At 73.4% G+C, this 112841-nt stretch carries 108 protein-coding genes, 3 tRNA genes and 1 pseudogene (2 of these 112 only partly in view); 57 read left to right on the top strand and 55 right to left on the bottom strand.

Features of this window, described 5'->3' with window-relative positions:
* The 5 genes in view from ABTW87_RS08525 to ABTW87_RS08505 are tightly spaced (at most 52 nt apart) and all read left to right on the top strand, a layout consistent with a single transcriptional unit that may run on beyond the window.
* Positions 1–209: the 3' portion of an anthrone oxygenase family protein gene (locus ABTW87_RS08525; RefSeq protein ID WP_350649828.1), read on the top strand. It extends 271 nt beyond the left edge of the window; the window shows 209 of its 480 coding nt (coding positions 272–480); its start codon lies beyond the left edge, outside the window; its stop codon occupies positions 207–209.
* Between the two features lie 20 nt (positions 210–229).
* Positions 230–955, top strand: coding sequence for an SDR family NAD(P)-dependent oxidoreductase (locus ABTW87_RS08520; RefSeq protein WP_350649826.1), 726 nt, complete (start codon positions 230–232; stop codon positions 953–955).
* Positions 955–1293, top strand: coding sequence for an antibiotic biosynthesis monooxygenase family protein (locus tag ABTW87_RS08515; RefSeq protein WP_350649824.1), 339 nt, complete (start codon positions 955–957; stop codon positions 1291–1293). Before ABTW87_RS08520 ends, ABTW87_RS08515 begins: the two co-directional genes overlap by 1 nt.
* Positions 1294–1345: 52 nt before the next feature.
* Positions 1346–2080: an SDR family NAD(P)-dependent oxidoreductase gene (locus tag ABTW87_RS08510; protein ID WP_350649822.1), complete on the top strand. Its 735-nt coding sequence runs from the start codon at positions 1346–1348 to the stop codon at positions 2078–2080.
* Positions 2080–2466 carry a SchA/CurD-like domain-containing protein gene (locus ABTW87_RS08505; RefSeq protein ID WP_350649820.1) on the top strand — a complete coding sequence of 129 codons (387 nt, stop codon included), beginning with the start codon at positions 2080–2082 and terminating at the stop codon, positions 2464–2466. Before ABTW87_RS08510 ends, ABTW87_RS08505 begins: the two co-directional genes overlap by 1 nt.
* 92 nt (positions 2467–2558) lie before the next feature.
* On the opposite strand, the gene ABTW87_RS08500 is transcribed toward ABTW87_RS08505, so the two are convergent.
* Genes ABTW87_RS08500 through ABTW87_RS08490 form a run of 3 tightly spaced genes read right to left on the bottom strand, consistent with a single transcriptional unit; the run spans position 2559 to position 6101 of the window.
* Positions 2559–3935, bottom strand: a complete 1377-nt coding sequence (locus tag ABTW87_RS08500) for an acetyl-CoA carboxylase biotin carboxylase subunit (protein ID WP_350649818.1) — start codon at positions 3933–3935, stop codon at positions 2559–2561.
* A 22-nt stretch (positions 3936–3957) separates the two neighbouring features.
* On the bottom strand, positions 3958–4452 hold the full coding sequence (gene accB / locus ABTW87_RS08495) for an acetyl-CoA carboxylase biotin carboxyl carrier protein (protein ID WP_350649816.1): 495 nt from the start codon (positions 4450–4452) through the stop codon (positions 3958–3960).
* Entirely contained in the window at positions 4443–6101 is a 1659-nt protein-coding gene (locus ABTW87_RS08490; protein WP_502891550.1) for an acetyl-CoA carboxylase carboxyltransferase subunit alpha, read from the bottom strand. Before ABTW87_RS08490 ends, accB begins: the two co-directional genes overlap by 10 nt.
* A 200-nt stretch (positions 6102–6301) precedes the next feature.
* Between ABTW87_RS08490 and ABTW87_RS08485 the strand changes: the two genes are divergently transcribed.
* On the top strand, positions 6302–7924 hold the full coding sequence (locus ABTW87_RS08485; RefSeq protein ID WP_350649812.1) for an FAD-dependent monooxygenase: 1623 nt from the start codon (positions 6302–6304) through the stop codon (positions 7922–7924).
* Positions 7925–8002: 78 nt separating this feature from the next.
* Here ABTW87_RS08485 and ABTW87_RS08480 read toward each other — a convergent pair whose 3' ends face one another.
* Complete coding sequence (locus ABTW87_RS08480; protein WP_350649810.1) at positions 8003–8374, bottom strand: antibiotic biosynthesis monooxygenase family protein; 372 nt, start codon at positions 8372–8374, stop codon at positions 8003–8005.
* A gap of 510 nt (positions 8375–8884) precedes the next feature.
* Between ABTW87_RS08480 and ABTW87_RS08475 the strand changes: the two genes are divergently transcribed.
* Positions 8885–10774, top strand: coding sequence for an AfsR/SARP family transcriptional regulator (locus tag ABTW87_RS08475; RefSeq protein WP_502891546.1), 1890 nt, complete (start codon positions 8885–8887; stop codon positions 10772–10774).
* Between the two features lie 223 nt (positions 10775–10997).
* On the opposite strand, the gene ABTW87_RS08470 is transcribed toward ABTW87_RS08475, so the two are convergent.
* Complete coding sequence (locus tag ABTW87_RS08470; RefSeq protein WP_350649806.1) at positions 10998–11750, bottom strand: SDR family NAD(P)-dependent oxidoreductase; 753 nt, start codon at positions 11748–11750, stop codon at positions 10998–11000.
* Between the two features lie 180 nt (positions 11751–11930).
* Here ABTW87_RS08470 and ABTW87_RS08465 point away from each other — a divergent pair, with 180 nt between their 5' ends.
* The 4 genes from ABTW87_RS08465 to ABTW87_RS08450 all read left to right on the top strand — a co-directional run bounded on the left by ABTW87_RS08465 (position 11931) and on the right by ABTW87_RS08450 (position 15436).
* Positions 11931–12647, top strand: coding sequence for a TenA family protein (locus ABTW87_RS08465; RefSeq protein WP_350649804.1), 717 nt, complete (start codon positions 11931–11933; stop codon positions 12645–12647).
* Positions 12644–13846 (top strand): cytochrome P450, encoded by a 1203-nt coding sequence (locus tag ABTW87_RS08460; RefSeq protein ID WP_350649802.1) that lies wholly within the window; start codon positions 12644–12646, stop codon positions 13844–13846. The genes ABTW87_RS08465 and ABTW87_RS08460 overlap by 4 nt, the downstream gene beginning before the upstream one ends.
* Positions 13843–14520, top strand: coding sequence for an SDR family NAD(P)-dependent oxidoreductase (locus tag ABTW87_RS08455; RefSeq protein ID WP_350649800.1), 678 nt, complete (start codon positions 13843–13845; stop codon positions 14518–14520). Before ABTW87_RS08460 ends, ABTW87_RS08455 begins: the two co-directional genes overlap by 4 nt.
* A 133-nt stretch (positions 14521–14653) precedes the next feature.
* The gene (locus tag ABTW87_RS08450; protein ID WP_350649798.1) at positions 14654–15436 is read left to right on the top strand and encodes an SDR family NAD(P)-dependent oxidoreductase; all 783 of its coding nucleotides are present in this window, start codon (positions 14654–14656) and stop codon (positions 15434–15436) included.
* A 108-nt stretch (positions 15437–15544) separates the two neighbouring features.
* Here the strand turns inward: ABTW87_RS08450 and ABTW87_RS08445 are convergent, their stop codons facing one another.
* From ABTW87_RS08445 to asnB, 3 genes are read right to left on the bottom strand one after another with little or no spacing between them, the layout of a single operon-like run.
* Positions 15545–16903: an NAD(P)/FAD-dependent oxidoreductase gene (locus ABTW87_RS08445; protein WP_350649796.1), complete on the bottom strand. Its 1359-nt coding sequence runs from the start codon at positions 16901–16903 to the stop codon at positions 15545–15547.
* Positions 16904–16932: 29 nt separating this feature from the next.
* Positions 16933–17529, bottom strand: coding sequence for a nitroreductase family protein (locus ABTW87_RS08440; protein ID WP_350649794.1), 597 nt, complete (start codon positions 17527–17529; stop codon positions 16933–16935).
* 15 nt (positions 17530–17544) lie between these two features.
* Positions 17545–19404: an asparagine synthase (glutamine-hydrolyzing) gene (gene asnB, locus ABTW87_RS08435; RefSeq protein WP_350649792.1), complete on the bottom strand. Its 1860-nt coding sequence runs from the start codon at positions 19402–19404 to the stop codon at positions 17545–17547.
* A 201-nt stretch (positions 19405–19605) separates the two neighbouring features.
* On the opposite strand from asnB, the gene ABTW87_RS08430 reads away from it, so the two are divergent.
* Positions 19606–20343 carry a hypothetical protein gene (locus ABTW87_RS08430; protein WP_350649790.1) on the top strand — a complete coding sequence of 246 codons (738 nt, stop codon included), beginning with the start codon at positions 19606–19608 and terminating at the stop codon, positions 20341–20343.
* Positions 20344–20364: 21 nt separating this feature from the next.
* Here the strand turns inward: ABTW87_RS08430 and ABTW87_RS08425 are convergent, their stop codons facing one another.
* Positions 20365–21945, bottom strand: a complete 1581-nt coding sequence (locus ABTW87_RS08425) for a multicopper oxidase family protein (RefSeq protein WP_350649788.1) — start codon at positions 21943–21945, stop codon at positions 20365–20367.
* Between the two features lie 125 nt (positions 21946–22070).
* The gene (locus ABTW87_RS08420) at positions 22071–22391 is read right to left on the bottom strand and encodes a ferredoxin (protein WP_350649786.1); all 321 of its coding nucleotides are present in this window, start codon (positions 22389–22391) and stop codon (positions 22071–22073) included.
* Between the two features lie 39 nt (positions 22392–22430).
* Between ABTW87_RS08420 and ABTW87_RS08415 the strand changes: the two genes are divergently transcribed.
* Entirely contained in the window at positions 22431–23438 is a 1008-nt protein-coding gene (locus ABTW87_RS08415; RefSeq protein WP_350649784.1) for a methyltransferase, read from the top strand.
* Between the two features lie 196 nt (positions 23439–23634).
* On the opposite strand, the gene ABTW87_RS08410 is transcribed toward ABTW87_RS08415, so the two are convergent.
* Genes ABTW87_RS08410 through ABTW87_RS08400 form a run of 3 tightly spaced genes read right to left on the bottom strand, consistent with a single transcriptional unit; the run spans position 23635 to position 26761 of the window.
* Positions 23635–24648 (bottom strand): methyltransferase, encoded by a 1014-nt coding sequence (locus tag ABTW87_RS08410; protein WP_350649782.1) that lies wholly within the window; start codon positions 24646–24648, stop codon positions 23635–23637.
* A 15-nt stretch (positions 24649–24663) separates the two neighbouring features.
* Entirely contained in the window at positions 24664–25893 is a 1230-nt protein-coding gene (locus ABTW87_RS08405) for an FAD-dependent oxidoreductase (protein WP_350649780.1), read from the bottom strand.
* A gap of 10 nt (positions 25894–25903) precedes the next feature.
* Positions 25904–26761: an LLM class flavin-dependent oxidoreductase gene (locus ABTW87_RS08400; protein WP_350649778.1), complete on the bottom strand. Its 858-nt coding sequence runs from the start codon at positions 26759–26761 to the stop codon at positions 25904–25906.
* A gap of 276 nt (positions 26762–27037) precedes the next feature.
* Between ABTW87_RS08400 and ABTW87_RS08395 the strand changes: the two genes are divergently transcribed.
* Positions 27038–28066 (top strand): LLM class flavin-dependent oxidoreductase, encoded by a 1029-nt coding sequence (locus ABTW87_RS08395; RefSeq protein ID WP_350649776.1) that lies wholly within the window; start codon positions 27038–27040, stop codon positions 28064–28066.
* A gap of 59 nt (positions 28067–28125) precedes the next feature.
* On the opposite strand, the gene ABTW87_RS08390 is transcribed toward ABTW87_RS08395, so the two are convergent.
* The 10 genes from ABTW87_RS08390 to ABTW87_RS08345 all read right to left on the bottom strand — a co-directional run bounded on the left by ABTW87_RS08390 (position 28126) and on the right by ABTW87_RS08345 (position 38864).
* Positions 28126–29511, bottom strand: a complete 1386-nt coding sequence (locus ABTW87_RS08390; protein WP_350649774.1) for an NAD(P)/FAD-dependent oxidoreductase — start codon at positions 29509–29511, stop codon at positions 28126–28128.
* Positions 29512–29569: 58 nt separating this feature from the next.
* On the bottom strand, positions 29570–30904 hold the full coding sequence (locus ABTW87_RS08385) for a cation:proton antiporter (protein ID WP_350649772.1): 1335 nt from the start codon (positions 30902–30904) through the stop codon (positions 29570–29572).
* Between the two features lie 102 nt (positions 30905–31006).
* A complete protein-coding gene (locus ABTW87_RS08380; protein ID WP_350649770.1) occupies positions 31007–32518 on the bottom strand; it encodes a right-handed parallel beta-helix repeat-containing protein in 1512 nt (503 codons plus the stop codon).
* A gap of 211 nt (positions 32519–32729) precedes the next feature.
* Positions 32730–33425 (bottom strand): TenA family protein, encoded by a 696-nt coding sequence (locus ABTW87_RS08375; RefSeq protein WP_350649768.1) that lies wholly within the window; start codon positions 33423–33425, stop codon positions 32730–32732.
* Complete coding sequence (locus ABTW87_RS08370; protein ID WP_350649766.1) at positions 33422–35044, bottom strand: FAD-dependent monooxygenase; 1623 nt, start codon at positions 35042–35044, stop codon at positions 33422–33424. The genes ABTW87_RS08375 and ABTW87_RS08370 overlap by 4 nt, the downstream gene beginning before the upstream one ends.
* Positions 35045–35066: 22 nt before the next feature.
* Complete coding sequence (locus ABTW87_RS08365; RefSeq protein WP_502891545.1) at positions 35067–35543, bottom strand: SRPBCC family protein; 477 nt, start codon at positions 35541–35543, stop codon at positions 35067–35069.
* Between the two features lie 55 nt (positions 35544–35598).
* Positions 35599–36819: a ketosynthase chain-length factor gene (locus ABTW87_RS08360; protein WP_350649765.1), complete on the bottom strand. Its 1221-nt coding sequence runs from the start codon at positions 36817–36819 to the stop codon at positions 35599–35601.
* Positions 36816–38093: a beta-ketoacyl-[acyl-carrier-protein] synthase family protein gene (locus ABTW87_RS08355; RefSeq protein ID WP_350649764.1), complete on the bottom strand. Its 1278-nt coding sequence runs from the start codon at positions 38091–38093 to the stop codon at positions 36816–36818. The genes ABTW87_RS08360 and ABTW87_RS08355 overlap by 4 nt, the downstream gene beginning before the upstream one ends.
* Complete coding sequence (locus tag ABTW87_RS08350; RefSeq protein ID WP_155333337.1) at positions 38090–38545, bottom strand: cupin domain-containing protein; 456 nt, start codon at positions 38543–38545, stop codon at positions 38090–38092. Before ABTW87_RS08350 ends, ABTW87_RS08355 begins: the two co-directional genes overlap by 4 nt.
* Complete coding sequence (locus ABTW87_RS08345) at positions 38538–38864, bottom strand: TcmI family type II polyketide cyclase (RefSeq protein WP_350649762.1); 327 nt, start codon at positions 38862–38864, stop codon at positions 38538–38540. The genes ABTW87_RS08350 and ABTW87_RS08345 overlap by 8 nt, the downstream gene beginning before the upstream one ends.
* A gap of 242 nt (positions 38865–39106) precedes the next feature.
* Here ABTW87_RS08345 and ABTW87_RS08340 point away from each other — a divergent pair, with 242 nt between their 5' ends.
* Positions 39107–40426 (top strand): beta-ketoacyl-[acyl-carrier-protein] synthase family protein, encoded by a 1320-nt coding sequence (locus ABTW87_RS08340; protein WP_350649760.1) that lies wholly within the window; start codon positions 39107–39109, stop codon positions 40424–40426.
* Positions 40423–41487, top strand: a complete 1065-nt coding sequence (locus ABTW87_RS08335; protein WP_350649758.1) for a beta-ketoacyl synthase N-terminal-like domain-containing protein — start codon at positions 40423–40425, stop codon at positions 41485–41487. The genes ABTW87_RS08340 and ABTW87_RS08335 overlap by 4 nt, the downstream gene beginning before the upstream one ends.
* A gap of 122 nt (positions 41488–41609) precedes the next feature.
* On the opposite strand, the gene ABTW87_RS08330 is transcribed toward ABTW87_RS08335, so the two are convergent.
* The 3 genes from ABTW87_RS08330 to ABTW87_RS08320 form a co-directional block, all read right to left on the bottom strand.
* Positions 41610–42317: a helix-turn-helix transcriptional regulator gene (locus ABTW87_RS08330; RefSeq protein ID WP_350649756.1), complete on the bottom strand. Its 708-nt coding sequence runs from the start codon at positions 42315–42317 to the stop codon at positions 41610–41612.
* Entirely contained in the window at positions 42295–43641 is a 1347-nt protein-coding gene (locus tag ABTW87_RS08325; protein ID WP_350649754.1) for a phosphopantetheine-binding protein, read from the bottom strand. Before ABTW87_RS08325 ends, ABTW87_RS08330 begins: the two co-directional genes overlap by 23 nt.
* A gap of 111 nt (positions 43642–43752) precedes the next feature.
* Positions 43753–44895: a nucleotide disphospho-sugar-binding domain-containing protein gene (locus ABTW87_RS08320; protein ID WP_350649752.1), complete on the bottom strand. Its 1143-nt coding sequence runs from the start codon at positions 44893–44895 to the stop codon at positions 43753–43755.
* Positions 44896–45093: 198 nt separating this feature from the next.
* On the opposite strand from ABTW87_RS08320, the gene ABTW87_RS08315 reads away from it, so the two are divergent.
* From ABTW87_RS08315 to ABTW87_RS08305, 3 genes are read left to right on the top strand one after another with little or no spacing between them, the layout of a single operon-like run.
* Entirely contained in the window at positions 45094–45951 is an 858-nt protein-coding gene (locus tag ABTW87_RS08315) for an LLM class flavin-dependent oxidoreductase (RefSeq protein ID WP_350649750.1), read from the top strand.
* A 5-nt stretch (positions 45952–45956) separates the two neighbouring features.
* Entirely contained in the window at positions 45957–46409 is a 453-nt protein-coding gene (locus tag ABTW87_RS08310) for an anthrone oxygenase family protein (RefSeq protein WP_350649748.1), read from the top strand.
* A gap of 11 nt (positions 46410–46420) precedes the next feature.
* Entirely contained in the window at positions 46421–47296 is an 876-nt protein-coding gene (locus ABTW87_RS08305) for an NAD(P)-dependent oxidoreductase (RefSeq protein WP_350649746.1), read from the top strand.
* A 70-nt stretch (positions 47297–47366) separates the two neighbouring features.
* Here ABTW87_RS08305 and ABTW87_RS08300 read toward each other — a convergent pair.
* From ABTW87_RS08300 to ABTW87_RS08290, 3 genes are all read right to left on the bottom strand, one after another.
* Positions 47367–47441: transfer RNA gene (locus ABTW87_RS08300), tRNA-Val, on the bottom strand.
* A gap of 12 nt (positions 47442–47453) precedes the next feature.
* Positions 47454–47524, bottom strand: a tRNA-Cys gene (locus tag ABTW87_RS08295).
* A 34-nt stretch (positions 47525–47558) separates the two neighbouring features.
* A tRNA-Gly gene (locus ABTW87_RS08290) sits at positions 47559–47631 on the bottom strand.
* Between the two features lie 238 nt (positions 47632–47869).
* Here ABTW87_RS08290 and ABTW87_RS08285 point away from each other — a divergent pair.
* Both ABTW87_RS08285 and ABTW87_RS08280 read left to right on the top strand, forming a co-directional pair.
* Positions 47870–48472: a TetR/AcrR family transcriptional regulator gene (locus ABTW87_RS08285; protein ID WP_350649744.1), complete on the top strand. Its 603-nt coding sequence runs from the start codon at positions 47870–47872 to the stop codon at positions 48470–48472.
* Between the two features lie 68 nt (positions 48473–48540).
* Positions 48541–49116 (top strand): TIGR03086 family metal-binding protein, encoded by a 576-nt coding sequence (locus tag ABTW87_RS08280; protein WP_350649742.1) that lies wholly within the window; start codon positions 48541–48543, stop codon positions 49114–49116.
* Between the two features lie 63 nt (positions 49117–49179).
* Here ABTW87_RS08280 and ABTW87_RS08275 read toward each other — a convergent pair whose 3' ends face one another.
* Positions 49180–49971 carry a hypothetical protein gene (locus ABTW87_RS08275; protein ID WP_350649740.1) on the bottom strand — a complete coding sequence of 264 codons (792 nt, stop codon included), beginning with the start codon at positions 49969–49971 and terminating at the stop codon, positions 49180–49182.
* 177 nt (positions 49972–50148) lie between these two features.
* On the opposite strand from ABTW87_RS08275, the gene ABTW87_RS08270 reads away from it, so the two are divergent.
* Positions 50149–50817 carry a class I SAM-dependent methyltransferase gene (locus ABTW87_RS08270; protein ID WP_350649739.1) on the top strand — a complete coding sequence of 223 codons (669 nt, stop codon included), beginning with the start codon at positions 50149–50151 and terminating at the stop codon, positions 50815–50817.
* A 9-nt stretch (positions 50818–50826) separates the two neighbouring features.
* Positions 50827–51990 (top strand): cytochrome P450, encoded by a 1164-nt coding sequence (locus ABTW87_RS08265; RefSeq protein WP_350649737.1) that lies wholly within the window; start codon positions 50827–50829, stop codon positions 51988–51990.
* A gap of 45 nt (positions 51991–52035) precedes the next feature.
* Here ABTW87_RS08265 and bioD read toward each other — a convergent pair whose 3' ends face one another.
* Positions 52036–52770 carry a dethiobiotin synthase gene (bioD, locus tag ABTW87_RS08260; RefSeq protein WP_350649735.1) on the bottom strand — a complete coding sequence of 245 codons (735 nt, stop codon included), beginning with the start codon at positions 52768–52770 and terminating at the stop codon, positions 52036–52038.
* Complete coding sequence (locus tag ABTW87_RS08255) at positions 52758–53894, bottom strand: 8-amino-7-oxononanoate synthase (RefSeq protein ID WP_350649733.1); 1137 nt, start codon at positions 53892–53894, stop codon at positions 52758–52760. Before ABTW87_RS08255 ends, bioD begins: the two co-directional genes overlap by 13 nt.
* Positions 53895–54070: 176 nt before the next feature.
* Between ABTW87_RS08255 and bioB the strand changes: the two genes are divergently transcribed.
* Genes bioB through ABTW87_RS08240 form a run of 3 tightly spaced genes read left to right on the top strand, consistent with a single transcriptional unit; the run spans position 54071 to position 55783 of the window.
* Positions 54071–55066, top strand: a complete 996-nt coding sequence (gene bioB, locus ABTW87_RS08250; RefSeq protein ID WP_350649731.1) for a biotin synthase BioB — start codon at positions 54071–54073, stop codon at positions 55064–55066.
* Entirely contained in the window at positions 55063–55272 is a 210-nt protein-coding gene (bsaP, locus tag ABTW87_RS08245; protein WP_350649729.1) for a biotin synthase auxiliary protein BsaP, read from the top strand. The genes bioB and bsaP overlap by 4 nt, the downstream gene beginning before the upstream one ends.
* 1 nt (position 55273) lies before the next feature.
* A complete protein-coding gene (locus ABTW87_RS08240) occupies positions 55274–55783 on the top strand; it encodes a GNAT family N-acetyltransferase (protein ID WP_502891544.1) in 510 nt (169 codons plus the stop codon).
* A 134-nt stretch (positions 55784–55917) separates the two neighbouring features.
* Here the strand turns inward: ABTW87_RS08240 and ABTW87_RS08235 are convergent, their stop codons facing one another.
* Positions 55918–58791: a glycoside hydrolase family 9 protein gene (locus ABTW87_RS08235; protein ID WP_350649727.1), complete on the bottom strand. Its 2874-nt coding sequence runs from the start codon at positions 58789–58791 to the stop codon at positions 55918–55920.
* Positions 58792–59145: 354 nt separating this feature from the next.
* On the opposite strand from ABTW87_RS08235, the gene ABTW87_RS08230 reads away from it, so the two are divergent.
* Both ABTW87_RS08230 and ABTW87_RS08225 read left to right on the top strand, forming a co-directional pair.
* Positions 59146–59865, top strand: a complete 720-nt coding sequence (locus tag ABTW87_RS08230; protein ID WP_350649725.1) for a hypothetical protein — start codon at positions 59146–59148, stop codon at positions 59863–59865.
* A 378-nt stretch (positions 59866–60243) separates the two neighbouring features.
* Positions 60244–61809 carry an aldehyde dehydrogenase family protein gene (locus ABTW87_RS08225; RefSeq protein ID WP_350649723.1) on the top strand — a complete coding sequence of 522 codons (1566 nt, stop codon included), beginning with the start codon at positions 60244–60246 and terminating at the stop codon, positions 61807–61809.
* A 57-nt stretch (positions 61810–61866) separates the two neighbouring features.
* Here the strand turns inward: ABTW87_RS08225 and ABTW87_RS08220 are convergent, their stop codons facing one another.
* Positions 61867–62913, bottom strand: a complete 1047-nt coding sequence (locus ABTW87_RS08220; protein ID WP_350649721.1) for a GNAT family N-acetyltransferase — start codon at positions 62911–62913, stop codon at positions 61867–61869.
* 106 nt (positions 62914–63019) lie between these two features.
* Positions 63020–63718: an ACT domain-containing protein gene (locus ABTW87_RS08215; protein ID WP_350649719.1), complete on the bottom strand. Its 699-nt coding sequence runs from the start codon at positions 63716–63718 to the stop codon at positions 63020–63022.
* Between the two features lie 149 nt (positions 63719–63867).
* Here ABTW87_RS08215 and ABTW87_RS08210 point away from each other — a divergent pair, with 149 nt between their 5' ends.
* Entirely contained in the window at positions 63868–64938 is a 1071-nt protein-coding gene (locus tag ABTW87_RS08210) for a phosphotransferase family protein (protein WP_350649717.1), read from the top strand.
* A complete protein-coding gene (locus ABTW87_RS08205) occupies positions 64939–66153 on the top strand; it encodes an acyl-CoA dehydrogenase family protein (RefSeq protein ID WP_350649715.1) in 1215 nt (404 codons plus the stop codon).
* A 6-nt stretch (positions 66154–66159) separates the two neighbouring features.
* Here the strand turns inward: ABTW87_RS08205 and ABTW87_RS08200 are convergent, their stop codons facing one another.
* The 6 genes from ABTW87_RS08200 to ABTW87_RS08175 form a co-directional block, all read right to left on the bottom strand.
* Entirely contained in the window at positions 66160–67206 is a 1047-nt protein-coding gene (locus ABTW87_RS08200; protein ID WP_350649713.1) for a LacI family DNA-binding transcriptional regulator, read from the bottom strand.
* A gap of 79 nt (positions 67207–67285) precedes the next feature.
* Complete coding sequence (locus tag ABTW87_RS08195) at positions 67286–68719, bottom strand: GH1 family beta-glucosidase (protein WP_350649711.1); 1434 nt, start codon at positions 68717–68719, stop codon at positions 67286–67288.
* Positions 68716–69558, bottom strand: a complete 843-nt coding sequence (locus tag ABTW87_RS08190; RefSeq protein WP_350649709.1) for a carbohydrate ABC transporter permease — start codon at positions 69556–69558, stop codon at positions 68716–68718. The genes ABTW87_RS08195 and ABTW87_RS08190 overlap by 4 nt, the downstream gene beginning before the upstream one ends.
* Before the next feature lie 10 nt (positions 69559–69568).
* Positions 69569–70537 carry a carbohydrate ABC transporter permease gene (locus tag ABTW87_RS08185; protein ID WP_350649707.1) on the bottom strand — a complete coding sequence of 323 codons (969 nt, stop codon included), beginning with the start codon at positions 70535–70537 and terminating at the stop codon, positions 69569–69571.
* Between the two features lie 191 nt (positions 70538–70728).
* Positions 70729–72018, bottom strand: coding sequence for an ABC transporter substrate-binding protein (locus tag ABTW87_RS08180; RefSeq protein WP_350649705.1), 1290 nt, complete (start codon positions 72016–72018; stop codon positions 70729–70731).
* A gap of 318 nt (positions 72019–72336) precedes the next feature.
* Positions 72337–72882, bottom strand: a complete 546-nt coding sequence (locus ABTW87_RS08175) for a plasmid pRiA4b ORF-3 family protein (protein ID WP_350649703.1) — start codon at positions 72880–72882, stop codon at positions 72337–72339.
* Positions 72883–73032: 150 nt separating this feature from the next.
* Between ABTW87_RS08175 and ABTW87_RS08170 the strand changes: the two genes are divergently transcribed.
* From ABTW87_RS08170 to ABTW87_RS08125, 10 genes are all read left to right on the top strand, one after another.
* The gene (locus ABTW87_RS08170) at positions 73033–73779 is read left to right on the top strand and encodes a pyrimidine reductase family protein (RefSeq protein WP_350649701.1); all 747 of its coding nucleotides are present in this window, start codon (positions 73033–73035) and stop codon (positions 73777–73779) included.
* A 234-nt stretch (positions 73780–74013) separates the two neighbouring features.
* Complete coding sequence (locus ABTW87_RS08165) at positions 74014–75765, top strand: ATP-binding protein (RefSeq protein WP_350649699.1); 1752 nt, start codon at positions 74014–74016, stop codon at positions 75763–75765.
* A gap of 12 nt (positions 75766–75777) precedes the next feature.
* Positions 75778–76926 carry an exonuclease SbcCD subunit D gene (locus ABTW87_RS08160; RefSeq protein ID WP_350649697.1) on the top strand — a complete coding sequence of 383 codons (1149 nt, stop codon included), beginning with the start codon at positions 75778–75780 and terminating at the stop codon, positions 76924–76926.
* Entirely contained in the window at positions 76926–79400 is a 2475-nt protein-coding gene (locus ABTW87_RS08155; RefSeq protein WP_350649696.1) for an AAA family ATPase, read from the top strand. The genes ABTW87_RS08160 and ABTW87_RS08155 overlap by 1 nt, the downstream gene beginning before the upstream one ends.
* A gap of 31 nt (positions 79401–79431) precedes the next feature.
* Positions 79432–80454 carry a hypothetical protein gene (locus ABTW87_RS08150; RefSeq protein ID WP_350649694.1) on the top strand — a complete coding sequence of 341 codons (1023 nt, stop codon included), beginning with the start codon at positions 79432–79434 and terminating at the stop codon, positions 80452–80454.
* Complete coding sequence (locus ABTW87_RS08145; protein WP_350649692.1) at positions 80454–81311, top strand: spermidine synthase; 858 nt, start codon at positions 80454–80456, stop codon at positions 81309–81311. The genes ABTW87_RS08150 and ABTW87_RS08145 overlap by 1 nt, the downstream gene beginning before the upstream one ends.
* A gap of 78 nt (positions 81312–81389) precedes the next feature.
* Positions 81390–82082: a sigma-70 family RNA polymerase sigma factor gene (locus ABTW87_RS08140; RefSeq protein ID WP_350649690.1), complete on the top strand. Its 693-nt coding sequence runs from the start codon at positions 81390–81392 to the stop codon at positions 82080–82082.
* Positions 82079–82858, top strand: a complete 780-nt coding sequence (locus ABTW87_RS08135) for an anti-sigma factor family protein (RefSeq protein ID WP_350649688.1) — start codon at positions 82079–82081, stop codon at positions 82856–82858. The genes ABTW87_RS08140 and ABTW87_RS08135 overlap by 4 nt, the downstream gene beginning before the upstream one ends.
* A gap of 209 nt (positions 82859–83067) precedes the next feature.
* Complete coding sequence (locus tag ABTW87_RS08130; protein ID WP_350649686.1) at positions 83068–83721, top strand: COG4315 family predicted lipoprotein; 654 nt, start codon at positions 83068–83070, stop codon at positions 83719–83721.
* 309 nt (positions 83722–84030) lie between these two features.
* Positions 84031–84951 carry a DNA-3-methyladenine glycosylase family protein gene (locus ABTW87_RS08125; RefSeq protein ID WP_350649685.1) on the top strand — a complete coding sequence of 307 codons (921 nt, stop codon included), beginning with the start codon at positions 84031–84033 and terminating at the stop codon, positions 84949–84951.
* Between the two features lie 62 nt (positions 84952–85013).
* Here the strand turns inward: ABTW87_RS08125 and ABTW87_RS08120 are convergent, their stop codons facing one another.
* Positions 85014–85514 (bottom strand): DUF1990 domain-containing protein, encoded by a 501-nt coding sequence (locus ABTW87_RS08120; RefSeq protein ID WP_350649683.1) that lies wholly within the window; start codon positions 85512–85514, stop codon positions 85014–85016.
* Between the two features lie 78 nt (positions 85515–85592).
* Between ABTW87_RS08120 and ABTW87_RS08115 the strand changes: the two genes are divergently transcribed.
* The gene (locus tag ABTW87_RS08115; RefSeq protein ID WP_350649681.1) at positions 85593–86075 is read left to right on the top strand and encodes a GNAT family N-acetyltransferase; all 483 of its coding nucleotides are present in this window, start codon (positions 85593–85595) and stop codon (positions 86073–86075) included.
* A gap of 15 nt (positions 86076–86090) precedes the next feature.
* Here ABTW87_RS08115 and ABTW87_RS08110 read toward each other — a convergent pair whose 3' ends face one another.
* On the bottom strand, positions 86091–86303 hold the full coding sequence (locus ABTW87_RS08110; protein WP_350649679.1) for a hypothetical protein: 213 nt from the start codon (positions 86301–86303) through the stop codon (positions 86091–86093).
* Between the two features lie 136 nt (positions 86304–86439).
* Between ABTW87_RS08110 and ABTW87_RS08105 the strand changes: the two genes are divergently transcribed.
* From ABTW87_RS08105 to ABTW87_RS08095, 3 genes and pseudogenes are all read left to right on the top strand, one after another.
* Positions 86440–87549 (top strand): ATP-dependent DNA ligase, encoded by a 1110-nt coding sequence (locus ABTW87_RS08105; RefSeq protein ID WP_350649677.1) that lies wholly within the window; start codon positions 86440–86442, stop codon positions 87547–87549.
* A 30-nt stretch (positions 87550–87579) separates the two neighbouring features.
* Positions 87580–89151, top strand: coding sequence for an alpha/beta hydrolase (locus tag ABTW87_RS08100; protein WP_350649675.1), 1572 nt, complete (start codon positions 87580–87582; stop codon positions 89149–89151).
* Positions 89152–89223: 72 nt separating this feature from the next.
* Positions 89224–89448, top strand: a pseudogene (locus ABTW87_RS08095) (hypothetical protein); the annotation flags it as partial.
* Here the strand turns inward: ABTW87_RS08095 and ABTW87_RS08090 are convergent.
* Entirely contained in the window at positions 89418–90221 is an 804-nt protein-coding gene (locus tag ABTW87_RS08090) for a maleylpyruvate isomerase N-terminal domain-containing protein (RefSeq protein ID WP_350649673.1), read from the bottom strand. The pseudogene ABTW87_RS08095 and the gene ABTW87_RS08090 overlap by 31 nt on opposite strands.
* A gap of 221 nt (positions 90222–90442) precedes the next feature.
* On the opposite strand from ABTW87_RS08090, the gene ABTW87_RS08085 reads away from it, so the two are divergent.
* Complete coding sequence (locus ABTW87_RS08085; protein WP_350649672.1) at positions 90443–90895, top strand: GNAT family N-acetyltransferase; 453 nt, start codon at positions 90443–90445, stop codon at positions 90893–90895.
* A gap of 185 nt (positions 90896–91080) precedes the next feature.
* Here ABTW87_RS08085 and ligD read toward each other — a convergent pair whose 3' ends face one another.
* Positions 91081–92106, bottom strand: coding sequence for a non-homologous end-joining DNA ligase (gene ligD / locus ABTW87_RS08080; protein ID WP_350649670.1), 1026 nt, complete (start codon positions 92104–92106; stop codon positions 91081–91083).
* A gap of 47 nt (positions 92107–92153) precedes the next feature.
* On the opposite strand from ligD, the gene msrB reads away from it, so the two are divergent.
* Positions 92154–92564: a peptide-methionine (R)-S-oxide reductase MsrB gene (gene msrB, locus ABTW87_RS08075; protein ID WP_350649669.1), complete on the top strand. Its 411-nt coding sequence runs from the start codon at positions 92154–92156 to the stop codon at positions 92562–92564.
* A 4-nt stretch (positions 92565–92568) separates the two neighbouring features.
* Here msrB and ABTW87_RS08070 read toward each other — a convergent pair whose 3' ends face one another.
* From ABTW87_RS08070 to ABTW87_RS08060, 3 genes are all read right to left on the bottom strand, one after another.
* On the bottom strand, positions 92569–93192 hold the full coding sequence (locus ABTW87_RS08070; RefSeq protein ID WP_350649667.1) for a DUF305 domain-containing protein: 624 nt from the start codon (positions 93190–93192) through the stop codon (positions 92569–92571).
* Positions 93177–93917: a lytic polysaccharide monooxygenase gene (locus ABTW87_RS08065; RefSeq protein WP_350649666.1), complete on the bottom strand. Its 741-nt coding sequence runs from the start codon at positions 93915–93917 to the stop codon at positions 93177–93179. The genes ABTW87_RS08070 and ABTW87_RS08065 overlap by 16 nt, the downstream gene beginning before the upstream one ends.
* A 96-nt stretch (positions 93918–94013) precedes the next feature.
* The gene (locus tag ABTW87_RS08060) at positions 94014–94289 is read right to left on the bottom strand and encodes an isoamylase early set domain-containing protein (protein WP_350649665.1); all 276 of its coding nucleotides are present in this window, start codon (positions 94287–94289) and stop codon (positions 94014–94016) included.
* 165 nt (positions 94290–94454) lie between these two features.
* On the opposite strand from ABTW87_RS08060, the gene ABTW87_RS08055 reads away from it, so the two are divergent.
* The 5 genes from ABTW87_RS08055 to ABTW87_RS08035 all read left to right on the top strand — a co-directional run bounded on the left by ABTW87_RS08055 (position 94455) and on the right by ABTW87_RS08035 (position 97990).
* Complete coding sequence (locus ABTW87_RS08055; RefSeq protein ID WP_350649664.1) at positions 94455–94715, top strand: metallothionein; 261 nt, start codon at positions 94455–94457, stop codon at positions 94713–94715.
* A gap of 82 nt (positions 94716–94797) precedes the next feature.
* A complete protein-coding gene (locus ABTW87_RS08050) occupies positions 94798–95385 on the top strand; it encodes a redoxin domain-containing protein (protein ID WP_350649663.1) in 588 nt (195 codons plus the stop codon).
* Positions 95385–96284, top strand: a complete 900-nt coding sequence (locus ABTW87_RS08045; RefSeq protein WP_350649661.1) for a cytochrome c biogenesis CcdA family protein — start codon at positions 95385–95387, stop codon at positions 96282–96284. The genes ABTW87_RS08050 and ABTW87_RS08045 overlap by 1 nt, the downstream gene beginning before the upstream one ends.
* Before the next feature lie 50 nt (positions 96285–96334).
* On the top strand, positions 96335–96787 hold the full coding sequence (locus ABTW87_RS08040; RefSeq protein ID WP_350649660.1) for a GNAT family N-acetyltransferase: 453 nt from the start codon (positions 96335–96337) through the stop codon (positions 96785–96787).
* A 123-nt stretch (positions 96788–96910) separates the two neighbouring features.
* Positions 96911–97990: a lytic polysaccharide monooxygenase auxiliary activity family 9 protein gene (locus ABTW87_RS08035; RefSeq protein ID WP_502891549.1), complete on the top strand. Its 1080-nt coding sequence runs from the start codon at positions 96911–96913 to the stop codon at positions 97988–97990.
* Between the two features lie 115 nt (positions 97991–98105).
* Here the strand turns inward: ABTW87_RS08035 and ABTW87_RS08030 are convergent, their stop codons facing one another.
* The 4 genes from ABTW87_RS08030 to hemE all read right to left on the bottom strand — a co-directional run bounded on the left by ABTW87_RS08030 (position 98106) and on the right by hemE (position 102099).
* A complete protein-coding gene (locus ABTW87_RS08030) occupies positions 98106–98804 on the bottom strand; it encodes an HAD family hydrolase (protein WP_350649656.1) in 699 nt (232 codons plus the stop codon).
* Between the two features lie 84 nt (positions 98805–98888).
* Positions 98889–99590: a hydrogen peroxide-dependent heme synthase gene (hemQ, locus tag ABTW87_RS08025; protein ID WP_350649654.1), complete on the bottom strand. Its 702-nt coding sequence runs from the start codon at positions 99588–99590 to the stop codon at positions 98889–98891.
* Positions 99587–100996, bottom strand: a complete 1410-nt coding sequence (hemG, locus tag ABTW87_RS08020; protein WP_350649652.1) for a protoporphyrinogen oxidase — start codon at positions 100994–100996, stop codon at positions 99587–99589. Before hemG ends, hemQ begins: the two co-directional genes overlap by 4 nt.
* Before the next feature lie 5 nt (positions 100997–101001).
* Positions 101002–102099, bottom strand: a complete 1098-nt coding sequence (gene hemE, locus ABTW87_RS08015; protein ID WP_350649651.1) for a uroporphyrinogen decarboxylase — start codon at positions 102097–102099, stop codon at positions 101002–101004.
* A 231-nt stretch (positions 102100–102330) separates the two neighbouring features.
* On the opposite strand from hemE, the gene ABTW87_RS08010 reads away from it, so the two are divergent.
* Positions 102331–102918: a DUF3000 domain-containing protein gene (locus tag ABTW87_RS08010; protein ID WP_350649649.1), complete on the top strand. Its 588-nt coding sequence runs from the start codon at positions 102331–102333 to the stop codon at positions 102916–102918.
* On the opposite strand, the gene ABTW87_RS08005 is transcribed toward ABTW87_RS08010, so the two are convergent.
* Both ABTW87_RS08005 and ABTW87_RS08000 read right to left on the bottom strand, forming a co-directional pair.
* The gene (locus tag ABTW87_RS08005; RefSeq protein WP_350649648.1) at positions 102909–103373 is read right to left on the bottom strand and encodes a hypothetical protein; all 465 of its coding nucleotides are present in this window, start codon (positions 103371–103373) and stop codon (positions 102909–102911) included. The two genes, ABTW87_RS08010 and ABTW87_RS08005, sit on opposite strands and share 10 nt — an antisense overlap.
* Positions 103374–103796: 423 nt before the next feature.
* The gene (locus tag ABTW87_RS08000; protein WP_350649646.1) at positions 103797–105080 is read right to left on the bottom strand and encodes a S1C family serine protease; all 1284 of its coding nucleotides are present in this window, start codon (positions 105078–105080) and stop codon (positions 103797–103799) included.
* 207 nt (positions 105081–105287) lie between these two features.
* On the opposite strand from ABTW87_RS08000, the gene ABTW87_RS07995 reads away from it, so the two are divergent.
* The 5 genes from ABTW87_RS07995 to ABTW87_RS07975 all read left to right on the top strand — a co-directional run bounded on the left by ABTW87_RS07995 (position 105288) and on the right by ABTW87_RS07975 (position 112545).
* The gene (locus tag ABTW87_RS07995) at positions 105288–106652 is read left to right on the top strand and encodes a ribonuclease D (RefSeq protein WP_350649644.1); all 1365 of its coding nucleotides are present in this window, start codon (positions 105288–105290) and stop codon (positions 106650–106652) included.
* A gap of 185 nt (positions 106653–106837) precedes the next feature.
* Complete coding sequence (locus ABTW87_RS07990) at positions 106838–108031, top strand: thiolase family protein (RefSeq protein WP_350649642.1); 1194 nt, start codon at positions 106838–106840, stop codon at positions 108029–108031.
* Between the two features lie 50 nt (positions 108032–108081).
* On the top strand, positions 108082–110151 hold the full coding sequence (locus tag ABTW87_RS07985; RefSeq protein ID WP_350649641.1) for a 3-hydroxyacyl-CoA dehydrogenase NAD-binding domain-containing protein: 2070 nt from the start codon (positions 108082–108084) through the stop codon (positions 110149–110151).
* A 499-nt stretch (positions 110152–110650) separates the two neighbouring features.
* Positions 110651–111508: a hypothetical protein gene (locus tag ABTW87_RS07980; RefSeq protein ID WP_350649873.1), complete on the top strand. Its 858-nt coding sequence runs from the start codon at positions 110651–110653 to the stop codon at positions 111506–111508.
* 146 nt (positions 111509–111654) lie between these two features.
* Positions 111655–112545, top strand: a complete 891-nt coding sequence (locus ABTW87_RS07975; protein ID WP_350649639.1) for a flagellar basal body-associated FliL family protein — start codon at positions 111655–111657, stop codon at positions 112543–112545.
* Between the two features lie 92 nt (positions 112546–112637).
* Here ABTW87_RS07975 and ABTW87_RS07970 read toward each other — a convergent pair whose 3' ends face one another.
* Positions 112638–112841: the 3' portion of a VOC family protein gene (locus ABTW87_RS07970; RefSeq protein ID WP_350649637.1), read on the bottom strand. It continues 189 nt past the right edge of the window; only the last 204 of its 393 coding nucleotides appear in the window; the start codon falls outside the window, past its right edge — the gene reads right to left on this strand; its stop codon occupies positions 112638–112640.

Here is a 112841-nt window from a genome sequence, read left to right as displayed (position 1 = left end):
TGATGGTGATCTCGGTGGTGAAGAACGTGCCGATCAACCGGTACGTCATGTCGCTGGACCCGCGGCGCCCGCCCGCCGACTGGGCGCACACGGACCCGCGGGTCCGCTGGCGGAACTGGAACCTGCTGCGCACGGCCCTGGCCGTGCTGGCGTTCGTCGTGAACGTGGGGACCGTGGCGCTGCTGCTCGGCGCCAGTGCGGGCCCCTGAATCCCTGGGAAGGAGACACCGTGGACGTTGCCGGGAAGAAAGTGCTGGTGACCGGCGGCAGCCGGGGCATCGGGCGGGCGATCGTGCTGTCCTTCGCCCGCGCCGGAGCCGACGTCGTGACCTGCTACCGGACGGAGAGCGAGGCGGTCGGCAGCCTCGTCGAGGAACTCAAGGCCACCCCCGGCACCCACCACGTGGTGCGGGCCGACGTCACCAAGGACGACGATGTCACCGCGCTGATCGAGGAGGCCCGGCTGCGGTTCGGGCGCCTCGACGCGGTGGTGAACAACGCGGGCGTGATCAGTCACGTGCCGTTCGCCAAGCTCCCGCTGGACGAGTTCAGGTCGGTCGTCGACAGCAACCTGACCGCCGCCGCGCGGGTGATCCAGGCGGCGTTGCCGCTGCTCGGCGCGGGTGCGTCGGTGGTCAACGTCGGTTCGCGGGTGGCCACCGTCGGCATCCCGCTGCGCGCCCACTACACCGCCGCCAAGTCCGGCCTCATCGGGCTCACCCGCTCGCTGGCCAAGGAGCTGGGCCCGCAGGGCATCCGTGTGAACGTGGTGGCGCCCGGCCCGGTGCAGACCGAGACCGAGACGCCGCCGGCGGTGCTGGAACGCTACAAGAACCTGATCCCGCTGGGCCGCCTCGGCGCGGCCGACGAGATCGCCTCGGTCGTCCGGTTCCTGGCCAGCGACAGCGCGAGCTTCGTCAACGGCGAGACCGTCAACGTCGACGGGGGGATCTGATGGCCGCCGTCGAGGACCGGTCCGAGGTCTTCCGCGTCATGCTGCGCATGAACATCCACCCCGGCATGGAGCGGGAGTTCGAGCAGACCTGGCACCGCGTCGGTAGCACCATCGTCCAGCACCCCGCGAACCTCGGGCACTGGCTGTCCCGCAGCACCGAGGAGGAGTCGGTCTACTACGTGGTCAGCGACTGGGTCGACGAGCCGCGCTTCCGCGAGTTCGAGCACAGCGATGCGCACGTGGAACACCGCACCAAGCTGCACCCGTACCGCTCCGGCGGGTCGATGACGACCATGCGCGTGGTGTACGGGATGACCGGCGCGGCGGCCGCCCGGTGACCCGGGTCCCGACCGCCCGCCCCGCCCCGGCACGACGAAGGGAGGCACCGACGTGGGTTCGCTCGCCGCGAAACGGATCCTGATCACCGGCGGCACGCGCGGCATCGGCCGGACCACCGCGCTGGCCGCCGCGCGGGCCGGCGCCCGCCTGGTGGTGTGCCACGGCCACGACCGGGAGCACGCCGAGCTTTTCGCCAGGGAGTTGGAGAAGGAGGGCGCCGGTCACCGCGTCGTCCAGGCCGACGTCACCGACGAGCAGGACGTGGCCCGCCTGCTGGAGGTCTGCCGGGAGGCGCTCGGCGGCCTGGACGCCGTGGTGAACAACGCCGGCGTCGACGGCCGGGCCTCCCTGGCGGAGCTGACCCCGCAGGAGTGGACCCGGGTCGTCGACATCAACCTGACCGCCGCCTTCCTGGTGACGAAGGCGGCGCTGCCGCTGCTCGCCGACGGCGGCTCGGTCGTCCTGGTCGGCGCGTCGGCGGCACTGCGGGGCCGCCCGCACAGCGCGCACTACGCGGCGTCGAAGTCGGCCCTGGTCGGGCTGACCCGCTCGCTGGCCCGGGAGGTCGGCGACCGCGGGATCCGGATCAACACGGTGGCCCCGGGGGTCATCGTCACCGAGCCGGGGGGCGGTCCCCCGCCGCCGGTAGCGGAGCTCATCAAGGCGATGACCGCGCTGCGCCGGCTGGGTGAGCCCGACGAGGTGGCGGGGCCGGTGCTCTTCCTCGTCGGCGACGAGTCCCGCTACGTCAGCGGGAGCATCCTGCACGTGGACGGAGGAATCTGATGCCCTACGCCGCCATCACCTACCGGGTGAAGCCCGGTCACGAGGAGGAGATCGCGGAGATCTTCGCGAACTTCCGGCGGGTGGACTCGCCGGTGCTCCGCGACGAGGACGGCACCGAGGTGGGCGAGCTGCTCGGCACCGCGGTGTTCATCCGGGACGACCTGATGGTCCGGGTCATCCACTACCAGGGCGACTTCGCCGCCATCGGCCGGCACATGGCCACGCAGCAGGGCGTGCACACGCTGGAGAGCAAGCTCGCCCCGTACCTCGCCGAGCAGCGGGACACGAAGACGACCGAGGGCTTCCAGACGTACTTCCGCAACGCCACCATGCGGTGCATCTCGCAGCTGTCCCGCGAGGAGTACGTACCCCCGCGACCGAACTGAGCACCGGGCGGCGGACCGGATCCCGGTCCGCCGCCCGCCGGCTCCACGACGAGGGCCCCGTCCGCCACGGACGGGGCCCTCGTCGCCTCGTGTCAGCCGGCCGGGCGCAGCCGCTCGGCGTCCTCCACGGCCATCTCGTCGACCAGGCCGGTGGTGTGCTTGGCGGCCCGGAAGACGGGGTGCGCCACCACGCGGCGCAGGAAGTCCCGGGTGGTGTGCACGCCCCGGCCGGCCACCCGGAACTCGGCAAGCGCCCGGTCGACCCGCTCGATGGCCTGACGCCGGTCCGGCGCCCAGACGGTGACCTTGGCGAGCAGCGGGTCGTAGTCGGCGGTGACCCGGAAGCCCGGGAAGCCGTGCGTGTCCACGCGCACGAACGGACCGCTCGGCGGCAGGAACTCGTCGAGCACACCCGGCGTCGGCAGGAAGCCCCGCTCCGGGTCCTCGGCGTTGACCCGGACCTCGATGGCCACCCCCCGCGGGCGCACGTCCTCCTGGGTGACCGACAGCCCGTACCCGGCGGCGACGCGCAACTGCTCGCGGACCAGGTCGATGCCGGTCACCTGCTCGGTGACCGGGTGCTCCACCTGGATCCGGCAGTTGACCTCCATGAAGACGAAGTCGCCGTCGTCGCCGACGAGGAACTCGTACGTGCCGGCGCCGGCGTAGTTCACCTCCCGTGCCGCGTACACCGCCGCGGCACGGATCCGTTCGGCCAGTTCGCCGGGCAGGCCGGGCGCGGGCGTCTCCTCGACGAGCTTCTGGCGGCGCCGCTGCACCGAGCAGTCCCGCTCCCCCAGGTGGATGACGTCGCCCGCGCCGTCGCCGAGGACCTGCACCTCCACGTGCCGGGCGTTCTCCAGGAACTTCTCCAGGTAGAGGCGCGGATCGTTGAAGGTGGCCTGGGCGACCGCGCGCAGCCGCGCCCAGGAGCGGCCGAACTCGCGCGGGTCACGGACGACGGTCATCCCCCGGCCGCCGCCGCCCGCCGTCGCCTTGATGATCACCGGATAGCCGATGAGCGCGGCCACCTCGCGCGCCTCCTCAAGCGAGGCGAGCGAGCGGGAACTGCCGGGAAGCACCGGCAGGCCGGCCGCGCGGGCGATCTCGCGGGCCTGCGCCTTGTCCCCGAGGCGGCGCAGCAGCGCGGCCGGTGGACCGATGAACGTCAGCCCGTTGGCCTCGCAGATCTCCGCGAAGTCCGGGTCCTCGGAGAGGAACCCGTAGCCCGGGTGCACCGCCTCGGCGCCGTTCTGCAGGGCGGCGGTGACGATGGCGGCGGGATTCAGGTAGCTGAGCCGGGCCGCGGACGGTCCGATGCGGACGCACTTGTCCGCGTACCGGGCCACGGCGGAGTCGCGGTCGCTGTCGGAGCAGACCGCGATGGTCCGGATGCCCATCTCCCGGCAGGTACGCGCGACCCGAAGGGCGATCTCGCCCCGGTTCGCGATCAGCACGGTGGAGAACACGTGTCTTACCTCCTGGTCCGCGTCACGGCGCGGCCGCCTCGGGCGGCGCCAGAACGAAGAGCACCTCGCCGTACTCGACCGCGGTGCCGTCGGTCACGCTCACCTCGACGACCCGGCCCGGGCGGTCGGCCTCCACCGGGTTCATCAGCTTCATGGCCTCGACGATCGCCACCTGCTGCCCCGCCGCCACGTCCTGGCCCACCTCCACGAAGGGCGGCGCGCCCGGCGACGGGGCCCGGTAGAAGGTGCCGACCAGCGGCGCGGTGATGGCGAACGTGCCGTCCGGCGGAGGCGCCTCCGCCGGCTCGGCCGGCGCCGCCGCCGTGACCACCCCGGCGGCCGGCGGGGCGGCCGCCGCCGGGTTCTCCGGCCACTCCAGCGCCACCAGCAGCTCACCGGCCTGTACCCGGACGCTGCGCAGCGGTGCCGGTGCGGTACGCGCGAGCTGCGTCGCCTGCCGGCACAGCTCGTCGATGCCGTGGGCGGTCGGGTCGGTCGTCTCGTTGGTCATGCCCATGTCGACTCCTCGGTGCCGAACCGCCGGAACCGTCGCCGGCGGCCAGCCACCAGATCGGTCGCCGCGACGGCGGCGATCTCCTGAAGGGACTCGATCAGCGCGGCCCGGAGCAGGTCCGCCGCGGTGACCGGGTCCTCGTGCGCGCCGTCGGGCGGCTCGGGCACCACCGCGTCGACGATGCCGTGGCGCAGCAGGTCGCGCGCGCCGATCTGCAACGCCGCCGCGGCCCGGGGCGCGGCCGCCGGATCCTTCCAGAGGATCGCGGCACACCCCTCCGGGCTGATCACCGAGTACATGGCGCCCGCGCAGGCGAGGACGCGGTCGGCGACGGCCAGCGCCAGCGCCCCGCCGCTGCCGCCCTCCCCGGTGACCACGGCGACGATCGGTACCGGCAGCCCGGACATCAGGCGGATCGTCTCCGCGATCGCCCACGCCTGGCCGCGCTCCTCGGCGTCCACGCCCGGATGGGCGCCCGGTGTGTCCACCAGAGTGACGACCGGCAGGCCCAGCTTGGCCGCGAGGCGCATGAGCCGGGCGGCCTTGCGGTAGCCCTCCGGCAGCGCCATGCCGAAGTTGCGCTGGATCCGCTCGGCCGTGTCCCGGCCCTTCTGGCTGCCGATCACGACCACCGGCCGGCCGGCCAGCCGCCCGATCCCGCCGACGGTCGCGGGGCAGTCGCCCGCTCCCCGGTCGCCGCGCAGCTCCAGGAAGTCGTCGAAGGCCTGGGCGATGTAGTCGAGAGTGGTGGGACGCTGCGGGTGCCGCGCCGCCGTCACCACGTCGGCGGCCGCCCGGACCGGCAACTCGGCGGGGTCCCGGACGAGGCGTACCCGGCTCGGGGCCGGGGCCGCCGGCGCGCCCGGTGCGGCGGCGGCCAGCAGCCGCGCGAGGGTCGGGCGCAGCGCCGACCGGGCGACCACCGCGTCGAGCAGGCCCCGGGCCAGCAGGAACTCGGCGGTCTGGAAGCCCTCCGGCAGCTCGTGGCCGATCGTCTGCTCGATCACCCGCCGGCCGGCGAAGCCGATGCGGGCGCCGGGCTCGGCGATGACCACGTCGCCGAGCGTCGCGAAGGACGCCGCCACCCCGCCGTACGTCGGGTCGGTCACCAGACAGATCGTCAGGATCCCGGCCTCGTCCAGCTCGGCCATCGCCTGGCTGGTCTTCGCCATCTGCATGAGGGCGAGCGCGCCCTCCTGCATGCGGGCCCCGCCGGAGGCGGTGACCAGCAGCAGGGGACGGCGGGTCTCGCGGGCGGTCTCGGCGGCGGCCGTGATGGCCGCGCCGACCCCGACGCCAAGGCTGCCGCCCAGGAACCGGAAGTCCATCACGGCGGCGACCAGCGGGTGCCCCATCAGGGTTCCCGTCACGCAGGTGACCGCCTCGCCCAGACCGGTGGCTCCGCGTGCGGCACGCAGCCGGTCCGGGTACGGGTGGGAGTCCACGAAGCCGAGCGGGTCCTCGCTCACCTCCGGTTGGTCCAGCGGCTGGACGGATCCCGGATCCAGCAGCTGCTCGATACGTTGACCGGCGGTGAGCCGGCTGTGATGGCCACAGCCGGGGCACACCCGCAGGTCCCGGTCGAAGCGCGGACCGTAGGTCAGGCCCCGGCAGGTGCCGCAGCTGACCCACTCCGGCGCGGGTGGGGACAGGGTCGGAACGGTCACTCCGGCAGCGTGCCGGCGCGGCCTCAACGCGTGTTGGAAGCGGACTGAACCGCGGCCGGGCCGGCGGGCCCGATCCAGTCCACCGGCTCTCGAGGCCCTGCCCTGATCCTGCTGTCCGGGCCCGGCCCCCTCCGGGCTGGTCCGGCGTACGGGCGGCCGGCGGCCGCCGGAGAGGAAGGACGCGGATGCCGAGTGACCGGACGGCGCGGCGGGAGCCCGCCGCCGACACGTACGACGAGACGACCCCCGTCCTGGTGGTCGGCGGTGGCTATGCCGGCCTGGCGTCGTCGCTGTTCCTCGCCCATCACGGGGTGGCGTCGGTGCTGGTGGACCGGCACCCGGGCATCTCGGTGCAGGGCCGGGCGCGGGGGATCAACCAGCGCACGATGGAGCTGTACCGGCCGCTCGGTGTCGAGGACCCGATCCGGCGGGCGGGCCGCCCGTTCGACGACGAGGCGGGGGTGGTCCGCTGCGAGACGCTCAGCGGGGAGTGGACGTGGCTGCTGGCCGACGACACCCGCAAACCGCTGCCGGAGCTGACCCCGGCCGAGTTCGTCATGGCCGACCAGCGCAGCGTCGAGCCGATCCTGGTGGACGCGGCGCGCGCCCGCGGGGCGGACATCCGGTTCGGCACCCGGTGCCGCTCGGTGACGGCCGACGACGACGGTGTGACCGCGGTCGTGGAGGACGTCGCGACCGGGGAGCGCCGTACCGTCCGGTGCCGCTACCTGGTCGCCGCCGACGGCTTCCGGGGCCGCACGCGGGAGGCGGTCGGGATCGGCCGCGCCGGGCCGGGCGTCACGCAGCACTGGGTGACGTTCCTCGTCCGGGCCGACCTCACCGGGATCGTCCGCCAGCGGGCGATGTTCTGGATCGTGGTGAACGACGAGATCGGGCTGGGGTCGTTCCTGACCACGTCGGTCCCGGACCAGTGGGCGATGAGCGTGAGCTTCGACCCGGCCCGTACGCCGGCGTCGTCGTTCACCCCGGAGCGCTGCCGGGAGCTGGCCCGGTCGTTCCTCGGGACCGACCGGCCGGTCGAGGTCCTCGACGTCGCCGCGTGGGAGGAGGCGGTCGGGGTGGCCGACCGGTTCCGGGCGGGACGAGTGTTCCTCGTCGGCGACACCGCCCACGTCTGGCCACCGGCCGGGGCGATGGGCGCCAACGCCGCGGTGCAGGACGCCCACAACCTGGCGTGGAAGCTGGCCGCCGTGCTCGGCGGGTGGGCCGGCGAGGGCCTGCTCGACACGTACGAGGCGGAGCGCCGGCCGGCGGCACTCGCCCTGGCGGACATCACGGTCGCCCGGCAGCGGGCCCGGTTCGGCGAGGACCCGGGCACCGAGGACGTCGACGACGTGCTCTGCACGCTGGGCCAGCGGTACCGGTCGACGGCGACCGTCGGCGCGAGGCCCGACCCGGTGTACGGGCGGGAGCTGGCGACCCGCGCCGAGCCGGGCCTGCGGGCCCCGCACCTGTGGCTGGACCGGGGCGGGGAGCGCATCTCGGTGCACGACCTCTGCCACGACGCGTTCGTGCTGCTGACCGGGGACGGCGCGGTCCGCTGGGACGGGGTCGGCTCGCTCGTGGCGCGGGAGCTGTCGGTGCCGCTGCGGGCGTACCGGATCGGGCCGGCGGCGGCCGGCGCGGACCTGGTCGACGTGGAGGGTGTCTTCGCGGCCCGGTACGACACAGCCGGAGCGACGTTGCTGCGCCCGGACGGGTACGTGGCCTGGTGTTCGCGGGACCCCGTCGATCCCGCGGCCGCGCTGCGCGAGGCGCTGCGTACGGTGCTGGGTCGGACCGGCTGACGCGGAGGCGCGCGGTCCGTGCGGACCGCGCGCGGCACCGGCTACTGATCCGGTGGGCGATCCCGCGCGCCCACCGGATCAGTACGTGGCGGTGACCTGGTAGACGCCGAACGGGCGCGGCGCGGGAACCCGCTGGTAGTCGCGCAGGGGCGCGGTGGTGTCCCGGTGTGCGGCCCCGGCCTCCCAGGCACGGAACGCCTCCAGGCTCGCCCACTCGCTCATCACGACGAACGCGCGGTCGTCGTCGGCCGCGCGGAGCAGCTCGTTGCGCAGCAGTCCCGGGGTCCCGGCGAGGTCACGGCTGATCCGGTGGTACGCGGCCGCCACCGCGTCGGGCTCGCCGGTGGGCGCGGCGGCGTAGACCAGGACCCGGACCCGGTGCGTCCCGGCGGGTGCGGCACCCGCCGGTCCGGCCTCGTCGGACGCGGGCCGTGTCGGCTGGTCGGACATGCGGGCCACCCCTCCCTCGCGCGCCACGACGTGGCGGCGACCCGCTGCGGGCCGCTGGCACAGCACACCCCGCCCCGCTGGGGCGCGACTGAAGCCGGGCTGGGTGCGACCCCTCCCAGCCGGCGCGAACTCGAGGCCTACTCGACTGTGGCCGGACGCCGGCCGGGGGGCCGAAAATGGTGGGGTCCGCGCGATATTCATCAGGGGCGCAAAAGGGACGGTATCGACGCCGGTTTTTGTCCAGAAGTGCCGGGTGACAATAGATTGCATGCCTACACATGCGATTCCGTCGGCCCTGCACAACCCGCATTGTCGCCCCGCCGGCGAGCGCGCGCGATTAGCACGGAACCTACCCGCCGGAAACGTCGGACAGTTGACCCACGAAACCTTGACCGTGCTGGGGTCGCAACTTACAGTCTGTAGCAGTTGCGCCACGGAGCATGTCGATCATGCCGCCAAACGGCTGGACGAGGTGTCGGGGGGTTGATCCACCACCGCAATTGCCCGTCGATGTCCCACCGTTCGGAGAGGCGTCAACTCCCGCACCATTTCCTGGGGGAGCTAATGGTGTTCCGCATTCTTGGCCCATTGTCCGTAACTCACGAGGACCGGGATATCACCCCGAGCGCACCGAAGGTTCGCCAAGTCTTGGCTTTTCTTCTGGTGCGCCGTAACCAGGTCGTGCAGGTCAGTGAATTCGTCGACGAATTATGGGGGGACAATCCCCCGGACAGCGCGATGACAACCCTGCAGACCTACATCTACAAGCTGCGCAAGGACGTGCTGGACCCGACCGGCATGGCGCGGCTGCACACGCAGTCCTGTGGCTACCTGCTCGACGTCAACGACGACGACATCGACGTGTGCCACTTCGAGCGGCTGGCTCAGCAGGGCCGCCTCGAACGGGAGCGCGGTGACGCCCAACGCGCCAGCGAACTGCTCACCGAGGCGCTCGCGCTCTGGCGGGCACCGGCCCTGCTCGGCGTCAACGCCGGCGAGATCCTCTCCGCCCACATGACCCGCCTCGAAGAGAACAAGCTGCGGGTGCTCGGCATGCGAATCGAGGCCGACATGCAACTCGGTCGGTACGAGGAGCTGATCAGCGAACTGAAGGAACTGGTCCGCAGTTACCCGCTGCACGAACGGTTCCACGCCAACCTGATGACCGCGCTGGACCGGTCCGGCCGCCGGTACGAGGCCTTCGAGGTCTACCGGCGCCTCCGCGAACTGCTCATCGACGAGCTCGGGCTGGAACCGTCCCCGGCCGTCCAGCGGCTGCACCGGTCCCTGCTCAACGCCGAGCCGGCGGAGAGCCGGCCGGCACCCCGGCCCGCCGCGTCCACCGAGCGGACCCCGGCCCGCACGGCACCACCCGCGCAACTGCCACCGGACGTACCCGACTTCATCGGCCGGGAGGAGGTGGTGCGGCGGGTCAGAGCCGTCCTGGCGGCCGGCCAGGAGCACGGCACCGCGCCCGCCGCCATCTCGATCTGCGGCATGACCGGCGTCGGCAAGACGACCCTGGCGCTGCATGTGGGGCACCTGGAGCGGGCCCGGTACCCGCACGGACAGCTCTTCGCCGACCTGCGGGGATCGTCCCGCAACCCGACCTCCCAGCTGGACGTCCTCGCCGGCTTCCTGCGGGCGCTGGGCGTACCGGAACAGCAGATCCCGCCGACCGTCGAGGAGCGCAGCAGTCTCTACCGCACCTGGACCAACGGCCGCCGGCTCCTGGTGGTCCTCGACGACGCGGCCAGCGCGTCGCAGATCGCGCCGCTCGTGCCCGCCACGCCGGAGAGCGCGGTCCTGGTGACCAGCCGGTGGGGCCTGCAGGTCCTCCCCGGCGTCCAGGTCACCAAGCTCGACGTCGTGACGACCGGCGAGGCCGTGGCGCTGCTGCGCGCCATGATCGGCGCCCCGCGGGTGGACGCCGAACCCGAGGAGGCCGAGCGGATCGCCGACCGCTGCGGCCACCTGCCACTCGCGCTGCGCTGCGTCGGCGCCCGGCTGGCCGCGGCGCCGACCTGGTCGCTGCGGAAGATGGCCACACTCATCGAATCGGGGCCGGCGGCGCTGGACCAGCTACGGTTCGCCGAGTTCGACGTACGCACCAACTACGACCAGACCTACTACCGGTTGGAGCCGCACGACCGCAGCGCCCTGCGCCTGCTCAGCCTGCTCCCGCCGCCGCACTTCACGGCCGCCACCGCGGCCAACCTGCTCGGCAGCGCCGCCGACGCCGTCGAGACGCAGCTCAGCCGCCTGGTCGCCTGCAACCTCCTGGACGCGCGGGCGGACGAGGGCGTGGTCCGCTACCAGTTGCACCGGCTGATCCGCCTGTACGCGCGGGAACGCCTCAACCACGAGTTCATCGAGCCACGGCTCGGATCGAACGTCTGAGTCCACCGACGGGTGCCGGAGGCAGATCCGCCAGGGGCGGCGGTGGTTTCCGGGTGCGGCTCACCACCTACCGGCCGTCCCGCCGGTACGGCCCCGGCCACCCGCCCGTCCCGTACCCCACCCGGCCGTCCCGCCGGGCCCGGGCCCGCCCGCCTCCGGTGGCGGCACGCCCGGCACGGGCCACCGGCGGTGATCGTCCGGACCGCCGGTGGCGCGGAACAGGTCACCGCCCGCCGGCGGTCCGGACAACCTCGCCGTTGACGTTGCCGTTGGCCGCCGAGCCGAGGAACACCACCAGCCGCGCCACATCCTCCGCCGTGCTGAGACGACCGCTCGGAGTGTCCCGGGCAGCCTGCGCCACCAGCTCCGGATCGACGTTGTCCAGGCTCTCGGTGAGCGTCCCGCCGGGAGCGACCACGTTGGCCAGCACACCGTCGCGGGTCCACATCAGCCCCCGGACGAAGCCGTGCAGCGCTGCCTTCGCCGCGCCGTAGACCTCCGACCCCGGGTTGCCGTGCAGGGCGGTGACCGAGGAGAGCAGGACCACGCGCCCCCACCCGCGCCGGCGCATCCCGCCGAGCACCTCCCGCACCGTCCAGAGGTGGCCCTCCACGTTCTCCCGGAACCGGTCCAGCCACTCCTCCAGCGGCAGGTCCTGGTACGGCGGCAGGTCCTCCGGGTTGATCCACACCCAGGTCTGGGCGTTGGCGACCAGGACGTCGACCCCGCCCCAGCGCTCCTCCACCCGCCGCACCGCCGCCCGTACCGAGGCCGGGTCGGCGAGGTCGTAGGGCACCGCCAGCGCCCGCTCCTCGCCGCCCAACTCCTTGACCACCTGCTCGGCGGCCGCCTCGGAGGTGTGGTAGGTGACGGCGACCCGGGCGCCCTCGTCGGCGAAGGCCCGGGCGGTGGCCCGGCCGATGCCCCGGGTCGCCCCGGTCACCAGCACCCGCTTGTCCGTCAGGCCGAGATCCATGGCGTACCCCTCACGACGTCGCTGACCGGCACGGCCGTGCCAAAGGGCCAATTTCCGCCGCCGGGCTCGACGCCGGCTCGCCGCGACGCCGGCCAGCCGGCGGCCGCGTGCTCCAGCCGGGGTCAAGCCGCCCCCGATAGCGTCCGCCGCGACCATCCCGCCTGGACCTGAGGACGGCCGATGCTGCTGCACGAAGAACTGCGGGAGATCCGGGATCCGGTGCTGCGCGCGGTGCAGGACCACCCCTTCTGGTCGGGGATCCGGGACGGATCGCTGCCGCCGGCGGCGCTGGCCCACTTCCTCGCCCAGGACACCGGGTTCCTGCTCCCGACGTACGCCCGGGCGTTGGCCCGCTGCGCCGCGGCGGCCGCCGACGACGCGCACGCCCTGCTGCTCGGCCGGTCGGTGGCCGGGACGCTGGAGGCACGCGACCGGCTGCGCGCCAACAGTGCCGCCCTCGCCACGACGACCGGCCTGCCGGAGACCCTCGGCGACCCGCCGATGGACCCGGTGACGCAGGCGCACACCGCGTTCCTCACCGCCGCCACCGCGGCGTCCTTTGCGGCCGGGGTGGGCGCCCTGCTGCCGATGGTGTGGTTCAACGCCGAGGTCTCCGACCGGCTGCTGCGCGACACCGCGCCCGCCTCGCGCTACCGGCCCTGGGTGGAGGCCTACCACCCCGGCGAGTCCTACCGGTACGCGGTGCGGGCCTTCCTCGACATGGCCGACGACATCGGCAAGAACGGTACGGCCCGGGAGCGGGCCACGCTCGTCGAGCAGTTCTCCATCAGCATCCGTTACGAATGGGCATTCGCCGAGTCCTGCACAGCGTCCCTTCCGGACGGTCGGGACCGGCGGCCGCCGTTCGAGGAGTCAACGAGAGAGGGCACGAGATGACTGCCCAGACCCCGGTCCCCTACCCCTTCCCGTGGACCCCGCCGATGGAGGTCCCGGAGGCGCTGCGCGGCCTGCGGGAGCAGGCCCTCGTCGAGGTCCGCCTGCCCAGCGGGGACACCGCGGTGATGGTGACCCGCTACGCGGACGTACGCAGCCTCTTCGCCGACCCCCGGCTGAGCAAGAACGTCGCCCGCCCCGACGTGGCCCGCATCGCCGCCGACAACGAGCTGTTCGTCGACCCGAAGATCGACGGCGACCCGCCCCACCACACGCGGATGCGGGGGCTTGTCACCCGGGCGTTCACCGCCCGCCGGATCGAACTGCTCCGCCCGTACGCCCAGCAGGTCACCGACGAACTCCTGGACGCGATGGCCGCCGGCCCGAAGCCGACGGACCTGAACGAGGCGCTCGCCTTCCCGCTGCCGATCCTGGTGATCTGCAAGCTGCTCGGCATCCCGCCGGAGGACCGCAACCGGTTCCGGTCACTTGTCGACGGCTTCCTGTCGGTCACCAAGCTGCCCCCGGACGAGGTGGAGCGGTGCCGCAACGAGCTGTGGCAGTACCTGGTCGAACTGATCGAGTTCAAGCGGGCCAACCCCGGTGAGGACGACCTCATCACAAGCCTCATCAAGGTCCGCGACGAGGACGACAACCGGCTGTCCGAGTACGAGCTGCACCACTGGACCCGCAGCCTGCTGATCGCCGGCTACGTGACCACCGCCAGCCAGATCGGCACCGGCACCGCCGTCCTGCTGCACCGGCAGGACCTGGTCAAGGAGATCCGGGCGGACTGGTCGCTGGTCCCGTCGGCGGTGGAGGAGCTGCTGCGTACGCAGATCATGGGCTCCTCGATCGGCACGCTGCGGTACGCGCTTGAGGACATCGAGCTGTCCGACGGCACGATCCTGAAGAAGGGCTCCAGCGTGCTGCTGTCCGAGGAGTCCGCCAACATGGACGAGACGGTCTTCACCGACCCGTTCACCGTGGACATCCGCCGCCCCGAGAACCACCACATGACCTTCGGCGCGGGCATCCACTACTGCGTCGGCGCCGCCCTGGCCCGGATGGAGCTCCAGGTCGCCACGGAGACGCTGCTGCGCCGCTTCCCGGACATCCGGCTGGCCGTGCCGGCCGCCCGGCTGCCCCGCGCCCTCGGCGGCTTCATGGAGGGCTTCAGCGAGGTCCCGGTGACCTGGTGAACCGCCACGCGCTGGTCACCGGCGCCAACCGCGGAATCGGCCGGGCGGTCGCCGCCGAGCTGCACGCCCGCGGGTTGGCGCTCACGGTGACCGCCCGCGACGCCACGGCCGCCGCCGGCACGGCGGCCGAGCTGGGTCCCGGCGTACGCGGGCAGCAGCTCGACGTGACCGACCCCGACAGCGTCGGCAAGGCCGCCGCCGAGGTCGGGCCGGTCGACATCCTGGTCTGCAACGCCGGCGTGCTGCTCGACGGCGGCACCGACCCGCTCACCGCGCCGCTCGAGGCGGCCGAGGAGACGCTGCGGGTCAACCTGCTGGGCACCTGGCGGGTGCTCCAGACGTTCGTACCCGGCATGGTCGAGCGGGGCTGGGGCCGGGTCGTGGTGGTGTCCAGCGGCACCACCGCCGAGTTCGGTGGTGCCCTCTTCCCGGGCGCACCGGGCTACTCGCTGTCCAAGAGCGCCCTGAACGGGCTCACCACCCTGGTCGCCGGCCAGACCGCCGGCACCGGCGTGCTGGTCAACGCGGTCAACCCGGGGCGGGTCCGGACCCGGATGATGCCGCACATGACCACCCCGCCGGAGGTGCCGGCCCGGTTCATCGCGGACGTGGCCACCCTGCCCGCGGACGGACCCACCGGGCAGTTCCTCACCGAGCGACGCGGCCCGCTCTGACGGCGGATCGCGGATCACCGGGCGGCCTTCAGCCAGACGGACCTGAGACCGAGCGGGCTCCTCGACCAGCGGGGCCCCCACCGAGCCGGGCCCTCGACGCGAACGGGGCCCTTCGACCAACAGGAGACCGAGCATGCAGATCGACCTGTCCGGCAAGAAGGCCGTGGTCACCGGGGCCGGCGCCGGTATCGGGCTCGCCGTGGTGCGGGCGCTGGCCGCCGCGGGCGCCGACGTGTACGGCGGCGCGCGTACCGTGAGCCCCGAGCTGAAGGAGGCCACGCCGCACACCCTGACCGTGGACCTGGTCACCGAGGAGGGGCCGCGGCTGCTGGTGGAGCGGGCGCTCACCGAGTTCGGCGGCATCGACATCCTGGTCAACAACGTCGGCGGCGGCGTCATGCTCGCCCCCGGCTTCCTGGACATCAGCGACGACGTCTGGCGCCAGACGTTCGAGCTGAACGTCCTCACGACCGTCCGGGCGACCCGGGCGGCGCTGCCGAGTCTCGTCGAGCGCAAGGGCGCCATCGTCAACATCGGCTCGATGAACGGCACCATGGCCGACCCCCGGCTCGCGCACTACTCGGCCGCCAAGTCCGCCGTCGCCAACCTCGGCAAGGCGCTGTCGGCCGAGTTCGCCCCGCAGGGCGTACGGGTCAACACGATCTCGCCCGGGCCGGTGAAGACCCGGCTGTGGACCAACCCGCACATCGCCGAGAAGGCCGGGATGACGCCTGACGAATTCCTGGCGATGGTTCCGAAGATGGCCGGACTGGCCACCGGCGAGATGATCGAGCCGGAGGAGATCGCGGCGCTGGTCGTGCTGTTCGCCTCGGGCCGGATCCGCAGCGTCACCGGGGTCGACCTGCCGATCGACGCCGGCATGGCGCCCCCGTCGCGCTACCAGCGCCCCAACTGACCCCGCGGTCGCCCGTCGAAAACGGCCCCCGGCGCTGCCGGGGGCCGTTCCGTCTCCTGTTAACAAGGGGCCCTTCCTCTACCGCAGGCGTTAAGAGGGGGCCCTTCCTTACCGCGTGGCGGTGAGGCGGTTGGCGTGGTGGAGGAGGTCGGTGCCGGCCAGGACGGCGTCGGCCGGGCCGACCAGGTTCACGCGGCGGTTGAAGGCGCGGCCCAGTTCGAGGTCGTGCAGCACGCCGTTGGACAGCGCCGCCGAGATGAGGTCCTGGCGGGCCATCTCCGCCCGGTCCTCGTCCGGCACCGGCTGGCCGGTGATCCGGTAGATGCGGGCCCGGTCCATCGCCGCGGACTCCCGGTACACCGCGTCCGCCTCCCGGGCCGTGGCCGCGTCGTACGCCAGCGCCGTCGCCACCGGGTCGCCGGCGCCCACCGACACCGCCTCGGCGGCGGCGAACGCGTACGTCAGCGCCATCGCCGAACCCCACCCGTACGCGGGATTGCTCGCGCACAGCGAGTCGCCGGCCGACAGCAGGCCGAGGACGACTGGCCGGCCGTCGACCACGTACCGCCGGCGCAGGCTGCGGTTGCCCGCCATGACCTGGACGCCTTCGAGCGGAGTGCCGTTGGCCGGGTCGACCCAGGGCGCCAGCGCCGGAATGCCCCGGGCCACCGCCTCCCAGATCGAGGTGTGCCGCAGCGCGCGGGCGTTGCGGTTGTCCGGGTGGCACTCGAAGGAGAAGGCGTACGTGTCGTGGTCGCCGGGGAAGCCGATGAACCAGCCGTCGGCGAACTCACCGCGCAGCGTGGCCACCGAGGTCCGGGGCAGCTCGCAGCCGTCGGTGAAACGGAAGTAACGGCTGTAGTAGACCGTCTCGCAGTCCTGCACCTCGGTCGGCACCCGGACGCCCTCGGCGGCCAGCCAGCGGGAGACCGGCGACCGCTGGCCGAGACAGTCCAGCACGACGTCCGCGGTGAGCAGGTCGCCGTCGGCCAGCCGGACCGAGGTGACCCGGGGCCCGACGCTCGTCCAGTCGAAGCGCAGCCCGTTCACCACCGCCGGGCAGCGGAACTCGACGCCCGGCTCCTCCTCGGCGGTCAGCCGCAGCGCCAGCTCGAAGACCGCCCGCCGGGCCCACACGTTTGTGAACGAGTCGTCGGCCGGCACCCACCGGTCCTCCGGGATGAGGCGCTTGAACAGGTTCATCTCCTCGACGCCGCTCGCCCGCAGCCGGGCCAGGACGTCCGGGGCGTGCCGGAGCAGCAGGTTGCGGGCCCGGGCGGAGAAGCCGTGCGGCAACCGGAACTGCGGCACTCCCCGGCGCGGCCAGTGCAGGAACGGGTCCGCGGTGGGGTCGGCCGGGGGCGGGTCGCGCTCCACCACGGTGACCGGGTGCCCGCGCCGGGCGAGCGCGATCGCGGCGGCCGTGCCGGCGATGCCACCACCGAGAACGAGGACGCGCTGGCCCATCGGACCTCCCGTCTTCGGCGTACGCGCGTTCACCGGCGCCACTGCACGACGTCGTCGAGCGGCTTGCGGCGCGCCGCGTTCGGCGGTACCGGCATCCGCTTGCCGCGGTCCTCGTGCCCCACGGTGATGATCCCGGTGAGGGCCACGTCGGCCGGCAGGTCCACCACGTCGGCGAGCGCGCTCAGCTCGTCGGTGTAGACGGAGCTGACGAACCCGGTGCCCAGTCCCTCGTTGATGGCCGCGAGCTGGAGCAGCATGAACAGCGCTCCGCAGTCGAACCACCAGAACGGCACCGGCCAGGGGATCTCCGACCAGCCCGGCCGGACCTCCTCGCCGCCGTACCGCTCGTGGTAGGAAGCCTCCCGGGTGGCGACGTAGATGTGCACCGGGGCGGACGCGATCCAGCGGGGGAAGCCCAGCTCGACGTAGCGGGCCTCGGCGATGTCCGCGGCCTTCTGCCGCAGGCCCGGGTCGGTCACGACGACCAGCCGGTACCCCTGGCTGAAGCCGGCGCTCGGGGCCCGCCGCACCGCCCCGACGATCCGGTCGAGGGCCTCGTCGGAGACGGGCCGGTCGGTGTAGCTGCGCACCATCTGGCGGCGGCGCAGCACGTCGGGAAAGTCCATGGAAACTCCCTCGGGTCAGATCGCGAGCTGCACGTCGTACCGCCGCAGCCACGCGTCGAACTGCAGCACCATCTCGATGTTCATCCGGCTCACCCACTGGTGGGCGATCTCCGAGGGCTGGTCCAGGGTGGCCCGGACCGCGGGAAGGTCGAGCAGTGGCAGCGACGGCGCGGAGCTGTCGTCCACCAGCGCCGCCAGCTCGCCGCGGAGCATCTCGGCGTACGCCGGATCCTGGGTGACCGGCCACGGGCTCTTGGCGCGGTCGAGCACCGACCGGGGCACCAGGTCGCGGGCGGCCGCACGGAGCAGGCTCTTCTCCCGGCCGTCGAAGGTCTTGAGCCGCCACGGGGTGTTGTAGAGGTACTCGACCAGGCGGTGGTCGCCGTAGGGCACCCGCAGTTCGAGCGCGTTGGCCATGGCGAGCCGGTCGTCGCGGTCGAGCAGCATCGGCAGCCACCAGGTGAGGGTGACGTGGGTGACCCCACGCATCAGCCGCTCGGTGTCGTCCTCGTCGCCGGTGTACGGCGCCGCGGCGAGCGCCGTCCGGTACTGGTCCCGGTAGTAGGTGCCCAGGTCCAGCTTCGCCATGAAGCCCGGGTCGAACAGGCCGCGGCCCTGACCGCGCGGCGACCCGGGCATCAGGTACTCCTTGGCCACCCAGGGGAACATGTCGGCTGCGAGGAGCTGCTGGTCGTACATCCAGCTGTAGCCGCCGAAGATCTCGTCGGCGACCTCCCCGCTCAGCGCGACCGTCGAGTGCTGCTTGATCCGGCGCGCGGTCAGGTAGTTGGACGTGTCCATGTCGCCGAGCGTGGTGGGCATGTCCTGCGCGTGCAGGACGGCGTCCCGGGCCGCCCGGTCCATCAGGTCCCGGGTGCTGAGCTGGATCCGGACGTGGTCGGCTCTCAGGTGCCGGGCGACCTCGTCGGCGAACACCTCGTCCGGGGCGAAGCGGACGTCGTCGGGCTGGAACCGCGTCGCGTAGTCGTCGAACGTGGTGACGAAGGTGCGGATCCGCTCGCCGTCGAGCTTCCAGCGCCAGTACGCGGCGATCGCCGACACGGCGCTGGAGTCGACCCCGCCGGAGAGGGCCGTGCAGAGCGGCACCTCCGACTCCAGCTCACGCAGCACGATGTCGTGCAGCAGTTCCCGGATGTGGCCGACCGTGCCGTCCAGGTCGTCGGTGTGCGGCCGGGCCGCCAGGGCCCAGTACCGCCGCTGCGCCATCCCGGCGCGGCTGATCGTCAGCGTGGTGCCGGGCAGCACCGCGCGCAGGTCCCGGAAGACCGACATGCCGGGCCGCTTGGCGGTCGCGAACAGCTCCTGGAGGTTGTCGAGGCCCACCACCGGCCGCACGAGGGGGTTGGCCAGCAGCGCCTTCGGCTCCGAGCCGAACAGGACGCCCTCCGGGCGGCGGGCGTAGAAGAGCGGCTTGACGCCCAGCCGGTCCCGCACCAGCACCAGCTCCTGGCGGCGCAGGTCCCAGATCGCGAAGGCGAAGATGCCCTCCAGCCGGGCGGCGCACTCCACGCCCCACTCCAGGTACGCCCGCAGGATCACCTCGGTGTCGCTGCGGGTGCGGAACTCGTGCCCCCGGGACCGCAGCTCGGTGCGGAGCTGCTTGAAGTTGTAGACCTCGCCGTTGTAGACGATCGTGGCGACGACCCGGCCGTCCTGCTCGACGGAGAGCGGCTGCGCGCCGCCGGCCACGTCGATGATGGCGGTACGGGTGTGCCCGAGAGCGGCGTGCCCGCGGATCCAGACCCCGGAGTCGTCCACCCCACGGTTGGCCAGGGTGTCCGTCATCGCCCGCACGGTCGAGCGCTCCCCTGTCAGGTCACGCCCGAAGTCCACCCAGCCGACGATGCCGCACATGCGCATCACCCCTCGCCTCGCGTCCGACTACGCGTGAGCCTGCCGGGCACCGTTCCAGGCGACCTCGACGGCGACTCGACGGAGGGGCGCGCCGGCGAATCGGGGGACGGGCGCGCCGGAGCGCGACAGGATCGGCATCGGATGCAACCGCCCCACGCCCTGGACCGTCATCGGGGTGTGGGGTCATCGAGTAGGAGAGACGTGGTCGGTTCTGGTGGTGCGGGTTCCAGCCCGGGAAAGGGGAACGGCGCGGCGACCCGTTGGCTCGGGGCGGTGCTGGTGCTGGCGGTGGCCGGCGGGGTGACCATGCTCGCTCGGAGCACCCCGGGCTCGTCGCCTCCACCGCGGGTCGCCGGCACACCGTCGGCCGCCGACACCCGGTTCGAGGTCGCCTTCGACAGCGAGGCCTCGGCTGAGGTCACCGCGCGACGGCTTGCCGAGGAGCTGCACGAGGCGCTCCGGACGGAGGTCCCGGAAGCGCGGTGGCTCCCCGGTGGCGACGCCCGGGAGGACCGACGCCCGCGCTACGACTTCGACCTCGGCCGGGACGGCGCGGTGTTCGTCCGGGCCGGGTCGGGGCTGCTCAACGACGACCGCACGGGCCACCTGGAGGCGATGATCATCGCTACGGACGGCCGGCACGCCGACCCGCAGCGGGGCGGTTTCGACTGGTCCTGCCTCGGCACCCCGAAAGGTCAGTGGATGTGTGACGAGACCGAGGCACCGAGCGGCGCGACGATGAAGGTCGTCACGCACGTGCGGGCCGGGACCGTCCGCCACCTGGTGGACATCCGCCTGCCCGGAGACCGGCGGCTGCACCTGGTCGTCTCGAACGAGTCCGGCGGCGCCGGTACCGCACCGGCCCAGCCGGACGCCCCGCTGCACATGGAACAGGCCGTGGCCCTCGGCCTGCAACTCGAAGGCAGGATCAGACCCTGAGCCGCCGGCCTCGTACGCGGCTCAGTCGTGATCGGTGTGCGGTGGGGTGCCGGGGGTCTGGCCGGGCTCGGTGACCACGAACTGGCCCATCATGCCCTTGTCCTCGTGCAGCAGCAGGTGGCAGTGGTACATGAAGGGGACGTTCCGGTCGGCGTACTCGCTGAACCGCACCGCCAGCCGCATCGGCACCTCTGGCGTGGTGTAGACGGTGTCCTTCCAGCCGGCCAGCTCCGGCGGCGGCGCCGCGCCGGCGACCGAGAGCACCTGGAACTGGGTGCCGTGCACGTGGAAGTTGTGCGGCTTCGGGAACGGGCTGATCACCTCCCACACCTCGGTGGTGCCCTTGGTGACGCCGAAGTCGATGCGGTTCATGTCCATCGTCAGGCCATTGATCTGGCTGGTGCCGGCCAGTTCGAAGCGGCGGGCCACCGGTGCCGCCGCTTCCACGCCCAGGCGGGGCGGGTCGGCGAGGGTGGCGGCCGGCTCGGGCGACGGGGTGAGCTGGTCGGCCGCCCGCAGCTCGAGGACGTCGAACCGGTCGTCGCCACCGGTGATCCGGCTGTTCAGCGGGTCCAGCCCGAGCGCCGGCGGGTAGCTGCGCAGCACGAGCCGCTCCCCCGGGCGCACGGTGACCACGATCTCGGCGCGTTCGCCCGGGGAGAGCTGGACCCGCTCGGTGGCGTGCGGGGCGGGCAGCAGGCCGCCGTCGGTGCCGACAAGTGCGAACGGCCGGTCGTCGGAGAGCCCGAAGTTGTACGACCGGGCCGGGGAGGCGTTCACCAGCCGCAGCCGCACCCGCTCGGTGGTCACCTCGTGGTACGGCCCGACGGTGCCGTTGACCACAAGCGTGTCGCCGAGGATTCCGACGTCGGCGATCCGCGAGTAGCCCTCGTCGAGCTGGTTGTCGCCGTCGAGGTTGACGTCCTGCACGATGACCGGGACGTCATCGACGCCGTACCGGTTGGGCAGCCGCGCCGCCGACGCCGCCGGGTCGTCCACGATGAACAGCCCGGCCATCCCCCGGTAGACGTGGTGGGCGGTGCGCCCGTGCGGGTGCGGGTGGTACCAGAGCGTGGCGGCCGGCTGGTCGATCCGCCAGGTTGGCGACCACGTGGCGCCGGAGCGGATCGGCTGGTGCGGCCCGCCGTCCATGGCCGCCGGCAGGTGCATGCCGTGCCAGTGGACGGTGGTGGTCTCGGGCAGATCGTTGCGGACGTTGACGAGCACCGTCTCGCCCTTCGCCGCCCGCAGCGTCGGCCCGAGGTGCCCGTTGTCGAACCCCCACGTGGTGGTCGCCCGGCCGGAGCGCCACTGCCGTTCACCGGTGCCGGCGGCCAGGTCGAACACCCGCCGCCCGCCCTCCTGCCGGCCGGTGAGCAGCGGTGGGATGGCGAGCGGGTTGGTGAAGTCGACCTCGCCGACGGTGTCGACGTCGGTGACCGCGTACCAGATGCCGAAGCCGGCACCGCCCACGGCCAGGACTGCCGGCACGCCGATCAGCCCCGCCTTCAGGATGCGGCGGCGGGTGGACCGGCGGCGGCCGGCGCGCTCGGCCGGTGGGATCGCCTGGGCGGGGGTGTCCTGCGGGGAACTCGCCAGCAACGGTGTCTCCATCGTGAGGCGGCCGAGGGGCCGGGGACAGGGCCGGACGGGCGCGGACCGCGGCACTCCCACCGGCTCACCACCGGTCGGGCACGCCGCGGCCCGTACGCTACGTGCGGCCCAGGTTACTCGACGCGAATGGATCGGGTGGGGCAGCCGCGTACCGCGATCCGCACATCCTCGTGAAGCTCCGCGGGAGGCTCCGGGTCGAGCACCTCGACCTGCCCCTCCTCGTCCTGGTCGAAGACCTCCGGCGCCTGGTAGACGCAGAGGCTGGCCACCGCGCAGGTCTCCTTTGTCGCATACACACGCATGATGCCCACCGATCGCCGTGTCGGGTCCGTCGCGGCGGCGGAGCCCGCCACGCGCGCCCGATCGTCCGGCAGGGCGCTCGAGAGCCGGTACAGCCGCGCGTCGAGCGGCGTTCCAAGCCGGGCCGGCACCATCGGGGCGTCCTCCGTCCGCGCCCCGAAGGGAGCCGCCCGATGACGGGTACGGTCACCGCATCGCCCGCGCGCCTGCTCCGCCTCGGCAACGCCTTCTGCGAGTCGCAGGCGCTGCTGACGGCCGTCGAGCTGGACCTGTTCCGTACGCTGCGGGACGGCCCCGCCACCGCCGCGGAGATCCGCGACCGGCTGGGGCTGCACGGGCGCGGGCTGCCCGACTTCCTCAACCTGCTGGTGGCGCTCGACCTGCTGCACCACGAGGACGGGCGCTACCGCAACGCCGACGACGTCGACCGGTTCCTCACCGGCCGCGGGCCGGAGGACGTGACCGGTTTCCTGCGTGGCGCCAAGGCCAACCTGTACCCGGTGTGGAACGGGCTGACCGAGACGCTGCGCACCGGCCGGCCGCGTACGCCGGCGGAGGACTTCGCCGGCATGCTCGCCGACCCGGCCGCGCTCCGGCGGTACGCGCACATGATGGACGGTGTGCTGCGCCCGCTGATCCCGCGGCTGCTGGCTGCGATCGACTGGTCGGCGTACGGGTCGGTGCTCGACGTGGGCGGCTGCCGGGGCAGCCTGGTGGGGCAACTGGTCCTGGCGAACCCGCATCTGGCCGGGCACGTCTTCGACCTGCCGCAGCTCCGCCCGGTCTTCGCCGAGCACATGTCGGAGCTCGGCACCGCCGACCGGGTGCGTTTCCACGCGGGCAACTTCTTCGCCGACGCCCTGCCGCCGGCCGACGTGGTGGTGTTCGGCCACATCCTGCACAACTGGCGGCCGTGGCAGCGGGAGGAGCTGGTCTGGGCGGCGTACCAGGCGGTCAAGCCGGGCGGGGTCCTGCTGGTGCACGACCGGATGCTCGACGACGCGGCGCCCCGCGTGGACAACCTGGTGGCCAGCCTCATCATGGCGCTGGTCACCGAGGAGGGTTCCGAGTACCCGGTCGGTGAGCTGGCCGGCTACGCCAGGGCCGCCGGCTTCACCAAGATCCACCAGCACCCCTTGGACGACAACGAAACCCTCGTCATCTGCCACCGCACCCCCTAACCCGCCCCTCCCCCGTCCCCCCCACCCCACCCTCACCCCGTCGATCATGGAGTTGGGGTGGGGCTTGTGCCCTTTTTGCCCCGCTCTGTTCCCACCACAAGTCCATGATCGACGGGGTGGGGGGGTGGGGGTGGGGGGTGGGCAGGGTGAGACCGGGGTACGCCGTCAGGCGTACCCCGGCCCCGCGGGAGACGGGTCAGGCGGGTTTGCGGGCTACCAGCAGGGTGTCGTCGTCGCCGAGCAGGCGGTCCTCGACCTTGACGAAGCCGGCCGCCTCGGCGTGCTCACGGAGCTCGGCGACGGTGTACTCCGAGCCACCGTCGGTGACCAGCAGCATGTCCAGGCTGATCACCAGGTTCTCCACCCGGCTGGACGGGCGGTCGAGCATCCGGTCGTACACCAGCAGGACGCCACCCGGGTTGACCGCCTCGTACGCCTTCTGCACGAGGAACCGGCGCTGGTCCCGGTCCCAGTCGTGCAGCACGTGCCCCATCACCACGATGTCGGCCGTCGGCAGCGGCTGCTCGAAGAAGCTGCCCCCGTGGAAGGTCAGCCGGTCGGTGAGGCCCTGCTCGGCGGCCTGCTCGGTGAAGAACGGCTCCATCTGGGGCAGGTCGAAGACGTGCCCGGCGAGGTTCGGGTGTGCGGTGACGATCTGCGCGGCCAGGCTGCCCCGGCAACCGCCCACGTCGAGCACCGAGCCGTGGTCGGACCACTCGCCGAACGCCTCGATGAGCTGCGGCCCGAGGACCCGGGTCAGCGCGTCCATCGAGTGGATGAACTGCTTCAAGATCTGCGGGTTCTCCACGACCGCCTCGAAGCTGCTGCCCGACTGCGGCTTGCCGGTACGCAGCGCGTCGGCCAGGCGGCCCCACGCCGGGTACAGGTTGCGGTTGGACCGCTCGATGAAGCCGCCGATGTAGGACTGCTCACCGCGCACCAGGAAACGGTCCGCCCCCGGGCCGTTGCGGTAGCGGCCGTCCGCCTGCTCCAGCAGGCGCAGCTCGACAAGCAGGTCGAGCCAGTCGGACAGGCCGCGCCCGTGCAGGCCCAGCTTGTCCCGGATCTCCTCGACGGTGGCCGGTCCCTCCCGCAGCGTGGTGAAGAGGCCGAGCTCCACCGCCGTCAGCAGCGCCTTGGCGTCGCAGAAGGAGTTGGCCAGCCGCAGGATGCCGGCCGGCCGGCTGGTGTCTGTCGCTGTCGTGGTCACTGAAACCGCCCGCCTTTACGCTCGAACGCCGACGTCGATCTTCTTCATGGACCACCGGGCGATCTTGAGGGACATGTCGATCGCCTCGGTGGCGTACCGCACCATCTCGGCCTGGTAACCGGCCACCGCCTCGGCCAGGGGCGACTCGCCCCGGGCGACGGCCGTCAACGCCCGGCACAACGCGCTCGCGTCGCGCAGGGCGGTGTTCGCGCCCACTCCCCCGGTCGGCGGCATCAGGTGCACCGCGTCGCCGAGGGGGATCACCGGGCCGGGCTGCCACGCCCGCACCGGCACCGCCGCCCGCAGGGCGAGCGGGTAGGTCTCCGCGGCCTGCGCGTGGGCGAAGACGCCGCGCAGGTCCGGGTGCCAGTCGACGGTACGGTCCAGCACCAGCCGGCACAGTTGCTCGCCGGTGAGCGCGAAGAACGCCTCGTCGGACAGCCCGAGCAGGTCCTTGTGGACGCTGAAGACGGACATGTAGTAGTCGTCCGACCCGCCCAGGTCCAGCCCCGGCCAGAACTGCTCGGCCGCCCGGGCCGGCGGCGTCCGGAACACCATCGGCATCAGGGCCAGCCGCAGCCCGTCGGCGGCGGTGACGTTGACGAACCGGTCCCGTAGCGACTCCGGCAGGCCCGCGTCGATCGCCGCCGCCCGGGGCGTACGGGACAGGATCGCCCGTACGCCGAGATCCCGCGTGGTGTCGTCGGGCCGCAACTGCGCGCGGACCGCGGAGTGCGCCCCGTCGGCGGCCACCAGCACGTCCCCGACCGCGTGGTCGCCGTCGGCGAAGTGGGCCACCACCTCACCGTCGACCTGCTCGTAGCGGACGAACCGCTTGCCGAAGCGCACCGCGTCCCCGATGCCGGCGAGCAGCACGCGACGCAGGGTCGCCCGGTCGACCGCGTCGATCTTGTCCGGCGCGTCGCCGCGCGGGTCGTCGAAGGTCGGCGCGGGCAGCGGGTTGAGCCGCTCGTCGAAGGCGACCAGGCCGAGCTGGTGCCGGTCGTTGGCGGTGGCGGTGAGCAGGTCCTGCGCCCGCCGCGGCAGGCACTCCCGCAGGGCCGTCTCACCCTCGGGGCTGATCCGCAGCCGGTACCCCTGCATGCGGCCCTCGGCGGACGCGTCCCGCTCGTAGACCGTCACGTCGGCGACGTCCGCTTGGCGGAGCCCCTGGGCGAGGCAGAGCCCGCCGATGCCACCGCCGACGACGAGCACCCGCATCCGCCGGCCGTTCTGGTTTCCCATCTCCGCGCCGTCAGCCCAGGACCACGGCGGCGATCCGGTCGAGGTGGTCCGGATCGGCCGTGCAGGACAGGATCAGCAGCTCGTCGCAGCCGTTGGCCGCGTACCCGTCGACCACGTCGCGGAGCTTGCCCTCGTCGGTGATGGCGCCCTTCGCGAGGTGCTCGACGAGCTGCCCCATGTAGGCGTAGTAGCTGTGCATGTGCTCCAGGGCGAGCCGCTGGCCGTCCGGCCCGAGCGACACGTAGAGGTTGGCGCCCATCCGGGGCTCACCCTCCCGCTTCTCCTCGGCCCACAGCTCCTTGACCTTCGTGACCAGCTCCGGGTACTTGTGCGGCGGGCCGCCCGGGGAGATCCAGCCGATGCCGTAGCGGGCCGCCCGGCGCAGTCCGGCCGGCGAGTGCCCGCCGACCCAGATCGGGATGTCGCCGTTTGTCGGTCGCGGCCCGACCCCGGGCGTCGGCCCGGCGCCCTGCCACACCTGGCGCAGCTCCTCGAGCATCGCGTCGAGCCGGCGGCCCCGGGTGTGGAAGTCGGTGCCGGTGGCGGCGTAGTCGTCCTCCCGCATCCCGGCGGACACACCGAGGATCAGCCGGCCCTCGGAGAGCCGGTCGAGGCTGGCGAGCTGCTTGGCCAGCTCCACCACGCTGGGCCGGTACGCGGCCAGCAGGATGCCGGTCACCAGCTTGATCCGCTCGGTCACGGCCGCCGCGGCGGCGAGCGAGACGATGCCGTCGTAGTTGTCGTAGACGACGCGGTCGGCGACGGTCAGGCTGTGGAAGCCGAGTCGCTCGGCACGGCGGGCGAACTCGATAAGCTGCCGCCCCTGCGCGCCGGGGATGGTCGTCGGCAGGCAGACTCCGATATCCATTGCGGACTCCCTGGGATTCACCGGTCGGGTTTCCTGCCGAGCGTTCGGGCGCCCGGCCGCACCACCGGCTTCGGGCGGTGGTGGCAGCCACTGTGGTCGGCCGCGCCGGAGCGCCGGTCGAGTCGCGGTCGACCGGAGGTGGGGACCGCTGCCGGGGATGTGGGCGGGCGGTGACCGCCGTCCGGGGTACGGCCGCGCTCGACACCTCCTCGAGGCCGGTCGTGTCCGATGGAGGTCGCGCGCCAGCGCCGAATGTCCGTGAGCTGCGCACCGGCCGTGCCAGCCGTACCGGCGGAGGGATGCCCCCTGAAACTCGGAGCGATCATTGAATGGGCGGACGACCTCGCGGAGTTCCGGAGCGTCGTCCGACTGGCCGATGACCTCGGATACGACGTCATCGGGGTCGGCGACACGCCGGCCCGCGCCTACGAGATGTACGTGTCGCTCACCGTCGCGGCGTACGAGACGCGACGGGCGACGCTCACGCCGATGGTGACGACCCCGTTCTTCCGGCACCCGGCGGCGACCGCCACCGCGATCTCGACGCTGCACGAGGTGACCGGCGGCCGGACGATGCTCGCGATCGGCAACGGCGGCAGCGTCCGGCGGGTCGTCGGCCGGTCCCCGGTCGCCACGCCGCACGAGTTGCGTGACTATGTGACCGCCGTCCGGGCCGTGCTGCGCGGCGGCTCGGCCCGGGTCGACGGGTTCGACACCGAACCGCTGGAGCGGGTGCGGGACGTGCCGGTGCTGGTCGCCGCCGACTACCCGAAGAGCCTGCGGCTCGCCGGCGAGCTGGCCGACGGGGTGGTGACCACGGTCGGCATGTCCACCGAGCGGGTGGCCGGCAAGGTCGCCCGGATCCGGGCGGCCGCCGAGGCCGCCGGTCGCGATCCGGACGCGCTCCAGGTGTGGGGCTTCAGCTTCATGTCGGTGCGGGGCAGCCGGGCGGAGGCGAACGCCGACATCGGCGCGGCGCTCGCCTCCGACGTGGCGCTGCGGTTGAAGTCGCCGCACATGCGCTCGACCGTCCCGCCCGAGTTGCTGCCCGCGGTGGAGGAGATGGAGCGGCGCTACGACGTGTGGGACCACACGGTCGGCGGTAAGAACGCGCGGCTGCTGGAGGAGTTGGGCCTGGTCGACCTGGCCCTGGAGCTGACCGGGTTGACCGGCACCGTCGCCGAGGTGGGCGAGCACCTGCGCCGGCTGGAGGAGGTCGGCGTGTCCGGGGTCCTGGCGGCGTTGCCGCCGCTGGCGGACCCGAAGGGGCTGCTGCGCCGGCTCCGCCAGGCCGCCGACAGCTGATCGGGCCCGCACACCGATGTCGCCCCACCTCCCGGGAGGTGGGGCGACATCGCGTCCGGCTACCGGCGGCGCAGCTCGAGCCGCGGTTCGAGCGCCAGGTAGAGCCCCTCGACCGCGTTGTCGGGGTGGAACGGCGCCTGCTTCATCTCGTGCACCCGGTTGAGGTTGTTCAGCGGGTTCGGGTCGCCGCTGGTGTCGCCGTGCAGGTGCGCCTGGACCACCTTGTACGCGTTCTCCGCGTCGTTGAGGTCGGCGATGCCGGTGATGATCCGGTCGAACGCCGCCTGCAGGTGCAGCCGGTCCCGCTCGTCGTTGGTGAGCCGCTGCGCGTTGTAGAAGTGGTAGTCCTTGCCGCGATAGCTCTCGTAGAAGACCGACACCAGCACCAGCATCCGCTCGTAGGCGTGCCGGTAGACGGTCTGGTAGAACCGCCCGGCCTCGTCCTCGCCGACCTCGCCGCGCAGCCGGCTGGAGATGCTGGCCGCGGCCAGCATGCCGCTGTAGGTGGCCAGGTGCACGCCGGTGGAGAGCAGCGGGTCCAGGAAGCAGGCCGCGTCGCCGGAGAGCAGGTAACCCGGCCCGGCGAACCGCTCCGAGACGTACGAGTAGTCCTGTTCGACCTTCATGTCGGCGACCTGCTCGGCGCCGTCGAGCATCTCCAGCACGGTCGGGCACTGCGCCATCGCCTCGTCGTAGACGGCCTGGATGCTGCCGAGCCGCTGCCGGCTGTCGTTGAACAGGTCCCGCCCGGTGACCAGGCCGACGCTGAGCGTGCCGTCGTGCAGCGGGATCGCCCAGAACCAGCCGTTCGGCACCGAGCAGACGGCGATCGCCCCCTCCGGTCCCTTGCGCAGCGGCTTCGCGCCCCGCCAGTACGACCAGGCGGCGACGTTGCGGAACACGTCGTGGAAGCGGCGGCTCTGGAAGTGACGGGTGGCCAGCACACCGCCGCGGCCGGACGCGTCGACCAGCTGGTCGAAGGCGATCCGGCCGCCGGTGCCCGGGTTCTTCGTCTCCTGCCAGCGGACCGCGACCGCCCGGTCGCCGTCGAACTCGACGTCGCGGACGGTGATCCCCTCGATGACCTCCACACCGGACTCCCGGGCGTGGTCGAGCAGGATCTTGTCGAACTCGCTGCGGATCACCTGAAACGCGTTCGTGTTGTCGGAGCCCTGGTCGGTGAAGCGCACCTCCCACTCCTCCGGGCCCCAGACGAAGTACGCCCCGCCCTTCGGCTGGAATCCGTGCGCCTCGATCTTTTCCCAGACGCCCAGCTTCTCGAAGATCGGGCGACAGGACGGCAGGATCGACTCCCCGATGTGGTACCGAGGGAAGCGGTCCCGCTCCAGCAGAGTGACCTGAAAGCCCTCCCGGGCCAGCAGGCCGGCCGTGGTGGAGCCCGCCGGGCCGCCACCGATGACAAGAATCTGGGTTGATTCGCGCATACCGAGAGCATGATGATCGCCGATGGGTGACGGGTCGATCGCGGGTCGAGGCGTGACCTCACGCCGCGACGTCGGGGCCGCGCAGCGGGATGTCGTGCTCCTGGGCGCGCAGCCGCTCCTCGGCGGTCTGCTCGACCCGCCGCATGCTGAGGCGCAGCACCGGCGGCGCCATCATCGAGGTGCTCACCGCCACCAGCACCAGGATCGTGTACGCCTCGACGCCGAGCACCCCGAGGCGCAGCCCGACCATCGCGATGATGATCTCGATGACGCCGCGGGCGTTCATGCCGGCGCCCAGGGCCAGGGACTCCCAGTGGCCGAGCCGGCTCATCCGCGCGCCGACGTAGGCGCCGACGAACTTGCCGGTGACCGCGACGGCCAGCACGGCCAGCGCGGAGAGCAGCACCGGTGGCCGGGCCAGCACGGTGAGGTCCATCCGCAGGCCGGCGATGGCGAAGAAGAGCGGCGCGAGGACGGCCATGACGACGGTGCGCAGCGGCCGCAACCGGGACCGGTCGAGGGCGCCGGAGCTGCCGATCACGATGCCGCACACGAGCGCGCCGAAAACGGCCTCCAGGTGCAGCGCGTGCGTCGCGGCGGCGGCGAGCACCACCAGGACGACAACGGTGGTCACGGTCACCGCCGCGCCGTCGTCGCCGTCGGCGCGGGCGGCGGTGCGCAGCGTACGGCGGACCAGTGGACGGACCAGCAGGGCCAGCAGGAGAACGGCGGCCAGGGCGGCCACCGAGAACGCGATGCCACCGGCCCGCACGCCGGTGGTCGCCATCGCCGAGACGACGGAGAGCAGCATCCACCCGACGATGTCGTCGACGGTGACCGCGCAGAGGATGAGCTGGCCGACATTGCGGTGCACCAGCCGCAGCTCGGTCAGGGTCTTGGCGATCACCGGGATGGCGCTGACCCCCATCGCCACGGCGAGGAAGAGAGCGAAGGTGATCTCGTCCACCCCGTCGGGGATCAGCGAGCCGGGCAGGGCGAGGCCGGTGAGCACGCCGAGGGCGACCGGCAGGAGGACACCGGCGGCGCTGATCCGGGCGGCGGTGAGCCCGCGACGGCGGACCAGGTCCAGGTCCAGGTGGATTCCGGTGAGCCCGACCAGCAGCAGTACGCCGACCTGGCCGACCGCGTCGAGCAGGTTGATCTGGGTGGCCGACTGCGGCAACAGCCAGTCGCCGACGCCGGGCAGGTGGCCGACCACGCTGGGCCCGAGCAGGATGCCGGCGCAGAGCTCGCCGGCGACCGCGGAGAGCCCGACCCGTTGGGCGAGCCGGCCGAGGAGCAGCGCGGCGAGCAGCAACAGCCCGACCTGGAAGAGGAACCGTTCGAGATCCGCCGCCGAGATCATGCCGAGCGGCGCGGTGGCCTGGGTCATGTCGTCCTCCCCTTGAGGTCCGGGTCACCGGGCGCCACCGCCGACAACAGGGACAGCCTTACCGCGCCGGGGGCGCGGTAAGGCTGTCCGCGAAGGGAACGGTTACAGGCAGGGGCCCTCGTAGGCGCCGATGTTCGGCGTGGCTCCGGTGACCGTGTTGCCGTAGAAGTCGCGGCCGCCGTTGTCCGGCACGGCGACGCCGGCGTCGAGGGCCGGTGAGCCGCAGGTGAGCCGGAGGCCGGCCGGCCGGTCGACGGTCGGGTTGCGGAACAGCGGGTCGCCGGTCACCGCGTTCGTGGTGTTCGCCGCGACGGCCGTGATGTTGTGGTACAGGTTGTGGTCGTAGACGCCCACCGGGTCGTCGATCCGGGCGCCGCTCGCCTTGCCGGAGAAGATGTTGTTGGTGAAGGCGATCGACGTGTGCGGGAACGCCCCGGCCAGGTTCTCCGCGTTGGGCGCGTAGATCGTGTTGTTGTAGAACTTCGAGTTGGTGATCGCGTTGTCGCAGCCCGCCGCGACCACCGGAATGATGAAGCCCTCGAGGTTCACGTCCTTGTCGTTGTCACTGATGTTGTAGCGGATGACCGCACCGTCGGCGTGCGAGCCCTCGGACGCGCAGAACAGGATGAACGGCCCGTTGTTGTCGTAGCTGTAGTTGTACTGGTAGAGCAGGTCCTGGGTGCCGGCGTCGACGGTGAGCGAGAACGACGGCGGGAAGGCGGCGCCGCCGGTGATGTGGTTGTGCTCCATCACCGCGCGGTCGGAGTTGTAGGCGAGGATCGCCGCGTGCGACTGGGCGGCCCGCAGGCCGAAGCCGTCGATCCTGTTGCGGGCGGTCCGCGAGTCGATGCCGTTCATCACCAGGATGCCGTCGCCACCCAGGTCGGACAGGGTGTTGCGGAGGAACTTGACGTTCGTCATCGGCACGAAGTGGTTGCGCCCGCCGGGGAACAGGTCGCGCTTGGACCAGCTGGAGAGCGTCCCGATGCCGACGTTGTCGACGCCGCTCACGGTGCTGTCGGTCACCCGGATCCGGTCGAAGCCGGTGGGCACCGTGTCGCCGGCCGCCTCGAAGAGGATGCCGCCGCTGTTCTCCAGGTCCGGGTTCAGGCAGTCACAGCCCGGCACGTCGTGGACGTGGACGTTCTCCACCACGTAGTGCTTGCCGGTGCCGAAGTCCTCCAGCAGCACGTAGATGCCGACCCGGGCGGTCCCGTCGGCCGGGCCCGGGTTGGTCACCTCCAGGTCCCGGATCTCGTAGCCCTGCACGTTGCGCAGGAGCACCGCCGCCCGGGTGCCCGGCGCGACGATCTTCGGCCGGGCACCGGTGCCGTACGCCCCGATGGTGACCGGCGCCGAGGGCGTGCCCGACCCCTTGGGTTCCAGCACCCCGTTGCAGGTGGTGCCGCGCTTGAAGACGATCCTGTCGCCGGGCCCGAAGGTGGCCTGGTTGACCCGCGCCAGCGAGCGCCAGGCGGTGGCCGGCTTCGTGCCGTCCGCCGAGTCGTTGCCCGCGACGCAGTCGACGTGGTACGTCCGGGCCTGCCAGGAGACGGCGTTCGCCGGGGCGGCGGGGGTGACCGCCGCCGCCAGGCTCGCGCTCAGGGCGACCATGAGTATCCGACCTCCGATTCGACGTGCGCGGGCCAGACGTGTTGGAGGACGACCAGGGGTATCTGTCATGACGGAACTCCCAGTGGCTCAGCCCCGGCCACGCGCCCCTGACCTGCGGGGACGGTGCGCCGGTGCGGACGGGCGGTAGCCGGTCCATGGTGGAGTTCCCGTCTCGATGTGGGCTCGACGGTGGGATTCCCCCCAACCGCCACTACACCGTCCACCCCTGCCGCCGCCACGCTGCGTCCGCGAAATTCAACTCACAGCGAGCACCAGTCAAGAACCACTCGACGAGCGGAGTCCGATTGCCGTCACCGTCCGCCTCGACGACCTCGTCGACCATCGCCAGCCAGGCGGCCACGTAGTCGGCGAACCCGTCGTACGCCAGGTACTGCTCCACCCACCGCGCGTACCGGGACGAGCGGTCGGCGCGCCGCCGCAGGTCCTCGGAGACGAGCAGGTGGAACCAGCTCATCGGCAGCAGCGCGCCGACGCCCGCCGCGAACGACGCCACCGGCGCCGCGAGCATGACCGACGTGTACGCGTGCACCGCCGGGGCCGGGCCGGCCGGGCCCGGGCCGGGAGGCCGGCCGAGCGTCTCCGCCAGCCGGCCCAGTTCCCGGTCCAGCCGGGGCAGCGAGCCCACGGTGGCCTGCGCCGCCCCGGCCAGCAGGCCGGCGTGCTCCAGCCGCTCGGCGCCGGCCGCGCACCGGGCGAGCGCCCGGGCGTACGCCGGCACGACGTACCGGGCGTCCTGCTCGGCGAACCACCACAGCGACTCCGGCGGGAGCGTCCCGTCGCGCAGCCCGGCCCAGAACGGGTGGGCGGTCACCCGCTCCACCAGCGGCGCCACCAGCGCCGCCAGTTCGTCCCGGGTCCGGGCTCGGATCGCCGGCCCGGCCGTCACGTCGCCGCCGGGCTCAGCCGCTCCGCGCCGGCCACCTCGGCGAGCACGTCGGTCAGCACCTTCTCCGGCTCGCCCGAGCCCTCGACGCTGCGCCAGGCCACGAAGGCGTCCGGCCGTACCAGCACCGCCCCGCGCGGCGAGACGCCGAACGCGGCCGCCCAGTCGCCGCCGGCCGTGGTGACGTCGCCACCCGGACCGACCCGCACCGACCGCAGCGGAACCGGGGTACGCGCCGCCAGGCGGGTCGCCGCCTCGTGCCAGCCGTCGTCCTCCGCGCCACTGAGCAGCACGAACGAGTCCCAGAACAGGTCGATCGTGGACAGTTCCCGGCTGCCGTCGCGCAGCCAGACGTGCGGGGCGCGGGTGCCCGGCTCGCCGGCCAGCGTCAACGGCGCGGTAAGCACCGGCCGGTCGTCGTCGGCGAGCACCGCCGCGGACCGGTACCGGTAGCCCAGCGTGATGATGATGTCGTCGACCATCTCCTTCTCGGGTCGGCCCTCGCTGTGCCCGTGCCGGATCCGGTTGCGGACCATGGCCTGCTCGGCCATCGCCGAACCGACCGCGTGCCGCTCCCGGTGGTAGGTGTCCAGCAGCGCGGAGCTGCCCCAGCCGTGCAGCGCGGCCGCCAGCTTCCAGGCCAGGTTGTGCGCGTCGTGGATGCCGGTGTTGGCGCCGAACCCGCCGGCCGGCGGGTGCACGTGCGCGGCGTCCCCGGCCAGGAAGACACGGCCGACCCGGAAGGTGTCGGCGACCAGTTGCGAGCCCTCCCACGGCACCTTCGCCACCACCTCGACCGCCATGTCCGGCCGGCCGGCGGCCTCCCGGACGATCGCCACGCAGCGCTCGTCGGTGAAGTCCTCCGGCGACTCACCCCGCTCCGGGTGGTACACCGGCGCCGCCAGCCACGGGTCGCAGCCGTGCAGCCGGGAGAGCCCCGTCATCGTCCCGCCCACCGTGGCGTAGCAGAGGATGAACGGCCGGTCGGCGAGGATCCGCTCCAGCTCCGGAGCGCGGAAGTAGATGCTCAGCGCGTGGAACACCGAGCCACGTCCGGAGCGGCCGACGCCGAGCAGGCCCCGTACCGAGCTGCCGGCACCGTCCGCGCCCACCAGGTAGCGGGCGCGGATCGTCCGCTCGGCGCCGTCGACGTCGGTGACCGTCGCGGTCACCCCGTCGGCGTCCTGGTCGATCGCGGTCAGCCGGGCGCCGAAGCGGATCTTCGCGCCGAACTCCTCGGCCTTGGCCGCCAGCACCACCTCGTAGCGGTCCTGGCCGCAGCCCATCACCCGCTCCGGGCTGATCTCCGGGCCGTCCAGCGACGGCGCTTCCAGCACCTGGGCGTTCGCGATGTCGGAGTACGTGTTGACCCGCAGGATCCCGCCCTCGAAGTACCGGTGCGAGTCACCGATCTCCAGGGCCCGGATCTCCGGGCCGATGCCGGCGGCGCGGAACAGCTCCATGGTGCGCGCCTGCAGGCCCGGGGCGCGGGGCAGCCGGGACGTGTTGGGCCGCTTCTCCACCACCAGGGTGGGCACGCCGTGCCGGCCGAGGAAGACCGCGGTGGACAGGCCCACCGGCCCGGCGCCCACGATCAGTACCGGGACCTCTTCGTCGTACATCTGCTCCTCCTGGGCTCGTCGCTCAGCTCGCCCGGGCCGCCGGGCCACGCGCGGCCGCCGCGGCCTCGACAAGCCCCTTGATCCGGTTCATCTGGATCACCGTGTTGCGGTTGAGGTGCGCGGTCATCGCGTCGTCGTCGACCGGCGCCTGTGGCTTCATGTGGAAGTCCTGCACCCAACGCATCCGCACCCCGCCGTCGACCTCGGCGTACGTCCAGTGGATGTGCATGTACTCGAACGGGCCGGTCTCGATCCGGTGGGCCCGGACCTCCCGGCGCTCCCGGTCGACGGTGCGCTTCGACACCCAGCTCCACACCGTGCCGTCCTCGTCCGGATGCATGGTGAGCCGGAAGGTGACGCTGTCGCCGTCCCGTTCGAGGATCTCCGCGGCGGCGTACTCGCTGAACAGCTGCGGCCACGACGCCACGTCGTTTGTCATGTCCCACACCACGTCCATCGGCGCGTCGATCACGATCGCGTTGTCCGTGTGTCCTGCCATGGTGCTGTCTCTCCTCACTCGACACCGGCCCGGTCCACCCGGCCGGCCGGTCCGGTCAGCCCGCCGCGGTCACCACCGCGGCGGCGTTGAAGCCGCCGTGGCCGCGGGCGACGACAAGCGCCGTGCGCAGCCGCGCCTCCCGGGGCACGTCCCGCACCAGGTCCAGATCGCACCCCGGCGCCAGCCGCCGCACCCCGACGGTCGGTGGGATCACCTGGTCCCGGAGCGCGAGCAGGGCGCACACCAGGTCCAGCGCGGCGCCACCGGCGTAGAGCCGGCCGGTCATCGTCTTCGGCGCGGTCACCGGCACCCCACCCGGACCGAACACGGCGGTGATCGCCGCCGCCTCCGCCCGGTCGGCGTCCGGCACCCCGGCCGCGTCGGCGATCACCACGTCCACGTCGCCCGGTGCGACACCCGCGTCGGCCAGCGCCAGTTCGATCGCCCGGCGCAGGTTGGGTTCCCGTCCGGAACCGGGCCGCGGGTCGAAGGTGGCCGCCTGCCCGGCGATCACGCCGTACACCTGGGGTGCCCGGCGGGCCCGCGCGTCGGCGGCGTCCTCGACGATCAGCATGGCCCCGCCCTCGCCCGGCACGTGGCCGACGGCGTCGACGTCGAACGGCAGGTACGCCCGCTCCGGATCGTCGCCGCCGCTGAGCGTGCCCTTGCTGAGCTGCGCGGTCAGCCCGTACGGGCACAGCGACGCGTCGGTGCCACCGGTGACGACCAGCCTGGTCCCCTGCTGGACGAGCGCCCGGGCCTGACCGGCGGCGTCCAGCGCCCCGGCCTGCTCGGTGCACACCACGCCGCACGGCCCGCGCATCCCGTGCCGGATAGAGATCTGCCCGGTGGTGGCCGCGTAGAACCAGGCGATCGACTGGTACGCACCGACCCAGGACGGCCCCTTCGTCCAGAGCCGCTCGATCTCCCGCTGCCCGAACTCGGTGCCCCCCGACGAGCTGGCGGTGACGACGGCCATCTCGTACTCGGGGAACACCGCCGGGTCGGCGCCGGCGTCGTCGAGGGCCCACGCCGCGGCGGTGAGGCCGAGGTGGGTCCAGTTGTCGGTCTGCGGGATGAGCCGGCTCGGCACGTGCGCGGCGGCGTCGAAGTCGCGGACCTCACCGGCGAGCCGCACCGGGTAGCCGGTCGGGTCGAAGCGGCTGATCCGGTCGATGCCGCTGCGGCCGGCCAGCGTCGCCGCCCAGTACGCCTCGGTGCCCAGCCCGTTCGGGGCGGTGACACCGATCCCGGTCACCACGGCGGTCCGACTCATCGGGGATCCTCCCCGCGGTCCTTGGTGATGACCATCGCGGTCTGGAAGCCGCCGAAGCCGCTGCCGACGCTGAGCACGCCGCGCATGCGGTGCTCCCGCGCGGTGATCGGCACGTAGTCCAGGTCGCACTCCGGGTCCGGGTTGTGCAGGTTGGCCGTCGGCGGCACGACCTGCTGCTCCAGCGCCAGCGCGCAGGCCGCGACCTCGATCGAGCCGATCGCGCCGAGCGAGTGCCCGACCATCGACTTGATCGAGCTGACCGGCACCCGGTACGCCCGGTCGCCCAGCGCCCGCTTGAACGCGGCGGTCTCGTGCCGGTCGTTCTGCCGGGTGCCCGAACCGTGCGCGTTTATGTAGTCGATGTCCGACGGGTCCAGCCGGGCCGCCGCCAGGGCCTGCCGGATCGCCTCGGCCATCTCCCGGCCGTCGGGCTTCAGCCCGGTCATGTGGTACGCGTTGCTGCGGCTCGCGTACCCGGCGATCTCCGCGTACACGTGGGCGCCCCGGCGGCGCGCGGCCTCGCGCTCCTCCAGGATCAGTACCGCCGACCCCTCCCCGAGGACGAATCCGCGCCGCTTCGCGTCGAACGGGCGGGATGCGTGGGCCGCGTCGTCGTTGTCCGGCGACGTGGCCTTGATCGCGTCGAAGCAGGCCGCGGTGATCGGCGACAGCGGCGCGTCGGTCGCGCCCGCGACCACGACGTCGGCGCGACCGGACCAGATGAGACTGGCGCCGTTGCCCACCGCGTCCAGCCCGGCCGTGCAGCCGGTCGAGATCAGCGACACCGGGCCCTCGGCGCCGACCGTCCAGGCCACCTCGGTGGCCATCGTGCTCGGCACCATGTACCCGTACAGCTGCGGCACCACGTACGCCGGATCCACCAGCCAGCGCCGGCCCCCGTCGCTGAGGACCAGGTACTCCTCCTCCAGCCCGGTGGTGCAGCCGACCGCGCTGCCGATGCTCACACCGGTCCGCTCCGGCGGCACGCCGGCGTCCTCCAGACCGCTGTCGGCCCACGCCTCGCGGGCGGAGACCACGGCGAACTGCGCCGCCCGGTCCATCCGGCGGATCTCCTGGGGGCTCAGCCCCTGGGCGGCCGGGTCGAAGTCGCACTCGGCGGCGATCCGCGACCGGAAGTGCGACGCGTCGAAGAGGGTGATGGGACGGGTGGCGGTACGCCCGGCGGTGAGCAGGTCCCAGTAGGCCTTGGTCCCGATGCCTCCCGGCGCCACCACGCCGATGCCCGTCACCACCACCCGACGGTGTCCGGTCATCGGCGCGGGCCCCCCACGTCCGGGACCGGGGCGCCGCCGGAGGCGGCGGGCAGTTCCTCGGTGTCGACGTGCCCTAGCTCAGGCCGCGGGGCCAGCGGGCTCAGGTGGAACACCGCCCGCACCTCCTCGGCGCCGGCGTTCCACACCCGGTGACGCTTGCCGATCGGCACCAGCAGGCCCTCGCCGGGAACCAGGTCGACCTCGCCGGCGTCCTCCACCCGGGCGGTGAGCCGACCACTCACGACCAGCAGGAACTCCTCCGAGTACGGGTGGTAGTGCTCGGTCACGTACTCGCCGGGGGCGAGGGTCAGGGTGCCCATGAAGCCGGAGGTGGAGCCCACCGTCTTCGGGCTCAGCACGACCCGGATGTCCCCGCCCCGCCGCCGGTTCGCCGGCACGTCGTTGGCGGAGACCCGCAGCGGCCGGGTCGGGGTCTGCGCGAGTTCACTCACCGGGGGCCTCCCAGACGTAGAACGGTTCGGCCATGGCGTCCTTCGGCTCGCGCCAGTTCGGGTCGTACGGCCGGATGTGGTGGGACAGCTGCTCGTTGATCTGCCCGTAGAGCGGGTGGCTCCGGGCCTGGTACAGCCGGGGCGAGATGTCCTCGTCGGCCTCCACGAGATGGAAGTAGAGGTCGTGGAAACGGAAGAGCGTACGGCGCGTGACGCCGATCATCCGCGGCAGATCGGTGGAGTCCGAGCTGGCGAATATCTTGGCCACGTCGTCCGCTTTTTCAGGGGCCATCCGGGCAACGATCAGCGTTCGATGCACACCAATCACCTCTCACTCGTTGCCGCCGATGATGCGGCATTCGCCGGCAGGGCCGGTCGAACCCTGCTCGACGCCTCGACCGGGCCGTCGGCGACCGGGAACGCGCCCGCGCCGCCCTCGACAGCCGCTCGACAGCGCCGCGCGCACGTCCCGCGACATGCCTGGTGAAGACCGGTACGGCGACCCGCTACTAGGGATTCACCCAGTGGTCGCCGGAGCCCGCGTTGCCGACAATGGGGCCGGTGTCCACACCCATTCCGGAGGCCGCGTTGACGAGTCCCCGAGTTCTCCACGCGAACGGGAAGAATAGGAGCGACGATCCGGCGGGCCGGGTCGTCGTCACCGGTTTCGGAGTCATCTCCAGCATCGGGTCCGGGCGGACGGAATTCCTCGCCGGCCTGCGGCAGGGGCGGTGCGGGGCGAAACCGATAAGCAAATGGGACGTCACCGGTTTCCCGCACGACCACGCCTGCGAGGTCACCGATTTCGACCCGGCGTCGGTGCTGGAACGCCTCGACGCCAAGGGCACCGGCCAGGTGGCGGCCCTCGCCGCGGCGGCGGCCCGGATGGCCGTGCGCGACGCGGATCTCGACCCCGCCGCCGTCCGCGACGAGGCCGGCCTCATCGCGGTCGGCACCACCTGCGGGCAGTCGCTCGACCTCGACGCGCTCGCCGAGGCCGAGCTGCGCGAGCCGGACGCCGTGCCCCCCGGGGACCTCGCCCGGTTGCTCCAGCCCGGACGTCTCGCCACGGCCGCCGCGGCCGAGCTCGACCTGCGCGACGTGGAGACCCTGACCATCCCCACCGCCTGCGCGGCCGGCAACTACGCGATCAGCTACGGGGTGGACGCGATCCGCGCCGGCGACGCCGAGTACGCGATCTGCGGCGGCGCCGACTCGGTGAACCGGATGGCGTTCGCCGGGTTCGTCCGGATGGGCGCGATGGCCCACGAGCGGTGCCGGCCGTTCGACCGGGAGCGCGACGGCACGATGTGGGGCGAGGGCGCGGCCATGCTGGTCCTGGAGAGCCTCGACCACGCCCGGCGGCGCGGCGCCCCGGTCCTCGCCGAGGTGCTCGGCCTGCACCTCAACTGCGACGCCGAACACCCCACCGCCCCGGTGCGGGAACGGGTCGCCGAGTGCATGGCCGGGGCGCTGGCCGACGCCGGAATCGACGCGGCCGAACTGGACGTGATCTTCGCCCACGCGACCGGCACGCGGGCCAGCGACCCAATGGAGGTCGGTGCCATCCGGGACGTCTTCGGCGACCGTCCCCCGCCGCCGGTGGTCGGGGTCAAGTCGATGATCGGCCACACGATGGGCGCCGTCGGCGCGCACACCGCCATCGCCGCGCTGCTCGCCATGCAGCACCGGTTCCTGCCGCCCACCGTGAACTTCCGCGAGCCCGACCCGGACTGCCAGGTCGACTGCGTACCCAACGTGTCCCGGCCGGCAGCGGTCCGCACCGCGCTTGTCAACTCGCTCGGCTTCGGCGGCAACAACGCGACCCTGATCCTGCGCGGCCCCGGACCGCACCCCCCGCTGACAGGAGCCGACGCATGAACGTGGTCATCTCCGGCCTGGCCGTCGTCTCGCCGTACGGTCTCGGGACCGCGCCGTTCGCCACCGGGTGGCGCGCCGCTCGACCCGTCGTCACGTCCCCCGAGGACCCGCCGGTCGCCCGGCTGCCCGAACTCACCGGCGACGACTTCACCCCCAACCGCCGGGTCCGGCTCAAGGAGCGCTCGTCCGCCCTGGCCGTCGGCACGGTCGGTGCCCTGCTGGCCGCGTACGACCTGGCCGACGTGCCCGCCGCCCGCCGTGGCGTGGTGCTCGGCAGCGCGCTGGCCAGCCTCGACTCGTACCTGGCGGTCTCCGGCGGCTCGCTGGCCGGGGCGAAGCCGCACTTCATCGACCACAACCTGATGCCGCCCGGCATCATGAACTACACCAGCAGCCAGGCCGCGATCCGTTTCGACCTGCGTGGCCCGAACGTCACCGTGACGTCCGGCCGGGCGACCGGGCTCACCGCACTCGGCTGTGCCCGCCGGCTGGTCGCGGCCGGCCGGGCGGACGCCGTGCTGGCCGGCGCGTTCGAGGCGCTCAGCCCGCGGCGGCTACGGCTGGAGGCGGCCGCCGACCGGGCTCCCGCACTCGCCGGCGAGGGCTGCTGCGTGTTCCTGCTGGAGGCCGCGGCGACCGCCGAGCGGGCCGGCCGGCGGGTGCTGGCCACTCCGCTGGCGCTGACCGCCGGCTTCTTCGCCGAGCCGGCCGACGGGCGGGCGGCGCTGCGCGGCGCGGTGACCCGGGCGCTGCGCCAGGCCGGGGTCGCCGCCGACGACGTCGCCACCGTGGTCCGGGGTGCCGCCGCGCCCGGGCGGTACGCCGACGACGAGGCGGCGGTCCTCGCCGACGTCGCGCCCGGCGTACCGGTGCTGGACCCGGCCGCCCGGATCGGCGACACCTACGGCGCCTCGGCGGCGTTCGCCGTCGCCGCGGCGATCGTCGAGGCCGGCACGGAGCCCCCGGCCGGCGTCACCCTCGTCACGTCCATCGACCCCGACGGCCAGGTCGCCTGCGCCGTCCTGGCCCCCGGCTCCCGGGCACCCGCCGCGGTCGGGTGACCGGCGCTGTTCGGCCGGTGCCGGGCACGCGCCACACCCGGCCCGTGCGCCGGCGCCGCCGACCGCAGGATCACACTCGATCTTGTCGGCGCGGCACGCGGCACGCGAGGATGGGCGGGGGGTCAGGACCGGCCGGCGGCCAGGGTGGGGTCGTGGCCGAGGGCTCGGACGATCGCTTCGGCGCGGCTGGACACGTCCAGCTTGCGGAAGATGCGGGTCAGGTGGAACTCCACAGTGCTGCGGGAGATGTGCAGCCGCCGAGCGATCTGGTCGTTGCCCAGGCCGGCGCAGAGCGCCCGGAGCAGCTCGACCTCCCGGCCGGTCAGCCCGGCCGGCAGCCCTCGCGCGTTAGGACCGACCCGCCCCGGCACCCCACCGACGTACGCAGGCCCGGTCTCGGCGTCGGTCGCGCCGGCCGGGTGGGCCATCCGTGCCGGCGTCGCCAGTCGACGGATGGTGAACCTGGTCCCGGCCAGTCGCAACGCCGCGACCAGCTCGCCCGGTCCGACGTCGCCGGCGAGGTAGACGTCGCGGTCCGCCCCCGCCGGCCACCGGCCGTCCGGGTCGACGACGGCCACCCGTGGCGGGCACGGCTGCGCCGGCCGGCGCAGGGCGACGGGCGGTGGCGGCCCGCTGCCGACGGCGACGAGCAGCCAGTCGACCGGCGAGCGGGGGTCGTCGACGACGGTCAGCAGCGAGCGGAGCGCCGCGGCCCGGGCCGCGGACCACTCCCCGGCGAGGCCCACGCGGCCGGGTGCCGGCGCGGACGGGCCGGTCGGTCCGGCGCCGCCCGCGGGCCGCCCTGGCTCAGGCGACCGCTTCCGTCTCACCGGCGTTCTCCTCGACCAGCGCCACCACCGCCGCCAGGCTCGTCATCCTCGGGATGTCGGCGTCGGGGATACGGACCCCCATGTCCACCTCGATCCGGGCCAGGATGTCGATCACCAACATCGAGTCGGCGCCGTAGTCGTTGATGAAGTCGCCGTCGGGCGTGAGCTGTCCGGGCTCCAGTTCGAGGATCTCCGTCACGACGGCCGCGAGCTGCGTGGTGCGGTCGTCCGCCCCGGCCAGCGCGGCCTCCGCCGCCGGGGCGGCCGCGACCGCGGGCGCCGGTTCGGCCGCGAGCCGCGGGGACGGCGCCCCGCCGGTGCCGCTGCCGCCGTCCAGCGCCGCCTGGATCAGCTCCGCCGCCTGCCGGTTCCCGGCGTCGGTGAGGTGCACGGTGTCGGCGAACGAGTCGCCGACGAAGCGGTCGGCCGCCAGGTCCAGGAAGGACACCCCCAGCTCGGCGCAGCCGGCGGCGAGCAGTTCCGCGTACGCCTTCCAGTTCTCCTCGATCGCGCTGTGCAGGATGCCGAAGACGGGTGCGGAGAAGTCGTAGCGGGCCCGCTCCTCGGGGGTGACGTCACGCGTCCGGGTGGAGGCCAGGGGCTGGAGGCAGAACAGCACCCGGGTGCCCTCGGGCACGGCGCGGGCGAGCACCCGCAGGTCCCGCAGCCGACGCGCCGCCGCCACCGCCATCCGGTCGCGGACCTGGGCGAGGTCCCAGGCCGGCGTGGTGGTGCGGGGACGGCGGACCGCGTCCAGGTCCGGCACCGACTTGCCGGCGGCGAGCACCGCCAGGTCGAACAGCGGGACCTGGGTCAGGTCGTCGAAGGTGCGCTCGTACGACACCGTGCCGTAGAGGTTGTCCGGGGTCAGCGAGCCGACCAGGTTCACGAAGTCCGGGCCGCCCCCGATGATGACCACGGTGGACGCCTTCTCCAGGAAGGGCACCGCGGCCACCAGTTCCTGGAGCGACACGGCCGCGCAGAGACCCAGGTTGAGCTGCCGCACGCCGGTCAGTCCGGCCAGGTGGGACGCCACCGTGGTCGAGTCCGAGGACGCGGCGAGCGCGAGGGCCACCGAGTTGCCGAGCAGGATTCCACCGCCGCCGTCGGCGAGCCAGCTCGCCGAGTCCACGGTGCCGAACGGGGAGTCGGAGAGCCGGAACCCCGCGTCGTCGGTGTTCAGCATGTCCGACCGCAGGCCGGGGGCGAGCGTGAACCCGAGGAACGGGTGGGGATACAGGTCGATGCCGTGCCGTTCCAGCAGCATGCCGCCCCGGTGCCGGCGGGCGAAGGACTCGTGTTCGAACTGTGGCGTGGAATTCATTCGGTCACTCCCGTACGTCTCGTACTCGTCGTCGCATGTCCCGGTCCGGACGCCCGCCGAGAGTCACCGGGCGGGATCCACCACCGCTCGCACCGTGGTCGACCGCCCCCGTCAGCGGGGCGCGGCGACCACCAACCGCTCCAGCTCCGCCACCACCTCGGTGTGCGACGGCTGGGCGGCCAGCTCCCGGCGCAGCCGGTCGGCCGCCTCCCGGAACCCGGGCTCGGCCAGCACCCGCCGCAGCGCGCCGACCACCTCGGCGGGATCGGCGTCCCGGGCGGGCACCACGAGGCCGGCCCCGGTCTCGGCGAGCCGGGCGGCGTGCCGGGTGTGGTCGGGCAACCGGGGCACGAGCACCTGGGGCAGCCCGTACGACACGGCGGTGAGCAGCGACGCGGCGCCACCCTGGGCGACGACGGCCGCGCAGCCGGGCAGCACCAGCTGCAGCGGCGAGCCGACCACCACGTGCACCCCGTCGGGCAGCGGCCCGAGCAGGGCGCGCTGCTCGGGGCTCACCGCGACCACGACCTCCAATTCCAGCTCGGCGAGCGCCCGCGCCACCGTGCCGGCGAGGAAGTAGTCCGGGCCGAGGCGGCCCATCGTCGTACCCCAGGTGACGCAGACCCGGGGGCGCCCGCCGGGCTCCGGCAGCGACGGCGCGACGCCCGGCCCGTTGAACGGCACCTGGCCGACCGGCAGCCGCCGCGAGCCGACCTGCGCGAGCTGGAGGCCGGCCGGGTACGGGTCCACCGTGGCCACGCCGAACGGGTCCACGCCGGTCAGCCCGTGCCGGGCGGCGAGGGGCTCGAGCACGGCCGGCAGGAACTGCGCGGCCCGGCCGCCGAGCAGGTCGGTGCCGAACAGGTGCCGCACCGCCGGCACGCCCGCCGCCGCGGCGGCGACCGGACCGGCGAAGGCGCTCGGCTCGAACACCAGCAGGTCGGCCCGCCAGCTCCGAGCCAGGTCGACCAGGTCGTCCAGCATCGCGTCGGCGATCTCGGCGAAGAGCTTCAGGACCCGCGGCCCGCCGCCGTTGGCGCCGGGCGGCGTGGCGACGATCTCGCGGAACGCCGCCTCGGCGTCGACGTCGCGGCCGACGGGGGCGTACGGCAGACCGGTACGCAGGGCCACGTCGGCGAGGCCGGGCTGGCTGGCCACCAGCACCTCGTGCCCGGCGTTACGGCAGGACCAGGCCAGCGGCACCATCGCGTACAGGTGCGTGGGCCACGCCCAGGAGGTGAAGAGGATCCGCATCGGCCCATGGCAGCACCGCCGACTGGGCGGGTCCTCCACGCGCGCTCGACCCGCGCCGCCCGGTGCGGCTCACCGGTCGAGCCGGGCTCGAGCGGTCCGGCCCGTTCGCCGCTCCGGCCCGCCGCGCCGCCAGCGAGCGACAAGCGCGCTGGTGTTGGGTGCCCCTGACACGCCTGCCGCCGGACGCGAGAGGGTGACATGGAGCTAGGCATCGGACTGCCGACGATGATCCCGGGGATCGCCGGCGCGGATCTGCTCACCTGGGCCCGCCGTGCCGAGGAGCACGGCTTCGCCTCCCTCGGGGTGCTGGACCGGCTGGTGTACGACGGCTACGAGCCGCTCATGACGCTGGCCGCCGCGGCCGGCGCGACCAGCCGGATCCGGTTGACCACCACGATCCTCATCGCCGCGTACCGGGGCGACCGGGCGCTGCTGGCCAAGCAGCTCGCCAGCCTGCACCGGCTGTCGGGCGGGCGGCTGGTGGTCGGTGCGGCGGCCGGTGGCCGGCCGGACGACTTCGAGGCCTGCGGCACCCCGTACGAGCAGCGGGGTCGCCGCCTCGACGCGCTCCTGGCCGAACTGCGGCGCTCCTGGGCCGGCGGGCCGGAGGCGCTGGTGCCCGGTCCACGCTGCCCGGACGGCGGCCCGCCGCTGCTGGTCGGCGGCCACTCGCCGGCGGCGATGCGGCGGGCCGCCGCGTACGGCGACGGGTGGATCGCCGGTGGCAGCTCCGCAAGCGGGTACGACGAGCTGGCCGGTCGCGCCCGGGAGGCGTGGCGGGCGGCGGGGCGGACCGACCGGCCACGGCTGGTCGCCATCGCCTACGTGGCCCTCGGCGCCGGCGCGGCCGACCGCTCCGCCGCCTACCTGCGGGACTACTACGGCTTCCTCGGCTGGAAGGCCGACATCGCGGTGAAGAGCGTCCTGACCGACGCCCGGCAGCTGCGGACGTTCGTCGCCGACTACCGCGCGGTCGGCTGCGACGAGCTGATCCTGATCCCCGGCGTACCGGAACCGGCGCAGGCGGACCTGATCGCCGACGCCGTGCTGGGGTGAGCGGCGTGACGCAGACGCTGCAGGTCCTCGTGCTGCTCGGCAGCGGCACGGTGGCCGGCGTGCTCTTCGCCGTGGCGCTGAGCACCGTGCCGGCGCTGGCCGCGATGTCCCCCGACCGGTACGTGCAGGTGCACACCCTGCTGGGTCGCAACTGGGATCCGACGATGCCGCTGATCGTCCTCGGCACCACCCTGCTGGACCTCTGGTTGGCGTTCCGGGTCACCGAGCCGACGGCGCGGTCGCTGATCGTCGTGGCCGCCGTGTGCCTGCTGGGGGTGTCGGTGGTCTCGCACTTCCGCAACGTGCCGATCAACCGGCGGGTGCACCGGACCGACCCGGCGGCCATCCCGGTCGACTGGACCGACCCCCGCCCGGTCTGGCGGCGCTGGCACCTGCTGCGGACCGCTCTGGCGATCGTCGCCTTCGCGGCGAACAGCCTCGCCGTAACCACCTTCTGAAAGGACCGCGGATGAGTCACGACCGAGAGCTCGCCTTCGTCGGGCTGGGCGGCATGGGCGCCGGGATGGCGCGCTGCCTGCGTGCCGCCGGCCACCCCCTCGTGGTGCACAACCGGACGGCGGCGAAGGCCGCCGCGCTGGCCGATGCCGGCGCGCGCGTCGCCGCCACCAGCGGCGCGGCGGTGGAGAACGCGCGGATCGTCGTACTGAGCCTCAGCGACCAGCACGCCGTCGAGCAGGTGCTGTTCGGGGAGATGCTTGGCTACCTGCGCCCCGGCACGCTTGTGGTGGACACGTCCACCCTGTCGCCCGGGTACTCCGCGGAGGCCAGCGAGCGCCTGGCGCGCGTCGGCGTACGCCGGATCGAGGCCTGCGTACTCGGCAACCCGCCGATGGCCCAGGCGGGTAGGTTGCGGATCTTCACCGCCGGTGACCGCTCCGGCGTGGAGGAGGCCCACGACGTCCTCGCGACGCTCGGGCAGGAGATCCGCTACGTCGGCCCGGTCGGTGCCGCGAGCACCCTGAAGCTGGCTTTCAACCTGATCCTGGGCAACCAGGTCGCCGCGCTGGCCGAGGCGGTGGCCTTCGTGGAGAGCAGCGGCCTGGACCGCGAACGGTTCCTCGCCGCCCTCACCGCGAGCGGGTTCAGCTCGCCGACCCTGGCGTTCCGCGCGGACATGGTGCGCAACCGCAGCTACGAGCCCCCGCAGTTCCGGGTGAACCTGATGGCGAAGGACCTGCGGCTGGCCGTCGACGAGGCGGACGCCCGGGGTGTCGGGCTGCCCGTGACGGCCCGCGCGGCGGACCGGTTCAGCGAGGCGGTGCGGGCCGGGGACGGCGACAAGGACGCCGCTGTCGTCGCGGAGCCCCGATCTCCCGTCGGCTGACCGCCCGGCGGGTCGGGCTGCCCGGAGCGGCGACGAGCCCGGCACCAGCGGTGCCGGGCTCGTCGTCGTCTGGTGGGCGATACTGGGTTTGAACCAGTGACCTCTTCCGTGTCAAGGAAGCGCGCTCCCACTGCGCCAATCGCCCTCGATCGTGCCGAGGTGGGGACGGGATTTGAACCCGCGTACACGGCTTTGCAGGCCGTTGCCTCGCCTCTCGGCCACCCCACCGAGGTTGCCCCCGTCGTGCGTGGCGGCATCTCCGAGCGGACGACGGGATTCGAACCCGCGACCCTCACCTTGGCAAGGTGATGCGCTACCAGCTGCGCTACGTCCGCGTGCCCCCGGCTTTCCCGGTGACGGATGAGAACTTTAGCCGAGCCGGCGAGTGGTTGCCAACTCGGGGTCGTTCCGGCGCGTCCCCGCTGCCGCCGCACCCGGGACGCACCGCCGTCGCCCGGAATAATGCCTGGTGGGAGGGCGTGGGCCCAACTGTCCGGCTTCCGACTGTCGGAGTACCGCGACCGGGCCGCCGGTAACGGGCCGTGTCCGGTCCGATGTACTACGGTAACCGTCGTGACGAGACGTGCGGCCGAGATCCGCCTGGATGCCCTGCTGCGCACGGCCTGTGACGTGATCGTGGAGCGTGGTCTGGCGAACACCCGCACCGCGGACGTGGCCCAGGCGGCCGGGGTGAGTCAGGCCCTGGTCTTCTACCACTTCGCCACGAAGGACCGGCTGCTCGCCGAGGCGTTCGCGTACGCCGTCGAGCAGGATCTCGCCCGGCTGGACGCGGTGATGCGCTCCACCGCCCCGCCGCTGACCAAGCTCCGGCGGATCGTGAAGCTGTACACGCCCGCGGGCCGGCCCATCTCCTGGTCGCTGTGGATCGACGGCTGGGCCGAGTCGCTGCGCACGCCGGAGCTGGAGAAGGTCTCCCGCCGGCTGGACCTGCGCTGGCGGCAGGACCTGGCCACGGTGATCGCCGACGGGGTGGCCGACGGCACCTTCGAGTGCGCCGACCCGGCCGGCGCCGCGTGGCGGATCAGCGCCGTCATGGACGGCCTCGCCGTCCAACTCGCGGTGCACGACCGGGTGATCTCCCGGCGGCAGTTCACCGAGTGGGTCCGCCTGGTGACCGCCCGGGAGCTGGGGATCGACCCGGCGCAACTGGACTGAACGCGGCAGCGCGACCGGGGCCCGCGAAACCGGCTCGGGCCGGGCCGCCGGGGCGGGACAATCCGGGCATGGAGCTGCTCGATGCGTACCGTCGTAGCCTGGCCGACTTCACCGACTGGGTGGCTCAGGTGGGTCCGGGCCAGTGGACGGCACCGACCCCCTGCCCGAGCTGGGACGTCCGGACCCTGGTCAACCACGTGGTCAGCGAGGACCGGTGGAGCGTGGCCTTGATGGCCGGGCGCACCATCGCCGAGGTGGGTGACCGTTACGACGGGGACCAGCTCGGCGACGACCCGGCGGAGGCCGCCCGGGACGTCGCCGCCCAGGCGGAGCTGGCCTTCAGCCGCCCGTCTGCGCTGGAACGGACGGTCGACCTCTCCGCCGGAGCGACGCCGGCCGAGGAGTACCTGCACCAGCTCCTCGCCGAGCACCTCGTACACGGTTGGGACCTGGCGGTGGCCATCGGCGCGGACCCGCGCCTGGACGCCGAAGCGGTGACCGAGTGCGCCCGGTGGTTCCGCGGGCGGATCGGCGACTACCAGCGCGACCGGCTCGTCCGGGCGGACGTCGAGGCGCCGCGCGGGGCCGACGCGCAGGACCAGTTGCTCGCCGCCTTCGGCCGGGACCCGCTCTGGGCGCCGTAGGGGGTCGCTGGGTGTTAACAGGGGACCCTTCCACTACCGCAGGCGTTAAGAGGGGGCCCTTCCTTACCAGCGGGGGCGGCGTGGTCGGGGGTCGGGCTCCGGCGCGGTCCGGGTCAGGTGCCGCAGGCGCAGCAGCAGGCCGAGACCGAGCGAGAGCAGCAGCCCACCCAGCAGGAAGGCGGCCTGCACCGCACCGAAGCCGCCGGAGCGCGCGACGGGACGCCCCGCGTCGGCGGCCGGCGGCACCTCCGCCACGTCCTCGCCGGCGGGAACCTCCTCCGCGGTCTCCTCCGCCGCCGGCTCGGTGGGCTCGGCCGGGGACTCGGACGCCTCCGGGGACTCGCTCGGCCGCGCGTTCCCGCCCCTCCCGACGACCGCACGGGTGGCCGCCTGCCGCGCCAGCAGTCGAAGGTTCGGGTCGTACGCCTCCGCCGCCAGCGTGACCTCACCGCGGGTGACGTCCTCGGCGAACGCCACCCGGTAACGGGCGGTCACCGTCCGGTCCGGGCAGAGTGTGCCGGGATCGAGCTGACGGTCGGTCAGCCGCGCCACGTCACCCTCGGTGCGTACCTCCAGCGGGAACGATCCGGTTTCCTCGATCCGGTCCACCCGCACCTGGTCGAGCCGGAGCCCGGACACCCGCAGCACCATCGACCAGCGGACCTTCACACAGCCGCCCCGGTCCCGCCGGACCACGGCGGAGACCGTCGCCACCTGCCCACCGGCCCGGAACTGGTCGGGCAGGCCGCTCAGCTCGGTGCGGTTGGCCGCCGACGCGGCCGGCGCCGCCAGGGCCACCCCGGTCAGGCAGGCCAGCACCACTCCGGCCCGCAACGCGTACCGCCACAGCGTCACCTTTTCCGCCTCCCGTCGGTCGCCTCCACGACAGACGCTAGGAGCGTTCGCCGGCACCCGATAGACGGGCGTGTTCGCACGGATCGCCGAACCAGGGCAGTGCTTTCACTCCGTGTAGTGAACCGGTCACGCCATCCCGGCGACACGCCGCGCGGGCCGCTGCGGGAGAATCCAGCGGTGTCCGAGCTCGCCACCGCCTTCGTCCGGCTGCACGCGCGCCTGGCGCCGGTCGCCTTCGTCCCCGAGGTGCGGCTGCACCAGGCCGACGACGCGGTCGGGCTCTGGGAGCTGACCGAGGGCGAGTTCCGCAGCGCCCAGCCACCCCCGTTCTGGGCGTTCGCCTGGGCCGGCGGGCAGGCACTCGCCCGGTACGTCACCGATCACCCCGACCTGGTCGCCGGGCGGCGGGTGCTCGACCTCGCCGCCGGCTCCGGCCTGGTGGCGATCGCCGCGGCCCGCGCCGGAGCGGCCGCCGTCCGCGCGGTCGAGGTGGATCCGCTGGCCGTCGCGGCCGTCGCGCTCAACGCCGAGGCCAACGGGGTACGCCTCGACGCCGAGCTGGGCGACATCCTCGACGGCGACGCGGGCGGCGCCGAGGTCGTGCTCGCCGGGGACGTCTTCTACAGCGAGGCGATGGCGCGGCGGGTGCTCCGCTTCCTGCTGCGAGCCGCCCGGGCGGGCGCCACCGTCCTGGTCGGCGACCCCGGCCGCGCCTTCCTGCCCCACGACCGCTTCGACGAGCTGGCCAGCTACGACGTGCCGGTGCCGGAGACGCTGGAGAGCGTACGGGTGAAGCGCACCACGGTGTGGCGGCTACGCGCCGGGCTGCCGGGGGCGGCCCGTTAGCGTGTCGCCGTGCTGTTCCGGAGCTGGGCGGAGCCGGCCGGGGCCCGCTGGCCGGACGTGGCCCGCGTCGCCGACCACGTGGGCGTCGAGCACCTGGTGGTGACCCGCCACGCGCTGGTCCGGCAGGTGCTCACCGATCCGGCGACGTACCGTCCGGACAACGCCCTCGACGCCGTCACCCCGGTTCCGGTGGCCGCCCTGCGGGTGCTCGCCGGTCACCGTTTCCGCCTTCCCCCGACGCTCGCCAACAACGGCGGCGCCAGCCACCCCGGCATCCGGGCGCTCGTCGCCGAGGCCCTGCACCCGGCCCGGGTGGCCGCTCAGCGATCCTGGCTGACCGCGCTGGTCCGGGACCGGGTGACCGCGATCCGTGCCCGGCTCGACGGCGGCGCTCCGGCCGACCTGCACGCCGACCTCGCCGCCGACCTGCCGTTGCTGGTGCTGGCCCGCCTGGTCGAGCTGCCGGACGCGCCGGTCGGCGCGGTCAAGGCGTTCGCCCGCGCCGCGCTGGAGCTGTTCTGGGCCCCGCTGGACGCCGACCGCCAGCTCGCTCTCGCCGACGAGGTGGGCCGGTTCCACCGGGTGCTGCGGGAGTTCGCCGCCACCGGGGGCGGCCTGGCCGGGGCGCTGCGGACCGCCGGGCACCCGCCTGACGTGGTCGTCGGCGCGCTGTTCTTCCTCCTGGTGGCCGGCCAGGAGACCACCTCGCAGTTCCTCACCCTGCTGCTGCACCGGCTGGCCGGCGAGCCGGCGGTACGCGCCGGCCTGCTCGCCGGCACGGTGGCGGTCACCGACGTGGTCGAGGAGGGGCTGCGGCTGGAGCCGCCGATCGTGACCTGGCGGCGGGTCGCCGCCGTGGACACCACGCTGGGCGGGACGGCGGTGGCGGCGGGCACCAGCGTCGTGCTGTGGCTGGCCCGGGCCGGACGCGACCCGGCGACGGTCGAGGCACCCGGCGAGTTCCGGCCCGGGCAGCGGGGGTCGCGTCGGCACCTCGCCTTCGGGGCGGGTGCCCACCGCTGCGTCGGCGACCAGTTGGCCCGGATGGAGGCGGCGGTCGTGGTGGAGCAGGTCACCCCGCTGCTGGACGGTGTGACCGTGGTACGCCCGCCATGGTGCCCGGACAATCTCACCTTCCGGATGCCGGACGCCTTCGTCGTCCGGCGGGGCTGACTCGGCGGCTTCCGCCCCGGCCCCGCACCCGACGGGAGTCGGGTGTCAGATCTCCTCGGCCCAGGCGCGCCAGTCGTCAAGCACGCCGTAGAGCGCCGGGGTGAGCCAACCGGGAGCGGAGCGGCGGAAGACGCCGGGGTCGATCGCGCCGGCGCCGGCCGGCAGCGCGCCGAGCAGGTGCGGCACCAGGTCGGTGAGGTTCGCCCAGTGGACCAGTTCCGGCTCGGCCGGCCAGGCGCCGATCACCACGCCGGCCGGGACCGCCCGGCGCTCCAGCGCCTCCAGCGTCAGCGCGGTGTGGTTGAGCGTGCCGAGCCCCGCCCGCGCCACCACCACGGCCGGGCAACCCAGGGAGACCGCGAGGTCGGCCACCGTCCACGGCTCGCCGGAGGGCCGCAACCCCATCGGTACGAGCAGCCCGCCGGCCCCCTCGACGAGCACCAGGTCGTGCTTGTCGATCTCCTCGCGGACGGCGTCGACAGCCGCGTACAGCTCCAGTGGCGGCAGGTCGGCCACCCGCGCCGCCGCCAGCGGGGCCAGCGGCTCCGGGAAGCTCGCCAGGGTCCGGCCGGTGAGCGGCGCGGCGAGCCGGGTGACCGTGTCGACGTCCCCCGGGTCGCCGGTGGCCGTACCCGTCTGGCCCGGCTTCACCACCGCGACCCGCAACCCGGCGGCCTGGGCGGCGGCGGTGATCGCCGCGGTCACCACCGTCTTGCCGACCTCGGTGTCGGTGCCGGTCACCAGCACCGGCCCCCGCCACGGCTCGCTCACGGCGAGCACTCCACGATGACCTCCAGAGCCTCCTCGAATGCCGCCCGCGGCACCCCGGCGTTGACGGTCAACCGGAGGCGCGACCGGCTGTCCGGCGTCGAGGGCGGGCGGAAGCAGCCGACCGCGACCCCCCGGTCCCGGCAGTCGGCCGCCCACGCGGTGGCCGCCTCCGGGCCCGGCGCGGTTACCGACACGACGGCGCCGTCGGGTGCGGACACGGTCAACCCGGCGGCGCGCAGCCGGTCGACGGCGAGGGCGACCCGCCCGGCCAGTTCCGCCCGCAGGCCCTCGCCCGTCCGGGCGAGCGCGACGGCGGCGCGCACACCGGCCACCACCGCGGGCGGCGGCGCGGTGTCGAAGATGAAGGTCCGGCCGGTCTCGACCAGGTGCCGGATGAACTCCGCCGGACCGGCGACCACGCCACCGGCCCCGCCCAGGGCCTTGGACAGGGTGGCGGTGACCACCACGTCCGGCTCGCCGGCCAGGCCGGCGGCGGCCACCGCCCCGGCGCCGCCCGGCCCGGTCACGCCGAGCCCGTGTGCGTCGTCGACCAGGAGCAGCGCGCCGTGCGCCCGGGCGGTCGCGTGCAACTCGGCAAGCGGGGCGAGATCCCCGTCGACGGAGAACACCGACTCGGTGACCACCACCGCCGGGCGGCCGGGCGCGGCGGCAAGCGCGGCGCGGACGGCGGCCACGTCGGCGTGCGGCGTCACCACCACCTCCGCCCCGGAGATCCGGCAGCCGTCGATCAGCGAGGCGTGGTTGTGCGCGTCGGAGACGAGCAGCGTCCGCGGCTGCACGAGCCCCCGGACGGCGCCGACGTTGGCCAGGTAGCCGGAGGAGAAGACCAGGGCCCGGTCGGTGCCCAGCCAGCCGGCCAGGTCGGTCTCCAGGGCGTGGTGGGCTTCGGTCGAGCCGCGCACCAGGCGGGACCCGGTGGCCCCCAGCCCGTACGCCTGCAGCGCGGCGGTGGCCGCCCTCGTGACCTCGGGGTGCGTCGACAGGCCGAGGTAGTCGTTGCCCGCCAGGTCGACCACGGCGTCGCCGGCCGCACGGGGACGGAGGGTGCGGGTGAGGCCCGCCTTGGCGCGCAGCTCGGCACGGCGGTCCAGTGCCGCCAGCCAGTCCGCCACCGCCGCTCCCCTCCGTGGTGCCCGCCCACCGGGCGCCTCCGCCGGGGGGAACGTACCACCCGGCCACGACCGCCCCGGCGTGGCGCGGCCCACACGCTCGACGCGCGCTGGAGCCCCGGTGGGAGCCGCCGTGCGGCCGTTTCCGGGCACCGGAGCGGCCTTGTAGGGTACGGGCCATGCCAGAGATCCTCGACCAGGCCCGTACCCAGGTGCTGGAGAACGGCGTCGGCCTCGACGAGGCCGGTGTCCTCGCCGTGCTGAACCTGCCCGACGAGCACCTGCCCGCCGCCCTCCAGCTCGCGCACGAGGTGCGGATGCGCTGGTGCGGCCCCGAGGTCGAGGTCGAGGGGATCGTCTCGCTGAAGACCGGCGGATGCCCGGAGGACTGCCACTTCTGCTCGCAGTCCGGCCTGTTCACCTCGCCGGTGCGCTCGGTGTGGCTGGACATTCCGTCGCTGGTGGAGGCCGCGAAGCAGACCGCTGAGACCGGCGCGACGGAGTTCTGCATCGTGGCCGCCGTACGCGGTCCGGACGCCCGCCTGATGAAGCAGATGCGCGAGGGTGTCGCCGCGATCAAGGCCGAGGTCGACATCCAGGTGGCGGCGTCACTCGGAATGCTCACTCAGGAGCAGGTCGACGAGCTGGTCGACATGGGCGTGCACCGCTACAACCACAACCTGGAAACCTGCAAGTCGTACTTCCCGAACGTCGTCACCACCCACTCCTGGGAGGAGCGTTGGGAGACGCTGCGGATGGTCCGCGAGTCGGGGATGGAGGTCTGCTGCGGCGGCATCCTGGGCCTCGGTGAGAGCGTCGAGCAGCGGGCCGAGTTCGCCGCTCAGCTCGCCGAGCTGGACCCGCACGAGGTCCCGCTCAACTTCCTCAACCCCCGCCCCGGCACCCCCCTCGGCGACCGGCCGGTGGTCGAGGGCAAGGACGCGCTGCGGGCCATCGCCGCGTTCCGGCTCGCCATGCCGCGCACGATCCTGCGGTACGCGGGCGGCCGCGAGATCACCCTGGGCGACCTGGGCACCCGCGACGGTCTGCTCGGCGGCATCAACGCGGTGATCGTCGGCAACTACCTGACGACGCTGGGCCGGCCGGCCACCGCCGACCTGGAGCTGCTCGACGACCTGAAGATGCCGGTCAAGGCGCTCTCCGCGACGCTGTGAGCGCTCCGGTGACGACGAGCGACGCGGGGCCGGGCACCTGGTGCGACCGCTGCGGCGAGCCCGCGGGTGAGCACCCGGCCTGCCGGACGGCCCGCGAGCTGGAGCCGCCCCGGTACTGCGCGCACTGCCGGCGGCGGATGAAGGTGCAGGTGCTGCCGGTCGGCTGGTCGGCGGTCTGCGTCGAGCACGGCGAGACGCGGGCCTGACATGGTGCTGCGCGGGCGGACGGTGACGCTGCGGCCGGCCACGGCCGCGGACGTGCCCGCCCTCGCCGAGATCCGCGCCCGTCCGGAGGTGCGGCGCTGGTGGCGCGGTGGTGACGACCTCGCCGCCGCGGTGCGCGCCGACCTCGCCGACGACGACCTGTCGGTGTACGCGGTCGAGCACGACGGCCGCGTCGTCGGCGCCATCCAGTGGTACGCCGAGGAGGATCCGGACTACCGCCACGCGAGCATGGACATCTTCCTCGACCCGGCGGTACGCGGCGCCGGGCTCGGCGGGGACGCCATCCGCATCCTGGTCCGGCACCTGATCGACGCGCACGGCCACCACCGCTTCACGATCGACCCGGCGGCGGCGAACACGGCGGCGATCCGCGCGTACGCGAAGGTGGGGTTCCGGCCGGTCGGCGTGCTGCGCCGGTACGAGCGCGGCGCGGACGGCCGCTGGCACGACGGGCTTCTGATGGACCTGCTCGCCGACGAACTGGCCGACTGACGGTGCCCGAGGGCCGGTCAGTCGGCCAAGATCCGCACAACTTCGGGGATGTTGCTGCCTCGGCTCGCGCGGAGGCGACAACTTCCCCGAAGTTGTGGGTTACCCCGAAGTTGCGCGGACCCTGGACGCGGCGGTCAGGTCACCGTGCAGGCCACACCGTTCAGGGTGAACGCCGTGGGCTTCGGGTTCTGGCCGCCGTGGGTGCCGTTGAAGCCGATGCTCGTCGACGCCCCGGGAGCCAGCACCCCGTTGTAGGAGAGGTTGGTGGCGGTCACGGCCGTCCCGGTCTGGCGGTACGTCGCCGACCAGCCCTGCCCGACCTGCTGCGCGGCCAGCGGGAAGGAGAACGCCAGCGTCCACCCGTTGATCGTGGCCGTGCCGGTGTTGGTGATCGTGATGCTCGCCGTGAAACCGGTGCTCCAGTCGTTTGTGGCGTACCCGATGCGGCAGGCGCCGGCCACCGGCGGGTCCGCGGTGGTGACGGTGACCGGCGCGGACGCCGCGGAGGCGTTGCCGGCCGCGTCGACCGCGACGACGTGGAAGGTGTACGTCGTGGCGGCGGCCAGCCCGGTCACCGCGAGCGTCGTCGTGCTGGGCGAGCCGACCAGCAGGTCGCTGCCGCCGTTGCGCCGGTAGACCCGGTACCCGGTGACGCCGACGTTGTCGGTCGACGCCGCCCAGCTCAGGGTCAGCCCGGTGGCGGTGACCGCCGACGCGGTGGGCGTGCCGGGCGCGGTCGGCGGGGTGGTGTCCGGGGTCGACGGGTCGGCGGTGGTCACGGTGACCGGCGGCGAGGCCGCGGACCGGTTGCCGGCCGCGTCCCTGGCCACCACGTAGAAGGAGTACGACGTGGCGGCGGTCAGCCCGGTCACGGCGAGGCTGGTCGTGGCGGGCGAGCCGACGAGGACGTCGGTGGCCCCGGCCTCGCGGTAGACGTCGTACCCGGTGACGCCGACGTTGTCGGTCGACGCCGCCCAGCTCAGGGTCAGCCCGGTGGCGGTGACCGCCGAGGCGGTCGGCGTGCCCGGCGCGGTCGGTGCCACGGTGTCCGGCGTGGGCGGGGCCGGCTCGACGCCCCAGACCCGCTGCCCGCCGGAGTAGAGCGGCACGTTCGGGTTCGGCCCGGCCGCCGTCGTGTACGACGGGTCGTCGGTCGGGTCCCAGGTGCCGCCCTCCGGCACGCCGACCTTGAACTGCACCTCCATGCGGTGCTGCGACTGCCCGGCCGGGGCGATGGTGTGCCCGGTGCAGTCGACCTCGACGTACCAGAGGTCGCCGGAGACCTGGCGGGCGGTGGACGGTGCCGGGCAGCCCTGGGTGTAGCCGGGGGTGACCTGCACCGGGCCCGGTCCGTCGGCGCGGAAGTAGTAGCGGAAGCGCCCGTCGGTGAGCGCGCGGGCCGGGAACGCCGACCGGTTGTAGACGATCACCTTGAGCCCGGTGGCGCGCGGCTCGGCCTGCATCACCGTGGTCTCCACGGTCAGCTCGTCCCGGTCCGGGGTCTCCGCCCGCGGGAAGCCGGCCAGCGGCGTGCCACCGTACTTCGCGACGAGAGCGGCCAGTGCGGAGGTGAAGCCGGCGTTGTAGTCGGTGGCCACCTCGTTCATGACGTAGTCGCCGCGGCTGTCGGTGTACGCGTCGTTGGGCGAGGACGGCCCGCCGACCAGGGCGCCGTAGAGCACGTGCCGGGTCTCCTCCGGCACGGTCTGGCTGTCCCACCAGGAGCCGTGCGCGGTGCGGTGGTGCGGGTTCTTCGGTGAGTTGTTCCCGAAGCCGATCACGTAGCTGGAGTTGCGCGGGTTGTCGCCGAGCGCGTAGTTGATCTGGCGAACCGCGAAGTCGTGGTAGCGGGCCTTGCGGGTGGCGTCGGTGACGTGGTCGGCGTACAGCAGCGCGGCGAAGCTGGTGTTCGCGGCGTAGCGCAGCGCGCCCCACGAGTCGAGGACGGCCATGCCGCCCGGTGAGTACGGCACCCGCTGGCCGTTCACGCCCACCGTCCAGTAGTCGAGCCACCGGTTGGCGTCGTCGACGTACTTCTGCTTTCCGGTCAGCCGGGCCAGCAGCACGTAGGCGCCGAACTGCTTGTTGTCCCACGCGATCGTCCACTTGTAGGACCGCGTGGTGGACTGGTTCTCGGTGCCGAGGCGGTCGTACTCGCTCTCCGCCTTGGCGAGGTACGCGGCGTCACCGGTGGCCCGGTAGAGCCAGATGGCGCCCCAGACCAGCTCGTCCTGCCAGCCGCTCCAGGACCGGTAGAAGCTCGTCGCGTCGGTGATGCACTCGTGGTAGGCCTTCCGCACGGTGTCGGCGAACGTGTAGAGCTGCCGCGCGTGGGTCAGCAACCTGTCCGCGTACGCGGCGTCGGTCGGCCGGAAGACCATCGACGACGCGGCCATCGCGGCCGCCGTCTCCCCCGCCAGGTCCGCGCCGCCGCAGCTCGCATCGATCCGGTACGCGGGCCGCGCCATCGGCATCACCTCGGCCGGTCCCCACCACTTGTGGTCGTCGTCGCCGTTGCCGACCTGTCCGTACAGGACGTTCGGGGCGGGGTGGGCCTTGACGAAGTAGTCGTTCACCCAGCGCAGGTTGTTGAGCAGGTGCGGCATCTGGCCGGAGGCGACGTACCCGTCCCGGTACTCGACCGCGCCCCACGCCAGCATGGTGGCGGTGAACGCCATCGGGAAGCCGAACTTGACGTGGTCGCCGGCGTCGTACCAGCCGCCGGTGAGGTCGAGCCCGGCGTCGGCGCCGTCGGTGAGCGCCGAGTCGCCGCGCCAGGAGACCCGGTTCCAGGCCGGCTTCCGGCCGGAGACCTGGGCCTCGTAGAAGAAGAGGGACTTCTGCAACGCCTCGGCGTAGTTGAAGGCGGGCGCGGCGGAGGCGGCCGGCGGCTGCGCCGCGGGCGCGGCGACCCCGAGGGTGAGCCCGGTGGCGAGCGCGGCGGCCGCGGCGAGCAGGCGTCGGGGCCAGGGCTGGTCGCCCCGCCGGCGACGGCTGGGGTACGGCATGAGGTGCTCCTGTCGGGTGGCGGAGCCGGCGACCGGGGGCACGACCGTCGGCGGGCCCCCGGCCGCCAGCGCTGGTGGTGGGGTGGAGACCATGGTCCGGGAGCGCTCCCATGGATGTTCGACAATGTAATCTCCCCGTCACCCGGTTGTGAAGAGCAGCGGGCCGCGGAAGCGGCGCAGCGCCGGACGAAGGGATCCCGTTACATCGACACGCCTGCGGAGCGTGACGAATCTGCCCGGCGCATCAGATTGAACCAGCAGGTCAGCCGAGGTCGAGCCGATCACCTGATGTCGCCGACGGTTACGACAACGGGACCATGCCTTGACTTTCGACTCAGTCCCGGAGGAATCCTCATGCCCCAGCGTCGGCGCGTGGCGCGCGCGGCCGTTCCCGGTGCCGCCGCCGCGGCCTGCCTCATCCTCGCCACGCCCGCCTGGGCGTCGAGCACCGTCCCGCTGCACTCCGCCCACGAGGGCGCGACCGCGGCCGGCTTCCAGCAGGAGTGCGGCGACGAGCGGTTCGACAACCTGCCCGACGGTTACGACGGCTGGCACTTCGTCCTGCCGGGCGGCAAGGAGTCGGGCGACTTCGAGACGCTGGAACTCACCTTCAACGACGGTGCCGACGACGTCGTCGTCACCGTGCCGGACGCGGGCGACGCCTACCCGGACGCGTTCTACTCGGCAGGCGGCCAGGTCATCCACGCCTACGTGTTCACCCCGGCGGGGTGGACGCTTCTGGACGGTACGGCCAGCATCACCGGCACGGCCGACAAGTTCGTCCTGAGCCACACCTGCGCCGGCGACACCACCCCGGAGACGCCAACCCCCACCACCCCGGTCCCGACGACGCCCGGCAACCCGGGCGGGTCGGAGAGCCCGTCCGACCCGGGTGAGTCCGGCACGCCGACCCCGGGCACCGGTGGCGGCGGTGGCGGTGAGAGCGACGGCAACCTGCCGATCACCGGCGTCGCCGGCACCAGCATCGCGCTGACCGGCCTCGCGCTGATCGGCGGCGGCGTGGCACTCACCGTGCTGCGGCGGCGCCGCGACACCGTCACCTTCACCAGCTGACCCGAGGCACCACCCGACCGGCCGCCGGAACACCGGCGGCCGGTCGTCGTTTCTCAAGCCCACGTCGAGCGCCGGAGGCGAAGATCACAGGTGGACGTCGATCCGGCCGGCCGGCCCGGTCGTACTGACCGGTAACCCGGTCGACGACGCCCGGAGATTCATCACATCATCGATAGCTTCCGATGCCTTATCGGCGTACGCCCAGGTCAGGCCGGTGGACGGCGGCGTGCGGCGCGACGGCAAGCCGGCGCGGAGCGGACCTGGCGTCCTGACATACGAACGTACTGTTGCCGCCCCGGATTTCGCCGGGCGACAGTACGCGACACCAGCGGTGCCATCGACGCCGCCGCTCCCCCGGACAACCCTGAGGAGAACGCGATGGCTCTACGACTCGCCGACGGAACCGCCTGGTCCGACGTACTCGCCCGGGCGGTGGCCGCCGCCCCGGAGGCCTTCGGCCCCGACGTCGCCGGCGCCACGACGCTGCGCAACCTGATCGAGGGCGACTGGCGTGCGGTCGGCTCGCCCGCCCCGGTACGCACGCCGATCGACAACACCGTCCTGGTCAACCTGCCCCGGCTCGACGCGGCGAGCGCCCGCGCCGCGGTCGCGCACGCCGCCGCCGCGCACCGGGACTGGGCCGGGACCCCCCTCGCCGACCGCAAGGCCCGGGTCACCGACGCCCTGGCCGCCCTCACCGCGCACCGCGACCTGCTCGCCCTCCTGCTGGTCTGGGAGATCGGCAAGCCGTGGCGGCTGGCCTGCGCCGACGTCGACCGGGCGCTCGACGGCGTCCGGTGGTACGTCGACGAGATCGACCGGATGCTCGCCGACGGGCGGGAGCCGCTTCCCGGTCCGGTCAGCAACATCGCGTCGTGGAACTACCCGATGAGCGTCCTCGTCCACGCGGAACTGGTGCAGCTGCTCGCCGGCAACGCGGTGATCGCCAAGACCCCGTCCCAGGGCGGCGCGGTCTGCCTCACCGTGGCGCACGCCCTGATGCGCCGCGCCGGCCTGCCCGCCACGCTGCTCTCCGGCAGCGGTGAGGAGCTGTCCGAGGTGCTGGTCCGCGCGCCGGAGATCGGCGCGGTGGCGTTCGTCGGCGGGCGCTCCAACGGCGGCAAGGTCGCCGCCGCCCTGCTGGACACCGACAAGCGGCACTTCATCGAGCAGGAGGGCCTCAACGCCTGGGGCATCTGGGACTTCTCCCAGTGGGACCTGCTCGCCGGGCACCTGAAGAAGGGCTTCGAGTACGGCAAGCAGCGCTGCACCGCGTACCCGCGCTTCGTCGTCCAGCGGGACCTGGTGGACGCGTTCCTCGACATGTACCTGCCGGTCGTACGGTCCGTCCGGTTCGGACACCCGCTCGCGGTCGACGACACCTGGGCGGCCGGCGACCCGCTGCCCGAGCTGGACTTCGGCCCGCTGATCAGCGCCGCCAAGGCCGACGAACTGCACCGCAAGGTCGAGGAGGCGGTCCGCGGCGGCGCCGTCCCCCTGTACCGGGGCCGGCTCGACGGCGCGCCGTTCCTCGACGGGCAGGACACCTCGGCGTACGTGGCGCCGTCGGTGCTGCTCGCCCCGCCCGGACGGTCCCGGCTGATGCACGCCGAGCCGTTCGGCCCGGTCGACACGATCGTGGTGGTCGACACCACCGACGAGCTGCTCGCCGCGATGAACGCCTCCAACGGCGCCCTGGTCGCCTCGCTCGCCTGCGACGACGAGGAACTCGCCGGCAAGCTCGCCGTCGACCTCCAGGCGTTCAAGGTCGGGATCAACAAGCCGCGCTCGCGGGGCGACCGGGACGAGCCGTTCGGCGGCCGGGGCGCCTCCTGGAAGGGGGCCTTCGTCGGCGGCGACCTGCTGGTGCAGGCGGTCACCGTCGGCGGCGACGCCCGCCTGTACGGCAACTTCCCCGACTACAACAGCTACCCGACCACCTGAAAGGAAGGGCCCCTTCTTAACGCCTCCGGTATCGGAAGGGGCCCCTCTTAACAGCCGCTACACCCGCGCCCGCTCGCCGCTCAACGGCACCGTGACGGTGAGCAGCGAGCCGTCCCGGTCCATCGCCGACGGCCGGCTCAGCCGGCGGGCGGTACGTAGCATCGGCGTGTTCTCGGCCTGCGTGTGCAGGACCAGCGCGGCGTACCCGGCCTGCTCGGCGTGCCGGACCAGCCGGCGCAGCAACGCCGACCCGAGCCCACGGCGCTGCCAGTCGTCGCACACCAGCAGCGCCACCTCCGCCATCTCACCCTCGGCGAGCAGGTTGGCCATCGCCACTACCGGCTCGGCCGCCCCGCCCGAGCCGGTGGTCGTGGCGAGCAGGGTGACCCCCCGGGCCGGTTCGAGCAGCCGGCGCAGCCGGGCCGGCGGCGGCGTCGTCGCCCCGCCCAGGTAACGGCGGTGCCGGGTGCGCGCCGAGCACCGCTCGTGCAGCTCGACGACGCCCGGCAGGTCGTCGCCGGTCGCCGGGCGTACGCCCAGCTCGGAGCCGTCGGGCAGGACCAGGGTGACCTGCTCGGCGGCCCGGCGCGCGGCGGTGGCCCCCAGCTCGACCAGGGCCTGGGCCCGCGCGTACTCGGCTGGGGTGAACCCGGGGGCGGCCCGCCGCAGGTCGTACGAGCCGCCACCCGGATCGGCCAGCACCATGCTGGTCGTCGTGATCCCGGCGCGGGAGCCGGCCGGCTTCGGCCGCCAGGTGACCGAGTCGGCGCCGAGCAGGGTGCGCAGCGCCTCCCCCGTCAGATCCGGATCCCGCACCAGACCGGTGGCGAGACCGAGTACGCGGGTGGGCTGGTCGGCCAGCCCACGCGCCTCGCTGCGCGCCACCCAGCAGTCTCGGCCCCGCCCCCGTTCGACGGCGGCGACGAGGTCGGCCTCGTCGAGTGTGTCCGGGGCGTCGACGAGGAAGTCGTCGACTGCGCCCCGCTCCGTGGTGTGCACCTGCACAGTGAGGATGTTGACCCCACGTAGGGCCAGGCTCGCCGTGAGCACCGACAGGTAACCCGGCCGGTCGTCCACGGTGGCCCGGATCCGCCACAGCGTCATGGTTCTCTCCCTTCCCCGGTACGACCCTCGCCGCCCGCTGTTGCGGCCCGGTTGCCTCGGGGTGACGGGTCGGGATTCGCCGCTGCGGTCTGCGCCACAGTCGCCGTCAACCGGCCACCGGCGGCGCGCCCACCAGGTCGAGCCGGTCACCGAGGATCACGGCGCTGGCGCGGACCAGCTGCGCGAGCCGGTCCACCTCGGTGGAGTGGAACGCGGCCGCGGACAGCGGCTCGCTGTCCTCCCGGGCGACGACCAGCACGAGGCCCGCCCGCCCGAACGGCGCGACCGCGAAGTGGCCACCGCCGGGCACGGTCATCGCCCGGGCGCGCAGCGGCGTCACGTCCGGCAACCGCAGGGGTACGGGGGCCCGCCAGCTCGCGTGCCCGATGGTCGCCTCGCTGCCGGCGCCGGCCCGGGATGCCCAGTCGACCGGCACCACCGCCGCGACGGCCCAGTCGGCGGCGAGCAGCCCGGGCACGGCGTCGACGAGGATCGCCAACCCGTCGGTCGGGTTCGCCGCGACCTGGGCCAGCAGCTCCGCGTCCTGACCGGTGGTGGTGGGCGCGCCGATCGCCCGCCACACCCCGTCGACCCGGACGCCGGGGATGGCCGCCAGACCCGCCATGAGCCGCTCGACCCGGGCCGCCCCCGGCCAGACGACGGTGAAGTCGTCGACCGCCCGGCCGCCGAGCCGCTCCAGCACCACGACCTGCACGATGTCCGCCCCGGAGACGCCCAGCGTGCGCGCGACCTGGCCGAGTGTGCCCGGACGGTCCGGCAGGGTGACCCGAACTCGCAGCAACATCGCGTACCTCCGCTCCGGCGTGGCCGGCGCGGTGCGCCGGCAGGCTGGGTACAGCCTGGTCCACGACCGTTTCGCCCCTGTTGCGGCTGGATATCCCGAGAGCTAAATCCGACCTTGACAACAAAGCTGAGCTGCCATCAACTAATCGGATGACCGAGCCGGCCCTCGACGCCCCAGCCCCGACCGACTCCCCACGCGGGCTGGACCTGGGCCGACTCTCCGCGTACCTGTCGACCCGCCGGCCCGACCTCGCCGGCGGCGAGCTGCGCGCCCGGCTGATCGCCGGCGGCAAGTCGAACCTCACCTATTTGCTGCGCGTCGGAGACCGCGAGGTGGTGCTGCGCCGGCCGCCGCTCGGCCACGTGCTGGCCACGGCGCACGACATGGGCCGCGAGTTCCGGGTCATCTCGTCGCTCGCCCCCACCGACGTGCCGGTGCCGGCGGCGCTGCTGCTGTGCGACGACCCGGACGTCATCGGGGCGCCGTTCTACCTGATGGAACGCGTCGGCGGCGAGGTGTACCGCACCCGCACCCAGACCGACCCGCTCACCGATGAGCAGCGGCGCGGGCTGGCGATGGCGATGATGGACACTCTCGCCGCGCTGCACACCGTCGACCCGGCGGCGGTCGGGCTCGGGGACTTCGGCCGCCCGGAGGGTTACCTCGCCCGGCAGGTCCGTCGCTGGTCCGGGCAGCTGGACCGCTCCCGCAGCCGGCCGCTGCCCGGCATCGACGAGCTGCGCGACCGGCTCGCCGCCACCGTCCCCGAGGGCGCCAACGCCGGCCGGATCGTGCACGGCGACTACCGGCTGGACAACCTGCTCGCCACCGTCGACCCGGTCGCCGTCCGCGCGGTGCTCGACTGGGAGATGGCCACCCTCGGCGATCCCCTGGCCGACCTCGGCCTCCTGCTCACGTACTGGGACGTGCTGGGTGGCAGCGACGCCGCCGAGGGCAACCCGGTCGCCGACGGGCTGGGCCCGCGCGCCGGTTTCCCGAGCGGCGCGGAACTCATCGACCGGTACGCCGGCCGCAGCGACGTCGACGTCGGCCCGCTGCACTGGCACGTGGCACTCGGATGCTTCAAGCTCGCGGTGATCTGCGAGGGCATCCACTACCGGCACACCCAGGGGCAGACCCTCGGTGAGGGTTTCGACCGGATCGGCGACATGGTGGCACCACTGGTGGCGCACGGGCTCACCGCGGTGGAGGAGAGGTAGATGCACTTCGCGTACGACGAGCGCACCGAGCAGCTGCGGGCCGAGCTCACCGACTTCCTGGAGCGGCACGTCCACCCGGCCGAGCCGGTGCACGCCGAGCAGGTCGCGGCGGCCCGCGACCCGTGGTCCCGGCCGCCGGTGCTGGCCGAGCTGAAGGCCGAGGCCCGCAAGCGCGGCCTGTGGAACCTCTTCCTGCCCGACGCGCGCTACGGCGCCGGGCTGACCAACCTCCAGTACGCTCCGCTGGCCGAGCTGACCGGCCGCAGCCCGCACCTGGCCCCGGAGGCCCTGAACTGCGCCGCGCCGGACACGGGCAACATGGAGCTGCTCGCCGAGTTCGGCACCGAGGCGCAGCGGGAGCGGTGGCTGCGTCCGCTGCTCGAAGGCGAGATCCGGTCGGCGTTCTGCATGACCGAGCCGGACGTGGCCTCCTCCGACGCGACGAACATCGCCACCCGGATCACCCGGGACGGCGACGAGTACGTGATCAACGGCCGGAAGTGGTGGTCGTCCGGAGCGATGGATCCCGCCTGCGAGATCTTCATCGTGATGGGCAAGACCGACCCGTCGGCCGACCGTCACCGGCAGCAGAGCATGATCCTGGTCCCCCGGGACACGCCCGGCGTGACGGTCCGCCGGGGCATGCACGTCTTCGGCTACAGCGACGGCTCGCACGGCGGGCACGCCGAGATCGACTTCGTCGACGTACGGGTGCCGGCGGAGAACCTGGTCGGTGCCGAGGGCGCCGGTTTCGCCATCGCCCAGGCCCGACTCGGCCCCGGCCGGATCCACCACTGCATGCGCCTGATCGGCATGGCCGAGCGGGCGCTGGAGCTGCTGTGCCGCCGTGCCCTCGACCGGGTGGCGTTCGGCCGGCCGCTCGCCGAGCAGGGCGTCGTGCGGGAGTGGATCGCCGAGTCGCGGGTCCGGATCGAGCAGGCCCGGCTGCTGGTGCTCAAGACCGCCTGGCTGATGGACACGGTCGGCAACAAGGGCGCGCACACCGAGATCCAGGCCATCAAGATCGCCACGCCGGCGATGGCCGAGTGGGTGATCGACAAGGCCATCCAGGCGTACGGCGGCGCCGGCGTCAGCCAGGACACCCCGCTCGCGGCCCTGTGGTCCCAGGCCCGCACGCTGCGCCTGGCCGACGGCCCCGACGAGGTCCACAAGGCCAGCCTGGCGAAACGCGAACTCCGCCGCTGGACCCGGTAGAACGGGTCAGGTGCTGGCGCGTTCGATCAACTGGGTGTCCAGGAGGAGGTGGGGGGTGCCCGGGTCCTCGCCCCGGATGCGGGACACCAGCAGCCGGGCCATCTGCCGGCCCATCTCCTCGACCGGCTGGAAGACCGTGGTGAGCGGCGGGTCGGCCTGCCGGGCGATCGGGGCGTCGTCGAAACCGATCACCGCGACGTCCTCCGGCACCCGCCGGTCGGACTCCCGGAGCGTACGCAGCGCGCCGAACGCCATCAGGTCGGACGCCACGAACACGGCGTCCAGGTCGGGGCAGACCTCCAGCAGCCGGCGCATCGCGGCGGCCCCGCTGCCCTCGCTGAAGTCCCCGTACGCGATCAGGTCCGGGTTGACCCCGCCCAGCGCGGCCGAGACCGCCTCCTTGTAGCCGGACAGCCGGCCCAGACCGGCGCCCATGTCCTGCGGGCCGGCGATGGTGGCGATCCGCCGCCGCCCCCGCCCGACGAGGTGCTCGACCGCCTGCCGGGCGCCACCGACGTTGTCCACGTCGACGAAGCAGGCGGGCTGGGCACCGGGTTGCAGCATCCGCGCCGGCCGGCCGCCGAGCACGGTCGGCAGGCCGCGCTCCTCGAGCAGCGTGGGCAGCGGGTCGGCGTCGTGCAGGGACAGCAGCAGGACGCCGTCGACGTGCTGGTTGGTCAGGTGGTGCTCGACCCGCTCCCGTTCGATCGGCGACTGGACCATGGCCAGCCACAGTTGCAGCGGGGTCTCCAGCAGCCCGGAGCTGACACCCCGGACGATGCCGGCGAAGAACGGCTCGGTGAAGACCCGGTCGCCCGACTCGGACACCACCAGGGCCACCGAGTCGGTCCGCTGGGTGACCAGGGCCCGGGCGGCCCGGTTCGGCACGTACCCGAGCTCGGCGATCGCCTGCTGCACCGCGGCCCGGGCCTCCGGGCTGACCTGCGGCGAGCCGTTGACGACGCGGGAGACCGTGCCGCGTCCGACGCCGGCGCGCGCGGCGACCGCGTCGAGGGTCGGGCGCCCGAGCGACCGGGTGCGCTGCGTTGTCATCGTCTGCTCCTCCGACGTCGGGAGGTCCCGGTGCCGCCACCGAGGTGGCACCGGGACCGCCCGGTTGGCTGGCCCGAGCCTATTGTGCGGCCAGACCGTTACGTCGGATGACCTCGGCGTACCACCTGGCGCTGGACTTGGGGATGCGGGCCTGACTGTCGTAGTCGACGTAGATCATCCCGAACCGCTTGGTGTAGCCCCAGGCCCACTCGAAATTATCCATCAGTGACCAGGCGAAGTAGCCTCGCAGGGGCACCCCCGCGCTGATCGCCTCGTGGGCGGCGCGCAGGTGCGCGTCGAAGTACGCGAGCCGGTCCGGGTCGTCGACCTGGCCGTCGATGACGGCGTCGACGAAGGCGGACCCGTTCTCGGTGACGTACAGCGGCAGGTCGGTGTACTCCTCGTGCACCCGCCGCAGCGTCTCGACCAGGCCGGGAGCGTCGATCTCCCAGTCCATGTCCGTCACCGGGACGCCCCGGGTGACGAAGCGGACGTCCTCGCTGCCCGGCCAGCAGGACGGCGCCCGCCAGTACGCCTCCGGCTGCTCGCCGGTGACGGGTGCGGCCACCACGTGCCTGCTGTAGTAGTTGACGCCGACCAGGTCCAGCGGGGCGGCCATGGTGGCCAGGTCCCCGTCGCGGACGTGCCCGAAGTCGGTGACCGCCGCGAGGTCGGCCATCAGGTCCGCCGGGTACGACCCGCGCAGCAGCGGGTCGAGGAAGAACCGGTTCGCCAGCGCGTCGATGCGCCGGGCGGCGTCGGCGTCACCGGGCGAGCCGCTGGCCGGCGTGACCGGGTAGAGGTTGACCGTCACGCCCACCTCGGCGTCCGGCCGGGCCGTCCGCAACGCCTGCACGGCGAGCCCGTGGCCGAGCATCAGGTGGTGCCCGGCCCGCACGGCGTCGGCCGGGTCGGAGCGGCCGGGCGCGTGCGCGCCGGACCCGTAGCCGAGGAACGCCGAGCACCACGGCTCGTTGAGGGTGGTCCAGTACCGCACCCGGTCCCCGAGCGCGTCGGCGACCAGGGCGGTGTACTCGGCGAACCGGGCGGCGGTGTCCCGCGCCGGCCAGCCGCCCGCGTCCTCCAGCGGCTGCGGCAGGTCCCAGTGGTAGAGCGTCAGCCACGGCTCGATGCCGTGCGCCAGCAGCTTGTCCACCAGCCGGCGGTAGAAGTCGAGGCCTTCGGAGTTCGCGGGACCGGTGCCGCCGGGCTGCACCCGCGGCCAGGAGACCGAGAACCGGTACGACTTCAGCCCCAGCTCGGCCATCAGGGCCACGTCCGAGTCGAGCCGGTGGTAGTGGTCGCACGCCACGTCGCCGGTGTGCCCGGCGACGACCCGTCCGGGGGTGTGACTGAAGGTGTCCCAGATCGACGGCGTCCGGCCGCCCTCGTTCGCCGCGCCCTCGATCTGGTACGCCGCCGTGGCGGCGCCCCAGAGGAAGCCGGGCGGGAAGGCCAGCGGCGGGCGCTCGGCGAGGACGCCGCCGGCGGGTGGACTCGCGGGGTTGCTCACGACTTGACGGCACCTTCCATGATCCCGCCGATGATCTGGCGGCCGAACAGGATGAACACGACCACCAGTGGCAGGGTGCCGACCGCGGTGGCGGCGAACACCTGGGAGTAGTCGGTGTAGTAGGCGTACGAGAGGAAGGAGAGCGAGACCTGCAGGGTCGGGTTCTCCGGGGTGAGCACCGCGTACGGCCAGAGGAACGAGTTCCAGGTCTCCATGAAGGTGAGCAGGCCGAGCACGGCCGCGGCCGGACGCAGCGCGGGCAGCACGATGTTCCAGTAGATCCGGAAGGTGCTGGCGCCGTCGACCCGCCCGGCCTCGATCAGCTCGTCGGAGATGGCCTGGCTGGCGTACTGCCGCATCATGAACACGCCGAAGGCGCTGACCAGGAACGGCACGGTGACGGCGTAGAGGGTGTCGTACCACTTGAGCGACTGCATCATGCCCCAGAGCGGGATGAGGCCCATCTGGGTCGGGATCATCATCGTCACGATGATCGACAGCAGCAGGACGTTGCGGCCCCGGAACCGCAGCTTCGCGAAGGCGAACCCGGCAAGCGAGCCGGTGAGCACCACCGAGACGGTGACCACCGACGAGACGATGATCGAGTTCATCATGCCGGTCAGGAAGTTGGCCGCGTCGTTGTCGAGCACCCGACCGAAGTTGTCGCCGAAGGAACCGCCGGGGGTCAACGGCGGTGGCACGTCGTTGATCGAGTCCAGACTGCGGGTGCCGATCACCACCATGTAGTAGAAGGGGTAGATCGACAGCAGGGCCGCCAGGACGAGCGCCAGGTAGGTCAGGGGGCTGGTGCGCCACAGGCGCTGGGAAGCCGAGAGCATCGGTCTCTCCTCACTTGGCCGTGCGGCGGACGAGTACGAAGTTGACCAGCGACACCAGCACGATGATCATGAAGATCGCCCAGGCGACGGCGGCCCCGTAGCCGGCGCTGTTGAGATTCACGATGCCCATCTCGTACATGTACATGGCCAGCGTCTGGAACTGTCGCTGGTCACCGCCGATGATGCTGCCGTTGCCGAACAGCAGCGGCTCGGTGAACAGCTGCATGCCGCCGATCGTGGAGAGGATGACCACGAAGATGAAGGTGGGCTTGAGCATCGGCAGGGTGATCTGCCAGAACTGCCGCCACTGCCCGGCCCCGTCGATCGCGGCGGCCTCGTACAGGTCCCGGGGGATGGCCTGCATGCCGGCGAGCAGGATCAGGGTGTTGTAGCCGGTCCAGCGCCAGTTGACCATGGTGGCGATCGCCGTCCAGGAGCTCCAGGTCTGCCCGTCCCAGTCGACCTGGTCCACGCCGACGAAGCTGAGCAGCCAGTTGAACAGGCCGTACTCCCGCTGGAACAGCATGCCGAACACGATCGCCACGGCGGCCACCGAGACCACGTTCGGCACGAAGATCGCCATCCGGAAGAAGGTCTTGGCGCGCAGGATGGTGCGGTTGAGCAGGTTCGCCAGGAAGAGCGCCAGCAGCAGCTGCGGGATGGTCGACAGGGCGAACATGCCGAACGTGTTGACCAGGGCGTTCCAGAAGTATTCGTCGGTGAACAACCGGGTGTAGTTGTCGATCCCGATGAACGAGTGGTCGCCGATCATGTCCCAGTCGTGCAGCGACATCCAGGCGGTGCGCAGCATCGGGTAGAGCCCGAAGGAGCCGAAGATCAGGAAGAACGGCGCGATGTAGAGGTACGGCGAGAACCTGAGATCCAGGCGGTTGAGGAGATAACCCCGGCGGCGCCGGTGCGTCGCGGGGGGTGGCGATGCTGGTGGCGACGGCGGCGCCGTCGTGGCCGACAGGCTCATGACGGCACTCCACTTCGCTCCGTGCCGCCGTCAGGCAGCAGGGCACTGTTGTGACGATTCGCTCGCTGACGCTCGCTCATGGGTATTCCTTTTCCGGCGAGGCCCGGGGGCCCTCGCGCAGGGTGCTACGCGTAGGGGGACCGACCGGTGGCGTCCGGGTAGTCCCCGAACGCCACCGGAAGGGAATTCACTCAGAAGGCACCCTGGGTCTGGGCGTCCTTGACGAACTGCTCCCAGGCCTTCTCCTTGCTGGCCTGCCCGTTCTCGAACGACCGCAGCGCCGGCTCGAACGCGTTCTCCTTCACGGCCTGGTGCTTCGGGCCCAGGTGGATCGGCTCGATCTTGCTGACGCTCTCCCCGAAGATCTTGCCGGTCGGGGCGTTGCTGAAGTACTCGTTGGTGTAGCTGAGGAAGGCCTCGTTCTTCAGCGCCTCCAGGTTGGTGGGCAGCGGGCCCTTGGCCTTGAAGGCCTCCACCTGGCTGGTGGCGCTGGTCAGGAACTCGGCGAGCTTCGCCGCCTCCTTCTGGTGCGCGCTCTGCTCCGGCACGGCCAGCCACGAGCCGCCCCAGTTGCCGGCGCCGCCCGGCACGGCCGCCACGTCCCACTTGCCCTTGTTCGCCTCACCGGAGTTGTCCGCGACGATGCCGAGCATCCAGGACGGGCAGAAGGTGGCCGCGAAGCTGCCCTGCTTGAAGCCGGCCGACCACTCCGGCGACCACGTGCTCGCCTTGGCGGAGATGTCCACCATCGAGGTGGCGGTCTCCCAGGCGGCCTTCACCGCGGGGCTGGAATCCGCGATGATGTTGTTCTCCTTGTCGTAGAACAGCTCGTTGCCCTGCTGGAACAGCACGCCGTTGGAGACGGCGGTGATCGAGTCGATGAACGCCTTGCCGCCACTGCCCTGCTTGTACTTGCGACCGGCCTCCAGGAAGCCGTTCCAGTCCGGCCAGAGCGCCGACACCTGGTCCCGCTCGGTGGGCAGGCCGGCCGCGGAGAACAGGTCCTTGCGGTAGCACACGGCGAGGCTGCCGACGTCGGTCGGCAGGCCCATCAGCCGGCCGTCCGGCGCCTTGCCCAGCTCCCACTTCCAGGGCAGGTACTCCTTGGAGTGGTCGTCGACCAGCGGAGCCAGGTCGACCCAGTTGCGCGGGTTGGCCTTGAACTCGTTGAGGATGCCCTCCTCCAGCGCGACCACGTCGGCCGCGCCCTTGCCGGTGGCCAGGTAGCGGACCAGCTTGGGCCGGTACTCCCCGAGCTGCGCGGTCTTGCGCAGCTCGATCTTGATGCCGGTGTCCTTCTCGTACTGCTTGACGAGCTCGTCGTAACCGAACTCGCCGAAGGTGTCCACGACCAGCTTGGCGGGCTTGCCGCCCTCGGTCGGTGCGTCGTCGTCGTTGCCGCAGGCCGCGAGGCCGCCGACGGCGGTGACCGCGGCAACGGCGACGGCCGCCAGGCGGGAACGCCGCGTGGTGAGGCTCATCCTGACCCCTCTTCTCGGTGAGGCTGTGTCGGGTGTGGTGGGGGGTGTCGTACCTGCGCTGACCGGCGCCGACGGTCCGGCGACGGTCTCCGGAGCGCGCGCGGGTGACCCGCGTCACGTCCCTGGGAACGCTCCCAAGCAGATTGCCGGCAGGTGTCGGGAGTGTCAATAGACGTATGGGAGCGTTCCCAGATCGTTACCGGTGAAGTAGTTTCAGGCTGACCGAACCCGGCGACCTGCATCGAAACGCTTCAGTACGCGGTGCCGCAGGTCCCGGCAGCACCAGCGAGGTCACGCCGGCCCCGGGGGCGAAACGGTTCAGCAGAAGCGGCGCAGGAGGGTGCCCACCCGGCCGGCGTCGAACGCCTCCGGATCGAAGGTCGCGCCCACCCACTCACGGAGCACGTGGTGCTCGGCGTGCGCCGAACCGTCGAGCGCGACGAGCAACGCCTGATAGCCCGTCGGGCCGCCGACGTCCTCCGGCGGACACGCCCGCCCACCGTCCAGGCAGGCGGGGTAGCGCTCGTCCGGGTCGGCGGTGAAGACGTCCTCGACCAGCAGGTCGTGCTCCCACCAGTCGCCGAAGTCGTACGTGTAGTGGAAGCGGCTGCCCTTGCCGACCACCGCGTCGAGCCGCACGTCCAGCTCGTCGTGCACGGACAGCTCGCCGTCGGGGTCCGGCTCCGCGTACTGACGGCCATCGATGTCGAAGGAGTGCAGGTGGCAGTCCCGCCAGCCCATCGCGTGCTGCACCACCCGGTGCACGCGGTCGAGGGTGAAGCCACCCGGGACGAGCACCCGGCGCCAGACCGGCGGCCGGACCCCGGTCAGGGAAATCCTCAGCTGGAAGATCTGGCGCGGCATGCTGTCCCATCCTCCCTCGGCATAGGCTGCGAGCATGATCTGCCGAGCGTGCCGGGCGAAGCGGCACGACGACTGTCGGGGTCGGAACTGGTGCGACTGCCAGCACCGTACCCCCCGGCCGACCCCTCCGGTCACGGGTCCGGCCAGCGAGTGAGCGTCGGAATGCCGATTGCCGCACTCTGGCCGGAGCCGTCCGCGGGGCCGCTCGACGACGCCGCACTCGCCGCGCTCTACGGCCGGCCCGACCGGCCCCACCTGCGGATGAACTTCGTGTCGAGCATCGACGGCGCGGTAACGGTCGACGGCTACTCGGCCGGGCTCTCCGGCGAGCCGGACAAGCGGGTCTTCGGCCTGCTGCGGATGCTCTGCGACGCGCTCGTGGTGGCCGCCGGAACACTGCGCCACGAGGGTTACCGGGCGGTCCGCCTCGACGAGCGGCGCCGCGGCTGGCGCCGTGCGCACGGCCTCGCCGAGTACCCGACGCTCGTCGTCGTCTCCGGCTCGCTCGACCTGGACCCGGCCCACGCCGCCTTCGCCGACGCGCCGGTACGCCCGGTCGTGCTCACCCGCGCCGACGCCGCCGTCCCGCCCGGGCTGACCGACGTGGCCGACGTGGTCACCTGCGGTGCCGATCGGGTCGACCTCGCCACCGGCCTGGCCGAGCTGCGCCGGCGCGGGCTCGACCAACTGCTCTGCGAGGGCGGGCCGCACCTGTTCGGCGCGCTCACCGCCGCGGACCTCGTGGACGAGGTCTGCCTGACCGTCGCGCCCCTGCTCGCCGGCCCCGGCCCGGGCCGGATCACCGCGGGCGATCCCGGCCCCGTCCGGCACCTGCCCCTACGCCACGTGCTCGCCGCCGAAGACGGCACCCTGATGCTCCGCTACGCCCGCGACTAGGCCCGCCCGCCACCCGCCCGCAGTTTCGGGGAAGATGCTGCCTCGATCGCGCGCGAGGCAGCATCTTCCCCGAAGTTGTGGCCTCGACCGTCCGTGGCCGCCGGGTCACGGCGCGATGTCGCCCCGACGAAGGCGCGTGGTGTCCGCCGCGTCGCGTGGCGGCCTGTCGTACATCTCGGGCAGGATGCAGGGCGTGCGCGCCGACCTTGACCACCAGCACCGCGGAGTTGCCCGATGACCGACGACGGTTCCGCCGGCCCGGGCGACGAGGTCGGGCGGGTGCTCGGCACCGCCGACGCCACCCCGCTGCAGTTCTGGACGGCGGTCTCCCCCGGCAGCTACCTGCAGCTCGACGACGTCGTGGTGACCCGGCGCGAGCTGCCCGACCGGGAGCCGGTGACGATCGCCGGCGTGGTCACCCAGGTGCGCGCCCGGCACGAGGGCGCCCAGTTCGACTCGGACGTCTTCGCGATCGCCGACGGCACGCTGCCCGCCCAGGTGCAGGAGGCCGCCGAGATCACCACCACCCGGGTCGACCCGGAGCTGTACGTGCCGCCCTCGCCGGGTGCCGTCGTGCACCGCGCGGAGGGTGACGCCCGGGCCCGGGCGCTGCACTTCGACCGGATGGAACGCCGCATCCCGATGGGCATGGGCCGCGACGGCGTGCCGGTCTACCTCAACGCCGACTTCTTGGACGGCACGCGCGGCGCGCACGTCTCCATCTCCGGCATCTCCGGTGTCGCGACGAAGACGAGCTTCGCCACCTTCCTGCTCTACTCGGTGTTCCGCTCCGGGGTGCTCGGCGGCGACGCGGTCAACGCCAAGGCGCTCATCTTCAACGTCAAGGGCGAGGACCTGCTGTTCCTCGACCACCCCAACGCCCGGCTCGACGACCCCACCCGGGCCGGGTACGCGAAGCTCGGGCTGAGCGCCGGCGCCTTCCCCGACGTGCGCGTGTACGCGCCGCCCCGGGTCGGCGACTCCTCCGGCACGCCGGATGTGAGCAGCCGCCTCAGCGGCGTCGACAGCTTCTACTGGACGCTCACCGAGTTCTGCGCCGACCGCCTCCTGCCGTACGTGTTCGCCGACGCGGACGACGAACGCCAGCAGTACACGATGGTCGTGCACTCGGTCGCCGCCCACCTGGCGCGGTACGCGCAGCCCGCCGACGGCGGCGTCAGCATCGACGGGGTGCGCCTCGGGACGTACGCCGACCTGGTGGACCACATCGTCGAGCAGCTCAACGACGACGAGACCCGGGGCGACTGGGCCGGCAGCGCGGTCGGCCTCGGCACGGTCAACGCGTTCGCCCGCCGGCTGATCGGCAGCAAGAAGGACCTGTCCCGGCTGATCCGCGGCGACCTGGCGACCCGGCGCCCGCACAGCATCAACACGGCGGAGAGCGCCCAGGTGACCGTGGTCGACCTGCACAACCTGCCGGACCGGGCGCAGCGCTTCGTGGTGGGTGTGACGCTCAAGAGCGAGTTCGAGCGCAAGGAGAAGGCCGGCACCGCCAAGCCCCTGCTGTTCGTCGTCCTCGACGAGCTCAACAAGTACGCCCCCCGCGAGGGCTCCTCACCCATCAAGGAGGTCCTGCTGGACATCGCCGAGCGGGGCCGGTCGCTCGGTGTGATCCTGGTGGGCGCGCAGCAGACGGCCAGCGAGGTGGAGCGGCGCATCGTCACCAACTCGGCGATCCGCGTGGTCGGCCGGCTCGATCCGGCCGAGGCGTCGCGCCCCGAGTACGGTTTCCTCCCACCCGCTCAACGGCAGCGGGCGCTGCTCGCCAAGCCGGGCACGATGTTCGTCAACCAGCCCGACATCCCGGTGCCGCTCTGCCTGGAGTTCCCGTTCCCCGCCTGGGCGACGCGGGTCTCCGAGGCGGGCCGGGCGCCGTCGCAGACCCTCCGGTCGATCACGCAGTCGGCCGACCCGTTCGCGGTGGTGGGGTCCGGCGGCACCGGCGACGACGACATCCCGTTCTGAGGTGGTCCACCGGTGAAGATCCTGCACACCTCCGACTGGCACGTCGGCAAGGTCCTGAAGGGTAGGTCCCGCGCCGAGGAGCACAAGGCCGTCCTCGCCGGAGTGATCGACGTGGCCCGGCAGGAACGGCCGGACCTGGTCATCGTGGCCGGCGACCTGTACGACACGGCGGCGCCCACCCCGGAGGCGACCCGGCTGGTCACCCGCGCGCTGACCGCGCTGCGCCGCACCGGCGCCGATGTCGTCGCGATCGGCGGCAACCACGACAACGGCCCGGCGCTTGACGCGCTGCGCCCGTGGGCCGAGGCCGCCGGGATCACGCTGCGCGGCGGTGTCCGGGAGAGCCCGGACGAGCACGTCATCGACGGCACCACCGCGGGCGGCGAGCGCTGGCGGCTGGCCGCGTTGCCGTTCCTCTCCCAGCGGTACGCGATCCGCGCCGTCGAGATGTACGAGCTGACCGCCGCCGAGGCGACCCAGACGTACGCCGACCACCTCGGCCGGATCTTCGCCCGGCTGACCGAGAGCTTCACCGAGCCGGACCGGGTGCACCTGGTCACCGCCCACCTGACCGTGGTGGGGGCGGCGGCCGGCGGCGGTGAGCGGGACGCGCACACCGTGCTGGGTTACGCGGTGCCGGCGACGGTCTTCCCCGGTACCGCGCACTACGTGGCGCTCGGCCACCTGCACCGCGCGCAGCGGGTCCAGGGCGCCTGCCCGATCCGCTACAGCGGCAGCCCACTGGCCGTCGACTTCGGTGAGCAGGAGAACGTCCCGTCCGTCACGGTGGTCGAGGTGACCGCGACGACGGCGGCCCAGGTCCGGGAGGTGCCGGTCGCGGCCGCGGCCGCGCTGCGCACGGTGCGGGGCACGCTCGCGCAGCTCGCCGAGTTCGAGGCCCCGGACGCCTGGCTGCGAGTCTTCGTGCGGGAGCAACCCCGCGCCGGCCTGCGCGAGGAGGTGCAGGAGCTGCTTCCCCGCGCCCTGGAGATCCGGATCGACCCGGAGCTGGTGCCCGCGCCGGGCAGCGGCACCCGGGTCGCCCAGCGGGCCGGCCGGTCACCGCGCGAGCTGTTCGCCGACTACCTGGACAGCCGCGGCCACGACGACAGGGACGTCCGGGAGCTCTTCGACGAGTTGTTCGAGGAGGTCGAGCACTGATGCGGCCGATGCGACTGGACCTGGCCGGGTTCACCGTCTTCCGGGACGAGACGACCATCGACTTCACCGACGCCGACTTCTTCGCGCTTGTCGGGCCGACCGGTTCCGGCAAGTCGACGGTGCTGGACGCGATCTGCTTCGCGCTCTACGGCACGGTGCCCCGCTGGGGCGGCACGCGGGGGCTGGCGAACGCGCTCGCCCCGTCGGCGACCGAGGCCCGGGTACGCCTGGTCTTCGAGTCGGCCGGCGACCGCTACGTCGCGACCCGCGTGGTCCGGCGGGACAGCCGGGGCAACGTCAAGACGGCGGGCGCCGGCCTGCAGCTCATGCCGCCGGGCTTCGACCCGGTGAAGCTCGACACCGGGCTCACCCCGGACGACCTCGGCGAGGTGCTGGCCGGCACGGCCGCCGAGATGGACGAGGCGGTGCTGGCGGCGGTCGGCCTGCCGTACGAGCAGTTCACCAGCTGCGTGGTGCTGCCGCAGGGGCAGTTCGCCGATTTCCTGCACGCCAAGCCGGCGACCCGGCAGCAGATCCTGGTCAACCTGCTCGGCCTCGGCGTGTACGAGCAGGTCCGGGAGCGGGCGACGGCCCGGGCCGGCCAGGCCGAGGCGAAGTTCGAGGCGGTCGATCAGGCCCTCGCCGGGCTCGCCGGCGTCGACGACGCGGCGCTCGCGGAGGCGTCCGCAGGCGTGGACCGGATGCGGGAGCTGACCGCTGCGGTGAGCGACGCCGTACCCGAGCGGGAGGCCGCGCGCACCGCGGCGCGGGAGGCGGGCGCGGCGCTGGCCGCCCTCGACGCGGACCTGGCCGTGCTGGACGCGGTGCACGCACCGGACGGGGTGGCCGAGGTGGCCCGGGCGGTGACGGCCGCGCGGTCCGGGGCCGAGGAGGCGGCGGCGGTGGTGGCCCTGGCCGAGGAGCGGGAGGAGAAGCTCCGCGGTGAGCTGGCCGCGGCCGGTGACGAGAGCGCGCTGCGCCTGCAGCTCAAGGCGTACGCCGACCGGGAGAAGCTGGCGGGCGAGGCGGCGGCGGTCCGGGCTGCGGTGAGCGCGGCGCACGCCGAGCACGAGGCGGCCGCGACGGCGCTGGCCGAGGCGCGGGCGGCGGCCGAGCGGGCCGAGGCCGACCTGGAGGCGGCGTTCCGCGCGCACGAGGAGGCCAAGGCGACCGACCAGGCGGTGGCGCTGCGGGCGCACCTGCGGGACGGGGCGGCCTGCCCGGTCTGCGAGCAGCAGGTGGCCCGGGTGCCGGCGGTGCCCGCGGGTTCGGCGGTGGCCGCAGCGGTGGCGGCCGGAAAGGCGGCGCGGGCAGCCAGCGAGGCGGCGAGGGCGACGGTACGTGAGCGGGACGGCGCCGCCCGGGACCTGGAACGGGTGCTCGTCGCCGCGCGGGCCCGCCAGGAGCAGCTCGACGCCCGGCTGACCGAGCTGGACGCCCAGCTGGCCGGGGCCGCCGAGCCGGCCGCGCTGCGGCGGGAGCTGGACGAGCACGCGCGGCTGCGCCGGGAGCTGGAGGAGTCCGCGGCGGCGGTACGCGCCGGCCGGGACGCCGCCCGGCGGGCCCGGGCGGCGGTGGACGCCGCCGAGGAGCGCCTGCGCACGGCCTGGCGGGCGTTCGACGCGACCCGCGACGGCCTGGCGCGTTTCGGACCGCCCGCCGCGGACCGGGAGGACGTGGCGGCCGCCTGGGCCGCGCTCACCGACTGGGCCGGCACCGAGGCGGAACGCCGGCGGGGCGAGCGGGCCGCCCGGGTGACAGCGGTGACCGGGGCGGAGGCCCAGGTGGCCGCCGTCGAGGAGCGCGTCGTCGGGCTCCTCGCCGCCGCCGGGGTGCCGGCCACCGACGATCCGGTCCGGGCCGCAGCGGTCGCGCTCGAGCGGGCCGAGGCGGAGCTGCGCGAGCTGACCCGCCGCCGGGAGCAGGCGGGCGAGTTGCGCGAGCAACGTGCCGGGTACGAGCGGGAGGCTCAGGTGGCCCGCGCGCTCGCCGGGCACCTGCGGGCCAACAACTTCGAGCGGTGGCTGCTCGCCGAGGCGCTCGACCTGCTGGTCGACGGCGCGTCACGGATCCTGCGGGAACTCTCCGGCGACCAGTACGACCTGGTGCACGACAAGGGCGAGTTCTTCGTGGTCGACCACCACGACGCCGGGCTGCGGCGCGGGGTGCGGACGCTGTCCGGCGGGGAGACCTTCCAGGCCTCGCTGGCGCTGGCGCTGGCGCTCTCCGAGCAGCTCGCCGGGATGTCCACCACGGCGGCGAGCCTGGAGTCGATCGTGCTGGACGAAGGGTTCGGCACGCTCGACGCGGCCACCCTCGACACGGTGGCCGCCACGCTTGAGAATTTGGCCGCCCGGGGGGAACGGATGGTCGGCGTGGTCACCCACGTGCCGGCGCTGGCCGAACGCATCCCGGTCCGCTTCGAGGTCCGCAAGGACGCCCGCTCGGCCCGTGTCGAACGGACCGGCCGTTGAGCGGGGCCGGCGCCGGGCGGGGGCGTCGCCCGTGAGCCGGTTCTTCGTCGACGCGTGGGACCCGGCGTACGGGGCGTCGTTCGAGGCCTCCGGCGGCGGTCCAGCCGCGCCCAGCAGCGCCCAGGTCGAGGCCGACCACGAGCTGCCGGCGGTCGACTGGCGGGCGATCGGGCCGCGAGCCGGCGTCGGCGCGCCGGACGTGGTGCTGCTCGTCGACGGGGTCCGCCGCATCGACGCCAGCCTGTGGACGGTCGAGGAGGACGGCGGGTCGTACCCGGGCCTGGCCGCCTCGTACGCGGCCGGCGTGGTCCGCTGCGATCTGGAACGCGGCGCGGCGCAGTTGGTCGGCGCGCGGGTGGGGCGGGGCCTGTTCACCGCCAGCCCGTCGGCGGCGGACGTGCGCGCCGGCAGCGTCCACTACCCGGTGCACCGGGTGAGTGGCAGCGGGGAGCTGGCGAAGCTGCCCGCCGCCGTCCAGGGCCCGCTGACCGCGCTGGAGGTGGCCGTCTCCGGTGCCGCCCGCACCGACCGGGACCTGCTGGTGGTGGACGGGCCGTTGCGTAACCGGCGGCAGCTGCCGCGCACCCTCGGCTACGTGAAGACGCAGCACAGCCAGTATCTGGACGCCCGGCTGACGGCCGTGGTCACCGGGCTCGCCCCCGGCGAGCGGTCGCCGGTGTTCCGGCTGGGCACCGCCTGGGGCGGCTGGTCGTGGTATCTGCGGTTGCCGGTGGCGCGGGGCGCGCCCTGGGCGGGCATCGTCCGGGTGGAGTGCTCCGCCGACCTGGACGTCGCGGAGGCGGTCGAGTTGGCCGACCGGTCGCTGGTGACCCTGCCCCGCTTCGCGTCCACGCCGTACAAGGACCCGCGCGCTCCGCAGAACCTGGTGCCGATCGCCGGGCTGGAGAAGCAGTTGCGCCGGCTGCTCGGCGACTCGCGGCTGCTGCACCGGGCGCTGACCGCCGCGGCGCACGCCGCCACGCCGGCGGCCCCGCCCGCACCGGCCACCCCGCCCGCACCGGTCGCGCCGCCCCCGGGCGGCGGTCCGGTCTGATGGGCCGGAAGCGGGCCACCGACCGGATCGTCGCGCAGGTGGACACCGGGGTGGCCGAGCTGGTTCCCGACCCGGACCGGGCGGGCTCCTGGACGCTGCTGCTCGACGGCGCGCCGCAGTCGCACGTCGACCTCACCGACCCCACCCACCTGGAGTTCGAGTACGTGCGGCGGCTCGCCGCCGCGATCGACCTGCTCGCCCCGGCCGGCGCCCCGTTACGGGTGCTGCACCTCGGCGGCGGCGCGCTGACCCTGCCCCGGTACGTGGCCGCCACCCGGCCCGGTTCGACCCAGCGGGTGTGCGAGGTGGACGGCACGCTTGTCGACCTGGTGCGTCGCGAGCTGCCGTGGCCGCCCGACCACCGGCTGCGGGTCCGGGTCGCCGACGCCCGGGCGGTTCTCACCGACGCCCGCGACGCCAGCTTCGACGTGGTGGTCGCCGACGTGTTCGCCGGCGCCCGCACGCCGGCCCACCTGACGTCGGCCGAGTACGTCGCCGAGGTGGCCCGGGTCCTGCGGCCGGCCGGCTGGTACCTGGTCAACGTCGCCGACGGCCCGCCGTTGCGGCACGCCCGGCGGCAGGTCGCCACGGTACGGTCGGTACTGCCCCGGGTCGCGCTGGTGGGCGACGCGGCCGTGCTGCGGGGCCGCCGGTACGGCAACCTGGTGCTGCTGGCCGGCCGCACCGACCCGCCGCTGCCGCAGCTGACCCGCCGGGCGGCCGGGGACTGGTTCCCCGGCCGGGTGCTGTCCGGCGAGGATCTGGACCGCTTCACCGGCGGCGTCCCGGTCGTCCGCGACGCCGATGCCACCGACTCCACACCACCGCCGCCGGGAATTTTTTCGGTCGGCCGTTGATCCGCCGGGACCGCGCGTGCGTACCACCGGGCGGCCAGCCCGTGGGGGGACGGCCAGGGCATCTCCCGGAGGTTCTGCATGCATGCGGTGGCGGCCGGCTGGCACGGTGGCGGGGTGCGTACGGACTGGATGTCCGCGCGTTCCCAGTCCCGGCCGAGCGCGTCTGCGCGCGGGGTCGACTCGCGACAGGTCCCTCGCCAGAATGGGCCGGTGTCACCCCGACCCGCCCCCGGACGCCACCAGGCGCCGTCCGCCGAGGCCAGTCACTCAGATCGCCTGGTCCGCCTGCTGTACGCCGAACACGCCGGCCCGCTGCTGGCCTTCGTCATGCGCCTGACCGGTGGCGACCGGCAGCGGGCGGAGGACATCGTCCAGGAGACGTTGCTGCGGGCGTGGCGCAACGCGCACCGGCTCGGCGCGCAGGGTCAGGGGTCGCTGCGGCCCTGGCTGGTGACCGTCGCGCGGCGCATCGCGATCGATGAGCACCGCAGTGCGGAGGCCCGGCCGGCCGAGACGTACGACCGGGATCTGACCGCGTTCGCCGAAGCGGACAGCACCGACCGGGTGTTACGGACGATGACGGTGGCGGACGCGCTGCGTACGCTGAGCCAGTCGCACCGGGAGATCCTGGTCGCGACGTACTTCCGGGGCCGCACGGTGCCGGAGGCCGCCGAGGAGCTGGGCCTTCCGCTCGGCACGGCGAAGTCACGGGTCTACTACGCGCTGCGCGCGCTGCGCACGGCTCTGCAGGAAAGGGGGGTGACAGAATGAGCCGGGCGGATCACATGGACGTCGCCGCGTACGCACTCGGCGTACTGGACCAGCACGACACCGAGCGGTTCGAGGAGCACCTCGCCACCTGCTGGGCCTGCGCGGCCGAGCTGGAGACGATGGTGCCGGTGGTCGGGCTGCTGTCCGGCATCGACGGCGAGACGATGACCGCGCTGGAGCAGACCCAGACGGATCCGGCGTTGCTGGACCGGACCCTGGTCGCGGTCCGGACGCACCGCCGGAAGGCACGGTTCCGGCAGGTGCTCGCGGCGGCTGCCGCCGTGGTGGTCTTCGGCGGTCTGACCGGCATCGGTTTCGCGAGCATCGTCGAGGACAGCGCACCGGAGATCGGGGCCGCGCCGACGACGGCGCCGACCGGCCCGGTCGTCACCCGCAGCGGCGATCCCAACAGTTTCCCGATCGGCGGCGAGGAGGCCCCGGAGGGCGAGCCGTTCAACAGGGTGGACCCCTCCACCGGCGTCCAGGCGAACTTCTACGTCGCCTCGAAGGAGTTCGGCACCAAGGTCAGTTTCGTCATCGGCAAGCTGCCCGGGCCGCGCACCTGCCGCCTGGTCGTGGTCCGGAAGAACAACACCAGCGAGGTGATCTCCACCTGGTCGGTGCCCGGTGGTGGGTACGGCACGAACACGAACGCGACCCTGTTGACGCTCTCCGCCGCCACGGCGACTCCGACGGATGAGATCAAGCACTTCCAGGTGCAGTCGGTGGACGTGAACGGTGTGGCGAGTCCCCTGGTCACGATCCCGATGAAGTAGGCGGACCGAGCGAAACCGGATCGGCGCCGGCCGTATTGGCCGGCGCCGATCACGCTTTCCGTTTACAAATCTGCCCCTTGCGTCCGCACACGCAGCACGGGCCGGATCGGTTCAACACCTACCCAGTGAAATTGGCCACTGTTCCACATTCAACCTTGACAGCGGATCGGTCGTATTACCCGGCGAACTGCAAAGAATGAGGAGGGCACGTGGCACAGATGAAGCGGATCGCCGTCGTCGCGGGCGCGATGATGGCACTTACTGCCTGCGCTCCCGCCGGCTACGACGGGGCGAACTCCAGCGCCGCCGAGCCGGTCGCCGTCGCCGCGGCCGAGCCCAGCGTCACCGCCGAGCCCGAGGCGTCGGCGACCCCCGAAGCGCCGGCGGACGACGTCGCCGCCCCGCAGCCGCCCGCGAACGTGGAGCTCACCGACCTGCTGGTCGCCAAGAAGGTGGCGCGGATGGGCAGTGTGGTCACCGACCAGGACGGGTTCATCCTGTACCGCTTCGACAAGGACACCAACGACCCGGCCGCGTCGAACTGCGTCGACAAGTGCGCCGAGGTCTGGCCGCCCGCGCTCACCGACGGCGACCCGCAGCTCAAGGGCGTCACCGACGACCTGGTCGGCACCATCACCCGGCAGGACGGGACCCGGCAGATCACCCTGGACGGCTGGCCGCTGTACCGCTACATCGGCGACAAGAAGGCCGGCCAGTGGAAGGGCCAGGGCGTCGGCGGCACCTGGTTCGTGGTCGCCCCGAACGGCAAGAAGAACCTGACCTGCCTGCCGACCGGGACGCCGAAGCCGGTCGCCCCGCCGTCGGACGCCGAGGAGTCCGAGGGGTCGGACTACTCGTACTGACCCGGTGGCCGGTCGGAGGAAGGGAGGGCCGGCCGGCCACCGCCGCCAGGACCCGGACGGCCGGCGTACCGGCAACGCCCGTCGTCCGGCCGCGGCGCCGGCCCGCCCCCCGGGCCGGCGCCGCGCTTCGGCGTTCCACCGACCCCCGGCGCGGACTCGGGCGGTGGGTCGCCCCCGGCGGGGCGGCCCACCGTGGTCCCCCCAACCCGCACCCACGGCCGGTCTCCGGCCGGTCCGCCCGGGCAGGACGGCACCGTCGGCTCCACGGCCGGCGGTGTCGTCCGTCGCAGTTCGTGGCAGCATGTCCGGGTGACCGGCACCGAACCCTCCGCCCGCCGCACGCTGCGCCCGCCGGTCGAGTACCGGTTGGCCGCGTCGGTCCGGTCGCTCACCTTCAGCCCGTACGACCCCTGCGCCCGGCTCGCCGCCGGGACCTTCTGGTGGGCCACCCGCACGCCGGCCGGCCCGGCCACCCTCGCGTTGCGGCCCGGCGCCGGTGAACTGCTCGCCGAGGGGTACGGCCCCGGCGCCGACTGGGTGGTGGAGCGCGCCGACGCGATCGCCGGCCTCCGGGACGACCTGACCGGCTTCGCCGAGCTCGCCGCCACGCACCCGGTGGTGGCCGACCTGGCCGCCCGGCACCGAGGGCTCCGGATGCCCGCCACCGGACAGGTCTTCCCCCGGCTGCTGCGGGCGATCCTCGAACAGAAGGTCACCGGCAAGGAGGCCTACCGGGCGTACGCGGCCACGGTCCGCCACTTCCGGGCGGCGGCACCGGGCCCGCTGCAGCCGCTGCTGCTGCCACCGGAGCCGGCGGCGGTGGCCGACACCCCGTACTGGGTCTTCCATCCCTTCGGCGTCGAGCAACGCCGCGCCGACACGCTGCGCCGCGCCGCCGCGGCGGCCGACCGGCTGGAACGCTGCGCCGACTCGGCGGAGGCGACCCGGCGGCTCACCGCCATCACGGGGATCGGCCCGTGGACCGCCGCCGAGGTGGTCCGCGTCGCCTACGGCGACCCGGACGCGGTGAGCGTGGGCGACTACCACGTGCCGAACACGGTGGCCTGGGCCCTCGCCGGCGAGGCGCGCGCCGACGACGCCCGGATGCTGGCCCTGCTGGAACCGTTCCGGGGTCACCGCGGCCGGGTCTGTGTCCTGCTGGAGGCCGGCGGCGTCCAGGCCCCCAAGTTCGGTCCCCGGGCGCCGATCCGCTCCTTCGCGCGCTACTAGCCGCCGCACCCGCACCCGCACCGCCGGTCCGGCCCGACGGGGTAACGCCGGCCCGCGTCCCGTCAGCGGACGCAGAGGCGGCGCAGCGTCCGCCCGAGCCACCAGGCGTACGCGTGCTGCGCCCGCCGCCCGAGCGGGCCGGCGAGGCGCATCGACAAGCGGTCGGCGACGCTGAACGCGACCACCTCGAACCACACCCGGCCGGCGTCGTCCCGGTGGACCAGGAACGCCTCCTCGCCGCGGGCCGGATGACCCGGCAGCGTCCCGTACCCGAAACCGGCCCGGTCCGGGCCGTCCTCGACCCAGACCACCACGCAGGGCGCCCACAGCCGGACCGGGCCGACCCCGAGACCGGGGGTCACGACCACACCCGGCACGGCACGCGGCGCGTCGGTGCGCATCCGCACCCCGGCCGCGCGGTGCAGGCGCCAGGTCAGGACGGCCTCGGCGGCGTCGGTGAAGCAGCCCGCCGGGAGACGGACCCGGTGCCGCAGGTGGTGGTAACCGACCGGCAGCGCACCGGCACGGGTCGCACCCACCTCGGCGTAGGTCAGCCCGGCCACGGGTCCAGCCTGCCACGGCACCGTCACCGGGGGTACGCGGGACACCGAGTGGCCGACCGGCTGTGGTTGGCTGGGGCCGTGACCGCACCCCCGCTGATCGCCCCGGCGACCCCCGCCGACGCCGGCGAGATCCTGACCGTGCAGCGCGCCGCGTACCTGACCGAGGCCCAGCGGTACGGCGACCCGTTCCTGCCGCCGCTCACCGAGACCCTGGACGAGGTGCGCGCGGCGCTGGCCGGGCCGCAGACCGTGCTCACCGCGCGACTGGGCAGCCGCCTCGTCGGGTCCGTCCGGGTCCGCGTCGAGGGCGCCACCGCTCACGTCGGCCGGCTGTCGGTCGCCCCGGACCAGCAGGGCCGGGGCATCGGCGGGCGCCTGCTGCGGGCCGTCGAGGCGGTGGCCGGCGCCCGGGTGGGCCGCTTCGCCCTGTTCACCGGCGCGGACAGCGATACGAACCTGCGGCTCTACGAGCGGCACGGCTACCGGCTGGTGGGGCACGACCGGGACCCGAACGGGGTGCGGCTGGCCCTGCTGGAGAAGTGCACCCCGTCCCGCTGCTGACCAGGCGGCCTCGCGTCAGGCGGCTTCGCGGAGGTCGGCCAGGTCGACCGGGGTACGTCGGCGCAGCAGCTCGGCCAGCTCCTCGACCGAGCCGACCTCACCGAGCACGTTCTTGCCGCCGCCGAACCGCTCCGGGTAGCGGTGCACCAGCCGGTAGCGGTAGCGGCCCCGGATCAGCTCGACGCTCACCCGCCATCTACCGCAGCACCCGCAGACCAAGTCCGGCACCCGGCGAAAGTAACTCTGACCTGCAGGTATGCGATTCGCCCGGCGACGGCGATGCGGGACGGCCCGGGACAGGCCACGCACCCATCGGCGGTGATCCTCCTCACGGCTGTCGGTGCCGTCTGGTTGACTGGTCGCCGTGAAGCTGCCGATCACCCCACCGGTCGAGCCGATGCTCGCCAAGAGCGTCCCGCGGGTCCCCACCGCCGACGGGATGACGTATGAGCCGAAGTGGGACGGCTTCCGGTGCATCGTGTTCCGCGACGGCGACGAGGTCGAGCTGGCCAGCCGGGGCGGCAAGATGATGACGCGCTACTTCCCCGAGGTGGTCGAGCAGGCCCGCCGGCAGCTCCCGGAGCGCTGCGCGGTCGACGGCGAGCTGATCGTGATCCGGCGGGACGGTCCGGGTGGGCAGCCCCGGCTCGACTTCGAGCTGCTGGCCCAGCGCATCCACCCGGCCGCGTCCCGGGTGAAGCTGCTGGCCGAGACCACCCCCGCCGACTTCGTGGCGTTCGACCTGCTCGCCCTCGACGACGAGACGTTCCTCGACCAGCCCTACCCGGCCCGGCGGGCCCGGCTAGAGGCGGCGCTGGCCGGCGTCCGGCCGCCGGTGCACGTCACCCAGATCACCACCGACCCGGCCACCGCGCACCGCTGGTTCGACCTGTTCGAGGGCGCCGGGCTGGACGGGCTGATCGCCAAGCCGGCCGACCTGCCGTACGAGCCGGGCAAGCGGCTCATGTTCAAGGTCAAGCACGCCCGGACGGCCGACGTCGTGGTGGCGGGCTTCCGCTGGCACAAGTCCGGGCCGGTGGTCGGGTCGCTCCTGTTGGGCCTCTACGACGACGCGGGCGTGCTGCACCACGTGGGGGTCAGCGCGTCGTTCACGATGGCGCGCCGCAAGGAGCTGCTCGACGAGCTCGAGCCGTACCGGGACACCGGCGCCGACCACCCGTGGGTCCACGGCGACCACGAGCGCGGCCAGCGTATCCCGGGCGGGGTCAGCCGGTGGACCGGCACGAAGAACCTGGAGTGGGAGCCGTTGCGCCCCGATCTGGTCGTCGAGGTGGGCTACGACGCCATGGAGGGCGACCGGTTCCGCCACACCGCCCGCTTCGTCCGGTGGCGGCCGGACCGGGATCCCCGCTCCTGCCGCTACGACCAGCTCGACCGCCCGGTCCGCTTCGACGTGGACCAGGTGCTGCGGGGCGACCCGGCGAGCGTCGGCCCCGCGTCCGGGCCGGCGTAGCCGGCCGCCCGATCACGAAAGGCCCGCCTCGTGGTTCCCGCACCCGCCCGCCGCTTCGCCCTGGCGTCCCTGGTGACCGTCACGCTGCTGGTCGCCGGTTGCACGCTGCCGGCGTTCGCGCCCCGCACCGACGCCGTCGGCGAGGCGGCGGCGCCCGGCGCGGCGCCGACCTGGCGCGCCTGTCCGGAGGTCGCCGAGGAGCTGGTCGGGCGCGCCGCACCGAACATGCGGTACGAATGCACCCGGATCGAGGTGCCCCGCAACTGGGGCGGCGGCACCGGCGCCACCTCCGGCCCGGGCGCCGGGGAGACGTTCGAGATCGCGCTGCTGCGGGCCCGCTCCACGAAACAGCGCGACCGGATCGGCTCGCTCGTCATCAATCCCGGCGGTCCCGGCGGCTCCGGCGTGGACACCGCCGTCTACCTGTCCTTCGGGGCGGCGCTGGGCGGCCTGCCCGCCGCGGTGACCGACCGCTTCGACATCGTCGGCTTCGACCCGCGCGGCGTCGCCCGCTCCAGCCCCGTCGAGTGCATCTCCGACGACGACCTCGACGCGAGCTTCGGCTACGACCCCGACCCCGAGAGCCAGCAGTCGTTCGACGGTTTCGTCGACCTGAACCGGAAGATCGGGCGGGGTTGCGGTGACCGGTACGGCGACCAGCTCCCGCTGTACGGCACCGAGCAGGCGGCCCGCGACATGGACGCGATCCGGACCGCGGTCGGCGACGACAAGCTGACCTACCTCGGCTACTCCTACGGCACCCTGCTCGGCGCCACGTACGCCCAGCTCTATCCGCAGCAGGTGCGGGCGCTGGTGCTCGACGGAGCGGTCGACCCGCGGCTGGGTCTGGTCGCCAGCTCGGAGAGCCAGGCCAAGGGCTTCGAGCGCGCCTTCGACAACTTCTCCCGCTGGTGCGCCGCCAACGCCGGCCGCTGCCCGATCGGGCCGGACGCCCGCGCGGCCGTCACGTCCGCCCTCGACAAGGCGCGGGTCTCCCCCGTCCGGGGCGACGGCGGCCGGCAGGCCACCGCGGGCTGGATCTTCTACGCGGTGGTCTCCTCGCTCTACACCGAGTCGGCCTGGCAGGAACTGGCCCGCGCGATCGAGGATCTGGAGGGCGGCGACCCGAGCGAGGTGTTCCGCCTCGCCGACGCGTACGCCGGCCGCGAGCCCGACGGCACCTACTCCAACCTGTTCGACGCCAACCTCGCGGTGAACTGCGCCGACGAGGAGGAGAAGCCGAGCCGGGAGCAGATCCGGCAGCTCCAGTCGCAGTGGCGGTCGAAGTACCCGCTGTTCGGGCCGGCGCTCGCGGTCGGCATGCTCGCCTGCGCCGAGTGGCCGGGCGGGCGGGACCCGTACCCGACCGGGCGGGCCGACGGCGCGCCGCCGATCCTGGTGGTCGGCACCACCGGCGACCCGGCGACGCCGTACGAACAGACCCCGGCGCTGGCCCGGATGCTGGGTGTGGGCCGGGTGCTGACCTGGGACGGCGAGGGGCACACGGCGTATCCGCAGACCCCGTGCATCACCAACGCGGTGGACGCGTACCTGATCGACCTGAGGCTGCCGTCCGAGGGGAAGCTCTGCCCGGCCCGCTAGACGGAGACCTGCGGCTCAGCCGTCGGCAGAACGAAGGCCATGTTCCCGGCAGATTGAAACTCTAGTTATCGGCAGAATGAGAAGGCCGTCAACCGCACACATGCCCGTGTCCGCGTCCGCGGCGAGCGCGGCATCGCCACGCTCAAGACCTGGAGACTCCTGACCAAGCTGCGGTGCTGTCCCCGCCGCGCGACCGCGATCGTGCAGGCCGTCCTCGTCCCGCACCACGTCGAGAACCGGCCTACGCAGGATAAATGGGATCGTTGTTACAGGGACGGGTCCCAGGCGATGAGCTGATCGAAGATGCGACAGTCGCCTTCGAGCTTCAGGGAATCCAGCGGTATGCGGCCGTAGAACATCAGGACGAGGTCACTGGCCGTGCCCTGCGCAGAGGCGTCGGCCGTGTCCGGGGCCTCGCCGGCAGCGGACTCGCCAAGGCGGGTGACCCGTGCCCCGTCGTCCGACAGCCGGAGGCGCCAGGAGCGGCCCTCGGTGGCGTGGTAATCGACGACGGCGGGCTGGTGTGGCCAGGCGACCGTCGTTGCGCAGAGGGTGAACTGGCAGTCGTCGAAACCGTCGAGGGCGACCTCGTCTGGTAGCGGCTGCGGGGCACCCACGGTGAGCTGGGCGTCGTACGTGTACACCGCGATCTCGGGGACCTGGCGTCGCGCCCAGGCGCCGGAGGTTTGTGGTGACGGCGAGTCGTCCCACCACGTCCAACAACCACTGTCCGGGCCGGCCTCGCGCAGCGTGCTCGTCAGTTGCTCGATGGACTCGGTCCACCAGGCCAGCAGTGCCTCGCGTTCCCGAGGCGCACCCATGCCGTCGTCCCAAGCCGACTTTTCCGGGGGCGCGTCTGCAGGCCCTGCGGCGACGACGGCGGCTGATTTGCGGCGGGCCAAACCCACGTGTTGCACGAGCTCGAACAGCGTCCGCCCGGGAGAGGCATGCGGATCGCTTGTCAGAACCGGCACGTCGAGACTGGGCGCTGCGGCGACCGCAGCGCGGAAGGCGGTCGACCGTTCGTCAATGAGCCGCAGATGATCAGAGAACGTCAAAATCTTCTGCACTCCGGCTTTCTACCAGTGTGCTCCGACAACCGGACAGCGATTTCGCAGTCGACGCGGCGGGCGCCGTGGCGCTGGCGCGCCAGGGTCCTACCTGCCGTGACCTGCACCGTCACGATGAAAGCGGCTCAATGAAGGTCCGCTCCTCCTGATCATGGTCGTTGCTCTCCGGCCGATGGCACCCGTTGCCGCATCGGTTCGCGCCGCTGTGCGATTCTCGCGGAATGAGCGACGTGATCTTCCGCGAAGCGGTCCGGGCCGATCTGCCCGCCGTGCTGGACCTGCTCGCCGACGACGTGCTGGGGCGTACCCGCGACGTCGGTGAGGTCGACGCCCGGTACGAGAAGGCGTTTGCGGACATCACCGACGACCCGCGCAACCACCTCGTCGTCGCTGAGGCCGACGGCGCGGTGCTGGGCTGCATGCAGCTCACCTACATTCCGGGGCTCGGCCGGCACGGCGCCGAGCGGCAGCTGATCGAGGCGGTCCGGGTCCGCTCCGACCAGCGCGGACGCGGCCTCGGCCGGCAGATGATGACCTGGGCCATCGACCAGGCCCGCCAGCGCGGCTGTGGCCTGGTGCAGCTCACCACCGACAAGTCCCGCCACGACGCGCACCGCTTCTATCTCGGCCTCGGATTCGTCGCCAGCCACGAGGGCATGAAACTCAGCCTCTGAGGCCGTCGCCCGTCGGTAGCGGCGGCTCCATTGCCCGCCTCGGCCGGTGTGCGGGTCGGCGCGGGCCAGGACGCCAGCTTTCGGTATGCCTGACAGGCATGATTATGACTCTCAGGAATATCGCTCGTGGGCGACATACGTTCGGCGGCTCGCGCACGCCACCGAGGACCCCCGCCACGCCGGCGTCAGCGGGGGCGGTCCCGGTCCTTGGAGGGCTGCACCCGCTTCGGCTCGCCGGGCATCTTCGGGTGGTCCGGCGGGTACGGCATGTCGCCCTGGCCGTTGGCGGCGTCCCGCTCGGCCCACTCCAGCAGCGGCGTGATGTCCCACGCGGACTCGTCGATGCCGGAGTGCGGATCCCCGCGCTCGGCCAGCCGGGCGGGGACGCTGCGCAGGTCGAAGTCGTCCGGGTCGACGTCGGGCAGCTCGTCCCAGGTCAGCGGGGTGGAGACGGTGGCCCGGGCGTTGGCCCGCAACGAGTACGCGCAGGCGATCGTCCGGTCCCGGGCCATCTGGTTGTAGTCGACGAAGACCCGGGTGCCCCGCTCCTCCTTCCACCACGCGGTGGTGACCAGCTCCGGCCGGCGCCGCTCCAGCTCCCGGGCCAGCGCGATGGTCGCCCGGCGCACCTCGACGAACGTCCAGCGCGGCTGGATGCGCAGGTAGACGTGCACGCCCCGGCCGCCGGACGTCTTCGGCCAGCCGGGGACGCCCAACTCGTCGAGGATCCCGCGCAGCTCGGCGGCGGCGGTGGCGGCGTCGGCGAAGTCGGTGCCGGGCTGCGGGTCGAGGTCGACGCGTAGCTCGTCCGGCCGGTCCGGGTCAGCTGCACGGACCGGCCAGGGGTGGAACACCACAGTGCCCATCTGCGCCGCCCAGGCCACGTGGGCCAGGTCGGCTGGGCAGAGCTCCGCCGCCTTCCGGCCGCTGGGGAAGCTGATCTCGGCGGTCCGCACCCACGGCGGGACGCCCCGCGCGGGCACCCGCTTCTGGAAGAACATCTCCCCCTCGATGCCCTCGGGGAAGCGTTGCAGCGTGGTCGGCCGATCGCCCAGCGCCCGCATGATGCCGTCGCCGACGGCCACGTAGTAGTGGAAGACGTCGGCCTTGTTGAACCCGCGCTGCGGGAAGATCACCCGGTCGGGACTGCTCAGCCGGACTCGGTGCCCGGCGACCTCGATCTCCTCGGCCGCGGCCTTCGTGCCACCCATTTCGCGACCATATGCGATGGCCCCGACATCCGGCGTACCGTTGGCGGGTGAGTCTCGACGACAGCGAACTGCCGCGCACCGAGGACGAGTGGCGGGTCCGGCTCAGCCCGGAGGAGTTCCGGGTGCTGCGGGAGCACGGCACCGAAGCGCCGTGGACCGGCGAGTACGTGAACACGAAGACGCCGGGTGTCTACCACTGCCGCGCCTGTGGGCTGGAGCTGTTCTCCAGCGACACGAAGTTCGACTCGAACTGCGGCTGGCCGAGCTTCGACGACGCCATCCCCGGCCGGGTCAAGGAGATCGAGGACCGAAGCCTGGGCATGGTCCGCACGGAGATCCGCTGCGCCCGCTGCGACAGTCACCTGGGCCACGTCTTCCACGGCGAGGGGTTCACCCCGAAGGACACCCGGCACTGCGTCAACTCGGTCTCCATCCGGCTGGAGCCGCGCGAGGCGTGAGCGCTCAGCCCGCCAGCAGCTCCAACTGCGCGGTCCGGGACCGGGCGACGCGGTCCGCGAGTTCCCGCACGGGCGCGCTGCCACCCACCGACAGGTGCGCCCGGGCGAGGTCCGCCGCCGCGCGCTGATGATCGGCCAGCACCGCCCGGAGGACCCGGTCGACGTCGGCCGGAGCCGCGTCGCGCAGGCGGGCCAGGTCGTCGGTGTCGGCGTGCCCGGCGTGGTCGTGCCCGCCGCCGGCGGTGGGCCGGCCGGCGTCCCGCAGCCAGGTACGCATCGTCCGCAGCTCGTCGGCCTCGGTCGCCTCGACCGCGGCGAGGAGCGTGCGGAGCTCGGGGTCGGTCACCCGGCCCTCGACCAGTTCGACGATCTCCAGCGTCCGCTCGGTGTGCGCGACCATCGCGGTGAGGAAGGGCGCGTCGACACCGAGCAGTCCGGCGGACGCGGAAACCGCAGGCCCGGGCGGCGACGCGCCGGCCTCCGGGCCGCCGCCGGTGCAGCCGCCGGCCAGCGACAGCGCGGCCAGCAGGGCGCAGGCGAGCCGGGGCACGCGGGCGCCGGGTCTGGTCGGCGGGTGCGGCACGCTCTGGGTACGGGCCGCACCCGGGTCGGTCAGACCTGGGTCCACAGCGCCGGTGTGTACGGCGGTTCCCAACCGGCGAGCGCGGTGTGCGCCTGGCGGCACCGGTACGTCGCACCGCCGTAGGTCACCTGGTCGCCGACCTGGTAGCTACGACCGGCCGTCCACGTGCCACCCGGCGCGGGTGGTGGTGTGGTCGGCGCCGCGGTGGGCGTCGGGCTCGGGCTGGTCGGCGGCGGCGTGGTCGGCGTGGGGCCGCCCCCGCCCCCGATCTGAAGGTCGACGCAGGAGTAGAAGGCGTTGGCGGTGTCGGCGATGTTCCACACCGCGAGGACCTTCTGCCGACCGGAGTAGCCACCCAGGTTGACCGTGTGGGACACGGTCGCGGGCGGCTGCTGACCGCCGCCGCTGAACACGGCCACCCGGCTGTTGCCGATGAAGTACTCCCAGTTACTGGTGGCGTGCCGGGCGGTGTTGGTCCAGGTGAACGTGACGGTGCTGCCCACGCTGGTGGCCGGCCATCCCCGGCTGTCGTCGTTGAGGACGGCGAAGTGGGCGATCCCGGCGTGGCAGCTGCGCAGGCCCTTGGGGCCCTCGACACTCTGCGGCTCCCACTTGATCTGGCCGCAGTCCGGTACCCGGTTCTGCGCGCAGAGCGCCTGCCGGCTGGGCGGGCCGGAGACGTACCCGTGGGCCTGGGCCGGTGCGGCCACGGCCAGCGAGGACACGACGGCGCCCGCCGCGATCAGCGGGAGGGTGATTCTTCGACGCATGGCGGCATCTCCTTCGCGAACGAAGCTGCTGAGGTGCCACCAAGGTAATTTAAACCTTGTTAACAGTAAAGACACCGATCGATAAAACCCGGTGTTTCACAGCAGCAACAGACTCCCGTGCTCGTCGATCCGGTCGGCCGACTCGTCGTCCAGCCACACGCCGCCCGTCGCCAGGTACCGGAAGCGGTACTCGCCCGGCCCCAGCCGGACGGTGATCGTCCGGGTGCCGTCCCGCCGCGCGACCAGCTCGTGCCGACCCGGCTCCCAGCCGTTGAAGCAGCCCACCACGCTGACCGTCCCGGGTGGGGTGTCCCGGGGCAGGCAGAAGGTGACCCGGGTCTGGTTGCCGAAGAGCCTGTTGCGCTTGATCACGTCTCTCCTCCAGGGGCACGGCGGCGAGGCCTTTCACCGGTACCAACGGCCGACACGCCGGGCACGACTCGCCGTGGAACCGGACCAGGTTCGCCGGTTCCGGTTGCCGATCCGTGTCCGGTGTTCGACGCTGGCGTTACATGTCCACGTATCGGGGGGTTTGTCATGGCGGCCTGCGAGGTCTGCGGTAACGACTACTGGATGTCGTTCGAAGTGCGTACGGTCAGCGGCGACGTGCACACCTTCGACTGCTTCGAGTGCGCCGTCCACAAGATGGCCCCGATCTGCGAGCACTGCCAAATCAAGATCATCGGCCACGGGGTCGAGGTCTCGGGCCGCTTCTTCTGCTGCGCCCACTGCGCCCGCGCCGAGGAGGGCGACCGGGGCGCCCAGATCCGCGACGCCGTCGGCGCCCGCCCGTCCTGACCCGGGCACGCACCGGCGCCGCCGGGATGCGGTAAGCGATCGGTAAGGGTGGTCGGGCCCGATACCCGGCTAGCATCCCGACATGCCCACCACCCGGTCCGTCGCGGTCGCCCTGGCCGCCGCCCTGGCACTGTCCGCCTGCACCGGCTCCGGCGACGAGCCACCCGCCGCGGCACCCGGTAGCACCACGCCGGGTGGCAGCACATCAGGCGGTGCCGCCAGCACACCACCCGCGTCGGCACCGGCCGGCAGCGCTCCGGCCGCCGTGCCGGAGACCCTGGAGTTCACCGCCCGCACCATCGACGGCGGCTCGTTCACCGGCGCGAGTCTCGCCGGCAAGCCCGCCGTGCTGTGGTTCTGGGCCGCCTGGTGCACCCGGTGCCGGGGCGTCGCCGACTCGGTCGCCGCCGTCCAGCGGGACAACGCCAACCGGGTCAACCTGGTCGGGGTGGCCGGCCTCGGCAGCGGCGACGAGGCGATGCGCCGGTTCGCCCGGGACACCGGTGTCGAGGGCTTCCCACACCTCGCCGACGACGACGGCGCGGTGTGGCGACGGTTCGGCGTCACCAGCCAGGAGCAGTACGTGCTGCTGGACTCCACCGGGAAGGTCGTGCACACCGGACCGCTGTCGCAGGCCGACCTGCGCCGCCGCGTCGCCGAGCTGACCTGATGGTCGACGCTCCCTACGGTCTCGCGCTCGGCGCCGGCCTGCTCGCCGCCGTGAACCCCTGCGGCTTCGCCCTGCTGCCCGCGTACCTGTCGATGCTGGTCCTCGGCGACGGCCCGGCGGACGCGCGCGGACCGCTCGCGCCGGTGGGCCGGGCGCTGGCCCTGACCGCCGCGATGACGGTCGGCTTCGTCGCGGTGTTCGGGGCGTTCGGGCTGCTCGCCGGCCCCGCCGCCGACGCCCTCGCGAGCCGCCTGCCGTGGGTGTCGGTGGCGATCGGGCTCGCCCTGGTCGCCGCGGGCGGCTGGCTGCTCGCCGGGCGCGCGCTGCCGGCGCTCGCGCCCCGGATGGCCAGTGGCCCCGAGGTCCGGCGCAACTTCTTCTCGATGGTCCTGTTCGGCGCGGCGTACGCGATCGCCTCACTCGGCTGCACCATCGGGCCGTTCCTGGCGGTGGTGGTCGCCGGGTTCCGGGCCGGCAGCCCGCTCGCGGGGGCCGGCCTCTTCGTGGCGTACGCGATCGGGATGGGACTGATGGTCGGTGCCGCCGCGCTCGCGGTCGCACTGGCCCGGGAGTCCCTGGTCCGCCGCACCCGGCGGGCCGCGCCGCTGCTCGGCCGTGTCGCCGGCCTGCTGCTAATGCTGACCGGCGGCTACGTGGCCTGGTACGGCTGGTACGAGATCCGGCTGTTCGCCGGCGGCGACGCCGGGGACCCGGTGATCGACGCGGCCGGCCGGGCACAGTCAGCGCTCAGCGGTTGGGTGGACGGCCTGGGCCCGTGGTCGGTCGCGGCCGTGGCCGGCGCGCTGCTCGTCATGGCCGCCGGAGTCACGGTGGTACGCCGCCGACGCGCCGCCGACCGTCCGGTCCCGGCACCGGCCGAACCGGTCGACGCAGCCTGACCCGCGCCGGCGCGTGCGGCCGGCGATGCGGCACCGCCTACCATCGCGGGGTGCCACCCGACACCGCCGAACTCCGGACCGCCGCCTTCGCCGACCTGTCCGCCCGCACCTTCCACGACCTGCTCAAGCTGCGGGTCGACGTGTTCGTGGTGGAGCAGGCGTGCCCGTACCCGGAACTCGACGGACGCGACGTCGAGCCGGACACCCGGCACCTGTGGCTGGAGCGCGACGGGATGCCGCTGGCGTACCTGCGGATCCTGGCCGATCCGGACGGCGCCGCACGGATCGGCCGGGTCGTGGTGGCGAAGGAGGCACGCGGCGACGGGTACGCGGGCCGGCTGATGGCGGCGGCCCTGGCCGAGATCGGCGAGCGCCCGTGCGTGCTGGAGGCGCAGTCGCACCTGGTGGAGTTCTACGTCCGGCACGGGTTCGCGGTCAGCGGGCCGGAGTACGTCGAGGACGGCATCCCGCACACCCCCATGCGACGGAATGCATTGACGTAATCCGATGGATATGGGAGCCTGCGGGCGGAGCCACCGCGTGGGTGACGCCGGGAGGGGCAACTCCCGAGCGATCCGGGCGTAGTCGCTGATCCGACCACTCCCCCCGGGGGCCCCATGTCCTCTCTGTCGAAATCATTTCGATCGCCCCGCATCCGGTGGCTGCTCGCCGTCGCGGCGGCCGCCACCCTCGTGCTGACCACCGCACTCGCCAACCCCGTCTCGGCGCACGGCTCCGTGGTCGACCCGGCCTCCCGCAACTACGGCTGCTGGCAGCGCTGGGGCGGCGACTTCCAGAACCCGGCCATGGCCACCGAGGACCCGATGTGCTGGCAGGCCTGGCAGCACGACACGAACGCCATGTGGAACTGGAACGGCCTGTACCGCGAGGGCGTCGCGGGCAACCACCAGGCGGCCATCCCGGACGGCCAGCTGTGCAGCGCCGGGCACACCGGTGACGGCCGGTACGACTCGCTCGACGCGGTCGGCGCCTGGCGGACCTCGCCGATCTCCAGCAACTTCCGGATCCGGCTGTGGGACCAGGCCAGCCACGGCGCGGACTACATCCGGGTGTACGTGACGAGGCAGGGCTTCAACGCGCTGTCCAGCCCGCTGCGCTGGGGCGACCTGGAGCTGGTCGGCCAGATCGGCAACACGCCGGCCAGCCAGTGGACGCCGGAGTCGCAGGGCGTGTCGATCCAGGTGCCGGCGAGCGCGCCGGGCCGGACCGGTCGGCACATCGTGTACACCATTTGGCAGGCCAGCCATTCGGACCAGTCGTACTACCTGTGCAGCGACGTCGACTTCGGCGGCAGCTCGAACCCGCCGCCCACCACCCCGCCGCCGACGACTCCGCCGCCCACCACTGCCCCGCCGACCACGCCGCCGCCCGTCACGCCGCCACCGGCCGGTGCCTGCACGGCCACGTACAAGGTGACCAACTCGTGGTCCGGGGGCTTCCAGGTAGACGTGACCGTGACCGCCGGTGGCTCACCGACCCGGGGCTGGTCCGTGGCCTGGACCTACGCCAACGGCCAGCAGGTCACGCAGGCCTGGAACGCCACAATCACCCGTAACGGGAACACGGTCGTCGCCCGCAACGTCGACTACAACGGCAGCCTCCCCGCCGGCGGAAGCACGACGTTCGGCTTCATCGGCTCGGGCAGCCCCGGCTCGGCACCCGTCCTCGCCTGCACCACCGCCTGAATCCCCGGCCGGGGCCGCGCCCATCTCCCTCCGGGCCGCGGCCCCGGCCGGCCCCGGTGTAAGGAAGGGCCCCTTGTTAACGCCTGGCGTTGTAGAAGGGCCCCTTCTTAACGCTTCAGCCGCCGCCGAGCAGGCCGGGAAGATCGGCCAGCGAATCCAGGCGCCGTCCGTCCGGCACCGGATGCCGGCGCGCCGGGTCGATCAGGTACGAGCGGATGCCCACCGCCTCCGGCCCGGCGTAGTCCGCCACGTACGTGTCGCCGACGAACACCGCGCCGGACGCCGGTACGCCGAGAGCGTCCAGGGCGGCTGCGTAGATCGCCGGATGCGGCTTGCGCCAGCCGACCTCGACCGAGGTGATCACGGCGTCGACGTGGTGGGCGACGCCCATCGCGGTGAGGTGGCCGGGGACCAGGTCCGCCCGGTGCGTGTTGGTGACGACGGCCAGCCGGTGCTCCGCGGCGAGACCGGCCAGCAGGTCCGGCATGCCGGCCAGGTAGCGGATCCCGCTGCTCCACTCCCCGAGGTACGTCGTCACGAAGGTCTCGACGTCGGCGGGGTCCGGCGTGCCGCCGAGTGCCCGGCGCAGGAACTCCGCACCCAGCTCGGTCATCGAGAACTCCCGTTCGTCGACGTCGCTGCGCCGGTCGAACTCCGCGGCGACCGCCGACCAGGCGGCGAGGAACTCCGGGTACGTCAGCCGGCAGCCCCGGCCGCACAGCAGGGCGTACGAGCCGTGGTAGCCCTGGTCGGTGCGGCTGGGCGAGTACTCGACGATCGTGCCGAAGAAGTCGAGCAACAGATGCGTCCCCATCGCCGCATCCTGCCCGGCGCGTTCCCGACGGTGTTAAGAGGGGACCCTTCCTCTACCGGAGGCGTTAATAAGGGGCCCTTCCTTTCACGGGAGGCAGGTGATGATGTCGGCGATGGGGCGGCGGCGGCCGGTGTAGAAGGGGATCTCCTCCCGGACGTGCAGGCGGGCACGGGAGGCGCGCAGGTCGCGCATCAGGTCGACGATGCGGTGCAGCTCGTCGGCCTCGAAGGCGAGCATCCACTCGTAGTCCCCGAGGGCGAACGACGCGACCGTGTTGGCGCGCACGTCGGGGTAGCCGCGCGCCATCCGCCCGTGCTCGGCCAGCATCTCCCGCCGCTCCGCGTCCGGCAGCACGTACCACTCGTAGGAGCGGACGAACGGGTAGACGCACAGGTACGCCCGGGCCTCCTCGCCGGCCAGGAACGCCGGGATGTGGCTCTTGTTGAACTCGGCCGGCCGGTGCAGCGCCATCTGGGACCAGACCGGGGTCAGCGCCCGGCCCAGGGTGGTACGGCGGAACCGCAGGTACGCGTCCTGCAGCGCGTCGCTGGACGCCGAGTGCCACCAGATCATCAGGTCGGCGTCGGCGCGCAGGCCGGCGACGTCGTACGTGCCCCGGATGGTCACGTCCTTGCCGGCCAGCTCCTCGAAGAGCGCCTCGACCTCGCCGGTGACGTTCTCCCGCAGCGACGGCAGGGCGCTGCTGACCCGGTACACCGACCACATCGTGTACCGGATGGTGTCGTTGAGTTCCCTCAGCCGGGCCGCGTTGGTCTGCTCGGTCATCTCCCGGTACCTCCCAGTGCAGTGATGATCTCCTCGGCCGCCGCCGCCCCGGAGCGGACGCAGACCGGGATGCCGACGCCGTCGTACCCGGCTCCGGCCAGCGCCAGGGTCGGGTGCTCCGCCCGCAGCGCCGCCCGTGCCGACGCCACCCGGTCGAGGTGGCCCGGCGCGTACTGCGGCAGCGACCCGCCCCAGCGCTGGACATGCGTGGCGACCGGAGCGGGCAGCCGGGCGCCGAGCACCGCCGACAGGTCCCGGTGCACGGCGGCGACCAGGTCCTCGTCGGGGCGCTGGAGCTGGGCCTCGTCCCCGTACCGGCCGATCGAGGCGCGGACCAGGGCGAGCCCGTCGGGGCGGCGCAGGTGTCCCCACTTGGTGGTGAAGAACGTGGACGCCTTGATGAACAGCCCCTCGGTGGCCGGCACCAGGAAGCCGGACAGCGGCGGCAGCGCCGGCTCCGGCAGCGCGAGGGTGACAAGCGCGACGCTCGCGTAGTCCAGCCCGCCGACCGCCTTCGCCGCCACCGGCGCGACGTCGTCGAGCAGCCGCGCCGCCGGGCGGGCCGGCACGGCCAGCACCACGGCGTCGACGTCGACGTGCCGCGCGTCGCGGGTCGGGCCGACGGTCAGCCGCCAGCCGGCGCCCACCGACCGCAGCTCGCGGACCGCCGCGTCGCGACGGATCGTCGCCCCGCTGGCTGCCGCGGCGGCATCGACGAGGGTGCTCAAACCACCGGCGAGGGTGCCGAAGACCGGCGCGCCGGGCGCCCGGGGGGCGACGGCCTGCGCGGCGCGGACCGCGCCGACGAGCGTGTGCTCGGCCCGGGCGGCCCGGGCCAGGGCGGGCATCGTGGTCACCAGGGACAGGTCGTCGGCGCGGCCCGCGTACACGCCGCCGAGCATCGGGTCGACCAGCCGGTCGACGACCTCGTCGCCGAGCCGGGCGCGGACCAGCGCGCCGACCGTGACGTCCTCGTCGGGGCCGAGGAGCGGGCAGCCGCCGTCCCGGTCGGCGTCCGCGGCCGGCCGGGCGACCGTCGTCACCTTCGCCAGGTCCCCGGGTACGCCGACAAGCGTGCCGCCCGGGACCGGGCGCAGCCCGCCGTCGACGACAAGCGCGGCCTGCCCGACGGTGGGGTGGACGATGCGGTCGGCCAGCCCGAGCCGGCGGGCCAGGGCAACCGCGGCGGACTCCCCGCCCGCCGGGTCGCGCATGAGGAAGGACTCCGCGCCGAACTCCACCGCCCCGCCGGCCAGCTCGCCGGTGCGCAGCTTGCCGCCGAGCGCGCCGCTCTGCTCGTACACCGTGATCTCGGTGCCGGCGGGGGCGCGGTCGCGTAACCGGACGGCGGCGGCCAGGCCGGCGATGCCCCCGCCGACCACCGCGACCCGCCAGGGCGCCGCCATGCCCCTCAGCTCCGGGCGGCCGGGCCGGCGGACAGCTCGTGGACCAGGGCGACCACCCGGGTCAGCACGTCGGGATCGGTCTCCGGCAGCACCCCGTGGCCGAGGTTGAACACGTGCCCGGGGGCGGCACGACCCTGCTCCAGCACCCGCCGTACCTCGGCCTCGACCACCGGCCAGGGTGCGAGCAGCACGCACGGGTCGAGGTTGCCCTGCACCGCCCGTTCCGGGCCGACGCGGCGGGTCGCCTCGTCCAGCGGCGTACGCCAGTCGACGCCGACCACGTCGGCGCCGGCCTCGGCCATGGCGCCCAGCAGTTCGCCGGTGCCCACGCCGAAGTGGATGCGCGGCACGCCGGCGTCCGCGAGGCCGGCGAGAACGGCCTGCGAGTGCGGCAGCACGAAGCGGCGGTAGTCGGCCTCCGACAGCGCGCCGGCCCAGGAGTCGAAGAGCTGCACGGCGGAGACACCGGCCTCGACCTGCACCCGCAGGAACGCCAGCGTCACCTCGGCGAGCCGCCCGGCCAGGGCGTGCCACAGGTCCGGGTCGCCGTACATGAGGGCCTTGGTCTTCGCGTGGGTACGCGAGGGGCCGCCCTCGACCAGGTAGCTGGCCAGGGTGAACGGGGCGCCGGCGAAGCCGATCAGCGGCGTGTCGCCCAGCTCCTTGACGAGCATCCGGACCGCCTCGTCCACGTAGGAGACGTCGTCGCGGTTGATCGGGCGGATCCCCTCCACGTCCTCCCGGGAGGTGACCGGCTCGGCCACCACGGGACCGGTGCCGGGGACGATGTCCAGGTCCACCCCGGCGGCGGCGACCGGCACCACGATGTCGCTGAACAGGATCGCCGCATCGACCCCGTGCCGGCGCACCGGCTGCAGGGTGATCTCGGTGACGAGGTCGGGCCGGCGGCAGGACTCCAGCATCGCCACGTTGGCCCGGATCTCGCGGTACTCCGGCAGCGACCGGCCCGCCTGGCGCATGAACCAGACCGGGGTGTGCGCGCCGGGTTCGCGCCGGCACGCCCGGATGAACGGCGAGTCGGCCGGACCGCCGGGGCGGGGGTCCTCGTCTCGGGCGGCGGTGCCCGTGGTGTCGGTGCTCATCGCGGCAATCGTGCCACGACGCCCGCTGCGCCCCGCCGCCACCGTCACCATTTGTGAGCAGCATCAGCCCGGGTGAAAGGAAGGGCCCCTTTTTAACGCCTCCGGTAGAGGAAGGGCCCCCTGTTAACACCGGGAGCCGCCGGCTGGAGATCGGCGGGCCCGCGCCGAGGCACGGCCGGGACCCCGGCGCGCCGCCGGGTGGGCGGACACGCGGCGGCATACGCTTCGACCATGGCCCCCCCGATCGCGCTCCCCGAGACCTTCGCCCGCGCGGTTGCCGGGCTCCGGTCCGCGGCGCCGCGGCCGGAGATCCTCCTGGAGGAGGTCGGGGCGCCGCAGCGGCTGGCGCCGTACGCGTTCGCGCTCTCCGCGACCGTGCTGCGCGACGGCGACGAGGTGGCCACCGGCCGGCTGATCCTGCTGCACGACCCCGCGGGGCACGAGGCGTGGCAGGGCAAGCTGCGCCTGGTGACGTACGTGACCGCCGAGTTGGAGATCGACCTGGCGGCTGACCCGCTGCTGCCCGGCGTGGGCTGGACCTGGCTGACCGACGCGCTCGACGTGCAGGGCGCCCGGCACCGGGCGATCGGCGGGACGGTCACGCAGACGATGTCCACCCGCTTCGGCGAGCTGGCCGGCCCGCCTGCGGGGGGTGACATCGAGATCCGCGCCTCGTGGACGCCGCTCGACGACGACCTGGCCCCCCACCTGTACGCCTGGTGCACCCTCCTCGCCTCGACGGCCGGCCTCCCCCCACCCGGCGTGACGGCGCTACCCGAGCGCCGCCCCGCCGGGGGTCTGGAGCATCCTCAGAGGTAGTCCTCGGCCTCCTCGCACACCTTGTCCAGGCCCTTCCTGGCCTTGTCATAGGCGCTGCGATTGCCGGCGGCCGCCGCGCCGAGCGCGGTGGTGAGCTTGTCCAGGCAGGTGGCGATGACCTTCTTCTGCCGGGCCTGCTCGTCCCGGTCGTTCTTCGTGCCGGTGAGGTCCTGCTGCGTCTCGGCGAGGGTGGCCTGAGCACGCTGCAGGTTGAACTTGAGCTTCTCCATGTCCTTGGCGTTCGCCGCGATGGTGGCGTCCCGCTCGCTCAGTTGCGTCTCCGCCCGGTTCAGGTCGCCGCTGGCGTTGAGGAACAGGCCGGTCATCACCCCGCCGAGAACGAAGAGCAGCCCCGCCACCACGGCCAGGACCAGCACGGCCCGACCCTTCTTGCCCGCCGGCGCCCCGTACGACGGCCCGGACATCGGATCGCCGTACATGGGCGGCCCGGACATCGGGGCACCCTGCATGGGCGGCCCGGACATCGGAGGCCCATAGGGTGGCCCGGACATCGGGGCACCCTGCATGGGCGGCCCGGACATCGGAGCCCCGTACGTGGGCGGCCCGGACATCGGCTGCGCCCCGGGCGGATTGGCGGTCGGGGGCGCGGGAACCGCCCCACCGAGCGGCGCAGTCGGCGGCGCGGACGTGGAACCGTAGTGGGGCTGAGGCTGGGCGCCGGGGAACTGCTGAGGCATCTGCTGGGTCACGTCGTGGCGGGCACCACCGTCGGCCGGCTGGCCGGGAACAGGTGGCTGCGGGGGGAATCCGGGTGACTCGACCGGGGGTTGGGACATCTCTTTTCTATCCTCCGAGGGGAACGAATGCGGGCAGGGTCGCCCGCAGGAGCGTGTCGACGGGTGCGAACGGCGGGCCGCTCAGCAGATCTTGAAACCGTCACAGGCGGTCTTGATGGGTACGGCGAGCCCGATTCCCTCGGCGTTACGTGCCTTGGCGGTGGCGATGCCGACGACCTGCTTGCTGCCGTTGATGACCGGGCCGCCGGAGTTGCCCGGATTGATCGGGGCATCGAACTGGATCGCCGGCGGATCGCCGCCCTCGGCCTTGCGGAAGGCGCTCACCACACCGGTGGTGACGCTGTCCTCCAGCCCGAGCGGGGCTCCCACCACGACGATCTGCTGCCCGGACTTCACGGCTGCGGGGGCGGCGACAAGACCGGTGAACTTACTGCTCGTACGCAGGTGGGCGATGTCGTTGACCTTGTCCACCTTGACGATGGTCGCCGGGAAGCGCTGATCGGTGCGCTCCAGGAAGACCTTCCGGCCACCACTGTCCCAGACCGCTTCGACCACGTGGAAGTTGGTGAACAGGTTGGTACCGCCCTGGGTGGCCGGTTTGCCCACGGCGAACGCACTGCCGGTGAACCGGCCGGCGCGCACCCGGAACACGCTGGGCAGCACGGCGGTGGCGATGGCCTCCGGGTCGAATGCCCCGCTGACCTGCTCGTCGAGGGCCTTCGCCTGCGCCTCCAGGCCGTCGAGCCGCGCCCCGGTGTCCGCCTGCGCGGTGTCCAGGCGCCGGTCGGTGTCATCGAGCCGGTCGGTGAGGCGATGGATCTGGTACGCCTGCACGCCCGTCACCAGGACCAGCACGGCCAGGAGCAGCACGGCCAAGCGCCTGGACCCGCCCCGGCCCGGTGCGGTCGACGCGGGGACAGGTGGGGTGCCGGGCCATGCTCCCGGGGGACCGGGAAACGGGACCGCGGGTCCGGACGGCGGTGGATGGGACGCGGCGGGGGCGCCCCCGGTGGCGGGACCGCCGGCGGGTGGCACGACTCCCTGGCCCCACCCGCCGTACTCAGCGGGGGCGGGGGCGCCCCATGGGTTCGCCTGGGGCGGCGGGGACCACGTGGTCCCGGTCGGTGGAGCCGGCCGCTGACCGGAACCGCCGGCGCCGTGACCGGCCTCGGCAGCTTGGTACGCCGGGGGTGCCGGCGGCGGATACGGCCCGGACGCCGGCGGCGGATACGCCCCAGAGGCCGGCGGCGGATACGCCCCGGACGCGGGCGGTGGATACGTCGACGCCGACGGCGGAGACGGCTGAGGGAGCGGTGGTCGCGGCGCGGGGGCGCCCCGGGCGTCATCGGGCGGGACCGCGCCGCGACGATCCTCCGCGCCGGACCCGTCGTAGCCCGCAGTCATGATCCCCACGCCCTCCCCCGGAGCCCCGTACTGCCGCCGACCGACCTGTTGTCCGGTTCACGCGCGACGGCTCGAAGGACCGTACCTGCACGGACGTGCTTTGTCTTCCCCCTTGTCGGGTGGTCCCAGGACACCCACCGGCCACCTCTTCGACACACACGGGACCGGCTGCACCCGCGGCATCGGGTCGCGCAATAGGGTTGTCGGGTGACCGACGAACCACCCCTGCGCCGTCGGGCCGTCGAGAGCCGTACGGGAGACACACCGCACCACGCGCCGTCGGCCCTGCCGGAGCCGGAGGACGCGGGGGCCGACCCGACCGCCGGCGGGCCGCCGACCGCCCCGCCCGATTCCGCCGACGCCGCCCCCGTGCCGCTGACCGCGCCCCGCGAGGGCACCCCGCAACCGGTGGCCTCCCGGGCGGAGCTGACCGAGATCGTGGCCCGCTTCGCCGCGGGCAGCGGCCCGGTGGCGCTGGACGCCGAGCGCGCCTCGGGCTACCGGTACAGCCAGCGCGCGTACCTCGTGCAGCTGCGCCGCGCCGGGGCGGGCACCGCCCTGATCGACCCGCTGCCGCTGCCCGACCTGACCGTGCTCGACGAGGCGATCGGCGAGGCCGAGTGGGTGCTGCACGCCGCCAGTCAGGATCTGCCCTGCCTGGCCGAGCTGGGCCTGCGCCCGCGGCGGCTCTTCGACACCGAGCTGGCCGCCCGGCTGGCCGGCTTCGAGCGGGTGGGCCTGGCCGCGCTGACCGAGCAGTTGCTCGGCTTCAGTTTGGAGAAGCACCACTCGGCGGCCGACTGGTCGAGCCGGCCGCTGCCGGAGTCCTGGCTGACGTACGCCGCGCTGGACGTGGAGCTGCTTGTCGAGCTGCGCGACGCGCTGGATGCCGAGCTGGCCCGGCAGGGCAAGTCCGGGTGGGCGGCGGAGGAGTTCGCCGCGCTGGTCCGCAACGGCGCCCGCCCACCCCGGGTCCGCGCCGAGCCCTGGCGCCGCACGTCCGGCATCCACCGGGTACGTGGCGCGCGGGCGCAGGCCCGGGTGCGGTCGCTCTGGTACGCGCGGGACCAGATCGCGGCGCGCCGCGACGCCGCTCCGGGCCGGGTGCTACCGGACTCCGCGATCGTGGCGGCCGCCGAGCTGGACCCGAAGGACGAGAAGACCCTGCTGACGCTGCCCGGTTTCGGGGGTCGTTCGGTGCGCCGGCTGGCGCGTACCTGGCTGGCGGCCCTCGACGACGCCCGGCAGCTGCCGGACGACGCCCTGCCGATCGCGCCGACCGTCGAGGGCCCGCCGCCGCCGCACCGCTGGGCCGAGCGCGACCCGGTCGCCGCGGCCCGGCTGGCCCGGTGCCGGGAGGTGGTCGTCCGGGTGGCTGGAGCGCACACCCTGCCGGCGGAGAACCTGATCGCGCCGGACTCGATCCGCCGCCTGGCGTGGGTCCCGCCGGAGGACGTGACGGACGAGGCGGTACGGGAGACGCTCCGGGGCCTCGGCGCCCGCGACTGGCAGATCAACCTTCTGCTACCGGACCTGACGAAGGCCCTGACCGACCCGGATCCCACTCCGTGACCCGTTGATCACGGGTTGCGCGGACCCGCTCGGCGGGTGTGGGGTGGGCCACACGGGGGGTGGTGTCCTCGATGGTTACTGGCGAGTAGCATCCGAGGGAAACGCCCAAGTGCCGTCGACCTTCACTCGGCCGGAACGCCGCCCAGCGGCGCGGAGGCCGTTTCATGGTCGAAGAGGAGGCTCAAGTGCCCCGTGAAGTTCGGGATGTCGTCTTCGTCGACGGCGTCCGCACCCCGTTCGGCAAGGCGGGTGGCATGTACGCCAACACCCGCGCCGACGACCTGGTGATCCGCTGCATCCGCGAGCTGCTGCGCCGCAACCCGCAGCTGCCCCCGGAACGGGTCGAGGAAGTCGCCATCGCCGCCACCACGCAGATCGGCGACCAGGGCCTGACCATCGGCCGGACCGCCGCCCTGCTGTCCGGCCTCCCCAAGACCGTCCCCGGTTTCGCCATCGACCGCATGTGCGCCGGCGCGATGACCGCCGTGACCACGGTCGCCGGCGGCATCGCCATGGGCGCGTACGACGTCGCCATCGCCGGCGGCGTCGAGCACATGGGCCGCCACCCGATGGGCGAGGGCGTCGACCCCAATCCGCGGATCGTCGCCGAGAAGCTGGTCGACCCGTCCGCCCTGGTCATGGGCGCGACCGCGGAGAACCTGCACGACCGGGTCCCGCACATCACGAAGGAGCGCACCGACGCCTTCGCGCTCGCCTCGCAGCAGAAGACCGCCAAGGCGTACGCCAACGGCAAGCTCCAGGGCGACCTGGTGCCGGTGGCGATCCGCGACCCCGAGGCCGGCTGGGGCCTGGCCACCGTGGACGAGGCCCCGCGCGACACGTCGATGGAGAAGCTCGGCACCCTCAAGACGCCGTTCCGCCCGCACGGCAAGGTCACCGCGGGCAACGCGGCCGGCCTGAACGACGGCGCCACCGCGAGCCTGCTCGCCGCCGAGGAGACCGCCCGTGAGCTGGGCCTGCCGGTCGCGATGCGGCTGGTGTCGTACGGCTTCGTCGGCGTGGAGCCCGAGGTGATGGGCGTCGGCCCGATCCCGTCGACCGAGAAGGCGCTGCGCATCGCGGGCCTGACCATCGACGACATCGGCCTGTTCGAGCTGAACGAGGCGTTCGCCGTCCAGGTGCTCGCGTTCCTCGACCACTTCGGCATCGCCGACGACGACCCGCGGGTCAACCCGTGGGGCGGCGCGATCGCCATCGGTCACCCACTCGCGTCCTCGGGTGTGCGGCTGATGACCCAGCTCGCCCGGCAGTTCGCCGAGCACCCGGAGGTCCGCTACGGCCTCACCGCCATGTGCATCGGCATCGGCATGGGCGGCACCGTGATCTGGGAGAACCCGCACTGGGAGGGCAACAAGTGAGCGCGAGGAGTGAGCTTGCGAGCCCCGCAGTCGCGAATGGAGGAAGCACAGTGAGCGCGCTCGCGGCACCGAACGAGGTGGTCACCAAGGCGCTCGTGCGTCAGGTGAACGTACCGGGGCTGGACCGTCCGGCCGCCCTGATCACCCTGGACAACGGCTTCGACCACACCAAGCCGAACACCTTCGGCCCGGGCGGCCTGACCAGCCTGGACGAGGCGATCAGCACGGCCCTCGCGGCGAACCCGGCGTTCATCGCGGTCACCGGCAAGCCGTACATCTTCTGCGTGGGCGCGGACATCACCGGCCTGCCGCAGCTCGCGGACCGCGAGCAGGCCCTGGAGATCGGCCGGCTCGGTCACCGGGTCTTCGCCCGCCTGAAGGACAGCGACATCCCGACGTTCGCCTTCGTCAACGGCGCGGCGATGGGCGGCGGCCTGGAGCTGGCGCTGCACTGCCACTACCGGACGCTGTCGGCGGGCGCGGCGGCCCTCGCGCTGCCCGAGGTCTCCCTCGGCCTGGTCCCGGGCTGGGGCGGCACGCAACTGCTGCCGAACCTGATCGGCATCCCGGCCGCGACCCAGGTGATCATCCAGAACCCGTTGATGCAGAACAAGATGCTCAAGCCGAAGCAGGCCGCCGAGCTGGGCATCGCCGACGTGCTGCTGGAGCCGGCGGACTTCCTGGAGCGGTCCCTGGAGTGGGCCGCCGGCGTGGTCCGGGGCGAGGTCACCGTGACCCGGCCGGAGGTCGACCGGGACATGTGGGGCGGGGTGCTCTACTTCGCCCGCCAGACCCTGGACCAGCGGCTGCACGGCGCGGTCCCATCCGCGTACAAGGCGCTGGACCTGCTGGAGACGGCGAAGGACGCGGACTTCGCGACCGGCACCGCCGCCGAGGACGAGGCCCTGGCGGACCTGGTCTTCTCCGAGGAGCTGCGCAGCGGCCTGTACGCGTTCGACCTGGTGCAGCGGCGGGCCAAGCGGCCGGCCGGCGCCCCGGACAAGGGCCTGGCCCGGCCGGTCACCAAGGTCGGCATCGTCGGCGCCGGCCTGATGGCCAGCCAGCTGGCCCTGCTCTTCGCCCGTCGCCTCCAGGTGCCGGTCGTCATGACCGACCTGGACCAGGCCCGGGTCGACAAGGGCGTCGCGTACGTGCACCAGCAGATCGAGAAGTCGGTCAGCAAGGGGCGGATGGACAAGGGCACCGCGGCCAAGCTGTACGGGCTGGTGAGCGGCTCGGTCGACAAGTCGGTCTTCGCCGACGCCGACTTCGTCATCGAGGCCGTCTTCGAGGATTTGAACGTCAAGAAGCAGGTCTGGGCCGAGCTGGAGAAGATCGTCAAGCCTGAGGCGGTGCTGGCGACCAACACGTCGTCGCTGTCGGTGACCGCCATGGCGGAGGACCTGGAACACCCGGAGCGGGTGGTCGGCTTCCACTTCTTCAACCCGGTCGCGGTGCTGCCGCTGCTGGAGATCGTTCGTGGCGAGCGGACCGACGACGCCACCCTGGCCACCGCCTTCGCGGTCGGCAAGCAGCTCCGGAAGTCCTGCGTGCTGGTGAAGGACGCCCCGGCGTTCGTGGTCAACCGGCTGCTGACCCGCTTCCTGGGCACGGTGTTCGCCGCCGTCGACGCCGGCACCCCGCTGGACGTGGCGAACAGCGCGCTCGACCCGCTGGGCCTGCCGATGCGTCCGCTCGCGCTGCTTCAGCTGGTCGGGCCGGCCGTCGCGTACCACGTCGGCGGCACCCTGCACGCCGCGTTCCCGGACCGGTTCGACGTCAGCGAGAACCTCAAGCGCATCGCCGACTCGGGCCAGCCCATCGTCGTCGACGACGAGGTGAACGCCGAGGTGGCGAAGCTGCTGGTGGTGGGCGACCAGCCGCTGACCGCCGAGCAGGTCCGCCAGAACGCGCTCGACGCGCTGGCCCAGGAGATCCGGCTCATGCTCGACGAGGGCGTCGTCGCCGAGGCGCAGGACATCGACCTGTGCATGATCCTCGGTGCCGGGTGGCCGTTCCACCTGGGCGGTGTCACGCCGTACCTGGACCGGACCGGCACCGCCGAGCGGGTCACCGGCTCCCGGTTCCTGCCGCGCGGTGTGGCCAGCCTCTCGGCCTGACCGCTCCGCTCCCCTACGATCGCGGTGGCCGCCCAGTCGGGCGGTCACCGCGATCGTCGTTCCACGGCGTGGGCCGGGGCAGCGGGACGCAGTGCCGGCTCGCTACGATCACCCGTTCGCATCTTCGCCTGGAGCTGATCCCATGACCTCACCGCCGGTCGACCCCTGGTCCGGGCAACCGGAGCGCGACGCCCGGTCCAACCCCCAGCCGCCGGCTCCCCCGCCGCCGGGGTCCTGGGACCGGCACCCCGGCGCTGCCCAGCCGGGCGGCTGGCCGCCGGTTCCTCCGCCGCCACGAGCGCCGGACGCGCCGGGCACCGGGCCGGCCTGGCCACCGCCACCGCCGCCGGCCTGGGCCGACCCGACCCGGCCGGCCACTCCCGGCACGGCCGCCTGGCCGAACCAGCCGCAGCAGAAGACGCCGTTCCACACCAGCCCGGAGGCGGCCGGCGCGCAGCAGCGCCCGGTGGATCCGTGGCGGCCCGCCGGTGGCGGCGGCATCCCGCCGGCCCCGGCCGGTGGCTGGTCCGCGCCGCAGCCCCGGCCGGGCTCGGCGGACGAGCAGCCCACCCAGGTGTACGGCAACTTCCCGCCGATCCCGGCGGCCGACCCGCCGGCGAGCGGCCCTGGCTACGGCCAGCCGCCGTACGGTCAGCCGGCCGCGTTCCCGACCGGCCCGGAGACGACGCCGCCCGCTCGGAAGTCCCGGCTCCCGCTGGTGCTGTCGCTCGGTCTCGTCGGGCTGCTGGTGCTCTGCCTGGGCGGCGGTGGCCTCGCCTACGTCGCGCTCTCCGGCAGTGACGACCCCGCGCCGCCCCGGGCGGCCGCGCCCAGCGGAGCCGCGGCGCCGGGGGCGGACGCCGCCGACCCGGTCCCCTCGGACGAGCCCAGCCCGGACCCACGGATCCGCCTCGTCGCGCCGAAGACGCTCGGCGGCCGGGCGAAGAGCACCGACCCGGAGCTGAAGGCCCTGGCCGACGACATGGTCCGGGACATGAAGGCGACGGTACGCAGCGAGAACAGCGCGATCGGCGCCTTCTACGGCAGCGCCGAGAAGCAGAACATGGTGATGATCGCCGGTGCCTCGGGTTTCGTTCTCGACCCGAAGCGGGAGCTGGACGACGCCGTCAAGGCGCTCGCCACGGAACTGAGCACCCGGCGGATGTCCACCGTGTCCCCCGGGCCGCTCGGCGGCGTGGCGAAGTGCGGCGACGGCAGCGCCTCGGAGATCCCGCTCGGCGTCTGCGTCTGGGCCGACCAGGGCAGCGTCGGCATGATCGTGATGTTCTTCTCCTCGGGCAGGAAGGCGAAGGCCGAGTTCACCTCGATCCGGGGACAGGTCGAGAAGCGATCCTGAGCCACGGCCCGGCGGTCGGCGCCCGCGACGTGGGCGCCGACCCGCATCGGCGATCTTCCTCACCCACGACGGATGTCGGACATCGCGCGGGCATCCACCCTCGTTAAGATCGCGCGTCGCGTTCGTCGAAACCTGGAGCTGACCGCATGTCCCAGCCCCCAGTCAACCCGTACCCTCCGCAGCCCGGCGGCGAGCCGTACGGCTCCCAGCCGGGTGGCTACCCGCCGCCGCAGTCCGGTGGCTACCCGCCGCCCGCGCAGCCGGGTGGGTACCCGCAGCAGCAGCCGGGTGGCTACCCGCCGCCGCAGCCCGGCGGGTACCCGACGCCCCCGCAGCAGCAGCCGGGAGGGTACCCGGAGGCGCAGCCCGGCGGTTTCCCGCAGCAGCCGGCCGGCGGTTTCCCGCCCCCCGGCGGGCCGGGTGGGCAGTTCGGCGCCGTGCCGCCCGCTCCGAAGAAGGGTTCGGCCGGCAAGGTCCTGCTGATCGTGCTGGCGGCGGTGCTGGTGCTCTGCCTCGGTGGGGCCGCTGTCGTGTTCTTCGCGGTCAAGGACGAGGTGAAGGAGACCGTCGACGCCGCCCGGATCCGCGTGGTCGAGCCGGAGACGCTCGGCGGCCGGCCCAAGGTCACCGACCCCAACCTGCAGAACGCCAGCCGGACGCTGGAGGCCGAGCTGAACAAGGCGCTGCCGGGTGCGACAAGCGCGGTGGGCGCCTTCTACGGCGATCCGGTCAAGCAGGATCTGGTGATGGTGGCAGCCGCTTCCGGGCGCAACGCCGACCCGGCGAAGACCCTCGACGACACCATCGCCGGCGCGCGGCAGAGCGATGTCGAGATCGGCGAGATGTCCTCGGTGGACCCGGGTCCGCTGGGCGGGGAGGCCAAGTGCGGCGACGCCGAGGCGAACCAGGTGCCGATCGGCTTCTGCGTCTGGAGCGACAGCGGCAGCGTCGGCATGATCCTGATCTACTTCAAGACCGGTGCCGAGGCGCAGCAGGAACTGGTCGCGATGCGCGGCCAGATCGAGCAGAAGTCCTGACCACCGCCCCCGCGATCTTGCACTTTCGGCCCTCGTTCCGACCGTTGCACCCGGTACGTCGGGGCACGACGTGCAAGATCGCGGGAGGTCGGTCAGTCCGTCGCGGCGCGCTCCGCGACGCTGCGCTCGACGCAGAACTCGTTGCCCTCCGGGTCGGCGAGCACCGCCCAGCCCGTGCCGTCGGCCTTCCGATGGTCGTCGACCAGCGAGGCGCCCAGGCCGAGCAGCCGCTCGATCTCCTCGTCGCGGGTGCGGTCGGTCGGCTGCAGGTCCAGGTGCAGCCTGTTCTTCGCCAC

Origin of the sequence: Micromonospora sp. NPDC126480 (assembly GCF_040302465.1) — a bacterium.
Lineage (GTDB): Bacteria > Actinomycetota > Actinomycetes > Mycobacteriales > Micromonosporaceae > Micromonospora.
The sequence above is the reverse complement of the archived record's forward strand: the minus strand, read 5'-3'. Positions and strand labels throughout refer to the sequence as shown.

Coding starts and splice junctions, on each gene's coding strand:
- ABTW87_RS08055 (WP_350649664.1), top strand. CDS start 94,455: ATGGCGGCCTGCGAGGTCTGCGGTAACGACTACTGGATGTCGTTCGAA.
- ABTW87_RS08045 (WP_350649661.1), top strand. CDS start 95,385: ATGGTCGACGCTCCCTACGGTCTCGCGCTCGGCGCCGGCCTGCTCGCC.
- ABTW87_RS08460 (WP_350649802.1), top strand. CDS start 12,644: ATGACTGCCCAGACCCCGGTCCCCTACCCCTTCCCGTGGACCCCGCCG.
- ABTW87_RS08225 (WP_350649723.1), top strand. CDS start 60,244: ATGGCTCTACGACTCGCCGACGGAACCGCCTGGTCCGACGTACTCGCC.
- ABTW87_RS08415 (WP_350649784.1), top strand. CDS start 22,431: ATGACGGGTACGGTCACCGCATCGCCCGCGCGCCTGCTCCGCCTCGGC.
- hemQ (WP_350649654.1), bottom strand. CDS start 99,590: ATGACCGAGCAGACCAACGCGGCCCGGCTGAGGGAACTCAACGACACC.
- ABTW87_RS08145 (WP_350649692.1), top strand. CDS start 80,454: ATGGGCCGGAAGCGGGCCACCGACCGGATCGTCGCGCAGGTGGACACC.
- ABTW87_RS08475 (WP_502891546.1), top strand. CDS start 8,885: ATGTCCCACCGTTCGGAGAGGCGTCAACTCCCGCACCATTTCCTGGGG.
- ABTW87_RS08445 (WP_350649796.1), bottom strand. CDS start 16,903: ATGGGCCAGCGCGTCCTCGTTCTCGGTGGTGGCATCGCCGGCACGGCC.
- ABTW87_RS08005 (WP_350649648.1), bottom strand. CDS start 103,373: ATGTCCGGGCCGCCCATGTACGGCGATCCGATGTCCGGGCCGTCGTAC.
- ABTW87_RS08320 (WP_350649752.1), bottom strand. CDS start 44,895: ATGCGGATCCTCTTCACCTCCTGGGCGTGGCCCACGCACCTGTACGCG.
- ABTW87_RS08230 (WP_350649725.1), top strand. CDS start 59,146: ATGCCCCAGCGTCGGCGCGTGGCGCGCGCGGCCGTTCCCGGTGCCGCC.
- ABTW87_RS08405 (WP_350649780.1), bottom strand. CDS start 25,893: ATGGGAAACCAGAACGGCCGGCGGATGCGGGTGCTCGTCGTCGGCGGT.
- ABTW87_RS08210 (WP_350649717.1), top strand. CDS start 63,868: ATGACCGAGCCGGCCCTCGACGCCCCAGCCCCGACCGACTCCCCACGC.
- ABTW87_RS08305 (WP_350649746.1), top strand. CDS start 46,421: ATGAGTCACGACCGAGAGCTCGCCTTCGTCGGGCTGGGCGGCATGGGC.
- accB (WP_350649816.1), bottom strand. CDS start 4,452: ATGGGCATGACCAACGAGACGACCGACCCGACCGCCCACGGCATCGAC.
- ABTW87_RS08155 (WP_350649696.1), top strand. CDS start 76,926: ATGCGGCCGATGCGACTGGACCTGGCCGGGTTCACCGTCTTCCGGGAC.
- asnB (WP_350649792.1), bottom strand. CDS start 19,404: ATGTGCGGCATCGTCGGCTGGGTGGACTTCGGGCGTGACCTGACAGGG.
- ABTW87_RS08390 (WP_350649774.1), bottom strand. CDS start 29,511: ATGCGCGAATCAACCCAGATTCTTGTCATCGGTGGCGGCCCGGCGGGC.
- ABTW87_RS08360 (WP_350649765.1), bottom strand. CDS start 36,819: ATGAGTCGGACCGCCGTGGTGACCGGGATCGGTGTCACCGCCCCGAAC.
- ABTW87_RS08370 (WP_350649766.1), bottom strand. CDS start 35,044: ATGTACGACGAAGAGGTCCCGGTACTGATCGTGGGCGCCGGGCCGGTG.
- ABTW87_RS08065 (WP_350649666.1), bottom strand. CDS start 93,917: ATGCGTCGAAGAATCACCCTCCCGCTGATCGCGGCGGGCGCCGTCGTG.
- ABTW87_RS08505 (WP_350649820.1), top strand. CDS start 2,080: ATGCCCTACGCCGCCATCACCTACCGGGTGAAGCCCGGTCACGAGGAG.
- ABTW87_RS08030 (WP_350649656.1), bottom strand. CDS start 98,804: ATGGGGACGCATCTGTTGCTCGACTTCTTCGGCACGATCGTCGAGTAC.
- ABTW87_RS08200 (WP_350649713.1), bottom strand. CDS start 67,206: ATGACAACGCAGCGCACCCGGTCGCTCGGGCGCCCGACCCTCGACGCG.
- ABTW87_RS08365 (WP_502891545.1), bottom strand. CDS start 35,543: ATGGCAGGACACACGGACAACGCGATCGTGATCGACGCGCCGATGGAC.
- ABTW87_RS08480 (WP_350649810.1), bottom strand. CDS start 8,374: ATGTCCGACCAGCCGACACGGCCCGCGTCCGACGAGGCCGGACCGGCG.
- hemE (WP_350649651.1), bottom strand. CDS start 102,099: ATGAGCACCGACACCACGGGCACCGCCGCCCGAGACGAGGACCCCCGC.
- ABTW87_RS08420 (WP_350649786.1), bottom strand. CDS start 22,391: ATGGTGCCGGCCCGGCTTGGAACGCCGCTCGACGCGCGGCTGTACCGG.
- ABTW87_RS08190 (WP_350649709.1), bottom strand. CDS start 69,558: ATGCTCTCGGCTTCCCAGCGCCTGTGGCGCACCAGCCCCCTGACCTAC.
- ABTW87_RS08485 (WP_350649812.1), top strand. CDS start 6,302: ATGCCGAGTGACCGGACGGCGCGGCGGGAGCCCGCCGCCGACACGTAC.
- ABTW87_RS08165 (WP_350649699.1), top strand. CDS start 74,014: ATGACCGACGACGGTTCCGCCGGCCCGGGCGACGAGGTCGGGCGGGTG.
- ABTW87_RS08140 (WP_350649690.1), top strand. CDS start 81,390: ATGCATGCGGTGGCGGCCGGCTGGCACGGTGGCGGGGTGCGTACGGAC.
- ABTW87_RS07975 (WP_350649639.1), top strand. CDS start 111,655: ATGTCCCAGCCCCCAGTCAACCCGTACCCTCCGCAGCCCGGCGGCGAG.
- ABTW87_RS08085 (WP_350649672.1), top strand. CDS start 90,443: ATGAGCGACGTGATCTTCCGCGAAGCGGTCCGGGCCGATCTGCCCGCC.
- ABTW87_RS08240 (WP_502891544.1), top strand. CDS start 55,274: ATGGTGCTGCGCGGGCGGACGGTGACGCTGCGGCCGGCCACGGCCGCG.
- bioB (WP_350649731.1), top strand. CDS start 54,071: ATGCCAGAGATCCTCGACCAGGCCCGTACCCAGGTGCTGGAGAACGGC.
- ABTW87_RS08385 (WP_350649772.1), bottom strand. CDS start 30,904: ATGACCCAGGCCACCGCGCCGCTCGGCATGATCTCGGCGGCGGATCTC.
- ABTW87_RS08175 (WP_350649703.1), bottom strand. CDS start 72,882: ATGCCGCGCCAGATCTTCCAGCTGAGGATTTCCCTGACCGGGGTCCGG.
- ABTW87_RS08465 (WP_350649804.1), top strand. CDS start 11,931: ATGCTGCTGCACGAAGAACTGCGGGAGATCCGGGATCCGGTGCTGCGC.
- ABTW87_RS08235 (WP_350649727.1), bottom strand. CDS start 58,791: ATGCCGTACCCCAGCCGTCGCCGGCGGGGCGACCAGCCCTGGCCCCGA.
- ABTW87_RS08470 (WP_350649806.1), bottom strand. CDS start 11,750: ATGGATCTCGGCCTGACGGACAAGCGGGTGCTGGTGACCGGGGCGACC.
- ABTW87_RS08335 (WP_350649758.1), top strand. CDS start 40,423: ATGAACGTGGTCATCTCCGGCCTGGCCGTCGTCTCGCCGTACGGTCTC.
- hemG (WP_350649652.1), bottom strand. CDS start 100,996: ATGGCGGCGCCCTGGCGGGTCGCGGTGGTCGGCGGGGGCATCGCCGGC.
- ABTW87_RS08440 (WP_350649794.1), bottom strand. CDS start 17,529: ATGGACTTTCCCGACGTGCTGCGCCGCCGCCAGATGGTGCGCAGCTAC.
- ABTW87_RS08280 (WP_350649742.1), top strand. CDS start 48,541: ATGGAGCTGCTCGATGCGTACCGTCGTAGCCTGGCCGACTTCACCGAC.
- ABTW87_RS08315 (WP_350649750.1), top strand. CDS start 45,094: ATGGAGCTAGGCATCGGACTGCCGACGATGATCCCGGGGATCGCCGGC.
- ABTW87_RS08000 (WP_350649646.1), bottom strand. CDS start 105,080: ATGACTGCGGGCTACGACGGGTCCGGCGCGGAGGATCGTCGCGGCGCG.
- ABTW87_RS08180 (WP_350649705.1), bottom strand. CDS start 72,018: ATGAGCCTCACCACGCGGCGTTCCCGCCTGGCGGCCGTCGCCGTTGCC.
- ABTW87_RS08050 (WP_350649663.1), top strand. CDS start 94,798: ATGCCCACCACCCGGTCCGTCGCGGTCGCCCTGGCCGCCGCCCTGGCA.
- ligD (WP_350649670.1), bottom strand. CDS start 92,106: ATGGGTGGCACGAAGGCCGCGGCCGAGGAGATCGAGGTCGCCGGGCAC.
- ABTW87_RS08400 (WP_350649778.1), bottom strand. CDS start 26,761: ATGGATATCGGAGTCTGCCTGCCGACGACCATCCCCGGCGCGCAGGGG.
- ABTW87_RS08325 (WP_350649754.1), bottom strand. CDS start 43,641: ATGAATTCCACGCCACAGTTCGAACACGAGTCCTTCGCCCGCCGGCAC.
- ABTW87_RS08380 (WP_350649770.1), bottom strand. CDS start 32,518: ATGGTCGCCCTGAGCGCGAGCCTGGCGGCGGCGGTCACCCCCGCCGCC.
- ABTW87_RS08515 (WP_350649824.1), top strand. CDS start 955: ATGGCCGCCGTCGAGGACCGGTCCGAGGTCTTCCGCGTCATGCTGCGC.
- ABTW87_RS08355 (WP_350649764.1), bottom strand. CDS start 38,093: ATGACCGGACACCGTCGGGTGGTGGTGACGGGCATCGGCGTGGTGGCG.
- ABTW87_RS08450 (WP_350649798.1), top strand. CDS start 14,654: ATGCAGATCGACCTGTCCGGCAAGAAGGCCGTGGTCACCGGGGCCGGC.
- ABTW87_RS08010 (WP_350649649.1), top strand. CDS start 102,331: ATGGCCCCCCCGATCGCGCTCCCCGAGACCTTCGCCCGCGCGGTTGCC.
- ABTW87_RS08220 (WP_350649721.1), bottom strand. CDS start 62,913: ATGACGCTGTGGCGGATCCGGGCCACCGTGGACGACCGGCCGGGTTAC.
- ABTW87_RS08135 (WP_350649688.1), top strand. CDS start 82,079: ATGAGCCGGGCGGATCACATGGACGTCGCCGCGTACGCACTCGGCGTA.
- ABTW87_RS08185 (WP_350649707.1), bottom strand. CDS start 70,537: ATGAGCCTGTCGGCCACGACGGCGCCGCCGTCGCCACCAGCATCGCCA.
- ABTW87_RS08205 (WP_350649715.1), top strand. CDS start 64,939: ATGCACTTCGCGTACGACGAGCGCACCGAGCAGCTGCGGGCCGAGCTC.
- ABTW87_RS08215 (WP_350649719.1), bottom strand. CDS start 63,718: ATGTTGCTGCGAGTTCGGGTCACCCTGCCGGACCGTCCGGGCACACTC.